Raw genomic sequence first — 114551 nt, 5'->3', positions numbered from 1 at the left:
CCCCAGATAATCCTTAAATCTTGAAACATAAAGCATGAAGCATGAAGCTTTAAACTTGATGCTTCTCATAAAATTCCATAAACAAAAAATAAGAGCGATGAAAATTAAAATCAGAGACGGAATCGGCTCTTTCAACAAAAAGACGACCGGGAAATAATACCACCAACCGGCGGCCGAAATTCCTCCCAGAAAATAAGCGGTATTGCCGCCAACGGAACGTTGGCTGACCATTAACACGCCCAAAAGATAGTGCGCCAGCGGCCGGAGAAATTTATCGCCGGCCATTTTAATGTCAATATCGGCAAACAGGCGAGTTTTAAAAGAAGTTAAAATAGATTGGGTATCGGCGACCTGTTTGGAAATCGGATAATTCAAGGTAAAAAGAAAATAAACCAAGTAAACCAAAACGTAACCGATAACAAAAATAGCCGCCAAAAAAAGAAGCTTCCGCCAAAATCTTCTGCCTGCCTGCGCGGGCAATTTGCGGATAGTCCAAACTAAAACCAGCGCAATAAAATAAGGAATTAAAAGCACTGTTGAAAATTTCATTAATTCAGCCACGCCGAAAGCCAGGCCGGCGAAAATCAAATACTTGCCGGTGGGTTTCAGGAGGAATTTGATGAAAAAATAAGTCGCCAGAACTACGCCGAAAGCCGCTCCGATATCGGTGGTGACGTAATGGCCGTGCGCCAAAACGGTAGGCGAAAAAGCGAAAAGAAAAGCCGGCAAAAGCCCCCACCAGCCACCCAATAATTCCCTGGCCCAAATATAAATCAATACAACCAGCAAAAGCGTCAAAAGAATCGGCCCAAGCCGCGCCCAGAAAATAATCCTATCAGCATCGTTGCCGGATTTATAAATGAATTGATTGCCCGCCACCCATTGGTCGTTGATATTATCAGTCCAACTCGGTTGAGTAACCGGAAAAGACAATCCCATAGACATCAAAGGAATCGCCGAGATCGCTTTTATCAAAGGCGGATGTTCGGGGTTTAAACGAAAATCCAGATAGCGCAGATAACTATAACCGGCCGGGATATGAGCTAGTTCGTCCATTATCGCCGATTCCTGCTTTGATACGGAAATCATCGCAAAAAAAGAAACGACAAGAATTAAAATTAAAACGAAAAAAGGAATTTTTTTGGACATTTGTTATTTATAGTATATTCTGTTTTCCACGCGAAAATCAATATATTCCAATTTTCTAAAATTCGGTCGATTGATTAAATCATTTAAAACTTTATCAAAATTTTGAGGCAAAAAACGCAAACTGAAATATAATTTCGGCCCGGTGGTTTCAACGGTTAATTCCTCCAAGTTCGGGTTCTCAATTGAAAATCTGGAAACCGCTAATGAAGAATTTTTTATCTGTTTAATAATTTCTAAAGTATTTTCGGCAAATTGAGAATTATCATAAAATAGCTGGCCGAGCGAAAGCTGTCGGCGGTCGCCTTGCTCGGACACCTTGGAGACAAGAAACCCTTCGGCTTCGGGAGCGGAAGAAAAAACGATTCCCTGCTCGTCAAGCCAATAACAATTGCCGCTGTCCGTCAGACACCACAAGAGCCAGGGCTCGCGTTCTTTCGCGTTAAGAGTAATTATTTTCTCTTGCCAATTTTTTTCTAAACTTAAACCTGAAAGCCAATATAAAGATGCCGGAATGTTTGAAATCTTTGACGGCCAAAAAAGCAGATTTTCCGGACCGAGCCAGGAGCGAATCTTTGAAGTTTTTAATAAATTATCAATTAATACTTCTTTAATTTCTTCAGCTCTTAACGAACCGACAATATCCACTGCAGCTACTTTCAAAAAATGGGAATGAAAAACAAAATAAATAGCGCCAGTGGCTAACAAAATAAAAACAGAAAAAAATATTATAAATTTCAGCATCTCTGTTTAATAATATCCCTTAAACCCTTTTACGCCAAGATAAAAAGCGAAGCGCATCAACGTTTGAAATAAAAAATGTTATAATACCACTATATATGAATAAATCTCAAAAAGGTTTCACTCTTATTGAGCTTTTAATCTATACTGCCATCTTCTCCATCTCCGTCGGGGTCTTCTCCGGAGTTCTCATCACCTTCACCCGGGTCCAGACCCAGACCTCGGCTGATTCCGAGCTCACCCAGCAATTGTCGTTTGTCCAGTCAACTATTCAAAGATTGGTCAGAGACAGCGCCAATATAGAGAACCCGGCCGGAGTGGCTTCTTCCAGTCTGGTCTTGAGAATGGCTTCGTCTTCTTTGGACCCCACCATTATTTCCTCCGATGCCAATGGTATTTATCTGAAGCAGGGCACGGGAGAAACCTACTCCCTGACCAACAGCCAGGTGAAGGTTGCCCAGTTTGAAGCCATCAAATACGAAAACCCCCAGGCCCACGCCATTGTCCAGATCAACCTTTCTTTGACCTACAACAGCCAGAATCCCTATCAGCAGATAACGAGAGCCCTCTAGATCGCCATCGGCAGAGTGAGCGCCGCCACCTTTGACGATAGTTTGATTCCCAATACCAACAATTCTTTTTCCCTGGGTGATGCCACTTACAAATGGAAAGACATCAACATTTCCAATCTCCTCAATGTGGGCCAGCTGATTAACGACCCCGTGGCCGGAGCCCAGAACGGGTCTATCTACTACAATACCGCGAGCAACGCTTTCCGGGGTTACGCGAGCGGCGCTTGGTCTGTTCTTGGAGGCGTGGGTTGGGCCGCTTCTTCCACTAATATCTACAATACCAACGCCGGGAACGTGGGCATCGGGACGGCGAATCCATTGTCAAAGTTGCAGGTGCAAGGGGATACTTACAAACAAGTACAAATTGGAAGTACTGCGGGTGCGTTTGTTAGCTCAAGTTATTTTCCAGATATGACTACCTTGGGTGCTGTAATAAATTTAACAGATGGCACTGATGATAGTTTCAGGCAATCAATATTTTCTTATAACGCTTCAGGTAGAAGAAATTTGGGTATTATGTCTCGCTATGATATTGTTTTTGGAACATTCGCCAGCGCCGATACTGATGCAAGAAAAATGGTAATTTTAAATGACGGCAGCGTCGGCATCGGGACGACAGCGCCGGCTGGACCCTTACATGTAAAAGTAACACCAACATCTTCTGCTACTGGTGGAACAATAACATATATCGGGGGTTACACTATTCATACCTTTACATATCCTGGTGGAACCTTCACTCCAAATGTTTCTAGAAATGTAGAAGTTCTTGTTGTAGCAGGTGGGGGTGGTGGAGGTTCATCAGGTAATGGTGGTGCGGGTGGAGGAGGAGCAGGAGGTTATCAATATAATGCTTCTTTAGCAGTTACTGCGCAAGCTTACACAGTTACTGTTGGTAATGGTGGTGCAGGTGGAGTTGGAGCGTATGTAAAAGGTTCTTCTGGTAATAATTCCGTATTTTCAACTATTACTGCTAATGGCGGTGGTGGTGGAGGGGCTGGGTGGATTGCAGGACAGGATAATAATCTACCTAACGGAGTTAATGGAGGAAGCGGAGGTGGCGCCGGTTATTTCAATTATGGTCCAGCAACTGTAGGAACAGGTAGCCAAGGGTATAATGGTGGTCAGAATGGTTATGCTGGAGGCGGTGCAGGTGGCGGTGGAGGAGGAGGGTCAGCAAGTGTTGGTTCGGCTCCAACAAATAATCCTTTGCATAATGGAGGCGTAGGAGGAAATGGGACAGCGAACTCTATTTCAGGTGCTTCAATAACCTATGCAGCAGGTGGTCATGGTGGTGGAGGTTCTGCGGCAGGTGCAGCAAATAGTGGAAATGGTGGTGATGGTCGGTATGCAACATCACCAGGCTATGCTGGTGGTTCAGGCATCGTCATCGTCAGATATCTTACGCCTACTGCAGTTGACGCCCTTGTTGTAAATTCCTCCGGCAACGTCGGCATCGGGACAATTAACCCGGGTTATATATTAGACGTGGCCGGATTGATAAACGCTCCCCAAGGATTGCAGACAACGGACAGCTACAACAAGTTATTACTCCATATGGAGGGTTCGGGAACTTCCTTCAGTGATTCGGCAACAGGCAAAGCCGTTACCGCTGTTGGCTCTGCCACCCAAACCACCGCTCAGTATAAGTTTGGTTCAAAAAGCGCCGTGTTCAACGGAAGCACGGATTATCTTACTGTTCCAGATAGTGCTGATTGGGATTTTGGTACTGGAGATTTTACTATTGATAGTTGGGTAAAATTTAATAGTGTATCTGGTTGGGCTGGCTTTGTAGGTCAAGGCGTTTCTGACCCATATTTCTATTTTGGAGGATATGGTGGTGAGCAAATATCTTTTTATTCAATAAACTCAGGTGTAGTTGCTAGTGTAGGAGGTGCGGTAACCTATACAACTAATGTTTGGTATCATTTTGCAGTTGTAAGGAATGGCGACAATTTAAGAATATTCAAAGATGGAATACAGGTAGGATCAACAACTACAGGATTAGGAACACTCCCTAATTCTGCATCCGTTTTAGTTATGGGTTCGACTGGTGGAGCAATGTATCTTAATGGCTGGATAGACGAAGTCCGTATCTCCAAGGGCATCGCCCGCTGGACTTCTAATTTCACTCCTCCAACCGCGCCTTACGGCGTGATAACTGCCAGTGATTTGAGTGTTAGCGGCAACGTCGGCATCGGGACGGCGAGTCCGGGGGCGAAGTTAGATGTAAACGGTGCTGCGATTGCAACTAGTTTTAATAGCAAAACATTGAGTGGCACGGGGTTGACGTGTACTGCAGTCACTACTGACTCGGCAATAGGTACCTATACTTCTGCTACATGTCCAGCTGGATATAGCCTAACAGGATGTGCTCCAGGAGGAGAAGGCCAAACTGCCATGCCCGTCGCAGATGGTTGTAATTGCTATACTTATAGCGGTGGCGGGTACGGTAATAAGTGTATAGCTATTTGTTGTAAAGTTAATTAAAAATTCTGGCAACGTCGGCATCGGGACGACGGTGCCGGGATACATTTTAGATACTGTCGGAAGAATAAGGACTCGTGGTACGGGCGGGAATGGCGGTGGTATATGGTTTACAGAATCAGGAACTCCAACAACTGATACAGTTTTTATAGGCCGTGGAGGTGACGCAGAAGATTGGACAGGATTTTATTCAGGTGGATGGAGAATGGCAGTATTAGATAACGGCAACGTCGGCATCGGGACGGCGGGGCCGAGTTATCTTTTAGAAGTAAATGGAACACTGCGAGCAAATGATTATTACTCGGGAGACGGAACGCAAGGTTTAACCAATAGCGCTTCATATTGGCTTTGCGCAGATGCCACTTGTACTACCAAATGCCAAGCAACTATTAAAGATGGTCTTATCACGGGGTGCCCATAAAATTTTTCTATTGAGATTGAATCTCAATAGTTGACTTAAGTATAAAAATTTTTACATTATCGAGGTCGAACCTCGATAATGTTTAGAAGCGATTCAAAATTGTCCCGATTTCATCGAGGTCCGATGACTCGCGACTCCTGTCGGAGACTCTCGACAAAGTCGGAGCAAATCCATCGTAATCTACGAAGCTGATATACTTAAGTATATCAGTGTAGGAGTAGAGATTCTTACGAGGTTAAACCTCGTAAGAATGGATTATTCCTCCTTATTCCAAAGTTAAGTTTTTATATCCTCTAAATCCATCTCTTTCAGCCAACTTAGATCATCTTTTTTAGATTGTTCCGGCCCCTCAAAAAATTCTAGAAGAAAATCTCTTTAATGCTGATATACTTAAGTATATCAGCATATGACTCTCTTTTTGATTGGAGTATTTGATTAAGGCGTTGGATTAACTTATCGGTGTTGGAACAAATCCGATATTTTTATTTATTTTTATTTTATATTTTTTTCAACAGTGTTATACTTAAGTATATCGCTTAACACATCATTTGATTGGGTTTTATTCTTAAATTAAGCCACGGTGATATACTTAAGTATATCGTTTCAATATGTCCACGACCTGTAAAAAATATTTTGATAAAAAATTCAAGGAAGATATTTGGACGCGGTTTTTGCGAGAGATTAAAAATATAAAAAATTATGAAGAATTTGACGCTTTTTCGGATAAATATTTTACTCCCCAAGAAAAGATTGTCTTTGAAAAAAGATTGGGTATTTTTTATTTTTTGGAGAAAGGATTAAGTTATAGAGAAATCAGTAGAGAGTTGGCCATAACTTTGAAAACCATAAGTTTTGTCAAAAGTGGGTTTAAGAAGCCAAGAAAAAGAATCATAAAAAAGAATTTTAAATCAAGAGAATTATTGGATATTGAGGCAAGGAAGGGGAAAAAATACAAACCATTGCTTCCAAGCTATAAAGGCGCCCAAAGCATTATTTAGTTTTCATGATATACTTAAGTATATCGCTCTAGAAATATAGACCAAACCCATTGCTGTGGCTCTACCTAGGAGAATTAAACTATCAAAAATTCCTACTTTAGCTTCTCAAAATAAAAACTCAAAACCTTGGGAATGTTTATAGCGCCTTCTTTGGTTTGATAATTTTCAATAATGGAGAGGATGGGCCGCTGGGAAAAAACCGTGCCGTTTACCATATGAACAAAATTCGTCTTTCCGGCTTTGTTTTTATAACGGGTATTTAATCTTCGCGCCTGATAATCGGTGCAGTTGGAAGTGGAATGGGTTTCGCGGTAAATATTCTCGCTCGGGAACCACGCTTCAATGTCAAATTTTGAAGCGGCCGGCGCGCCCAAATCGCCGGTGCAAATATTCATTACCCGATAAGGAATTTCCAGTTCCTGCATCAAGGCCTCCTCAATCGCCAAAAATAATTTATGTTCTTCTTTGGAAGTTTCCGGAGTAGTGAAACTGAACATTTCCAGTTTATTAAACTGATGAACTCGCAAAATGCCTTTAGTATCTTTACCGTAAGAACCGGCTTCACGGCGAAAACAGGTAGAAAATCCGACATAACGTTTAGGCAACTCGTTTTCTTTAAAAGTTTCGTCCTGGTGCATCGTTCCAAGCGACTGTTCCGAAGTGCCCACTAGATAAAGATCGTCTTTTTCCAAATGATAAATTTCATCGGCGGCCTGGTCCAGATAGCCCATCCCCCACATTGATTTCCGGTTGATTAAAACCGGCGGTATAACCGGAATAAAGGCCTTTTTGGAAATATTAAGATTATTTTTCTTGATTATTTCGGAAATAAAATCTTCGTCAAGAAGGCGTTTTATCGCGAAATTGATTAAAGCGAACTCCAAAAGAGCGGCCGTGCCCAGAAGATAGCCAAAACGGCTACCTGAAACCTTGGCGGCTCGCTTCACGTCAATAATGCCGAGTTTCTCGGCCAAAGAAAGATAATCCTTGGGAACAAAATCTCCACCTGCGGCGGATCCGCCTTTGGCGGAAAATTCAGGTTTTTTACCGACTTCCTTTATAACTTGATTTTCGGTTTCGTTTTTTCCCAACAGCGCATCGGCATCAGGTAAATTGGGTATTAAATTAAGCTTGGCTTGACGGCGTTCCTCTAAATCTTTTTTGTCATCCTCCAGTTTGATTAATTGTTTTTTTAAAATTTCCGCTTTGCTGAGCAAATCATCGGTCTGATGTTTGGCCAATTCCGTGTTATTCAAATTATGCTCCGAGCGCAATTCGTCAATGGCCGCGACTTTAGTCCGCCAGTCCTCGTCCAGCCGCAAAAAAGAATCCACCAATTTAGGGTCAGCTCTTTTTTTGGCGATTCCTTCTTTAACCAACTCCGGATTGTCTCTGATAAATTTTACGTCTAGCATATAATTAAATAAATTATTATTTGCCTTTAAGCATCGGGAAACTGATTATTTCTCTGATGCCGTGACTTTCCGTTAAAATAGCCACTAATCTGTCAATTCCTATGCCCAAGCCGGCGGCCGGCGGCATTCCGTATTCCAAGGCCTCAAGAAAATCCTGATCAACCCGTGACAATTCCTGGTCGCCGGCCAGATATCTTTTTTCCTGTTCTTCCAAGCGGCGACGCTGTTCTTCGGGGTTATTCAACTCAGAATAGCCGTTAACCAATTCCCAACCATTAACCACCAACTGGAATCTTTCAACCAAATGAGAATCTTTTAAAGAAGATTTGGCCAAGGGGGAAATAGCCGCGGGATAATCAATAATAAAAGTGGGATTGATTAGTTTGGGGCAAATTTCTTTTTTGAAAATTTCGGCGGCCTCTTCGGGATTTAGATTTGAAAGATTACTCCGTTGCGAAGATTTGATGAACCCAGCACCACTTTTATGTATAAAGTGGTGCGGGGTGAATTTTTTCAGAACTTCATCAAAAGTGAAGGTCTGCCACGGATGATTAAAAACCGTTGATTTTAATTTCAAACTCTTGACCAGTTTCAACAAAATTTTCTTGGTGAATTTCATTAAAGAGCTGTAATCCTGATAAGCCCAATAAAGTTCCAACATGGTAAATTCGGGATAATGTTCGCGGTCTATTCCTTCATTGCGGAAATTCTTGCCGATTTCAAAAATTTTTTCAAAACCTCCGACCAATAATCTTTTGAGATACAATTCCGGGGCGATTCTTAAGTAAACGTCTTCGCGCAAGGCCTCCCAACGCGTTTTAAAGGGCTTGGCTTTGGCGCCGCCAGGCATTGGCTGAAGCATCGGCGTTTCCACCTCCAAAAATCCATCAGCCCAAAGCAATTTCCGGAGTTCGCCGGTTATCTCCGAGCGTTTTTGCAGACGGGTTTTAACTTCGGGATTCAAAAGTAAATCAAGATAGCGGCGGCGAAAACGCTCTTCGGCGTCTTTAAGACCGAACCATTCGGTCGGCAAAGGCCTTAAACTTTTACTGATAATCCGGCCGGAATTCACGGCCAAACTTTTCTCCCCTCTTTTGGTTTTGAAAAGTTTGCCTGAAACTTCAACAAAATCACCAATGTCCAAAGTTTCTTTAAAAGAAACAAATTGTTTGGTTTGCTTTTCGTTAAATACCAATTGGAATCGGCCGGTTTCATCTTCCAAGTTGGCAAAAATTATTCCGCCCTGATCGCGCCAAGCCCGCAACCGCCCGACCAAAAATAAAATCTTTTTGCTTTTCTCCCAACGATTAAAATTTTCCAAAACTTCAGCTGTTAAAGCCGTCCGCTTTGCCGAAGAAGGATAAGGATTAACTCCTTGTTTGAGAATTTTTTCTAATTTTCTGCGTCTTTCTTTGATAATATCTTCTAACATGAATTCAATATTTGAATTTTTATCCTATTTTTATGATTTTATATTCAGCCAGTCCAACCGGGGTCTGCGCTTTTACTATATCATCTGATTTTTTCCCTAAAAATGCTTTGCCTAAAGGCGATTCGTTGGAAATCAGGCCTTTGCCTGGCTTGCTGTCTTCGGGGCCAACGATGGTGTAAGTAAAAAACTGGTTACCCTTTTGGACTTTAATAGTGGAACCGATCTTGACTGTATCGCTTTGGCTGGGTTTGTGAATTAAAGCCGCTTCGCGAATCATTTCTTCCAGCTGGCCGATCCGATGCTCTAATAGCACCTGGTCTTCGCGGGCGCTGGTAAATTCCGAATTCTCCGAAAGATCTCCCATTTCTTTGGCTTGTTTAAGCCGCTCGGATATTTCTTTCCGGGCGTTGGTTTTCAAATCAACCAATTCATTTTTCAGCTCCACTAGCCGTTCTCTAGTTAAATAAACTCTTGTCATAATAAAAATTATTTAATAATTCGGTTTTCATAATACCACCTAAAAACATCCTTGGCTATAGGAACAACGTTCAAACTGCCTTCCCTGGCATTTTCCACTAAAACCATAATAGCTACCTGCGGGTCTGGCACTGGACCATAACCGACAAACAAAGCGTTGACTTTGGTATTGAAATTAATCTGGGCGGTTCCGGTTTTAGCGGCCGTCACAAAAGGCAAATCATTTAAAAGATAAGCCGTGCCGTAGGGCTTTTGAGTGGCATCAATCATTCCTTTTTCCACCTCGGAAAAATCCGCTTTTAAATAACTAAGGTCTTCAATTGTTTTTGATTCGGTTTGAGCTATCCGAGGCTGGTATATTTTACCGCCATTGGCAATAGCTGTAATGTGATTAACTAACTGCAAAGGAGTGACTAAAAGGTCGCCTTGGCCGATGCTTACGTTGTAGGTGTCGCCCAACCGCCAATCAGAAGAAGGCACTGGCAGAACTCCCGCTTTTTCGCCGACTAAATCAATATTGGTTTTAGCGCCCAAACCGAAACGCTGCCAATAATCGCGGAGTTTGGTAATTCCCAAACCGTTAATGTCTTCCAAGCCGCCGCCCAAAGCGTAAAAATAAATATTGCAAGAACGCGCTATGGCTGAATAAAGATTAACCCAGCCGTTCGCTTTCCAGTCCAAAAAAACACTCGGCTGGTCGGGATGATAAGGATTGGGAATTTCAATCCGGCCGGAGGAAAAAATTTCTTTTTTGGTGTCAATAATTTTTTCATTAAGAGCGGCGACGGCTACCAAAGGTTTAATTGTTGAGCCCGGAGCGTAAAGGCCGGCGATGGCCCGGTTGAAAAACGGCTGATTCGGCTGATTTAAAGAATCAACAATATCGTTAGCATCAAACCCCGGCACGCTGACCATAGCCAAAATCTCGCCGTTTCTCGGGTCAATAGCTATCCCCACTCCGATATCCCGGCCTAATTTTTTTAATTCTTGCTTTAAGCGATTATAAAAATAATTTTGAAGATCGGCGTCAATAAAAGTTTTCAACGGCTGACCGGGTTCCGATTGTTTGGTCAAATTTTCAGCCAAAATTTTCCCTTTGGCGTTTCTAAAACTGGTTATCATGCCGTTTTCGCCTCTTAATTGATTATCATAATAGGCCTCCAAACCGCTTTTACCCACCAAGTCATCGCTCACTAAATCAGGGTCAATAGTAAGGTCGTTTTTGGTGACCAAACCGACATAGCCCAATAAATGACTGAAAGCCTCAGAACCCTGGTAATCCCTTTGCCAATCGTTTTCAATTTGTAATCCGGCTAAATTAGCGCCTTGTAAGGCAACAGCCTTGCTTTGGGGCAAATCACTAGCCAATAAAATCCGATTGGCGAATTCCAGGTCGGATTCCTTAAAAATTTTATCCAAAGCTCCAGTCGCCAAATTTAAAATCTCGGCGATTTTGTTTAAAGCCGTTTTTTTCTCTGTCCCGTCTTTTGGCAATTGCGAAGGCACTAAAACCGCGTTAAAAATCGGTTTGTTCTTAACCAAGGGTTTGCCGTAGCGGTCAAAAATTATCCCCCGTTCGGATTTCTGAACGTCAATCTCGCTGATGTTGGCCAAAGCGCGCCGCTGATAAAAATCCGCTTTAAAAACATTTAAAGAAAAAAGGCGGCTGGCGGCTGTTAAAACCGCCAAAAGAATAACCAAGAAACAAATTCTAAAAACGACCGGCTTGACCGGTACCTCCAATAAATCATTCACCGCCGCCCTGTCGGTTAAAATATCTTCAAGATTTAATTCGGTTTTCTTTTTCATAAAAAAAGTTTGTAATTAAAAAAATCGCTGAAATTCCCAGGGTCATATTATAAAACAGCTCCGCGATAATGGCTATCGGATTAGAAATCAGATAATGGAAATTTATTATCAAATAAAATCCTAAAGTTCCCGAAAAAATCAGAATCAAGGAATCAAAAAACACATTTCCGGTCAGGAATTTTTTGAGCAGAAAAGCCGCTAAGCCCAAACCCGCCGCAATAAAAATTCCTTTCGGCCAGAAAGGCAAAAAAACAAACGACAGTAAAATAACTGTAAAAATAAAAAATAAAAATCCTAAAAATTTCCTTTCCAAAATTACGCCCAAGATAATAATCAGAAGAATCAAATTGGGATTAATCCCTCTGACGGCGAGAAAATGACTGGCTTGGAAGACGAAAGCCAAGATAATAAAAAAAGCCCAAGATAATATTTTAAGGACGCTAAGCGTGTTAGTTGATTCCTTCATAACCGGATATGATTAAAACCTTTCCCAGTTTATTCGGGTCGTAATCGGTTATTAATTTCGCCTGTTGTAAAGAAGCGGCGGGTCGAGGGGTTATTTCCGATACCTTGCCCACGAAAAGACCCAAAGGCAAATCAGGAGAAGCGCTGGTGACTGCATCGCCGAGATTTATTTTGGAATCGGCCGGAATGAGCTGCAGAATCGGCTGGCGGCCGCCGACTAAAACCGCTTCAACTCTCATCTCTCCAATCTTAACCTCGCTTTTCCAATCGGGCGAAAAAATTGTCCGAACCTCACTGACATCAGCTTTCACATTTATAATTTTCCCCAAAAAATAATTTTCCACCGTTAAAACCGGCCAACCGACCTTGACTCCATCTTTAGAGCCAACATCAACAATCAACGTCTGATTGTCGTCAAAAGGGTAGCGCAAATAAACCTGGGCCGTAAGATACGGCTGGGATTTTAGATTTAATTTATTTTTTAAATCATTAACTTCCTGCCGCAAGCCCTGATTTTCCAACCGCAAATCGGTCAAAATCTGACTTGAAAGATTTATTTTATCCAAGCCGAAAAAAATGTTTTTTTGATAGAAAAAAAACAAAAATAAAACTGCTAAAAGCAAAAAAAATATAATATATTTTTTGGTCATTATGAGAGCAACAAGTCCTGATACTTTTCAAAATTTTCCGCGATCAAGCCAGTGCCACGAACCAAACAATTCAGAGGATCGTCCACTATTTGGACATTAACCGCGATTTCCTTCCGGAAAAATTCATCAATTCCTCTTAATAGACTGCCGCCGCCGCAAAGATAAATGCCGTTTTTATAAATATCCCCCACCAATTCCGCCGGCGCCGATTCGATCACTTTTTTGACTGTTTCCGCTATTGTCCGCAAAGAACGATTAAGGGCGGCTCTGATCTGGGTGTCCTTCACCACGATTTCTTTAGGCAAGCCGCTTGAAATATCCCGACCTCGCGCCACCACTTCCAGTTTTTCCGACTGGGGCATAGCCGAACCTACGCCAAGTTTTATTTCTTCGGCGGTGGGTTCTCCGATAATCAACTTAAATTCATCACGAACGAATTTTATGATTTCCTCGTTAAACTGATCGCCGGCCACTTTCAGACGCTCGGAAACCACCAAGCCATTCATTGAAAGAATAGCCACGCCGGTCACGCCCGCGCCGATATCCACTATCAAACGGGCGGTGGGTTCGTTGATTTCCAAACGGGAACCCAACGCCGCCGCCACCGGCTGGGGCACTAAAAAGACGCTGCTGGCTCCGGCATTTTTGAAAATATCCTCCACGGATTTTTGCTCCACTTCCGTCAAATTAGTGGGGATACTGGCGATAATCCGGGTGGCTAAAGACCAAGGCATGTTTTTCAAAAACTGGCGGATCATTTCCTGGGTAATGTCAAAATCGGAAATGACGCTGTTAACCAACGGTTTGACGGCGCTGATATGGACGGGCGTCCGGCTGAACATTTTCCGAGCCGACTCGCCGACGGCAATCACCCGATTGGTCCGATTATTGAAAGCGACAATTGACGGCTCGTTTAAAACGATACCTTTATTGGCCAGGTAAACTCTGGTGTTTGCCGTGCCCAAATCAATGCCAATATTTTTTTGAAAAATTCTTAACATTATTTATCTTTATTTATTTTCTTAATAATTTGCTCTAAAGTCAAAATTTCAACTTCCTTTTTATCTCTCATTTTAATTTCCACTTTGTCATTGGCCAAAGTTTTTTCGCTGACTACCAAACGCCATGGAATGCCGATAAGGTCGGCATCGGTGAATTTTTCGCCGGCCGAAACTCCCTCGCGGTCATCATATAATACTTCAAACCCGGCTTTTTCCAAACCCTGATAAATTTTTTCCGCGAACGCCCGGAGAGGTTTTTTGGCCTCGCCGATTTCCAAAAGATGAACGTCAAACGGAGCGATTTCTTCGGGCCAGATAATGCCTTTCTCGTCATTATGGGCTTCAACAATAGTTCCCATCAAGCGCGACAAACCAATACCATAACAGCCCATAATTACTGTTTTATTCTCCCCTTTTTCGTCTTTAACGGACAAAATAAACGGAGCGCTGTATTTTGTTCCCAGTTTAAATATATTGCCGACTTCTATCGCTTTTTCCTGGCGAAAATCTTTTCCTCCGCAACCCTGGCATTTTTCATTTTCGGTTTTTATTTCTTTATTTACGGCTAAATCGCATTTATCGCAAATATAAATTTCGTCTTCGCCGGCCGGGCTGATTGTCTGAAATTCGTGGGAATATTTGGAAAAACTGCCGCCGGAAGCAACGGTTATAAAAGTTTTGTCGCCGATTCCAACCCGTTTAAAAATTTTTTTATAGGCCTCGGCCGCCTTTTGATAATAATCGTCAAGATCTTCCTGGGATAAATGAAAAGAATAAAGGTCTTTCATAAGAAATTCCCGGCCGCGAATCAAGCCGGATTTAGCGCGCAATTCCATTCTAAATTTATTTTGAAACTGATAAAGATAAATCGGCAGGTCTTTATAGGAATTAATGAATTTTTTAACGAGCGGCGAAATTATTTCTTCATGAGTGGGCCCCAGCGCGAATTCCCGTTCGCTTTTATCTTTAACCTTGTACAAATCATCCATTGTTTCCCAGCGTCCGGTCGTCATCCAGTTTTCTTTGGGTTGCAAAGACGGCATAAAAAGTTCCTGGCCGCCGATGGCGTTTATTTCCTCGCGAATGATGTTTTCAATTTTTTTCATTACCCGCCAGCCCAAAGGCAAAAAAGTGTAAACACCGGCCATTAATTTATCAACAAAATTCGCCCGGATTAAAAGCCGAGCGTTCAAGCTAGTTTCATCTTTGGGATATTCTTTTTGGGTTTTAAAAAATAATTTTGATTGATACATATAAATTTTATTATATAAGATTTCCTACTTTTTGTATTCTACCAAAAAATCGCCTGCTTGGCGATTTTAGAATACCTTAGAATGACAAAAAAATTAGAACAACCCCTTTATATCCTTGAACATTATAAAAACCATCAAAAGCAAAAGAAAGCCAAAACCAAAAGTATTAATTGAATTTCTTATCCGAGCCGGAATCGGCGAACCTTTGAATTTTTCAATCAAGACAAAAAGCAAATGGCCGCCGTCCAAGCCCGGAAAAGGAAGAATATTGAATACTGCAAAGCCCAAAGACAGAAAAGCCATAATCTGCAAAAGATAACCAAACCCGATTTTGCCCATTTGGGCCGCCAAAGCCACGGCACCCACCGGACCAATTAAAGCGTCAAGAAGTTCCGGTTTTGTGAAAATCTTGCTAACTAGCCAATATAAACTATAGAAACTCAACCCGATGACCTGGCCGGTGTATTTGGCCGCTTCCCATAAACTTTTAACAAAAGGCAGCGCCGGCGTACCGGCGTCAACAAGAGTCACGCCTATTGACCCTTCGCCGGCCGGCGGATTTTTACGGCTACCCACTAAAATATCCATATTTTTTCCTTCGCGATTTATTTTTAAGGTAAAAATTTCTCCCTTATAGGGACTGACAAAATCAATAAACTGCTGGCTGGAAAAAGGAGCGTTTAAGGTTTCATTTTGATAAATTATAGAGAGAACTTCATCGTTTTGTTGAATCCCGGCTGAAGCCGCTGGCGAATCGGAAGCGATGTCAGCAATCAACACTAAGGGTTTACTGCCAATCATGAAAACAAAAACAAAAAACACCCAGCCCAAAATAATATTGACCAAGATACCACCGATTAAAATCAGCACGCGGCGACCGGCGGGCTGGCTCTCAAAACTTTCTCCATTAATTTTATTAAAACCGCCAAAGGGCAGCCAATTTAAACTATATTCGGTTTCGCCGATTTTTTTAGCAAAAATTCTCGGCGGAAAACCAAACCCGAATTCCTCCACCGGCACTTTACAGATTTTAGCCAGTAAAAAATGCCCCAGCTCGTGGGAAAATAAAATTATTGAAAGAAAAAATATAGATAAGATGATAGTCATGGTTATTTATTAATTTATTGCCTAAATTTCAATTGGCTAATTACTCAATTACAGCAATTACTGTAATTACCGTAATTAAACCTCCTCCAGTTCTTTAATTTTTTTATCCAAAATATTTTCTATTTCCTGATTGACCGAGTCAACGTTTTTCTGAATTTCTTCTTTGAGTTTGAATTTCTGGTCTTCATTTAATTCTTTAGCGTCAAATGAACGCCCAATTTCTTTATTGACTTCATCGCGATTATTTCTCAACTGAATTTTGAAAGTTTCTCCGATTTTTTTAACGGCTTTTACCAATTCCTGGCGCCGTTCTTCATTCAAAGGCGGCAAATTGATTCTGATGAGCTTGTCTGTGTAATTAGCCGATAAACCCGAATTTTCAACGGCCTTAACAACGCCGGGAATGGCGTTTTTATCCCAGACATTAATGTCAATTTCCCGCGGCGGAATGATACTGATAGAGCCCAATTGCTTAATTAAAAGAGATTGGCCGAAATAATCAACTTTCAAATTTTCCACCAAGGCCGGGCTGGGCCGGTTGCCCCGGACAACGATTATTTCTTTTTTGAAATTTTCAATTAATAAAACTGTTCCTTTTTTAAATTTTTCCAGAATTCCTATCATTACATTTATTATAAACTATTTCCGTCTCCGGTGCCTACTATAATCCGGCCATTACTTCCCAGGTTAAGAGAAGAAATCTGACGGTTGGGCACGTCTAAAATCAGCTGCCAGTTCTTGCCGGAATTGACGCTCTTATAAAGCTTGTCAGCCGCGGCTAAATAAATATTACCTTGACTGTCCGGCAAAATGGTTTTGATGGGATTTTTGGCGACAACGGTCGTTAAATTAGCTCCAAGCAAAGAAGCGGTATAAGCCGACTGGCTTGGTTGTTGTTCGCGCAAAAGGGCGAAATCGTTTCCCGAAACACTGCCTTTCCAAATTTCTTTAGCTCTGGTGGCCGCATAAATTGTAGTGGAGCCATTTACAACCACATCGGTAATCGGCGACCCTAAAGCGGCCAATAATCTGAATCCTGAATCATTTAAGGAATAGCTGATTACTCTGCCATCGGAAAGCCCGAAATAAAGATTGTCGCCGGAAGAAGTTAATTTATAAGCCACCGCTTCTTTGGTGTCAAAAATTTTTTTCAGAGTGAAGAAACGGTCGTCGGTTTGATAAATTCCCCCTTGGCCGTTTTTGAAAAGAGAAATAAAAAACCGGTCTGGTTTGGCAACGGCTTGCTGTATCTGATAGACCGCGGCTTTGGTTAATTGACCCTCCAAATCAGAATAGGAATACCAATGATTGCCCTCGTCGCGACTCATAAAAAGCCCCTGGTCGGTGGCGGCATAAGCGAAAGAAAAATTTTGCCCGTCGGTTTCAAAATCATAAACCGTCGGAGTAAAATTTCCAGCCCAATAAGTTTGATTAAAATTTTTCCCGTTATCATTGGAAACAAAAACTATCGGCGAAAGCTTGGTTTGAATAAGAGAATCAAAACCGAAAAAAGCCGTGAATTGTGGCAATGTGTATAAGACAATTCCAAGAGTCGCTACGCAAATTATTACAGGGAATGCTTTATTCATGATTTATTATCTGTTGAATAGCTTTATATTGCAATTTTGGATTCAAATTATATCTCTTCACCAATTCTTCTCTTTCTAAAAGCCAGTTTAATTTTGATGAATTTTTCAAAATATTTTTGCGCAAGGACAAAATTAATTTTTCAAGATATTTTGAAAGGGATTCCGGTTCGGAATCAGTTTTTGAAGATGGTGTTTGAAGCGATTGAATTGCTCTCCCAATTCTGCCGAAAGATTGCCCGGCTGTCAAAGCCGCCCGGCTTGCATCAATCTTTAATTTTTCTTTCAAATATTTTTCAATTGATTTTTGTTTAAGCCGCGGAAAATAAACTTTGACGAACCTTGAGGCCAGGGTCGGAGGAAAAGCCGAGGTCTCGGCGGCGATAAAAATAATCAAAGAAGATTGAGGCGGCTCTTCAATAATTTTCAATAAAGCGTTCTGGGCTTCGGGAGTTAAAGATTCAGCCGAATCAAAAACCGCGCTCCGGTAGGCAGAAACAACCGGCCGCTGATAAAGAAATTTTTTTAATTCCCGGACAGCGTCAATGCCGATGGAACCGGATTCGTCAGGCGTAAAAAATTTAGCGTCAATCAGCGGGCGGGCGCCAGTCGGCGAAACAAATTCGCCATTTTCCAAAAAATTTACCAAAGCGCCGGCGAAAGTGAACTTGCCGATTTGCGGTTCGCCAAAAAATAAATAGGACTGCCGTAAATTATTCTCTTTGATTAATCTTTTAAATAATTCAATTTTGTCTTCCAGGCCGTACAGCATTAAAGTTTAGAAAGCAGTGTTCTTTTATAAATATCCAGATGCTCTAAAATTACTGACGTTCCCTTAGCCACGCAATAAAAAGGATCTTCGGCAATATACGTGGCTACTCCCAGGTTTCTTCGGAAAAATTCATCAATATTCCGGAGCTGAGCCGTTCCGCCGGAAACAATAATCCCTTTTTCCATAATATCAGCCACCAATTCCGGGGGTGTCTCATTGAAAACTGCCTGCACTGAATCAACAATATCATCAAGATGGGGGTTGATAGCTTCAACGATTTCGTTGGAATTAATAGTTAAATCTTTGGGCAAACCGGTAATCAGATCGCGGCCCCGGATTTGCATAGTCAATTTAACGGGGTTGGTCAGGGCGGATCCGATTTCAATTTTAATGGTTTCCGCGGTGGATTCTCCGATGGCTAAAGCATATTTCTTTTTAATGTAATCCATAATGGCCTGGTCAAAATGATTGCCCGCCACCCGGCGGCTGGCCCAAGTCACGATGCCGCCCAAAGAGATAACCGCCGTTTCGGTTGTGCCGCCGCCCAGATTGATAATCATATTTCCTGAAGAAGAATTTATCGGAATATTGGCCCCTAACGCGGCTAAAAGAGGTTCTTTAACCAAATAAACTTCCTTGGCGCCGGCTTCGCGCGCGGCGTTCATCACCGCCCGTTTTTCGGTTGAAGTAATGCCGGCGGCAACCGAGATGACCACTTCAGGTTTGAAAATATTAAAACGGCCGATGGCTTTGGAAATAAAATATTCCAGCATCGTTTTGGTGATGTAATATTCGGCAATCACGCCGTCTTTCAACGGCCGATAAGTGACGATATCGCCAGGCGTCCGGCCTACCATTTCTTTCGCTTCCAAGCCGACCGCCAGCACGGCGTTGGACGGCTTACTTAAAGCCACCACCGTGGGCTCGTTAATCACCAATCCCTTGCCCGGAACAAAAACCAAAGTATTGGTTGTTCCTAAATCAATGCCGAGTTTGCGAGTAATCATTTAAAGTCAGCATAAAATAAATAAACCAAGAGGTCAAATAGTGAGAGGCTAAGACTTTCGCAATTGCCTTGAAGAATATCCCGCAGGCGTCCAAAGATTGGTCTCCGCCAAAGCGGAGTTTGGACGCCGAGGGCAAAGAAAATTTTGCCGCTGGAGCAAAATTATTCTGGTTCTGAAAGGCAATTGCGAAAATCCTTCTTATTCTCTGAGGGGCGCATGAATGAGGGAAAGATTTGGCTGGAAAAAAATTAAGCAGTTTTTCTCACGATATCCGCTCCCAGTTTTTGGAGCCGCTCTTCAATTTTTTCATAACCCCTATCAATGTGGAACGCCTCGTTTAAAACTGATTCCCCTTCCGCCACCAAAGCGGCGATAATCATAGTCATTCCAGAGCGCACATCCAGGGCTTTTATTTCGTTACCGCGCAAAGGAGTCGGCCCGATTATCAGAGCCCGATGCGGATCTAAAAGAACCGCGTTCGCCCCCATTTTTATCAATTCATTAACATAACCCAAACGGCTTTCATACATCCATTCGTGAATCAAACTGACACCCGAGGCCTGGGTGGCTAAAACCGCCAATGGCGGAATCTGGTCGGTCATTAATTTCGGATAAAGACCGGATTGAATTTTTGAAGATTGATAAAGCCCGATTGGTTTTTTTATATGAAGCCAATCTTGGCCCAATTCAAAATTGACCGCCATCGCTTTCAGTTTCTGCAAACCGGAATCTAAAAATTCCGGTTCTATTTTTTTTATCAAAACATCACTGCGGGTGGCGGCGGCTAAAACCGCCAACCCCATCGCTTCGTCTGAATCCGGAATAATGGCGTGCTCGGCACCGTGAAGTTTTTTTACGCCCCGGATGCGAATCGTATTAGTGCCCGCGCCTTCAATTTTAGCGCCCATTTTATTCAAAAAATTCGCCAAATCCTGAACGTGAGGCTCGGTGGCGGCTAATTTGATAATGGTTTCTCCCTCGGCCAAAACGCCGGCTAAAAGGGCGTTTTCGGTAGCAGTGACGCTGATTTCGGAAAGCGTAATTTTTGCCCCGATTAATTTAGGCACTTCAATTTTCAAAAAATGCTCCTGGGTCTCGCTAATCTCAGCCCCCAAAGCCCTGAAGGCTTCCAAATGAACATCAAGCGGCCGGCTACCGATGATATCGCCGCCGGGATAAGGCATTACCACTTTTCCAAAGCGGCCCAATAAAGCGCCGGCCAGTAAAATTGAACCGCGGAATTTTCTGACAATTTCCGCGGACGGCATAAAAGAATTTAAGCCCGAGGAATCAATCAAAACTTTTTTGCCCTGGCGATTTATTTTTACTCCCAAGCCCTGAAGAATAATCAAAGCGTTTTCCCCGTCTTGGATTAAAGGGATATTTTCTATCCGGCAGGGTTCGGTTGTTAAAAGAGTGGCGGCTAAAATCGGCAAAAAAGCGTTTTTAGAACCGCTGACTTCTATTTCTCCGGCCAAAGAGCGGCCGCCTTTAATAATGAAGTGTTCCATTTTTATAGTATAATAATAAGAACTTATGACTAAAAAAACAAGGAAATTGATTCTTTATTGCCTGGTTCTGGGGTTTTTTCTGGCCGCCGGCGGGTTTCTTTTTTATTCTTTCGGCTGGTCGCTCAATCCGACTGCCAACGATTTTTTTACTTTTAAAAAAACCGGCGCCGTTTTTTTAAAAATCTGGCCGGCTGACGCCCAGATAAAAATCAACGGCAAATCCTACAGCCCGAAACGCGATATGTTCGGCAACGGCGGCAGTGAATTAATCAAAGGACTTTTACCGGGCAATTATCAGATTGAAATTTTGAAAGAAAATTTCGGCTCCTGGAAAAAAAGCTTAACGGTTGAAGCCGGACTTATTTCCGGCGCCAGCAAAATTTTTCTTTTTCCAAAAAAAATTCCCACTGAAACAGTCAGCCGGCCAGAAGCGGAAAAATTCTGGCTTACCGAAAATAAAAAAGAGGAAATTAAAAAAATATTCAATTCTTTGAAACAAAAACAGCTGAAAATGCCCGGCGAAGTTCCGGTAACTCAAATAATTTCCTATCCTTTTAATACTTCAAAATCCATCATTACTACTCAAAAAGCCGTCTATATTTTAGACCGCCAAAATTTTTCTTTGGAAATTTTAACTCTTAATCCCGTGAAAGCTCTGGTCATCAGTAATTCCGAAATCGCCTTTTTTGACTGGCAAGATAATCTCCAAATTTATAATCTGGATTCCCGTAAAATCACCGAAAAAATCCCCTTCAAACTCCTGAATGAAACGGAAAAAATCGCTTTCTCAAAATCAAACATCCGGATCGCCCTTCTGGACAATAAAGGAAATTTGTTTGTTTACAACCGAACACAAAAAGAATTAAAACAGATTATTGATGCTGATAAAGAAGAGGGAATTAAGGATTTTAAATTTTCGCCCGACAGCAAAAAAATAGCCGCGCTCACCAGGGATGGAGAAATAGAAATTATTTTTTTGGAAGATTATCATCAGGATTTCAAAATAACCGCAGGCGAAAAATTCAAACTCAATCTTTCAATAAACAGCAAGCCGCTTGATTTTGATTGGCTGCCTAAAATTCTTGGCCACTTGATTATAAATTATTCCGACAAAATAATAGCCGCCGAAGTAGATAGCCGACCGCCGGCCAACTGGTGGGTTTTAGGGGAAAATATTGAAAGCTTCGCTTTTGATAAAGAAAATAATCTTTATTTTCTTAAAGACAATCAATTTCTAAAAGTCATTCTTAACCAGAATTATTGAAGAATAATTTTTGTCTTATTAATTTTATTAGGCGCTGTTTTGACGTATCTGGGCCAGAAAGAAAACTCGGCTTTCTCAATTATATCGGGCAAATTGAGGAATAAGGTTTTAAGGGCGAGATCATTTTTGCCCAAAATCTGCTGGCGAAGATTATTAATGTCAATTTTTCTCTTAAATATTATCTGGCCTTTGACGGGAAAAGACATTTCTCCTTTATTAAAATCCGAACGCGGAACCCCGTATTCAATATTAAAGTCCGCCACTTCGTAATCCCCGGCGGCTAATTTGGATAAAGATTTTATAGTTAAAATATCTTTCAAATCTTTTTCCTTAAAAGTGATTACCTTCATCTGGGCCTGGAGAACAATGCTGAAATTATTGTTATTGTTTATATCCACCTTTCCAATGGTTTCCTTTAAAATTTCAAAATCCGAAGAACCGTCAATAATTTTGAAATCTTTGGGAATTTGAGAAAAAATATTTATTTTTAAACTATACTCCAGGGTCTGTCTGATTTTAGCTTTCGCATCGCTGATGTCTTTGTCTGTCGGAACCGCAATCTCGCCGACATAACCGCCGGTCATCGGCTGGACTGAACTGGCGTAAAAGCCCTCATATTTTGGAGAACCTTTAAACCCGGGGATGGTGAATTTAACCACCGGCTCAATATTATAGTCTTTCCCGGCTTGGTCCGCGACAACATTGGTTTCAATGGAAGAAGGAATAATTTTCCCCTCCTGAATTTTGGCGCCCGGAACGGTAACAGCTTTACTCAAATGAAAAATTTTATTATCCGGCGTTAGAAAACGGGTGTTGATCACTAAATTTTGGGGGTCAGAACTATAACTGTTATAAATAGTGATTTTGCCTTGAGCTTTGTTTGAGACTTGCTCTTTACCAGAGGCCGGAAAAAACATCGGCAAAGTGCTGCTGGCGGAAAATAATTCGGCCGGCAGTTTAATCGGAGTTGAACTTGCGTTAGTTTGACTGGAAGTAAAATTTTTGCTGGCATCAATGGCTTCGTTAAAAGCCGCCGGATATTTTCTGACAGAAACCTTGATTTCCAATCGCGGCAAAACTTTCCAACCAAGATAAAACAAGCCTGCTAAAATGGCGGTTGATAAAATCAAAGCAAATGGCCATCTGGGAAGCTTGCTTTTTGTCGGGAGGTTTCCCTGGTCCGGAATTTCCTGATACTGATAAGAATCCCTGGCTACCGTAATAATCTCCTGCTCAACTTCAATTTCATTATTTACTTCTCTCTCTTTCGGTCTCGCTTCATTTTTCGGCCTTGGAGTCGGAATAATATCGGAAACTGATTGCGTATGTTTTTTGGGCTGAAAAAAATTCTTAGGCATTACTTATATTATACATTAACAATTTTAAATTCTCAATTTAAAATTTAACTTATATGCTCCACTTTGAATTAGCAAAAATAAAAATAACCAAAATAATAAAAATTAAAAAGTGATTGGCAAAAAATCGCCGGTTGAGGCGTCCGGAAAAATAAATCAGGACAAAATCGCGCATTAAAAAAACAAAAAGCGTTAAAAGGATAGCTGAATTAATGAACCCGATAGGCAAAAGGTTGATAGCCCAAAACAATTCCAGTCCCAAAAAAGAGAAAACCAGGGAAATGAATCGCGGATTATGAACAATAAAAGGCAAGCGATGACTGGCTGACCGCAAAAACCCGAAACATTCTTTAAAGAGCAGAAAAATCGCCGAAAAGAGCAAGGCGTTAATAAGTAAAAAATGTTTTGATTTGTCGGCGCCGAAAAAAAGCGAAAAAACGGCCAGAAAAAGACAGGTATTAAAAAAAAGATAGACTGCCCGGCGATTCTCAAAAATAAAATCCGTAAGCCCCAAAAGCAAATAAAACAAAAAACTGAAAATCAGACAGCCGAAAAACGCCAAATAAAAACTATCGGCAAAAAAATAAAAGGCCAATAGCGCCGTCAAAGTCAAAACCAAAAAAGAGATTCTGAACTGGCCCCTTTCCGGCAGCTGTGAGAAATAAATTCCGGCCATCAAAAAAGAAAAAAATAAAAAAGCCGAGAAGGAAAAATTAAAAAAATAGATTCCAAACAAGCCGAACCCGATAAGGGAACTCTTAAGAAGTACTGACTTCCACAGCTTGCTGGCGAAAAGAGAGTTTAATTTTTTGACCATTTTTAACATCACCTTTAATAATTTTATCGGCCAGATTATCAAGAATAATTTTTTGAATCAAGCGCTTAATCGGCCGAGCGCCGTATTCCGGATCAAAGCCATTGTCAATCAGATATTTTTTAAGAGAAGGGTCAACGGTCAGTTTAATCCGGCGTTCGGCTAATTTTTCTTTGACTTGTTCCAGCTGAATATCAACAATTTTAGCAATATCTTTCTGGCGAAGCGAATTGAAAATAATAACCTCGTCCAGGCGGTTGAGAAATTCGGGTTTGAAAGTTTGCCGCAATGATTCTTTGACTTTATCCCGGAAATTTTCTTCCTGGGATTCTAAATTAGTTTCGTTTTCTCCGCCCGAACTGAATCCCAAATAGGACATCTGGCGGAAAAATTCACTGCCAACATTGGAAGTCAAAATGATAATACAATTCTTGAAGTTGACGATTTTTCCCTTGCCGTCAGTTAAGCGGCCGTTATCCAAAATCTGAAGCAAAATATTGAAGACCTCCGGATTGGCTTTCTCAATTTCGTCAAAAAGAATCAGGCTGTAAGGCCGGTGGCGGACGGTTTCAGTCAATTGGCCTCCTTCTTCATAGCCGACATAACCCGGCGGCGAACCAATCAGCCGGCTGACCGAATGCCGTTCCATATATTCGGACATATCAATCCGAACCAGGGCCTTCTCGTCGTTAAACATAAATTCAGACAAAGTTTTAGCCAGTTCGGTTTTCCCGACACCGGTCGGCCCAAGAAACATAAAAGAACCCAGGGGCTTGAATTCATCAGACAAGCCGGCTCGAGCGCGGCGCAAAGCCCGGCTCACGGCTTCTATGGCGACCGACTGGCCGACCACTCTTTCGGAAAGCACTTCTTCAATCCTGGAAAGTTTGGTCATTTCCGATTCCAGCATCCGGTTAATGGGGATGCCTGTCCAGCGCGAAACCACCGCCGCCACGTCTTCGGCATCAATGTATTCTTTAATGAATTTTTCCTGATGTTTTTTGGAAAAATATTTTTTCTCAAAAATTTGATATTCCTGCTTAGCGGCCGGCAACTCTCCGTAACGAATCTGAGCCACTCTTTCCAAGTTGCCTTCTCTCTCGGCTAACGCCGCCGAATTTTCCAATTCGTCAATTTTGCGCCGAAGATTATGAAAATTTTCCAGATTAATTTTTTCCGCGTGCCAGCGGCCGGAAAGATCGTCATTTTCCGCTTTGAGTTTTTTCAATTCTTTGACAATAATTTTTTGGCGCGCCGGTTTGGCGGATTTCTGCTCAATTTCCAAACGGGTGATGCCGTGGCGCAAAAGGTCAATTTCCGCCGGCAAGCTGTCTGTTTCCAAATGACGGGCCGCCGCCGCTTCGTCAATCAAATCAATAGCTTTATCCGGCAAAAATCTGTCAGTGATATAACGGGCCGAAAGATTAACGGCGGAAATAATAGCTTCATCGCTGATTTCAATTCCGTGATGAATTTCATATTTTTCTTTAATCCCGCGGAGAATGGCGATGCTGTCTTCCAAGCTCGGTTCTTCAACCATCACCGGCTGGAAACGGCGTTCCAAAGCCGCGTCCCGTTCAATATATTTTTGATATTCCTTGATAGTAGTCGCGCCAATGGCGTGAAGTTCGCCCCGGGCCAAAGAGGGTTTCAAAAGATTGGAAGCGTCAACCGCGCCTTCGGCTGCGCCGGCGCCGACAATCATATGAATCTCATCTATAAAAAGAATATAGCGGCCGCTGGCATTTTTGATTTCCTGAATAAACGCCTTGAGCCGATCTTCAAATTCGCCGCGAAACTTGGTGCCGGCGATTAGAGACCCTAAATCCAACATAATAATTTCCCTGTTTTTCAAACCTTCGGGGACTTCGCCTTTGATAATCCTCTGAGCTAAACCTTCAATGACGGCGGTTTTCCCCACGCCGGACTCGCCGATGAGCACCGGATTGTTTTTTTTGCGGCGGGATAGAACCTGGATTAACCGCCTCAATTCTTCTTCGCGGCCGATAACCGGATCCAGCTTCCCCTGCCGGGCTTGCTCGGTTAAATTGACGGCATATTTTTCCAAAACCTGAAATTTGGTTTCCGGCGTTTCGTCGGTAATTCTGACCGAACCGCGCAGTTGGGCTAAAACTCTCAAAAGCATTTCCCGGTGAACGCCAAATTCGCTCAATAGTGATTGAGCCGCCGAGGGAACATCTAAAACCGCTAAAAGCAAATGCTCGCAGGAAATAAATTCATCTTTTTGCTGGCGGGCGATTTCGCCGGCGCGGTCCAAAATCCGCATTGATTCCTGGGAAAGATAAAGCTGACCGACATTGGAGCCGCTAAAAATTTTTGGCAGACGGGCCAGTTTTTCTTCCAAGCTTTTTTCCAAAGCCGCCAAGTTGACATTAGCCCGGACCATCATCGGCCTCACTAAACTCTGTTCTTCGCTTATCAAACTGGACAAAAGATGAAGAGCTTTAAGTTCCCCATGATTAAAACGGCCGGCTAAATCCTGGGCGTTTTGTAAGGCCTCCTGGGCTTTTATGGTGAAACGATTGAAATTATTCATAATTTGACTGAATTAAAATTTTCAATTTTAAAATTAAATCTGATATTCCCATTTTACCATTTTTCCTGGAAATCTTTGGGGGATCCAAAGATGCCCCTGGTTTTTCAACATTTCGTAAAGTTCCTTGGTTATTTTAACGTCATTAAGACAATATTGCTTTAATTTTTCTATCTCTCCGTTCCGGTAAAATTCAATCGCTTCCAAACCAACGGCGGTCTTGCCTATTCCTAAATTGGCTTTGGCCAAGTCATCAAGCTTAACCCGATGGCCCAGCGATGCCTCTATTTTTTCCAAAATATCAAAACAGGAAATATTATAAAAATCAAAGTCGCCTTTCGGAAAAAAATATTTTTCCAAAACCGGCAAATCAAAACGTTTGACGGCAAAACCGATAAGCAAATCGCTCCGTTTGAAAACTTCTTTCACTTTTTCCAATTCGGTTTCGTCAAAACAGGAATAAGCGTCATCTTTATATGAGTAAAGGCCGACTACGGAAACGTCCAGTTTTTTAAGATTTTCCTGGCCGCCAACGTCAGCAAAAGAATTTTTTGTCTCAATATCAAAAACAATCTGGTCCATAAAACATGTTAAATATTTGCCTGTATTATAAGCGAAAAAAGACCTCTGTCAAAGTAAAAATCCGGCTTATTTTCAGAAATTTCCTTTTAAACTTTAGATTTTTCTAAGGCCTCAATATTCAATCTCAACAACGGTTCGGTTTGGGAAAAACGAAGATTAAACCACCAATCGGCGAATTCCATAGTCAAGCCGTCAAGACGGGAAATTTTAAGGGCTTGGTTTTTATAAGTTTGTTCTATTTTTTTTAACAATAACGCTGATTGACGCTGATTACGCTGATTGACGCTGATATCTATTTCGGAACGATAATATTGCGGCAAAAAATCAACGAAATCTGAAAGTTTGTAAGGTAATTCGGAAACGGCATTAATGACTTCAATCGCCGCCAAAATTCCGGAATCCAAACCGAAAAATTCCCTGAAGTAATAATGTCCGGAACGCTCGGCGCCGAAATCGGCGTTCTCGGCCCGCATTTTTTGCTTGATAAAATATTGGCCGACTTTGGAAGTTATAAGTTTTTGGTTATAGGTTGCTAGTTTTTTGACGAGCCAGCCGGTTGTCGTATCAATAATTATTTTCTTGGGTTTCAAATGCCAAATCAAAAGCCGGGCGCTAACTTCGGGGTCAACAAAACGGCTCTTGTTATCAACGCAAAGCATCCGATCGCCATCAGCGTCAAAAATTATTCCCAAGTCGGCTTTATGTTTTTTAACAGCGGCTTGTAATTGTTTTGTGGCTCCGGGTTTTGACGGATTCGGCCCGTGAGCTGGAAAATCGCCATCGGGCTCAGAATTTAAAATTATGAATTTTGAATTTAGAGGACTCTTTATTTTTTTTAAAACCAAACCCGCCACTCCGTTAGAGCAGTCAAAAACCACCTTGAGCGGTCGCGCTAAGCGCGACCATTGCCCCGCTAAGCGGGGCGGCTTTTGTAGCTTCAAAAATTTCTGAAGAAATTTTGAATAAGATTCTAAAAACTGGTTTTGGTTCATAAAATTTGTGCCCGGGGCGGGAGTCGAACCCGCATGACCTGAGGCCACAACATTTTAAGTGTTGCGCGTATACCATTCCGCCACCCGGGCAATTTTCAATTTTGAGGCCTGGGGGAGAATCGAACTCCCGTATAGAGGTTTTGCAGACCTCTGCTTTACCACTTAGCAACCAGGCCTTGATAATATTTTAATTTCAAACTAATTGCTATTATCCAACAAAAATTCAATCCTTGGCATCGGTTTGATATTGATTTTTCTAAGTAACATTCCTTGAAGTAGCGGCCGATAACTGCTCAAAATTTCCAAAACTTTCAGGGCTTCACTTGCTGGAATGACTCCCAGTTTTATTTTCGCCTGACTCAAATCCCTCAAAACCTCCACGTTGGTAATGGTAACCAGGGTTGAAACCGGAAATTCCATTTCTCTCAAAATTATTTTTCCCAACTCCTCCTGGATTAAATTAGCTACCCGCAAATCGCGATAAGTTCTCATAAAATATTATTGGACGAAAAATTTCAGCTTGTCGCCGACTTTTATTATATCACCGGCCTCCACCATAAGACCAACTTCCTTGCCCGTCCCCGCTTCAGCAACGTCTTTTCTCTGTTCCTGAAGATTCAAAATCCGGCCTTTGACGAAACTTTGTTCGTTTCGCCAAACTTCAAATTTCTGCTGATTTTTTATTAAACCCTTGATAATTTTTCCGCCAACTGTTTGTTTGCCTTGCTTGCCGGCAGACGAGTTTTTTTCCGATTTCCCAAAAACGGCCAACACCTCCAATTCGCCGACGGCATCCGGCTCTCTGAAAGAATCCAGATAATCTTCAAATTTTTTCACTAATTCGTAAATAATATCCGAACTGATGATTGTTATCGGAGAAAGTTTTTGCAAACTATCGGCGGTTGGATCTAATTTCGTCTTAAAACCGATAATCAAAGCTTGATTGCCGACAGCCAGTCTAAAATCTCCTTCATTAATCCTTCCCACGCTTTGGCCTAAAATTACAACGGGCTTGGCTGAAGGAATGGCTTTAATGATATCGCTTAACACTTCCAAACTGCCGGAGTTATCCGCTTTTAAAACAACTTTGATTTTATCCGAATTTTCTCCTTTGGCCGCCAACGCTTTTTTTGCCACCGGCAAAGGCATTTCCATCAAATTGAAATTTATTTCTCCAGTCAAAAATTCCTCCCCTATTTGCGGCAAAGAATCAAAGCCTAAAATCAAAGCCGGAGCGCTCGGCTCCAAAAATTTCACATCCGCGCCCAAAAAATTTTTCAAAGATTTTATTTTGCCGCTGGCGGTAGGCGTGGTGATATTTTCGCCCAACTTCAAAGTTCCATTTTCAACAATAACGCTGACTACTATGCCCCGACGATTATCACGTAAGGCCTCCACTATTATTCCTTTGGCCTGAACCTGGGGGTCGTATTTTAAATTTTCCATTTCCGCGGCCAGTAAAATTAAATCGAGTAATTCCTGAACGCCCTGGCCGGTTTTGGCGGAAATCGCCTGCCAGGAAACATCGCCGCCATAACCTTCAAGCAGAATACCGGCAGTCAGTAATTCGTTTTTGACTTTTTCCAAATTAATATCTGGCTTATCAATTTTATTAATGGCTACTATGAAAGGAAGCTTGGCGGCCTGAATCTGGCTCAAAGCCTCTTTGGTTTGGGGCTTCACTCCTTCATCACCAGCCACCACCAGAATTGCCAAATCCGCCGCCTGGGCGCCTCGGGTGCGCATTTTGGAAAAGGCCTCGTGACCGGGCGTGTCAATAAAAGTTATTTTTTTGGCGTTATGCTCAATTTCGTAAGCGCCGACTGATTGGGTGATGCCGCCGGCTTCTCTGGCCGTGACATTTGTCTTGCGGATATAATCCAGCAAACTGGTTTTGCCGTGGTCAACGTGCCCCATCACAACTACGATGGGCGGCCTAGGTTTTTCATTTTTTTGGTTGTTTTCCATCATTGTTATGTATTAAAAATTAGCATATAAAACCTATAAAAACAACCGCTTACTACTTGATTCTTGCTTCATAATTCTTTATTCTTAAAAATCTGGAGGCGTGGCTGAGCGGCTGAAAGCAACACACTGCTAATGTGTTAAGGGCCTTAAAACCCTTCACAGGTTCGAATCCTGTCGCCTCCGCATAAAAATATTTAGTATCAAAGAGTTCGTATAGTTAAAACTATATTTGGGGGCATAGTTTTGCTTGTTTTAGTAATAATTTTTGCCTTAATCTGTTAAAATAATAGTATGACGAACAAAAAAGGTTTATACATTATTATCGCTATTTTAGTTTTAATCATTGTCGGCGGGGGTATATTCTTTTTAACCGGGAATAAGGGCGCGGACGAAAAAACGCAAACGCCCGCAACCGAAAATAAAATGGTTGATTGCGGCAAAGCGGCAGATCCGGGGTGTTTTATAAACAGAATGAACGGATGCCTGCCGGTAACCACTAAAATGATAAGCACTGACGGCACGACGGCTATTGAGATAACAATCCTGGGAATAGAAAACGAAAAGTGCCATTTCCAAAGAAAATTAAACGATGCCCTGAATCTTGACTGTTATTTCCCTAAAGGGACTTTGAACACGGACACTCTTGACCAAATATTCGGCAACGACAAAGGCCTGGAAGAGGTGGTTGATGAAGCCTGTAAGCCGGCGGGGTGGTAATTAAAGCGAGGCGTTTAAAAATAGATTCAAAATTGCTTATTATTAGATGAACACTAAAAATTATTTATCTGTCAATGATTACCTGGATACCATAAATGACGGGCTGGCGAATTTTAACGCTCGGATAATCGGAGAAGTCACGGAAGCGCAGATATATCCTGACAGAAGTTATTTATTTTTTAAAATAAAAGATAAGAATAAAGACCATCCCGCAATCCTTAATTGTTTTATGTGGAAGCGCGATTATGCCGTCAGCGGGGTGAAGCTTGATATCGGAATTGAAATAATCGTATCGGGAACGCCGGGTGTTTATAAACCGCTTGGCAGGCTTTCTTTAACTACTCAAACAATTGAATTGGTCGGGGAAGGACAGCTCAAGAAAGCGTATGACGAACTCAAGTTGCGGCTTGAGAAGGAAGGAATTTTTAAAGAAGACAGAAAGCGTTCTCTCCCGCTATTGCCGCAAAAAATCGGGCTTATTACGTCAAAAGACGGCGCGGCCATAGGCGATTTTCAGGTGAACCTTGGCCAGTTTGGTTTCAAGATTGTATTCGTAGATTCCCGCGTAGAAGGCCAGCTTGCGGTTCCGGAATTACTTAATGCCGTACAAACGCTCAAAAACAGCGATATTGAAGTGCTTGTATTAATCCGCGGTGGCGGCTCTTTGGAATCACTGCTTCCGTTTAATAACGAAACCCTGGTGCGGGAAATCGTTAATTTTCCGGTTCCCGTGCTTGTGGGCGTCGGGCACGAAAAAGACATAAGTCTTATCGGCCTGGCCGCGGATAAAATGGTTTCAACCCCCTCAATGGCGGCCCAGGCGTTAAATAAACCGTGGCAGGAAGCAATCGCCGGGTTGGAATTAAATAAGGAAAAAATTTTCAGTTGCTACCAAAACATTTTATCAGCCATGAATTTAAAAGTAGCCGGATCTTTTGATGTGGTAAAAACAAATTTCCAAATAATTTTTGATAATTTCAATAAAGCGGAAGAAATTTTAAAACAATTGTTTGTTTCCATAAAATTGAGAATTTCGGAAATAAATAAAAATGTCGCGGAATACGCAAGGGCGATTCCCAAGCGTATGATATTATTAATTAAGGATACCGGCCTGGCGATTACTTCATCCGAAAAACTTATAGCTTCTCATAATCCCATGCGACAGCTGAAATTAGGATATAGTATTGTCAGTATGAACGGGAATTTAGTCAGAAAAACAGACCAGATTAAAAAAGGACAGATGGTCAATGTCCGGATAGAAGACGGCAATTTTGATTCAGAAGTTAAAACAATTAATAATTTGAATAAATAAATTATGGCTGACGAAAAATTTAATTTAAAAAAATCGCTTAATAAGTTGAACGAAATCGTATCCTGGTTTGAGCATCAGGAAGAAGTTGACGTTGAAGCCGGACTGGAAAAGGTCAAGGAAGGAGCGAAACTTGTTAAGGACTGCAAAGCCCGTCTTTCTGAAATTGAAAATGAATTTCAGCAAATTCAAAAAGAGGTAAATAAAGAAATAACGACCAAAACTTCAAAAATATCATTACCTCCGGAAAATGACATTAAGCCGGAGGATCTGCCTTTTTAAATTCCAATAAAAAAACCGAGGAGAACTATAAAAGTTCGCCTCGGCTTACTGCTGGGGGGAAATTATTTTAAATTGGGATGGGGATAAAAATCGTAGTTCCTTTGCTGAGATGATAATCGCTTAGATTATTTTTCTCATACATAACCTTCACTAACGTACCCGGGTGTTTTCCGAGTTTATTGCTCAACGCGCCCGCTACTTGCGACAAGTACGTATCCTTAGATACCGTATATTCCACCCATTTAACTTTCGTGGGCGGGTCGTAATGGCCTAACGCATTGTTTAAAACAAATCCGAAAGCAAAAACCAAAGACAGAATAACAAATATAGCAATCAATTTCTCTTTCATTTTTTTCTCCTTTTTTATAATTGATGCGTTTACGGTTTCTGAATGGCTTTCGCATAATTGGAACAGATTTTACGATATCCCAAAAAAGCCCCTCCCCAAAGAAAAACTACGAACAGAACAGCCAGAACTACTAATGTTACTGCCGTCTTTTCCCTCATATTTCCTCCCTTATTAATTTTGTTTTTAATGTACTAACTCTTTATTAAAGTAATTATAGCAAACTTCTATAAATTTGTCAAATACCGCATTAGCTCATTTTGCGACGGCTGTGCTGTTGCAAAATGAGCGCAAGTTTTTAAGACAGATGTATATCTGTTTGAAAAACTTCATTTTGCGACAGATTGATAGTATAATTTAGGCAATGGTCGCTATTGAAAAGCTTTTGGAAGATTACCTGAATTATCTGGAAATCGAAAAAAACCGGTCGCCGAAAACCCGGGTGAATTACGAGCATTATCTCAAAATTTTTATCAAATCCGGCGGCATCAAAACCGAAGAAGACATCACGGCTGACCGGGTCCGGGATTTCCGTTTAGTTTTAGCCCGGACCAAAACTCCGCGGGACGAACCCATTAAAAAAAATACCCAGGCCTACTACATTATCGCTCTGCGGAACTTTCTTAAATATTTAATCAAAAGAGATTTTAATGTCTTGGCGCCGGAAAAAATTGAACTGCCGAAAATACCGCAAAGACAAATTGAAATCATTGATTATTCGGATTTGGAACGGCTTTTAAAATCAACGGACGGCATAGATCTGCGCGGCCTTCGGGACAAAGCGATTTTGGAAATGTTTTTTTCCACCGGCCTGCGTTTGTCCGAACTTTGCTCGCTCAATCGTCATCTGAATTTTGACCGGGGAGAAATCACTATCAGGGGCAAGGGCGATAAATTGAGGATTGTTTTTCTTTCTCCAGACGCCAAAAAAGCGATTAAAAATTATCTGGAAAAAAGAGATAAAAAAGCCGACACCGAAGAAGCGTTATTTATCAGCTTAAGCGGCCGTCAAAGAACCCTGCCTGCCGGCAGGCAGGCGAAAATCATCGGCCGGATTATCCCGCGGACGGTTCAAAGATTGATTGATTACTACGCCCGCAAAGCCGGAATCCAGGAAAGAGTAACGCCTCATATGATTCGCCATCTTTATGCCACCGACCTTCTGATTAACGGCGCGGATTTGCGTTCAGTTCAGGAACTGCTGGGGCACGCCAATGTTTCCACTACTCAGATTTATACTCATTTAACCAATAAAGAACTCAAAGAAATCCACCAGACGTTCCACGCTCGCCGGCGCCATTAAAACTTACAACTTAAAAAGTTTAAATTAGATTAAAAAATCAGACAAATAATAAAAAGGCGGGTCAAAAGATGATCCGCCTTTAAAATTTTTTCCTCCTTTTTATTTTTGACTAGGCTAAAACGAGCTCTTTAGACACGACCTTCAGATTAACCTTTCTACTAGGGACAAAGTTAAATTTAATGCCCCGCTTTGTAAAATCGGCCAGCAACTCCTCCAGAGACATATTGTACTTGGTGATCAAGCCGCAACCGGAACATGATTGAAGCATCTCGGGTTCTTTCTTGATGTTCAAAAAATGTACCGTCCCGATGGCCGGACCGTAATCATGCGCCTGGCTGATTGAGTGACCTTGCTCTGTGATTTTTCTGCACATATCCCCCCCTTTTTGTGCTTATTGTGATGATTGGTATAGCGCTTATTCCGTGGCAACCTCCTTTTTATCAAACCTGCCTCCTTTCTTGATTTACCAACCTTCCTTGTTTAGAAAACAAATTCCAGAGGAAAAATTATTAATTATTTTAAAGAACAAAAACAATAGATTAATAATGCCAAAATCATTAAATTTGTCAACCCCGTTAGAAGTCTGCCCTGAGCCGATGTGCTATAAAATAGGTAAATTGATAATGGTTTGAGATTAGCCCTGGCAGGCGCCAGGTAGAAAAAATTTAATAAATTTTTTCTATTCAAGACTTCTAACGGGGTCGACTCCCCCACCAATTCAGATGTATTAAATAAAAATCCCCATCAGCAAATTCGCTGACGGGGATTTTCGCTTTTAGAAATTTTTATTTGGGAAATCATCGGATAAATTCATATTCTTTATCTTTGCTGAATTCTAAAGCCCGAACTAAATCTCCAAAATATATTCCTAATACTGTACATTTCCCGCCTTTTTTCCAATCAACCAAACCTCTACCCAAGGGGCAATACCATACCTCAAAAATTACCGCCTGACTGATAGAATGAATCAATTTGGCTAAAAATACCGGCTGGCCGCAAGAAACGTCCGAGCTGTTTCCCCTAGTAAGCGTTTGCTGATGACACATTTCCCCCCTCCGATTCTTGTAAGAATTGTTAAAACAACGCTTTCCCCGATACAACGTATATCCCCCTTTCCTAATTTTAATCGTCTGCTAAAAGCGAAAAGCAGAACAATATGTTTTTAAAGAGCGTGAAAGACCCTATCTTAGCAAAAGAATTTCTAATGTCAACCTCTAAAAAATTTTTAATTTTGTGGGCGTGGCAGGGATCGGACCTGCGACTTCTACTTTATAAGAGTAGCGCTCTACCACTGAGCTACACGCCCCTTTGACCATATTTATCCGAAATTACTTTCAATCCCATAATAATTTTCTCGGAAAGTGAAGTGTTATTTGTCCTTAAATTACAAGTTCCGTGTCCAAAGCCCCCTTTATGATTTATATTTTTACTGGAAGTTTTTTTAATATACGGCTTTACGAATTGAGGAAGGGGAATTTTTAAAGTTTCTGACCAATACCGCATCTCTTTATCAATATTCATATCGCTATATAATTGCAGAGCTACTTTCATTTTATTTCTAGAAACATTTAAACTCTTATTAAGCCAGCAAATAAAAAATCTAATAATAGACGGGTCGGTATTTGAAACAGAAAGACAACCTGCTCTATGTTTAGTGCCTTCTCCCCAATAAAGACCTAGACCCATCATAAAAATCTCTTTACTTTTTAAGGGCAAAAGAATTTTTTCCTGTAATTCATAAACATCCTTAAGTCTCTTTTCTTTCTTCCTTTGTTTTGTTTCTCTGCACCTTTCAATTCTTTGTTCATTCCAATCTCTTAGCTCCCTTATCCTTTGTTTTGATAGAGGATAATCTCTTAGCCAAACACTCAAAGTGCCCTTGCTTACTTTCAGCAATTTCTTAATCTGGCTATAACTCATTCCCTGCCTTCTTAAATTTAGCGCTTTTTCGTGATCTTTAAATCGTGCCATAATTGAACCTTGTAATTATTATATAAATATAGTAGTTCATTGGTTCATTATAACATCAATATTTTAAAAGAACCAACTAAACTATATATCCTTTCTCTTTAAAGCTAATGTTATCAGATGCTCTAATAATCGGTCAAAGGAACAACCGGCGGCCGCCGCGGCTTTTGGAAAAAGTGATTCCTTGGTTAACCCGGGGAGGGTATTAACTTCTAAAATATAAATGCCATTTTCAGCTACAATCATATCAGTCCGGGAATAATCGCGGCAACCCAACGCCTGATGAGCCGAAATAGCGGCCTCCTGAATCGCCAAAGCGGTTTTTTCATCAAACCGGCCGGGGCAAATTTCTTGGCTCGTGCCGTCATATTTACATTGAGAATCAAAAAAAGTTTTGTCAGACGGCGGAACAATTTCCACTACCGGCAGGGCAAAATATTTTTCCCCGTTAAAATTTTCCAGAATGCCGCAGGTAATTTCTTTGCCTCTGATAAATTTCTCCGTCAAAACCAAATCATCGTATTGAAACGCCTTATCCAAAGCCGGCTGAAATTCTTTTTCGTCATTAATCAAAGAAATCCCCACCGAAGAACCGCGGCCGGCCGGTTTCACTACCCAAGGTAAATCAAATTCAGGCTTAACTATTGAATCTAAAAATAATTTTTCCATCTCTATTGCCGGCGGCGTTTTTAATCCGGCTTGGCGGAATAATTTTTGCGAAGCCCATTTATCCATCGCCAAAGCCGAAGCAATAATCCCGGAGCCGGTATAAGGCAAATCCATTTTTTCTAAAACTGTCTGTGCCTGACCGTCTTCGCCATATTCGCCGTGGAGAGCGTTAAAAATTACATCCACAGCCGGCATTTCCGGCCATTGGCCATTTTTGGAAATTAAAATATCAATGGCTTCGTATTTATCCGAAGGAATATTTTTTAAAACATTTTCACCGGTCAAAAGAGAAATTTCATACTCGGCCGAAGGGCCGCCTCTCAAAACACCAACTCTGATTTTAGACATTTTATACTTTTATGGGCTGGATTTTGAAACTCTTGATTATCCTGTCAAATTCCTCACGCTCAATGCTTTCTTTTTGGAGCAGAGTTTTAGCTATAGCATCCAGGGCTTTCCTTTGGGAAGAAAGAATTTTTTTGGCGGCTTTGATAGCCCGCTCAATTAAAGCTTCAACTTCATCGTCGATTTTTTTGGCCAATTCCTCCGAGTAATCTTTTTCGGTGGTGATTTCGCGGCCCAAAAATATCATTTCTTCTGTCTTGCCGAAAGTCCGCGGCCCTAATTTTTCACTCATCCCATAGCGGGTAACCAATTTTTTCGCCAAATCAGTGGCTTGTTTCAAATCGTTGGAAGCGCCGGTGCTGATGTCGCCGAAAACAATTGATTCGGAAAGATAACCGCCGAATAAAACCGCTAATTCCGCCAAAAACTGGGACTTGGTTTCTATTCTTCTTTCCTCTATTGGCAATTTTAAAGTATAACCGCCAGCCAAGCCGCGGCTGATGATTGAAACCTTTTGAACCGGATCGCTGTCTTTAAGACCGGACGCCACTAAAGCGTGGCCGGCTTCGTGATAAGCGATTAATTCTTTTTCTTTCACGGAAATCGCCCGGGTGCGGCGTTCCGGGCCGAGAATGACTTTTTCAATGGAATTAAACAAATCTTCCTGACTGATAAAATGTTTATTCTGGCGGGCGGCCAAAATAGCGGCTTCGTTGGTTAGATTGGCTAAATCCGCTCCGGAAAAACCCGGGGTGCGGATAGCCACCTGCCTCAAATCAATATCTTTGCCCAAGGATTTTCCCTTGCAGTGAATTTTTAAAATCGCTTCGCGGTCATTGATATCGGGCATATCCAAAATCACGCGGCGGTCAAAACGGCCGGGCCGCAACAGGGCCGGGTCTAAAATATCGGGCCGGTTGGTCGCCGCCAAAATAATAACGTTGGTTTCACGATCAAACCCGTCCATCTCCACCAATATCTGATTGAGGGTCTGTTCTCTTTCATCGTGACCGCCGCCCAAGCCGGCTCCCCTTTCCCGGCCGACAGCGTCAATTTCGTCTATAAAAACAATACAAGGAGCGCTTTTTTTGGCGATGGAAAAGAGATCGCGGACGCGACTGGCGCCGACACCGACAAACATTTCCACGAATTCCGAGGCCGACATATGAAAAAAAGGCACATTACTTTCGCCGGCTGTCGCCCGGGCGATTAAAGTTTTACCCGTTCCCGGCAAACCCAGCAGTAAAATTCCGCGGGGAATGCGGGCGCCGATTTCCAAATATTTTTTTGGATTCTTCAAAAAATCAATCACCTCCATCAATTCCTGCTTGGCTTCTTTCAATCCGGCGACATCTTCAAAGGTTATCCGGTCTTTGAAAGGCGCGAAAACTTTCACGTTGGCGCGGCCGAAACTGAAGACCTGGTTGGCGCCGCTTCTCGCCTGCTTAAACATCAGCCAAAAAATAAATCCGATAATCAACAGCGGCAAAACTATCGGCACCAAAAGATTAATCCAGAATTTGAAACCGGAGGCCTCTTTAACTTCCAGGGACACCTGGCGCAAAGCCGCCGGGTCAACCCCGAAATTTTTCAAAGTTTCAGAAAGCCCGGATTCGGTTTCTTTTTTGGAAATTAATTTATCTCCGTTTTTTAAATCAACGGCCAGATCATTTTCATTAACGGAAATTTTACTCACCTCGCCGGCGTTAATCTTTGAAGCCAAATCGTTTAAAGTGACAAACTGCGGCGCTTTAGCCGTTTGAGCAAATAAAGAAAAAAGCAACGATATTACTATTAAAGTAATAATCGCCCAAAAAATATTTTTAGAAAATGCCTTCATTATGATGAAACTGCTAAGCCCTTATTTAACTAATTTGAGAATCAATCTTTTTTCCTGCGGATTGATCAAACCGATGACAAATTTTTGAGTTTTACCGATTTCCAATTGCTTTTTCATCTCCTCAACGCTGCCGAATTCGGAAACATGAAGCAAGCCGTGAATTTCATTATCAAGATTTATAAACGCTCCGAAAGGCGTAAATTTAGAAACAACGCCCATAACTTCCTGGCCGGTTTTATATTTTTCTTCAACCGAATCCCAGGGATTGGGCTTCAATGCTTTGAGAGAAAGAAAAATTTTCCCGTTTTTAATGTCAATAATTTTGGCTTTGACCGCATCGTCAACCTTAACAATTTCTTTGGGGTTATCAATTAAACGGTGGTCTAATTCGGAAATATGAATCAATCCTTCTATCGCCGGATTATCGGCAAATTTAACAAAGGCGCCAAAATCAGCCACGCCGGAAATAATTCCGTCAATTATCTGTCCCGCCTCGTATTTTTCCAATGAGGCCTTAGACGGTCTGTCAACCACTTCCCGTTCGGAAATTATCAGTTTTCCGGTGCGCGGATTAAAATCAATAATTTTCACCATCAGTTCCTGCCCGACTATTTTTTTCAATTCTTCGGCGATTTTCTTTTTATCGCCGTCTTCAACTCTCGGGTAATGTTCGTTGCTTAATTGAGAAACCGGGAGGAAAGCCGCCAGTCCGTTCATTTCCGTCATTAAACCGCCGCTGTTAAAACCGGTCACTTTAATTTTTATGGGCTCATCTTGATCTTTTAAATCTCCCAATTCCTCCCAAACTTTATATTTGCCCGCTTCGGTCAAGGACAATTCAAGATAACCCGAATCATTATCCAAATCTAAAATTTTCGCTTTTACCGGATCACCGGGATTGAGTTTTTTGATGATATTTTTGGCGTTGATGAATTCCACTCCGTAAACGATCCCAGTGCCGTATTTCCCCAAATCCAAAAACAACCTTTTCGGTTCTTTTTTGAGAACTTGGCCTTCAATCAAATCGCCGATTTTCAGCAAGGAAATCAGATTCGGGTCGGCCTTCGTTAATTGGTCAATGACATTAATTTTTTGATTGTTGGGCATATTTTTTGACGTCTAATGACTAATTCTAACAATCTTTAGTTGAAAAGCAAGTAAGGATACAATATAATAAAAGTTCTAAATAAAATTATGGTCATTACTTGGTACGGAAAAAATTGTTTTAAACTCCAGAGCGGAGATTTGGTTATTGTCACCGACCCTTTTGAAAAGGAAGGCGATCTCGCTCCTTTTCGGGGCCGAGCCGATATTATTATCAAAACCATCGCTCCCTTGTCAAATGAACAGAACAAGCCGGCCGAGGCCTTTGAAATCAGTTATCCCGGGGAATACGAAATTAAAAATGTTTCTATAAATGGCTGGTCTTTACCGGGTAAAGATTTGAGGTCGGTTTATTCAATAGAAATTGACGACCTTAAAATTGTTTTATTGGGTCATCTGGCCGAAGAAAATGAAATCAAAAAAATCCAGGAATACCTGGAAGACGCTGATATTATTTTCGTGCCGGCCGGCGGCAAGCCGTTCATTGAGAAAGCGGCGGCGGCTAAATTAATCCGGCAGTTAAAACCGAGTTTGATTGTCCCGACTCTTTTTGAAAATTTCAAGGATATAAAATCTTTTCTTGAAGAACTGGGCCAAAACGGCGTGGAACCCCAGGAAAAACTGACCATCGGCAAAAAAGATCTTTCCAAGGAAAAACTAATAATCGGATGCTTAAAAATTTAAGAAAAATCCTTCAAAATATTCAAGCGGCCGATGAAACCAAAAAAAAACACTGGCTTTTTATTTTAAGCGCTATCGCTATGATTTTAATAATCAGCTTCTGGGCGATTTATTTTAATAAAACAATTATTAACTCGGACCAGGCCGCGGCAACCGAACCGGCTGATAATCAATCTTCGGCTCAAACGCCAAAAGAATCCTCCTGGCAAGTTTTTATAACCGGTTTTAAAACAATTGTCGGCCAAATAAAAGAATTGATCACCGCGGCTCGCAAAATCTCCGTTGAAACCGATAACCCTAATTTCACAACCAGTTCCCCGGGAATCTTAAATGCCACTTCAACTCAATAAATAAAATATGCCGGAAAAAATAGAAAAAAAAGAAATTACCAGCGAACTTCAGGAATGTTATTTGGATTACGCCCTTTCAGTTATTATTTCGCGGGCCTTGCCTGACGTCAGAGACGGATTAAAACCGGTTCATCGCCGGATTCTCTACGCCATGCTTGAAGACGGCCTGAGAAGCGATGCCAAATTCCGGAAATCAGCCACGATCATCGGTTCGGTTTTGGGCCGTTATCACCCTCACGGCGATATTGCGGTTTACGATGCCTTAGTACGGATGGCCCAAGATTTTTCCCAAAGATACCCGTTAATTAACGGACAGGGAAACTTCGGTTCTATTGACGGAGATTCCGCGGCGGCTTACCGGTACACCGAAGCTAAGCTTTCAAAAATTGCCGAAGAATTATTAGTTGATATTGAGAAAGAAACTGTTGATTGGCAGCCGAATTATGACAATACCCGGCTGGAGCCGAAAGTCCTGCCCGCCAAATTCCCGAATCTTTTGGTCAACGGAACCTACGGCATCGCTGTCGGGATGATGACTAATATCCCGCCCCACAATTTAGGAGAAATAATTGAGGCGACCAAATATTTAATTGATAATCCCCAGGCCGAAATAAAAGATTTGGTAAAAATCGTGCCTGGTCCTGATTTCCCGACCGGCGGCTATATTTATAACAAATCAATCGCCGAAACCTATGCTTTGGGCAAGGGCTCAGTCACTATGCAGGCAAGGGCTGATATTCAGGAACGCAAAGAAAAACAGTTTGACATTATAATCACCGAGATTCCTTATCAGGTGAATAAGTCAGAGCTCATCATTAAAATCGCCGACCTTGTCCAGGATAAAAAAATTGAAGGCATTAAAGATATTAGAGATGAAAGCGACAGAGAAGGGCTGAGAATCGTCATTGAATTGAAAAGCGACGTTAATCCCCAAAAAATTCTTAATTTTCTTTACAAACACACCGACCTTCAAAAAGAGTTTTATTTGAATATGCTGGCTTTGGTTGACGGTATTCAACCGCGAGTGTTGTCCCTGAAAGACATTCTTGGCGCCTGGATAAAATACCGCCAGGAGGTCATTAAAAAAAGAACCGAGTTTGATTTAAAAAAAGCCGAGGAACGGGCGCATATTCTGACCGGCTTAGTAAAAGCCCTGGATTCAATAGACGAAGTCATCGCTACTATTAAAAAATCAAAAGACCGCGAAACCGCCCGCGAAAATCTGGTTAAAAAATTCAAATTCAGCGACATTCAAGCCAACGCTATTTTAGAAATGCGGCTTCAAACCCTGGCCGCCCTGGAACGCCAAAAACTTGAAGACGAATTAAAAGAAAAAAAGAAACTGATTGCCGACCTCCAATTCATTTTGAAAAATCCCAAAGAAATTTTGAAAATCATCAAAACCGAATTAACCGAATTAAAAAATAATTTTGACAATCCGCGGCGGAGCAAAATCATCAGCACCGAAGTCAAAGAATATCGCGAGGAAGATCTCATCCCCCAGGAAGACAATATTATCACTTTAAGCCAAGCCAGTTACATTAAACGATTGGCGCCAGACAGTTTCCGGAGCCAGAAACGCGGCGGCAAAGGACTTATCGGCTTTGATCTGAAAGAAGAAGATTTTATCACTCAAATTCTGACGGCCAAAAGCCACGACAGCGTTTTGTTTTTCACCGACCGCGGCCGGGTTTTTCAAACCAAGGCCTATGAAATTCCCCAAGCAAGCCGAACATCCAAAGGCAAATCAATTTATAATTTCTTAGACCTCTCGACCGAAGAAAAAATCAGCGCCATAATCAGTTATCCTAAAAATCACGCCTCGGCGTTTCTGGTAATGGCCACCAAAAACGGGGTTATTAAAAAATCAACGCCGGATGATTTCGCCAACATCCGCCGCAACGGCTTAATCGCCATTAACCTCAAAAAAGACGATCTTTTGAAATGGGTTAAACTTTCCTCCGGCCATGATGAAATTATTTTAGCCACGGCTTTGGGGCAGGCTATCCGTTTTCCCGAAAAACAAGTCCGAGCTATGGGCCGAACCGCCAGCGGAGTAAAAGCCATCAGACTTAAAAAAGGCGATTTTGTCAGCGGAATTGATATAATTAAAAAAGAAGCGAAAGACCAGCGATTGTTAGTGGTGATGGCTAACGGGTTCGCCAAACAAACCAGCATAAAACAATACCGAATTCAGAGCCGTTCCGGTTCGGGAATTAAAACCGCCAAAATCACTTCCAAAACCGGGCCGATAATCGCCGGACAAATCATTGACGAAGCCGAAGAAATTTTGGCGATTTCCGCGAAAGGCCAAATCTTGAAAACCGAAATTAGCAGTATTCGCTTGGTAGGCCGGGCCACTCAAGGCGTAAAAATCATGAACCTTGATCCAGGCGACAAATTAGTGGGAATGATTACAATATAAATAATTACAGTAATTACCGCAATTACTGTAATTACGGTAATTAAGTAATTGAGTAATTAAGACCTCGCAATAATTTAATAAATAATTTAAAATCAATATAATGAAATTATCTCGCAATCAATTAATCATCGTCAGTGTCGTCGGAGTTGTAATTTTATTTTTTATTCTCGTCTTTTTGGGGGTTATTCCGGGAATGCGGCCGGCAACTAAAACAAAACTTCAAGCCACTTTAGAATTTTGGGGGGTATATGACCAAAAAAGCGCTTACCGAAACGTTATTGATCAATTCCAGAATCTTCATTCCGGAATCAGGATAAATTATCGCCAGTTTGACCCCGGTACTTACGAAAATGAATTAATTAACGCTTTGGCGGCCGGCAAAGGGCCGGATATTTTTATGATTCATAACACCTGGCTGCCGAAACATTATGATAAAATTTCACCTTTGCCCCAGGAAAAATTGAACCTGGCAACTTACACAGACCAGCTTTTCCCCGAAGTGGTCAAAGAAGATTTTACCGACAACAAACTTATCTACGCTTTTCCTCTTTCTATCGACACTATAACGCTTATTTACAACAAAGACATTTTTAATCAAAGCGGAATAGCTTTGGTCCCGACCAACTGGACGGAATTTCAAAACATTATTCCCGCGGTAAGAGTTCTGGATAAAATCGGAAAAATCAGCCGGGCCGGAGCCGCCATCGGCGGTTCTGATAAAAGCATCAACCGAGCAACCGACCTTTTAAATCTTTTAATGCTTCAAGCCGGCGCCCAGATGGTTGACAGTAATTTCACCCGAGCCACTTTCAGCCAAACTACGACCGGCGGCAGTTCACCGGGCTTAACCGCTTTGAATTTTTACACCCATTTCACTAATCCAATAAATTTTGATTATGCCTGGAACGATACTCTTCATTATTCCCTGGATGCTTTTGCCGAAGGTTCGGTTGCGATGATTTTCAATTATGCCTATCAGCTTTCATATATTAAAACCAAAAATCCTTTTTTGAATTTCGCCGTGGCGCCGGCGCCTCAAAACGACCAAACAAACCCGGTAAATTACGCCAATTACCGGGGCTATACAGTTTCCAATAAAAGTTCCAATTCGGATTTAGCCTGGGATTTCATTCTTCTTTTAACAACCAATCAAACCAACGCGGAAAACTATCTCCAGCAAACCAATAATCCGCCGGCCTTAAGATCTCTGATTCAAAAATATATCAATGACTCGGCGTTAGGCGTTTTTGCCAAACAGGCCCTGACCGCCAAATCCTGGCCCCAAATTGACAGCGACCAAATAGAAACAATTTTTTCGGATATGATAGAATCAGTGATAAGCGGCAAACAAACGGCGAAAAGCGCCATTAACCAAGCTGAAGCCCAAATTACCCAATTAATGCAACGATAAATGTTATTGAATGTTTTATTTTTCGCTAAACTTGCGCCCGAATGCTCCGGAACCAGTTGCACTTGGTGCGATTTTTTACAATTTGGACAAAAAATAATTAATTTTTTGACGCAAGACATCGCCTTTCCTTTGGCCGTTGCCTTTATAATTTTCGGCGGAATAATGATGATAATAAACAGCGGCAATCCGAGTAAACTCAAAGAAAGTCAGGGTATCATTTTTTCGGCGATTATCGGAATAGTCATTATGCTAAGCGCCTGGGTGATTCTTAACACTTTTCTCAATTTAATGACCGGTGGACTCAACTGGCCATGGTACACGATTAAGTGTTAATGTTAAAATAAGATTATGAATTATCTTTTAATAAAAATATACGCGGCTGTTTTTGGGATTAATAAAGTTTTGGCGCAGACTCGCTCTGGGGGCACAACGCCAAGCGGCAACCAAGGAGGCGGCTTTACCATTCCTAATCCTTTGGGAGTGGAAAGTATCAGCCAGATAATCAACAGTATCGCTTACTCTTTGAGCGTTTATATCGCTCCGCCGATTGTCACCATAATGATTCTTTTTGCCGCTTTTAAAATTTTAACGGCCGGTGATAATCCCGAAAATATAAAAAGCGCTCAGCAAATGATTCTCTGGACTTGCGTCGGTTATGGTATAATCTTGATATCCTGGGGAATCACCTCGATCATCCAGCAACTTTTAGGCGGTTAATAGTAAAAAGGTCGAAAGACAAAAATAAAATATGAAAATAAAACAATTAAAAAGCGCTATTTTGTTAATATCTTTAATCGGTTTGCCGACTTTAGTTTTAGCCCAAGGCATCCAGACGGCCCCGACTCCGATCACTCATATTGAAGACATCCTCCGCATTCTTAATACCGTCATCAATTGGATTTTCACCATTCTTTTGCTTCTTGCTGTAATCTTCATTATGATGGCGGCTTTCAGTTATCTGGGTAGCGCCGGAGATCCTGAAAAAACCAAATCAGCCGCGAATCAGTTGATTTACGCGGCCGTGGCAATCGGTGTCGGTTTAATCGCCAAAGGCGTTGAATTCATCGTCCGACAATTAATCGGTGCCTAAACTTTAATTAAATAATTTTTAGTAAAAAGAAGCCCCGTTAGATAATTTATCTAACGGGGCTTTAGTTACTGAATACTGATAGTGGCTTCGCCTGCTGTTCCTCGGAGTCGGAAAGAACAGTTAGGAACTTTCCCTAACCATTCCGTATTCTTATTTTTGATAAGAATACGTTCGCCAGTCCAAAAAAAATATTCAATTTCCCCTGGGGCATCAATTACGAATTTCCTGCCCGGAGGAAGATTAATCCATCCTGACAAACGATCGGGATAGATTTTTACTTTCACTGTTTCTCCAATGCGAGGCCAGATGTTTTGAGTGTCAGCCGCAATCCGGTAGGAAGTAGAACCGACGGTCCGTTTCGAATTCGAGACACCTATTATTGTCACTAATCCGATTACTGCTAGTAAAACCGGAATCCACCAAAGCCATTTAGAAACTCCCTTATCTTTCGCTGCAGATCCGTCAGCCAATTTATTTACCTCCTTTCGTAAACTTTTTCAGAAACCCAGCTAATATTTCTGGCGCGATTTTTTCAATCATCGCCCTGGTTTCCGGCGAAATATTCCATTTATTCTCGCTGATGCTCTTTGTCACCTTGCCGCGTTCGGTCTGGAGAATTTCTAAGGCCGTTTCATTGGAAACTCCCAACTGTTTTTTTAATCTATCAACGGTGTCAGCAACATGTTGGATTTCTAATGTTTCGGATTTTCTCTCCCGCTCCTCCTTTGCTTTTGACTCCAGGGATTCACCATATTTCCCGGTGGCCTTTATTTCTCCGATGTTTAACCTTTTCAGCTCTATTCCTAAATGCGAAATAGCCTGTTTCCCGTTGCCGTTCCTAATATCGTTGATTCCATCCCTTCTTTTTTCCACTTCAGTTTTGATAGTTGTAACCAACCCCGGTGGTAGTTTCCGTAATTCCTCTTCCAATTTTTCCCAATTTTTTCCAGCAATTTTTTTCTCTTCCGGCCTAACCGAAGGCCGAGGAACTTTAAAATAATGCAGGAGAATTTGGGTAGGAAATGGCCCGGGAATTGGGGACAAAGCGTTGCCAGCGATTGCCTTTATTAAAATAGCTACGGCATCATCTCCGGCTTTTAGTAATGCTTCCCCATCTTGTGGTCCTTCAATTGAAGAAATAGCCCACTCCCGGAGACGCTGAGCCACAATACCGGCCAAAATCTCCCAGACTCCTTTTTCTTTTTTTGACTTGATATATTCTATCAAAGCCTGTCCATCTTTCATTGGAGTCCAGGTGATTTCTAAGGGCACTAAAAATTCCGCAAAATCCGGAGCCCTTACCAATTGGCTAGATATTTCTTTTTCCGTGCTATTTTTTTTGGAAACATCTATCAGGATGTATCCAAAAATAAATGGGTACAGAAAAAAGAATCGCCATCCTGCCTCTTTGTATTCTGGAATAGGTTTCCCGAAAAAAGTAATCAAGGCAACGCATGGCGGGTCAGCTGGAATCTTCCTTAATCCTTGAAACCAAATACTCAGTCCTACTGCTATCCACAAAAACATTAAAAAAATACCCATTTCAACCACCATCCTTTCTTTTACAGTTTTTCTTTTATAAAATTATTAAAGAACTCGTTTCAAAATAAAAAACATTCTCATCTTGAAACAGTTATAAAAATAGCATAAAATTTATAAATTGTCAAATTAAAGCTCCCGTGGCGGAACTGGCAGGCACAATAATTAAAACACTCGAACATTGGCAAACGCTATGTGGTTTAGTATAATTGACATAATAATGAAACGATTAAACAAAGTACTAATAGAATGGTCTCCTAACTTTGCTTATGCAATAGGCCTTATCGCAACCGATGGGAATTTATCTAAAGACGGTCGGCATTTAAACATGACTTCAAAGGACAAAGATATGATTTTAACTTTTAAAAAATGCTTGGGGCTTAAAAATAGAATTGGGCGTAAAACCCGTGAAAAATCAAAAATTAAAAAATATTTTCAAGTCCAATTTGGTGACAAAAATTTTTATGAATTTTTATTATCATTAGGATTAACCCCCGCTAAATCAAAGACCATCGGCTCTCTAAATATACCCGACGAATATTTTGCTGATTTTCTTAGAGGGTGTATTGATGGTGACGGAAATATTAGTATCGCTTCGCATCCCGAAAGTAAACATATTCAACTACGAACCAGATTATTTTCGGCAAGTCCATTATTTTTAAATTGGATAAAGAATAAAATTTTCAATCAATTTAAAATTAAAGGAGGGTGGATTGAAATGAAAAGTGATATTTATGTATTAGCTTATGCGAAAGCCGACTCTATTAAATTATTAAATTTTATGTATTATCCTAAAGTAGAGAATTATTTGGAAAGAAAATATGTAATAGCTAAGCAATTTTTGGGCGAGTAGCCGAATTGGTATAGGCGCACGGCTTAGAACCGTGTTCCGAAAGGAGTGCGGGTTCGAATCCCGCCTCGCCCACTCACTTGTGCGGGGTTTCCCGTAAGGGTTAGAGGTTCAAATCCTCTCGGGAGCACTGATAAAAATTAAAAGGCGATGCCTGGCGCCAGGCATCGCCTTTTAATTTTGTGCCCCCAGTAGGAATCGAACCTACATTTCAAGCTCCGCAAGCTTGCATTCTATCCGTTGAACTATAGGGGCGGCTTCAATATAAATATATTAACAGAATTGACAAGAATAAAAAAATTGTTTAACCTACGTAAAAGTACGCTCTTTGAAAATATGTTCTTTTTTGGGGGAGCTTTCTTCCCTAAGGTTTGAAAACCGATGGAAAATTTATTTTTTGCCGCCATCGGCGCACTTCCTTTCCCTTAGGAAAGAAAAGACGTTCTGATTCACGCTCCCCCACCATTTTTAAAGTCCCGTTTTTATCGGGACTTTTTTATTGGTGCCGGGTCCCAGAATCGAACTGGGTACGCCTTCCTCTTCAGGGAAGCGCTCTGCCACTGAGCTAACCCGGCTTTTTTTATTCTATCAAATTCACCTGCTTGTCATAGGCCTTTTTGTCTCCCCGCGAGGAATCGAACCTCGATCGAAGGATTAGAAGTCCTCCGTTCTATCCGTTGAACTACGGGGAGATATTTTAGCAAACAGGAAAAAACACTTCTTGGCCCGCTAAGCTACGAGGGAAACACAAGAATTCATTTTACAGTTTAAAATTTTTAACCTAAAATTTCAATAGGTGGTTTGATTTCACTCATCAGAAACGGGGCGTAGTGTAGTGGCCGCACGAGTCTTTTGGGAAGATTTAGTCCGAGTTCGAATCTCGGCGCCCCGACCAATTGAAACAAACCAAATTTTCAGATTACTATTGTAATTCCGCGATCGTGGAATCACAATAGTAAATAAAAATAAGAATTAATAATCACATTTGAAATACCAATACTAAGTATGCTGCGTCTATTTAATACCCTAACCCATAAAATAGAAAAATTTAAACCCATCAAAGCCGGCTTGGTTAAACTTTATGTCTGCGGCCCCACGGTTTACAACTATGCCACCATCGGTAATCTCCGCGCTTATATTTTTGCCGACCTTTTAAGACGCTTTTTTGAATATCGCAATTTGAAAATCAAATACGTGATGAATATCACCGATGTTGACGATAAAACAATCCGCGAAAGCCAAAATCAGAAAAAAACTCTCAAAGCGTTCACTGATTTTTATTTGCGGGGTTTTATCGGCGATTTAAAATCCTTAAATATCAAACTGCCCGATGTTATGCCGAAAGCCACCGAGCATGTCCGAGAAATGATTAATCTTATAAAAATATTGCTCAAAAAAGGATTCGCTTATAAAGCTGAAGACGGGTCGGTTTATTTTAAAATATCAAAATTTCCGCAATACGGAGAACTGGCCCAAATTGAAAAACAAGATTTAAAGCCGAACATTGAAAATAGATTGAACGCCCAAGATGAATACAATAAAGAAAATATCAATGATTTTGTTTTATGGAAGGCATGGAAGCCGAGCGACGGCAAAGTTTTTTGGCAGACCGATTTGGGCAAAGGCCGGCCGGGCTGGCACATTGAATGTTCGGCAATGTCTATGAAATATCTGAGTCCGCATTTTGATATTCATGGCGGCGGCATTGATTTGATTTTCCCCCACCACACCAATGAAATCGCCCAATCCGAAGCGGCCACCGGCAAAAAATTCGTGAATTATTGGCTTCATAACGCCCATTTAATCGTGGAAGGGCAAAAAATGTCCAAGTCGCTCGGCAATTTTTACACGCTCCAGGATATTGAAGCGAAAAAAATAAATCCTTTATTATTAAGATTAATTTTGTTAAAAACCCATTATCGGCAAACTTTGGATTTTTCTTTCAAAAATTTTGACGAAGCCAAAGCCATTGCTTCAAAATTTTTGAATTTTCTCATTGAGTTGGATTTCGTAAAAAATAAAGAAAAAAACAATCTGAAAATAAAACCACTGATAACCGACTGCCGGACAAAATTTGAAGAAGCGTTTGATGACGATTTGAACATCAGCGCGGCGCTGGCGGAATTATTTAATTTTATGAATGGAATTAATAATTTAATGGGCAATCTTAATGCCGGCCAGACAAAAGAAATCAAAAAGTTTATTTTTGAGATTGACTCGGTTTTGGGCTTTATTGAGCCTTCTTATAAAGAATATCAAGCCAAGAAAACTGAATTGCTCAAAAACAAAAATATCCAATCTTTATTGGAGAAAAGGGATAAATTGAGAAAAGAAAAAAAATATTCGGAAGCCGATAAAATCAGAAACCAATTAATGGGGAAAGGGATTGTGGTTAATGACGCGCCTCAAGGAAATCAGATTCGTCTCAATCAACTTTTCTAGTTAACGGGAAAAAGATTCATCAAATTCCCGCATCTGGTCGCTGAATTGCCGGTTAAGATTGTTGATAGTATTGGTTTTAAGATTAAGGTCGGAAAGATTATTTGCGGCGGCTTGCCGATACTCGGATTTGGAGGTGGCAAAGGCCAAATTAAGATTGCCCAAAAACTGGTCAAGAATTGAGCTGTATTGCATAAGATTGGTTAACAAGGACATTTCCGTAGTGATGGCTTTCATCGCCAATTCCTGACTTTTAGAAGAAGGAACTTTATCCAAAAATTCCGCCATTTTCTGCACTTCATTGCCCAATTTGACGGCTTGATTCCGCACCTCCCGGTTTTTAGTTTGAGCATCCTCACTTAAGCTCAATGCTTTATCGTAATCGTTGCTTAAATCCAAAGAATTAATCTCTGCGATTTTTTCGGCGGTAGCTGAAGACAATTCGGCAATTTTTTGGCTGATTTCCGCTCCCCGTTCGCGGGCAGTCAAAAATTCAACCGGCGGCTTAGCCGGAGTTCTGCTCACCAAAAACCAAATTCCACAGCCAATGACGGCCAATAAAACCAAAATGATAATTGATATAACCCAGTTCGATGTTTTTCTTAAAAATTTTTTGTTCATTTTAGTATGGGGGTTGACTTCTAAACTATTATTTATAGTATTTATAGATTATATCCAATAATCGTGTCATAATAAAGAGGGAAAAAATCCCGCACTACAATAAAGATAATAAGATTATACTTGCGGGTATCGTATAGTGGCAATACCTCAGCTTTCCAAGCTGATGCCGGGGGTTCGATTCCCCCTACCCGCTCCGGTAACTTATCCCCAGCTCTATCGTTTTAACCTATGAAAGAAGAAGAATTAATCAAAAAGGCCCAAACCCGAGATCCGGAAGCTTTTGGTTTGCTTTATGACCAATACTTGCCGGCTATTTATCGGTTTATTCTATTAAAAATCGGGGATAAAGTCACGACCGAAGACCTGGCCCATCAAGTTTTCCTGAGCGCCTGGCAAAATATTGAAAAATATAAAATCCAGGGTTTCCCTTTCTCAAGCTGGCTTTACCGGATCGCCCATAACGCCGTAATTGATTATTACCGGACCGATAAAAAGAATCTTAATCTGGAGAGTATTGCAGAAACCGCGGCTGTTAATAATTTAGAAGAAAAAATAGATCAGGAATTTGAATTGAACATTATAAAGGCTGCCCTTAAGGAACTTCCGGAAGAACAGCAATCAATTATCATCATGAGATTTGTGGAAGATATGACTAACGAAGAAATCGCCGTAGCTCTTGGAAAAAATGAAGGAGCGATTAGGACTGCCCAACACCGATCTCTTGAAAACATTAGAAAAATCGTCAATGAAAAATATAATAGAAAAATTAAAGAAGTTTAAAAAAATTCTGCCAGACGCGGAATACAGCCAGCGCTCCAAACTGGTTATTTTGGCTACGTCCTTTTCCTCAGATGAACCCGGGGCGAGGTTCAAATTCTTAGAAAATATCATTGAGAGCCTAAAAAAATTCAGGCAAATACAACCGGACCCCGGATACAGCCGAATTTCAAAAGCGGCTATTTTGGCCGCTCCGGTTGTTTATCGAAAACTTCCATTGTTTAATAGACAGCTGGTTTTTACCGTGGCCGGACTGCTTTTGGTCCTGATTTCCGGCAATCTGATGCATAATTCAAATTTGAAACCCACGGCTCCCAATCTTAACGCTCAAGCCCTGGAAACCGAATTTAAAAATTTAAATATTGACATTCAACTGGCTAAAATTGATTATTCGCAGAAAACCAGTGAAACGGTTTCGCTGGCTCTTAAAGAGATAACATCAAAACAAACCAGCCACCTTAATCCGATTATTTTGGAGTCAGAACAAACTCAATTAAACAGCGATACCTCAAATAATAAAGATATAGATAATCTTTTAGACCAAATTTTATTATGAAGAAAATCCTGCAAACGCTAAGCGTTGCCAAAAGGACGCTAAGCGTCCTGACATATTTTATCCTGGTTTCCGCCGCTAGTTTAATAACGGTAAATTTCGCTTCCGCCAATCTCCAACAATCTTTTGACACCATCAAAGAAAGCGTTCAGGGAGTTAAGGACAGCACAACAAATTTAATAACCACCAAAGATTCAAATGCCTTAAGTCCCGAAGAAAAAGCGCAGCAGGAATTGAACCAGCGATTGGATATTTTCGCAAAAATTTTAGACCTTTCAATCAAGGAAGCCGAAGACACTATCAGCCAACTCAAGGCCTTGAATAATCTGGAAGAAAGAGCCATTTCTTTGAGAGAACAATTCCTCGGAGAATTTGAAGGATTCCTCAAGTTTTATAATGAACAAAAAGATATTTTGGGAAAACCCGAAGAAATCAATCTGGCAAAAATAAAAGAAATGGCTCAATCTTTCAAGGATTGGCGGGAGACGAATTATAATTCCGAATTAGCCGCCGCCACCGCTTTTCTTTTGATAAACCGGCAAAAAGCCACCTTAGAAATGGCAGGAAACAGATTCGCTAAAATATCTTCAGATGTGAAAAAACTTAAAAAAGCCAACCTTGAAGGCGTTGACGGATTAGAAAAACTATTAAACTTGGCCGCCGATTCCCTCAAAGAAGCCAAGGATTTTTATCAAAAAGCTAAAGACGGATTTTGGCTGATTGAAGAAAAACTTTCCGTCGCCAGCTCAACGCTCACCGGCGCTTCAACTCCGATTACCACTTCTTCCACCGAAAAAATAATTGTTCCGGAAATATCCGTTTCAATTGAGAATACCAGCTCGACTAACAGCACTTCCACCCCCTCAATTTCAATTGAGGACCAATTTTTGTCAATCAAAGGTCTGGTAGGAAATTCTTTAAGTAAAATTAAAGAAACTTATCAGATTTTTATTGAAATGAGTAATCTTGTCAAAAAGTTGCTCATTTGAGGACGCTCAGCGTCCTTTGATAATAAGTAGCTTTGTGAGGAAGCTACTCAAACAAAACTAAAAACCCTTCCGACATTATATCGGAGGGGTTTTTAGTTATTTCACGGATTTATTTAACCGCTTCTTTAAAAACTTTTCCAGCTTTGAATTTTGGTTTAATTGAGGCGGCAATTTGAATTTTTTCGCCAGTTTTAGGATTGACTCCCATTCGAGCCGCTCTTTTGACTACGCGAAAAGCGCCAAATCCCGTGATAGCCACCTCTTCCCCTTTGGCTAAAGTTTTAACAATAGTATCAAAAAGAGCATCAACCACCTCTTGGGATTGTTTTTTGGTCTCAAGGCCGGCCGCGCTCATTACTGCTTCTACTAATCCGTCTTTTTTCATAATAGAATTTATTCGCTTTTTAGTAATGCTTATCGACCTTTGGCCTTAAAAGCATAGCATAATACTAGAAAAACACAAGTTTGCAAAGTTTTAGTAAGGTCTCCTTGGATTCCAGCAAACCAAACTTGCCTTCGAAAACCAGAATATTCCGACTCCAGCGGTCGGAATTTCTTTTCCCTCGGCGCTGAAATTCGCCTGCGGCGAAACCAAGCTTTCAGCGCCTGCGGGATATTTTCTCAGACAAGTTTGGTTTGCTGTTATTTTTTCCACAAAATCTTTTCTTAGCCAGCCTGTTGAAGTGAAGCCATAAATTACTGAGCGAGGACGAAAGAAGTAGAAAAATATCGCTGTTTGAATCCCGAATCCGCCAGTTGGCGGATGAGGTTGAGTTCGATATTTTTCGTTGACTTCTAAGGACGAGCGAGGATAATTTATCTGAACGGAAATGGCTGGCGGAAAAGGTTTTGGGAAAAATCGCCCGAATCCTATCTGGCGTACTCCACCGCCCTGATTTCTCTGATAACATTAATCTTAATCTCGCCGGGATATTGCAATTCTGATTGAATCTTGGTGGCGATGTCTTTCGCCAAACGCAAAGCTCCGAAGTCGTCAATTTTTTCCGGAACCACGAAAACCCTGACTTCCCGGCCGCCGGAAACCGCGTAAGCCATTTTCACGCCTTCAAAACCTAAAACTAATTTTTCCAATTCTTCAAGACGCCGCAGATAATTTTCCAGAGTGTCGCGCCGGGCGCCCGGACGCGCGGTAGAAAGAACATCGGCCGCGGCCACGATGTAAGATTCAGATGTTGCGAAAGGATAATCCTCATGATGAGATTCCATCGCCTTGATTACATCCTCGCTGATGCCGTATTTTTTCAAAATTTTCCTGCCTAATTCCACGTGACTGCCTTCAACTTCGTGGTCAATGGCCTTGCCGATGTCATGAAGCAGGGCTCCTTTCTTCGCTACTTCTACGTTAACGCCCAGTTCCGAAGCCATCATTCCGGACAAATAAGTCATTTCAATGGAATGAAGCAAGACATTCTGGCCGTAACTGGTGCGATAATTAAGTTTTCCCAAAAGGAAAATAATTTCTTTGGGCAAATCAAGAATGCCAACCTCATAAGCCGCGGCTTCTCCGATTTCTTTGATGCGCTGGTCAAGCTCCTGTTTGGCTTCTTCAACTTTTTCTTCAATTTTCACCGGCTGAATGCGGCCGTCGCGAATCAATTTCTCTAAAGCCATTTTGGCGATTTCACGCCGCAATGGATCAAAAGAAGAGATGGTGATGCTTTCGGGAGTTTCGTCAATAATCACTTCAACTCCGGTTAAACGCTCCAAAGCCCTGATATTTCTGCCTTCCCGGCCGATAATTTTACCCTTAAGTTCTTCATTGGGGATAGTTACCGTGCTGGTTGTCAGGTCAGCCACATGAGAACGGCTATAACGCTGGAGCGCCGTCGTGATTACCTCCAGGGACTTCTTTTCAACTACATCCCTTTTTTCTTTTTCAAATTTCTGTAGCACAGAAACCAATTCATCGTGATGAAAATTTTCCAAATTTTTAAGAAGTTGCTCGCGGGCTTCCTGATGGCTGAGCCCGGAAATTTTTTCCAATTTTCCAACGGCGTCTTTTTCCAGTTCTTCAATCTTGGTTTTCGCGACCTTCAATTCCTCCAATCCTATTCCCAGATTTTTTTCCCGGCCGTCAACATCCAAGCCTCGTTGGTCTAAAAGGTCTTCTTTTTTTAGTAATCTTTCTTCAACTCGGTCAAGTTGAACCTTGTGATTTTTGTCTTCCTGCTGGGCTTCTTCTAAGAGATTTATCGCCCTATCTTTGGCGGCTGAAATTATTTCTTCAGCCTGAGATTTGGCGGTTTTGACCTGCTCCCGGAGTTTGACTTCGGTTGAATCCAGCTGGCGAAGCGCGAAGAATTGCCTGATAAGATAACCCAAAATCAACCCCACCACTACCAAACCTCCCGCTAACAAAGGGGTTAGAGTCATAAATATGATTGTTAATTAAAAAATTCATTAATAAAAAATAAAAAGTTTCGACTTTTAAAAATTATAAAGTAGAATAAAGAGAAATGCAAACAAAAGGCGAAAAAATCCATATAATCGGAGTCAAAGGAATCGGGATTTCGGCTTTAGCGCAGTTTTTTGCGAAAGCCGGAGCTAAAATAACCGGCTCAGACAGCAAGGAAAAATTTCCGGCTGACGCCGCTCTCAAACGGCTGAAAATACCGATAAATTCATTTTCTCCCAAAAATATCAATCCAAGCCTTGATTTGGTCGTTTATTCTTCGGCTTATAATCAAAATCATCCCGAAATCAAAAAAGCCGTTAAACTGGGAATTCCTTTAAAAAACTACGGCCAGACCTTGGCGGAAATTTTTAATCAAGGAGAAAATAAAATTTTAATCGCCGGCTCTCACGGCAAAACCACGACCACGGCTTTAGCAGGGTATCTTTTAAGCGCTTCCGGCTTCAAACCAACTATTTTTCTGGGCGGCGTAAGTAATAATTGGCAAAGCAATTTTAAAAAAGGAGAAAATAAATGGCTGGTTGCCGAGGGCGATGAATACCAGAAAAAATTTCTTTTCTTGAAACCCGATTATCTTTTAATTACCAATATTGACTTTGACCATCCGGATTCTTTCAAAAATAGAAAGGAATACCGGCTGGCTTTTGAACAATTAAAAAAACAAACCGCGAAAAAAGTTTTGGCCGGTCAAAAAATTTCTCCGGCCTTCAAAAAATTCTTGACGAAAATTGATTTTCCTTTATTGGGAGATAAAAACAAAGAAAACGCTTTCTTGGTTTATCGGCTGGCCAAAGAATTGAAAATCCCTGACCGTAAAATCAAAACCGCTTTTGAAACTTTCAAAGGAGTAAAACGCCGGCTGGAATTTTATATCAAAAAACAAAAAATAATAATTGTTGATGATTACGCCCATCATCCAGAAGAAATCAAGGCTACTTTAGCCGCGCTTAAAGAAAAATATCCTGATTACAAACTTTTAGCGATTTTCCAGCCTCACACTTTTTCGCGCACCAAAATTCTGCTTAAAGAATTCGGCCGATGTTTCCAAAAAGCCGATTTTGTTTATCTTTTGCCCACTTTTGCTTCGGCCCGCGAACAAAAACCGAAAAAAAATATAGATGGGCTTCTTTTGAAAGAAGTAAGAAAACACCATACCCAGGCCAAATCCACGCCTTTTGAAACCAAATTTTTTGCTAATGAGGTAAGGAAATTAAAGAAAATTAACTCAAAATTGATTATCCTAACCTTGGGCGCGGGTGATGTTTATAAAATAGCGGAAAAAATAGCAAACTGACCGGAAATTCTGGCAGGCCTCAAAAAAAAAGATTTTAACTACGAACAATAATTTAAAAAGCCCCGATTAAATCGGGGCTTTTATTTTTAGCCAAACAAATTTTTTTGAGCCAAAGGCGGTTTATTTTTTTCTCCCTCGGAAAAAATTTTGACAGTGCCGTATTCGCCGTCATAGCCGGGCAAAACAAATAATTCTTTTTTTCTGACTTTCATAATTCCTTCAACGATTTTCGGCAAAGTTATTTTTGACAGCTCGGCTTCGGCTAAATCCAAAAGGATTTTAAATTCATTGCCGCCTTTGAAAACCAAATTTTCATATTCTTCCACCACTAATTTTGTCGCTTTGCCACGACCCAAAGATTCGGCAATAATTTCCCGCAAAGGCACCAAACTTTTGAAAGGAATCGGGTTTTTGGGCTTAAAATTTTCTTCGCGATCCGCCAATTCCTCCACCCGCGACATTACGCCGATAGTTAATCGTTTGCCGCAAACAGGGCAGAGGCCGTGGCATTTTTTGGTTTCTTTAGGAGACAATCTCACCTGGCAAAGCCGATGGCCGTCGTAATGATATTTTCCTTCTTCGGGAAAAAATTCAATGGTGTATAAAAATTTTTCTTTGTCTTTCTCTTTGAGAATTCTTTTAATTTCGTCAAAAGAAAGTTTTTCCGGCTTGATTTCAAAAACGCAGGCCTCGCGGCCGAGATTAGGCAAGCTGTGAGCGTCTGAATTGGAAATCAAAGTGTATTTATCCAATTGAGACAAACGCCAGTTCATGGCCGGGTCGCTGGAAAGGCCAGTCTCTAAGGCGAAAATTTCACCGGACATTTCCTCAAAACATTCTTCAACCGAATTAAAACCGGACATTGAACCAAAAATGGAGAACCAGGGCGTCCAGGCATGGCAAGGTATTAAAAAACATTTCGGGTCAACCTCTAAAATAATTTTCAAAAGTTCTTTGGGGTCAAGGCCCAAAATCGGCCGGCCGTCAGATTTAATATTGCCTATAAAGCCGAGCTGAGTATTTATTTTTTTAACCGCTTCCAAATTCGGCGCAAAAATCAGATTATGAACGCGCCGTCCTTTATTATATTTGGTATAAATACTGGAAATCTCGGAAGTTAAAATAAATCGAGTGGCGTCCGCCGATTTGTTGGATTTTAAAGCAAAAAGTCCCGGCTCGCGTTCCTCAAGTTTTTTTTGAATTTCTTTAAACCAGGCGGGATGAGTAAAGTCGCCCGTGCCTAAAATAGTGATGCCTTTTTTCTGCGCCCAGATATCCAAATTTTCCAAAGTCATTTCCTTGGAAACCGCCCGCGAGTAAGGAGAATGAATGTGAAAATCGGCAATATAGCGCATAAGAATACTGTTATTATACTCAAATTTTCTTGTTTTGGCTATATTTTGGGTGTTTTAGCCACAAAATTTGACAAAACAATTAATTTGTTAGATACTAAAAAATAGGTATATAAGTATTTGATTGAACATTAAAAATTAAAAAGGAGATTGTTATGTCTATTATATGGCGGAATATAGGAAGTCATACTCATTTTTTGAATTGCAAAAACGGACAGATTGTTTCAATTAAAGCAGACGATATCAAAGCGAAAAGGATTGCAAATAAGCCGGATGATTATGAATTTGACAGCGACACCAAAAACTTTTTCAAAAATATAAGCGGCCAATATAATTCTAGGTTGTGCCGAAAAAATTTGATTAAGCTTGGTCTTGCGTTTGATTTCCCGACAACGGTAAACATTGAATTAAGCCGAAGATGCTCATTAAGATGTATCCATTGCTACGTTGGGAATAAAAATTTGTGTTCTTCTGAACTGGGCTTTCTTGAGCGGATGAACGAATCTGGTATCGGCGATTTTTTTGACGAACTTAAAGCTTTGGGAGTTTTTCTTATTGTTATAAGTGGCGGCGAGCCGTTTATTAGCAAAAGTCTTCGGAGTCTATTGCAAATAGCGACAGAAAAAGGGTTTTTGGTAGAAATATTTAGTAATTTGCAATACTTGCCTGGATGGTTTCTATCTAATGAATGCGGAAATTTTAGAATAGGCAGAATACAGACATCAGTTTATTCTTCTGTTCCAAAAATTCATGATGATATAACAAAAAGTTCGGGGTCGCTAAAGCGTACTCTCGGGAATCTTCATTCACTGGTAAAAATGGGATATTTTGTTGAAGTGGCAACACCTCTAATGAAAAGAAATTTTGACTCGTGGGAAAGTACTAAACTTTTCTTTGAGGAAAATAAAATTGCTCAAAATTTTTCTTGGCCGATAACCAATGAATATTATGGTCAGGCAAAAAAGAGCCAATTAAATATTTCCAGTGAGAACCTAAGAGATTTTGTAATGAAGAATCCGGGTTTTATTTCGGAGACACAAAATTCTAATCGCAATGAGCATGTTTGTGAAGCTGGAAAAGCCATATTTGCAATATCGGGAAATGGCGATGTTTTTCCGTGTGGTCAGTTGCCTTTGCCAGTTGGGAATATTTTTTTGAAAAATAAAATCAAAGAAATTGTTTACGGGAAAAGCATGCTAAAAATCGGGTCGTTAAAATGGAAAGATATTCCGGCAAAAAAAGTTTTTAATTTTTGTCCGGGTATCAATTATACCGATACGGGGAATATGTTAATACAACCAAAGTATATGCTGAATGCGATAATGCATTTTTGCAAAAAATGAAAGGAGGCAAAAAATGAAAAAGTCAGTGAAAAAATCGGTAAAAACGGTTTGGTCATCGACTAAGGCATCTTCCCATGGAGGATGTCGTTCGCGTAATATCTCAAAGTAGTAATTACGCTAACAGCAAATCGGGAAAGTGGCTCATTCACTTTCCCGATTTTTTATTTAGTAAGCAGAATGTTATTATTTAAAAATAATGATTTCTCTGATAATTGAAAAAATTAAAAAAGAATATAATCTCAAAAATCCTGTTTTTTTGAAAAAACTTGAGACACGAGGAAAACGGAGCGCTTTTTTAATCGGAAACGACAAAAATAAATATGTTATTAAAGCTGTTCCAAATAACAAAGAATTGATTGAGAGATTGGAATTTGTATCTAAAATTAAGAAACAAGGCGTTAATCTTCCTGCTATTATTAGCACGAAATCAAACAAAAAATATTTTTTGCAATCAGGTGATATCTTATTTTTGTCAAAATTTATTAATCAAAAAGAAAATCGTCCATCGCGATATTTTTTTTCGGAGCTTGGTCGCATTGTCGGCGAATTACACAAAATTAAAATTGGAAACAGTAAAATTCCTGAAGTAGATGTTAAAGGAAAAATTAAAAGACTGAGAGCAACCTTTTCGAAAAAGAAGATAGAAATCAAAATCAGAAAAGAAATAATCTCTTTTTGTGATTCATTTCCGCCCATATTTGGCGCAACAACCGGCTTAGTCCATGGCGATATTAGTTATTTCAATGTTTTAGGCAGAAAAAAACTTTTTTTAATTGACCTTGATGATATATCGTGGGGCCCGATTGTTTATGATCTTGGGATAATGATTGCTTTTATGTTCAATATTATTCCTTTTGATTTTCCTAAACTTGGAATGAAAATGGAAAAAATATCAAAACCTTTTTTTTTAAAAAGCGAATTTGAGCTTTTTTTGAAAAACTATTCTCAAAAAATTAAATTGTCAAAAAAAGACATAGAAATTTTACCCCAAATGGCTATGTTGGCCTGCGCGGAAAATATTTATTTCGACGATAGGATATTCAAGTGGAATTATAAAAGATTTAAAAAAATTGAGGAAGAAAAAGATTTGATAAAAGCTTTATCTCAAAAATATCTATAAAAAATCAATCTCGGGAATCTTAGAATTTAAATAATTTTTTTACTTCCAAGCCGCTGATCGGCAAAGCGTTTTTATCGACAATTTTCAAGCCGTTATAATTTTTCGGGTTATGGGAAGCGGTAATCATTATTCCGCCGCCGGCTTTTAATTTTTTCACCAAAAAATAAAACATCGGCGTGGTGGCCAAACCCACTTCAATAGTTTTGAGTTTTGTCTCCCTTCGGGAGATATCCCGTAGGGATAAATTTTTATTTTTGAATCCCGTTATAACCGCTTTGTATAAAACAGGGGAACTCAAACGGGCATCATGGGCGACTACGATTTTTCCTTCCGGAAAAAAATCAGCCAATTTACCAACGATTTCCGAAATTACTCTTTCATTAATCTCGGACGGATATTTTCCCCTGATATCATTGGCCTTGAAGATGTTAGGATTAATTTTAATCATTTGTTATTAGTCCCTATTCCCTAGTTACTGATTACTTGTTACTAGTCGCTATTATTATCTGTTGTCATCTTGTTAATTCTAAATTAGAATTAAATTAATGGCAAAAGAAAAAAGAGCAAAGATGAAAGAAATGAATTCTTCGCTTCATCCCGAAGCCAAAAAAAGCGTTTTCGCGATAATCTTCATCGGCCTGGCGGCAATTCTGCTTTTGGCCAGTTTCAGACAAGCCGGCCCGGCCGGCAATTTTCTTTACCGCGCCTTGGATTATCTTCTGGGCTGGGGATATTATCTTCTGCCCATGATTTTATTATTGACCGCTTTGGCCATTCTCACTGCAAGGCAAAAAAAAATAGTCGGTAACACTTTAGTGGGCGCTGTTTTGTTTGTGCTTTCCGGTTTGGGCATAATTGATTTATTGGCGAGCGACGGCGGAGGTTTTATAGGAAAATTTGTCGGCGCCTTGGAAATTCCTTTCGGAAAAACCGCCAGTTTGGTTATCACTGCAACTTTATTAATTGCTTCAATAATCATCACTTTTAACGTTCCTTTAAGAATTCCGCGGCGAGTTAAGGAAAAAGACATAGAAGAAGAACCCGAGGAACCGGATATGAAAGAACCGGCTGAGGAAACCCATGTCGCTATAGCAAAAACTTCGGAAATTCCTTTATCTAGACAAGAAAAGAAAGAAAGAAAAGAAGAGAAAGAAGAAGCTGAGGAAATTATCATCCCTAAAAAACCTTTGGTTTTTAAAAATTATGTGGCGCCGCCGTTGGATTTGTTAAAATCTTTCAGCGAAAAACCCAGCATCGGCGACCTGCGGGCCAACGCCAATATCATTAAAAGAACTTTAGAGGGATTCGGTATTCCGGTGGAAATGGGTGAAATCACCGTCGGGCCGGCGGTAACCCGTTATACCTTAAAACCGGCTGAAGGCGTCAAACTTTCAAGAATCACCGGCTTAAACCAGGACCTGTCTTTAGCCTTGGCCAGCCACCCCATAAGAATTGAAGCCCCGATACCGGGCAAATCATTGGTCGGCGTTGAAGTCCCGAACAAAGCCGCGGCCTTAGTGAGATTGGGCAGTTTAATAGCTTCGCCGGAATTCCAAAATTCCGGGCCTTTAGGTTTTGTTTTGGGAAGAGATATTGACGGCAAACCGATTTTCTCCAATATTGATAAAATGCCTCATTTGCTTATCGCCGGCGCGACCGGTAGCGGCAAATCGGTAATCATTCATTCGCTTCTAATTTCCCTGCTTTATAAAAATTCTCCTTCCACCCTTAAACTTATTTTAATTGACCCAAAAAGAGTGGAACTTTCAAATTATGACGGCATTCCCCACCTTATCGCTCCGGTCATCACCGAAAGCAAATTAGCCATCAATGTTTTCCGCTGGGCCATAGAGGAGATGGATCGGCGCTATAAAATTCTTTTGGAAGCCGGCAACCGCGACATTCAAGGATATAATGCCAAAGCCTCGCTCAGCGGGGCCAAAGCCGAAGAACCGCTGCCTTATATTTTAATCGTAATAGATGAACTGGCAGATTTGATGGCGACCTATGGCCGGGAAGTGGAAGGGTTAATCATCCGCCTGGCGCAAATGGCCCGCGCCACGGGTTTACACCTGGTTGTTTCCACTCAAAGGCCGTCGGTTGAAGTGGTCACCGGCCTCATCAAAGCCAACATCACCTGCCGTATCGCCTTACAGGTGGCAAGCCAGATAGATTCACGAACGATTCTTGATACCGCCGGCGCGGAAAAACTTCTGGGCCGAGGCGATTTGCTTTTTGTATCCTCGGAATTTTCCAAGCCGAAAAGAATCCAAAGCTGTTATGTCACTGAAGAAGAAATAAAAAAAGTCATCAACTTTATCAAAACCAATAATAAACCGGAGGCAAGCGATTCGGAAAAAGAATTGGAATTACCGGACAATGACCAGAATAATAACGAATCGCCTTTTTCTATTTTTAATAGGTCCGATGAAGACGACGATGATGAACTTTTTGACGAAGCCCTGGAAGTGGTCAAAGCGGCTCAAAAAGCGTCGGCTTCACTACTCCAGCGCCGCTTGAAAGTCGGTTATGCCCGGGCGGCCCGGCTCTTGGATATTATGGAGAATAGAGGGTTGATCGGTCCGGGCGAAGGCGCAAAACCGAGAGAGGTTTATTTTGATAAAGTGGACAGCGACGACAGCAACCCGTTATAATAAATGTAAAATTCAAAATCAACAATTACTGTAATTACGTAATTACAGTAATTACTGTAATTTTTACTATGTTAACCGAAATTCTTCAGGATAAAAATATTAATTTAGCCAAACTTTCGGAATCAACCGGCATCTCGGAAAGATTTTTAAAAGCGCTTATTGAAGAAAAATACGAAAAATTGCCGGCGGCGCCTTACATCCGAAGTTATCTTTTTAAAATCGCGGATGCCTTGAACGTTGACGGGCAAAAACTTTGGCAGGAATACCAAAAAAATACCCAACTTAGAAAATCCGGAACAAACGATCATCTGCCAATTAATCGCTTCAGCCCCAAGCCCTTAAACAAAAAAATTATTTTCGCGCTGATTTTCGTAATTTTAGCCGGCTATCTGGCTTTTCAATACAACTTTTTTTTGGGAAAACCGACCTTATCGCTTCTCGGCCAATTAGCCAGTTCAACCAGTCCGATTACCGACCCTAATCTCAAAATAGAAGGCCGCGTGAAATCCGGAGACCAATTAATGATAAATAAAGAAAACACTTATATTGATGAAAACGGATATTTTCAAAAAGATTTTCCTCTTCAGCCGGGGCAAAACAATATTCAATTTCAAATAAAAAGATTTCTCGGTCGGGAAATAACAATTACTAAACAAGTTTTATACTTACCAAAGTAATTACAGCAATTACAGCAATTACAGTAATTACAGTAATTCGCGAACACTATTATGGACAAAACCAATAAAGACAAAGATTTTTCCGATTTAATTGAAAGTTTAAAAACTAAATTCGGCGAAGGATCTATAATGCGGCTCGGAGATAAAAAAATCGGCAAAACCGAGGTCATCCCTTCCGGCTCTTTTTCTCTGGATTTGGCTTTGGGAGTAGGCGGTCTGCCCTGCGGCCGGATGGTGGAAATTTACGGCCCGGAAATGTCGGGCAAAAGCACTTTAACTCTTCATGCCATTGCCGAGCTTCAAAAAAAAGGCGGCAAAGCCGCTTATATTGACGCCGAACACGCTTTTGATATTGATTACGCAAGAAAACTTGGGGTAAAAACCGACGACCTCTTACTTTCTCAGCCGGACAGCGGCGAAGAGGCCCTGAATATCGTTGAAAGTCTGGTAAGGTCAGGAATAATTGACTTAATCGTAGTGGACTCGGTGGCGGCTCTTACTCCCCGCGCGGAAATTGAAGGCGAAATGGGCGATCAATTTATGGGCTTGCAAGCCCGGATGATGGGCCAGGCCCTGCGAAAATTAACTGCCATTACTTCCAAATCAAAAACCGTCATTATTTTTATCAACCAAATCCGGATGAAAATCGGAATTATGTTCGGCAATCCCGAAACGACTCCCGGCGGCCGCGCTTTGAAATTTTTCTCTTCAATTAGAATTGATATCCGGGCCAAAGCCAAACTGAAAAAAGGCGAAGAAATAATCGGCCAGCTGGTGCATGCTAAGGTAGTCAAAAATAAAGTGGCAGCGCCTTTTAAAATCGCCGAGTTTGAAATTATTTTCGGCGAAGGAATCGTCCCGGAAGCCGATGTTTTGAATACCGCTATTAAATACGGCAGTGTCATCAAATCCGGCAACACTTACAGTTTCAATAAAGAAAAATTAGGTGTCGGTCTTGAAGCCGCCAAATTAAAATTAAAAGAAGACAAAAAACTTTTGGAAGAAATAAAAAAACAGACCCTCACCGCGGCCCAAACACCGGCTAAAGTATAATAAAAATCTCAAAAAGAAACATCTATTAATGTTATCTATTATCAAGGTTTAACCTCAAGAGAAACCCATAATTTCCGTTTCGCGCCCTGCCGTTCGCTTTTGTTTGCCGCACGTTTGCCTAATTTTCGCGGATGTTCCCAATATGCTGTGTACGATATTGATTTCTTGCTTGCAAATTCGGGCTTTCTCATTTAATTATTGCTGCTTGGACTTCTTATAAATTAAATCATGGTGATCAAAATCAATAAAGCGCAACTCGCCCTGATGAAATTCGTAGATTAAAACAAAAGAGCCGACATGCACCCGTCGGCGGTTTCTTAAAGTGTAGCGGAGCGGCTTGCCGATATTCGGCTCGCGAAGAATTTTGATTATCTGTTTTTCGACTCTATCAAATATATCTTTATTTCTCTTTTTGAGTTTCTTGAGAGCGTCTTCAACCTCACGGGAATATATAATTCTTACAATATCTCTATAGACATTCTCGGCCATATCAGAGATTTCTTAACCATCCTTTCATCTCACTAAACGAAGAAAAAGAACGGCCGTGTCCCCGATCAAGCTCACGGCTAATACGCTCCCATCGGCGCAAGACAGACGGCTTAATATTTATCTCATCCAGCTCGAAAAGGGTCTTTCTCAAAAACCCCATTTCCTTTTCAAGAAGCGATTGTCTCTGAATGATGTTTTGATATTCTTTTTTAGGAATAGTGATAGTGACCATATGTCTTATTTTATCATACCCAAAAATCGAAAGTCAATTGAAGACAAAAAACTTTTGGAAGAAATAAAAAAACAGACCTTAGTAATAGCCCAAACACCGGCTAAAGTATAATAAAAATCTCAAAAAATTATTGAGGTTCAACCTTGATAAAATATTTCAACGGCTCAACGGGAATTCCCGTTGAGCCGTTGATTTTGAAATCTCGCATTAATTCGTACTGATATACTTAAGTATATCAGCTTCGTAGATTACGATGGATTTGCTCCGACTTTGTCGAGAGTCTCCGACAGGAGTCGCGAGTCATCGGACCTCGATGAAATCGGGACAATTTTGAATCGCTTCTAGAAACTATTGAGGTTCAACCTTGATATATTACAATCTATTTTTGTTTTTTGAACTCGCTAACTCCTAAATCGCGGCAAATTTTTCTGGCTAAAAAATCATCAATTTCATTATGCCGCGGCACGGTAGAAGAACGTTTGATCAAGGGATTAAAAAAGACGCTGTGTTTCGCGCCTTCTCTGATGAATATGCATCCGTTTTTAACAATATAACTGATTAAGGTTTTCCGCTTCATTATAAATAATCTATAAAGAAACTGAAATTGATTCACGAGTTATTCCGCCGGCGCGAGCTTCTTTTTTCGCGAGAGCGCGGTTGGTTTCAAGAATCAACAAAACCGCCTCTTTGAGGTTTTCTTTGGTTTCTTTGAGGGTTTTCCCTTGTGTATTCACTCCCGGGATTTCTTCAATCCAGCCAAGATACCATTTTCCGCTTTTTTTGTATATTGCCGTAAATTGTCTAGACATATAATTATTATTTTAGCGTGTTAAAACTTTTTGTCAATTTGAATTATCAAGGTTCGACCTCGATAATGTACTTCTTAGATAATTATAAAATAAAAAGATATTCTTCCTCACTGATATACTTAAGTATATCAGTGAGGAACTTATTACCCGGTGGCGGGGGTGAAAACACCAAGAGATTAAAAGAAAGCCGCGGAGAGATTGAAAGAAGGGGAAATAACCGTAGAAGACAAGAAATTCTATGAGGGATTTTTTGATGAGATCGGGGAGGAGATAAGGAAATTGAAGGGAACGGGAGAGGGGGATAAAAAGCAAGATTAAATTATAGGCGGCAGGCTGTCTCCGTTGAAAGGCTTCGAGGGGTAGGTTTGCGGATGGAGACTGCGATGAGTTTTAGGACTACCTATAAATTCTAAATTATTGAGGCTCAACCTTGATAGAAGAATTGTTTTTTCCCGTGACTCCTAATTCACACTTAACCCCGTATCAGCACTCGCGCCACAATTTCCTGAATTTATTGTTAATGCTCCGATTGGAAGCGTTCCCGCGGTTGTGCATCTGTAAATAATATTAGTGCCGCTATTTACACTTACAGTTCCAACGACTTTTAATTTATAACTTCCCGGATCCGCCGTCCCGATGCCGACGTTGCCGGTTATTGCTACATCCCCATTTTCTGCCGTATCAACTCCACGCACCTTTTGGTAAAGCTCTTGGATACCTTTAGTATTGATTGCAGTCAGGTTGCCATAAGAAAGACCCTTTAACCCTTGCCCACCTATAGAAACAAGTTCCGGAATTATCCCTTCAACCTCTTGAGCCACGAACCCAATTTGAGGCAATCCGTCAGCGTTCATTTCGTAAGAACGCGGTTGAAGTTTTAATAGATCGGCCAAACCATACTCAATTGGCCGAATGTTGGATTTTAAGGAGATGTCAGAAGCGTTTGTCCAAACGCCCGCTGAGGAAAGATAACCCTCATTAGTGCCATTATAGAAATACATATCACCGGAGTAATTCATATACATCTTTCTGTGGATAGTACCATCATATCTCAGTTCCATTCCTGCCGTTGTAGCGCCGGAAACATTCTGATAAACAGTAAAACGTGACCCCGGTCCCGTCGTCCCGATGCCGACGTTGCCGCCTTGTTGTATAACCATTCTCTCGTTTCCAATTGCTCCCGATATATTTGCTGTACCTACATTAAATCTGAGGTCACCGTAGGAAAATATATTGCTGAGATTACTAGCCGCATCATACATCATGCCGCCATCGCCAGAGGAAACGGAACTTAAATACATTTTTGAAGAATACGAATTAGACAAACCCTCAAATCTGGTCGTCAGATTCCCACTTGGATGCTTGACGTGTAAAAGGCTCCCCGGCCCCGTCGTCCCGATGCCGACGTTGCCAGTTGTTGAAGCAATCGCCAACCGAGTAGTGCCGTTTCCACTTACAATTTCAAAATTATCTGCTCGTCCAGCAACTCCACTGCCGACTTGTCCCAAAACCCATTTTTCAGTTCCGCCTTCTGTAAATCTAACCCAATGTCCATTTCCAGTTCTCGCATCTTCAAGCGTAAGAGCATAAGTTTGGTCAGCATTACTTATTTGCAATTTCGCCCCCGGCACCGTCGTCCCGATGCCGACGTTGCCGGAGGAATCAATCCTCATTCTTTCCGAACTGGCTGTCGTGAATATGATATCGGCAAGCGACCCGACAGAAGGCGAATACAAATTGTCTATATAGAAAGTATTGGCAGCGTCCGCATTAATGATAGTAACTATAATCTGGTCTATCGCATCTTTATTGGCATTGGTTACCGTCGATATATCCCAAGTAATAGTTTGATATGTGTCTGCTGAAGCAATATTAGGCGTTGTTTCAGTGGTCGTTCCGCCGCTATCATGGATGCCTATCTTGATATTGCTTCCAGGTCTTGAGGCACGAATATCAAACTTGATCTGAGTTTGGTTAGATAAATCTATCGTAGGCGATACGGTGCGGGTGAGGGTTTTGTTGAGTGAAGTCGTTATCGCTGCCACCGCCTTCAACGCATAACTTCCTTGAGTTTTGATTGTGGCTTCGGAGTAGGATTGGAGATTTCCTTGAGGATTTTGTAATTCAGTTCCAGCATTATTATTATAGAGTCCTAAGACTTCTGTTGCAGTTAAAACAAAATTATAGATACGAACATCATCTATTGAACCATTAAATCTATATGCAGCACTGCCATCCCAATTTCCTCCAATATACGCCGTAGAAAGAACAGTAGCAAATGTATAACTTGTAGTAGAATCTTGTAATGTGCCATCCACATATAATTTTAATAGATTCGTTCCATCATAAGTTACAGTAATAAGGTGCCATTCATTTAAAGGTAAAGTATAATTAGTAGACCAATCATTTGAATAGCCAGCAACTCGTAATGGAGTAGTGGAAGATGTTCCGCCTGCGTCTATAGCCCACCCCTTATTAGTATCTCCTGTTCCATATCCAAAACTGAATGTTCCACCAATAGCATTTCTTGATGTAAGATATACCCAATGACTAACAGACCTCGCTGTATTGACAGCAGGAAAACCCGTAGAACCAATCGCTACTGCTCTTACTGGTGAAACACTGCACAAAAGTGCACCATTTATTTTTCCTGTTGTATCTAATGTATCTGTATTAGCATCAGCAGTTCCTGCGTTAGCACTCATTGAATCTACCACAACTGTAGTAGCAGCATTATCATTCATCTTCCAATGAGATATTGGATTAGCTATAGTAGCATTACTCACATACGCCACCTGTGCATTGGCGTCGGAGGAGTATTCCATATAATCAAGAGTTTTGGCTGCTATAGCGCCTGACAGCCACATCTTGGTAGTTTTCCCGGTGTCTTGGATTCCGGTTGTCACAATAGAGCCGTTTACATCCAAGGTATCACCCGGGCTGGCGGTGCCGATCCCCACGTTCCCGGCATTGGTGTTGTAGATATTGGTGGAGGAAGCGGCCCAGCCCACGCCTCCAAGAACAGACCAAACGCTGTTGGCATAACCCCGGAAAGCGCTGGAGGAAGTATTGTAATAGATAGACCCGTTCTGGGCTCCGGCCACGGGGTCGGTGATCAACTGGCCCACGTTGAGGAGATTGGAAATGTTGATGTCTTTCCATTTGTAAGTGGCATCACCCAGGGAAAAAGAATTGTTGGTATTGGGAATCAAACTATCGTCAAAGGTGGCGGCGGACACTCTGCCGATGGCGATCTTAAGGGCTCTCGTTATCTGCTGGTAGGGATTCTGACTGTTGTAGGTTAAGGCAATATTGACTTGGACAATGGCGTGGGCATTAGGGTTTTCGTATTTGATGGCCTCAAACTGGGCAACCTTGACCTGGCTGTTGGTGATAGGAATGACTTCTCCTGTGCCCTGTTGGAGATAGATGCCGTTGGCGTCGGAGGAGATAACGGTGGGGTCTAAAGAGGAAGAAGCCATTCTTAAGACCAAACTGGAAGAAGCGACTCCGGCCGGATTTTGGATATTGGCGCTGTCCCGGACGAGCCGCTGGATAGTTGACTGGACGAACGACAACTGCTGGGTGAGCTCGGAATCAGCCGAAGTCTGGGTCTGAACTCTGGTGAAAGTAATGAGGACGCCGGAGAAGACGCCGACGGAGATGGCAAAGATAACGGTGTAGATTAATAGTTCGATGAGAGTATATCCTGTATTAGATTTATTCATATTACTTTTTCTACAATAAAACAATTTTAAATTTAAAATTTTTAATCAATGACTAAATTTTTAATTTTTAAACATTGAAAATTAAATCATTGAAAATTCATTAGAAATTGAAAATTAGAAATTGAAAATTTCTATTATCAGTTAGCTGCCTGAGAAGGGGAAACAAAAACCCCGCTCTGATGGGGCGGGTTGGCCAAACTGCTGTTCAAATCAAAAACCACCTTGACCAAAAAGGCCACGGTGAGAATCAGGAGGAGGTTGATTATCGCTAAGCGGCGGACCTGTTTACTGGCTCCGCTTTGGCTCTCTCTCTCTCTCTCTCTCTCTCTCTCTCTCTCTCTCTCTCTCTCGGGACCTGTGACAAAGATTGGAAGAAGTGAAATAGTTTCATAACAATATTATAACATAGCGAAAAGTTTTTTCACGACCGCAGCGGTTTTTTCGGGGTCGTGCCTGGCAAAACCCCGCGGCCGCAAGAGATCAGCTTTTATTAAAACCGGCTTTCGGTTTATTTTTTTGAAATCATTTTCCACCCAATAAGCTTTCTCCAAAGCGTAAGGCCGCAATCTGGCCGGAGCGGGTTTTTTATTATTGACCACTATATAATCCAAGACCCCTTCCCCTAAATAATTTTCCAAAACTTTCAAAAAATCCGAAGTCCGAAAGCCGTCGGTCTCCCCGTATTTGGTCATCAAATTAACAAAATAAATAATTTTAGCCTTGCTATTTTTTAAAGAATTTTTTAATCCTTTCACCAAAAGATTAGGGATTAAACTGGTATAAAGATCGCCGGGACCGATAATAATCAAGTCAGCGTTTTTGATTTCTTTTTCGGCTTCAGGATTTATTTTAACCGCCGGTTTCAACCAAACCTTTTTTATTTTCAAATGGCCGTCATGCTGGGGAATATCAATATTAGTTTCCCGGCTGACGATTTTTCCATTTTCCAGCTCGGCGTAAAGCCGGGTTTGCTGGAGAGTCACCGGAATCACCTTTCCTTTCAAGCCGAAAATCTTACTGGCTTCTCTGACGGCCTCGTCAAAGCTTCCTGTAATCCGCTCCAAGGCCGTGATCATCAAGTTGCCTAAGCTATGGCCGGCCAGCCCCTTGCCTTCTTTAAACCGATAATTAAAAAGCTCGGAAAAAATTTTATTGTCTGAATGCGACAAAGCGATAATCGCCCGGCGGGCATCGCCCGGGGGCAAAATCCCGAATTCCTCGCGCAAAATTCCGGTAGAGCCTCCGTCATCAGCCATAGTGACAACAGCTGAGATATCATCAAAATAATTTTTTAGACCATTGAGAATAGCAAAAATTCCCGTTCCGCCGCCGATAACCACAATCTTTTTATTCTCTTTTTTCTTCACTTGTTTAGTTCGTTAAAAAATCATCAACAATACTTGTGTCGCTACTGGTTCCCATTTCTTTCAGCGAATCACTTTCCTGATCCAAATCAGAAAAGCCGGACATATCTTCAAAATTTGATTTCTCGGAAGCTGAAGAAGTTGATACTTGATTGATAGAATTAGAATCCGGAGTAGTTGAACTTGCGGGAAGCGCATCAAGCGAAGCTGAAGAATTTTCTTCGGGTTCAGGCGCGGGTTGCGGTTGGGAAACATTCTGAATGGGAGAATAAAAAGCCACCAAGCCCAAAATGATAATCACAACAATAAAACCGAGAATTATTTTTTTATATATTTTCATTTTTTTGGGGTGACCAAGGAGAATTGAACTCCCTCGAAGGGCTCCACAAACCCTTGTGCTGCCATTACACCATGGTCACCATTAATTTTATTATATTTCAATAATTTTTAAAATCAAATAGAAGGAGAATATAAAAAGGCAGATTAAAATTTTAGTCTGCCTTTCTTGCGCGTTTCAGATATTTTCATAATGATTTATTATACAATCTTTTGTGTTGATTGTCAAAGCAAGCAAATCAATCCTCCAGCCGGCCTTTTCGTCTATTTTTTCCGGAAAGGCGCCGGCGTATAAAGAAGCGGCTCTTTTTGTTTTTTTTATTTTAGCCTGGGTCATTTGCATTTCCGGCTCAATGCCTGAATCCGGTCTCCCTACAACAGACCTCCCGTAGGAAGACAATTTTGCCCCTCTTCCAAAATCATTGCCGGATTGGTCGCCGAATTCATTGCCGAATTTCCTCATTGTCTTAACTTCCACGAAAACCAAGGTTTTGTCCGGGCTTTTGGCAATAATATCCAATTCTCCCCAGGGTTTGCGGAAATTGCGTTCAATAATCTTATAACCCTTATCCACAAGATACCCACAGGCCAAATCTTCGCCTGATTTTCCTAATTCTGCTTTTTGAGTCATTGTGTTATTATTTATTATAGTGTAGCACCGTGCTACAATAAATCAAATGAGCGAAGTGTTCGTCAACAAACAAACCATCCTGAACAAAAAAACTTTAACCAATGATTATATCAGGGGCTTAGTTACTGGCGAAGGCTGTTTTAGTTTCCATACTGGATGGCGCCAAAAGAACGGTAGAAAGTGTAAAATGCCTACTTTTTATATAGGAATGCATGAGCGAGACGAAAATTTGTTAAAAATGGTGAGAGATTCTTTAGATTTAAAAAATCCAATTTATAATCATAAAGCATGGACTGGCGATGGCTATAAAAGAGGAAGAATGGCGGCGTTGGTAGTAAGAGATTTTGAGCAGTTGAAAGATATTATAATCCCCTTTTTCTATAAAAAATTAAAGGGATATAAGGCCATACAATTTATTGATTGGTTAGAGAAAATCGGAAGCGACCCGGATGTTTCTGATAGGTATAAATCATTATACCGGCTTTATAAATGGGGAATTTTTGATAAAAATATTCATTTGTTTCCCTAAAATTAAAAATCTCTTCCAAGATTTTCAAAAAGCGATGTTTGCGCAGAAACATCGCTTTTTTGTATTTTTGAAGCTTTTTCCAAAAAATAATGTTTCTGCGCAAACACTCACTTTTTCATTTTTTGCCCAAAATCCCAAAAGCGTAGATTTCATCGCATTACTGACCTGTCTGCGAAAATTTGTAAAAAACCAATGTTTCACACTTTTATGTGAAACATTTTAAAAACGTAGGTTTTATCTACATTCCTCAGTAAGTGGATAAAACCTAAGCTTTCTATCAGATTTTAAAGTTGTTTTTAAAATAGGGTTTATTTAAGGAAAAATCGTAATTTCCCAGTAAACTAAATCCAAACAGAAAAAGACGCCAGATCTTAACCTAAATATTTCACCTATTAAAAGGAGTTGATTTTTATTTCGGAATTAGTGGGCGCTTGAGGGTTCGAACCTCAGGCCTTCGCAGTGTAAATGCGACGCTCTACCAGCTGAGCTAAGCGCCCTGTCTATATGTTATAGATGTTATAGGGATAATTTTAATTCACCCCGTTAGAAATCACAAATGGGCTAATCTTGAAAATTAAAATTTCCTGAAATTAAATCTCTGGAATTTCTAACGGGGTTCATTTTATTAAAAAATAAACCCCGTCATTTTATTGACGGGGCGAAATTCCATTTTAAAACACTGAAGCGCCTTTTAAGAACAGCTAATTTTGGTTTTCTCTTTTTTCGGAAAACTGATTAAATCAGAAATGTCCGCAATGACCCTCTTCGCCCTTTCTAAATTATTTAATCTGATTTCCTGAAAAAAAAGATTAATCGTTTTTTTCTCATTGCCTGCAAGTAAATGACGGTTGCAAATTTCTTCTATTTTTTCACCTCCCAGTATTTGATGAATTTCACTCTCATTTAAATTAAGGTTCGGCTTTTTCATCTTTTCTCCTTTCGTTTAAAACGGATAGTTTAAAATTTTTAAAGATCTATATAATTTTTATAGTATAGTAAAAATAAAATTTTTGTCAACCCCGTTAGAAGTCTTGGACAGAAAAAATTTAATAAATTTTTTCTATTCCTGAATAATGAATTAAATTTCCATTTCAGGCAAGACTCAGCTAATTATTACTGAACTCAGAATTTGATAGACTTCTAACGGGGTCAACCCCCGCGCCTTTTCAGAAAAATCCGGAATTGGTATAATCAACTACTATGTGGAAAAGAATTATTATTTATATTATTATTCTGATAGTTTTGCTGGGCCTGTATTTCTTTTTTACGCCGCAGTCGTTGAAAACCGCCGCAGAGAAATCTGTCCCGGCGCCGGAAAACCAAAATGAAACGTCTGGCTTTAAAGGTCCGGACGGAGCTCCTTCGGTAAAGGGACCAACGGAGCAATCGCCACGCTAAGCGTGGCAAACGGCGCGCTAAGCGTGCCGCCAAACAATTAGAAGAAAACGCGGGTATCGTATAACGGTATTACGTCTGGTTGCCAATCAGACAACACGGGTTCGACTCCCGTTACCCGCTCAAAAATTATCTCTAAGTTCTCTATATAAGTTTAGGAGTTTTTTGGTTTGTTCGCCGGGCCGGCCGTTACCGATAATTTGATTATCAATTTTAACTGCCGGCAAAACTTCTTTGTCGGTAGCGGTAAGAAAACATTCATCGGCTTTTAAAACTTCTTTCAAAGAAATATCTTTTTCAATAACTTTGATTTTGTTTTCTTTGGCCAGTTTGATGACTAATTTTCTGGTGACTCCTTCTAAAATTTCGTTTTTCGGCGTGAATAAAACTTTATTTTTCACCATAAAGAAATTGGAAGTGGAGGCCTCCAGAACTTTTCCTTTGGAAATATAAAGAATTTCAGAAGCCTTTTTCTTCAAAATATTTTTCCATTGCGAAACCGCCAAAAGATAATTAATGGTTTTTATTTCCGGAAATTCCCGGCCGTAATCCAGAGTCGCCAATTTTATTCCCTTTTCAAAAACTTCTTCGGGATACGAATGGGCTTCGTTAACAAGAATAAAAAAGGTGGGTTTTTTGGAGGTCTTGGTGTCTTCGGTTTGGCCGCCGGTCAAAACCATCCGGAAACTCAATTCTTCCAAAGATTTATTCCTGGCGAGCAATTCAAAAATAATCCGCTGTAATTCTTTTTTGGAAACCGGAATTTTCAGATTAAAGCGGGAAGCGGAACGGAAAAACCGATTAATATGGTCTTCTGAATGAAAAGGTCTCCGGTTGTAAGTTTTTAAATAATCAAAAACACCGTAAGCCCGTAGCAGGCCGAGGTCGTTGACTGGAATGACGGCCTTGTCTTTTTCAACAATTTTTCCGTTGAGATAATAGAACATAAAACATGGAACATGAAGCATAGAACATGAAAAAGCGCTTTATGCTTTACGCTCCATGCTTCATGATTTATGATTTTTTATTTTGTCTTGATAATTTGATCTATCAAACCGTATTCCCTCGCTTCCTGAGGATTAAGAAAAAAATCGCGGTCGGTGTCTTTTTCGATTTTGCCTATAGGCTGGCCGGTGTGTTTGGCTAAAATTTGGTTAAGACGATTTTTGACCAGAAGGATATGTTTGGCGGCAATCTGAACTTCGGTGGCCTGACCTTCGACTCCGCCCATCACCTGGTGAATTAAAATTTCGGAATTAGGCAAGGCCATTCTTTTGCCTTTTTGGCCGGCAGCCAAAATAATCGCGGCGGCTGAGGCGGCCATCCCGACACAAATTGTGGAAACGTCCGGCTTGACGTGCTGCATGGTGTCATAAATCGCCATAGCGGCGGTGGCTGAACCGCCCGGACTGTTTATATAGAGACTGATGTCTTTTTTGGGGTCTTCATGTTGTAAAAACAAAAGCTGGGCGATAACTATATTAGCCACGGCATCGTTGATGGGCCCGGCCAAAAAAATAATTCTTTCTTTCAGTAAACGGGAATAAATATCATAAGCCCGCTCGCCGCCGGGAACTTTTTCAATGACGGTCGGGATTAAATACTGATTAAAAACCTCTTCCTCTTGTTGATTGATTGTTTTTTTGTTCATATTAATTTCCGTAATTACTGTAATTACAGTAATTGCTGTAATTTCTGATTAATCTATTTTAGTTAATTTTTATTCTTAACGCAATTATTCGGTTTTCTCAAGTTTTTCGGTTTCTTCAACCGGTTCAGAAATTTTTGTTTCTTTTGGGGCTTCTCCGTCCGGAGCTTCTTCCATCGCTTCTTCAATTTCAGCCACGCCTTCCGCCTGGATTTCTTCGGGTCGGGACTGGGAACGAACGTCAAGTCTCCAGCCAGTTAATTTGGCGGCCAGACGCACGTTTTCGCCGCCTTTACCCAAAGCCAAACTCAATTGGTCTTCGGCCACGAAAACCCGGGCTTCGCGCCGCGGCAAAACTTCAACCGAAATCACTTTGGCCGGCGAAAAAGAATTGGCGATGAATTTTTCGGTTTCCGGCGCCCATTCAATAATGTCAATTTTTTCATTGCCCAGTTCATTAGTCACGGCCATCACCCGCATGCCCCGCTGGCCCACCAAGCTTCCCACCGGGTCAACTTTTTCTTCTTTGGAATAAACCGCGACTTTAGTGCGGTGGCCTGCTTCCCGCGCCATTTCTTTTATTTCAACTGTTCCTTCGGCGATTTCCGGAACTTCCAGCTCAAAAAGCTTAGCAACGAATTTGGGATGGCTTCTTGAAAGAATGATGCCCGGCAGTTTGGCGTCTTCCTGAACCGCCAAAACAAGAAATCTCAAGCGCTCATTGATGCGATAATGTTCGCCGGGGATACATTCATTGGGAAACATAATGCCGATAGCGCGGCCCAACTCAACGTAAACATTGCCGCGGTCAAAACGCTGGACAACGCCGCTCATAACCTCACCTTCTTTGCCCTGGAACTCAACGCGGACCGCTTCCCGTTCGGATTCTTTCAATTTTTGAAGAATCACCTGTTTGGCGGTTTGAGCGGCAATACGGCCGAAGTCCTCGTGTTCTTCCAAGGGGAATTCCAATTCCTCGCCAATAACCGCGTCTTTCTTAATTTTTTTAGCTTCATCTAATAGAATATGCCGGCTGGGATTGTATCTGGGCTTTTCTTCTTCCTGGCTCGGGTCAAAAAAACGGGGCGCAACTTCTCCCGGCACGGCTTCTTCTATTCTGACTGTGGTCTCGTCGACAACAATTTTTACCTGCCAGAAATTCAGGGCTCCGGTTTTCAAACTAAATTTTGATTTGATGATTTCCGAGCGCTCCCGATATTGCTTTTTATAAGCCGCGGCGATTGCTTCTTCAATGCCAGACAAGACCTCTTTTGGCTCAATTCCTCTTTCCTCGGCAATCTGATTGACAGCCGAACCTAAAGTTTTTAAATCCATTTTTATTTTTTTATAAAAATAGTCGCCCTTCGAGGCGACCTTTAATAATGCTTTTATGATAGCAACTGCGAAATTGTTGTCAAATCCGGCCTTAAAACCTCAGCCACTTGAAAATACTTTCAATTAAAGAATCCTCATATTCTTCTTCTGTTAATTTTTGGCTGAGAATATCGCGGACCTGAGAAGAAACTTTAATATCAATAAAAATCTTTAAATAAGGATTAAAATGAGTTTTCCTTTTAAGGATTAGCTCCTCAAAATTCTTGTCTTCCATATCGGGCCGGAGACAAAATTTTTCCAAATCGTTAAATTGATAAGTTTTATCAATGACGGTAACGCCTTTATCGTCAATTTTAAATTTAAGCAATTCCGGCTGGCGACGGGCTAAAATTAAAACCGAAATTTCCGCCAGAAAAATGAAAACGGCGAAAAGAAAATTTTTCTGAAGAATGGCAAAGGCCATTAATAAAATGGCAATAATAAAACTCATCCAATACCAGGAAACATCTTTGTGGTAATACTTGAAAGCCGGCGCTTGCCAGGTGATTTCATTGTCGGCCTTAGTTTCTCTTCTGATATTTTTATTGAGTTTTATATCGTCCATAAATTTTATAGTAGCCCCAACCGGAGTCGAACCGGTGTTTTTGGGATGAAAACCCAATATCCTAACCACTAGATGATGGGGCCATTACCACAATTTTCAAACACTTTAAAAAACTAAATTACATAAAAACAATACTGAATTTTAGCGGAAAATTTGACTTTGAGCAACTCTATTATATAATACCTATAATGTTAAAGAAACAAGTGAGAATTAATATTATCAGAAAACTTCAATTGAAAGAAACGGACACGGGTTCGGCGGAAGTTCAGGTCGGACTTTTGACCAAAAAAATTGAAGAGTTAATCGGTCATTTAAAAACCAGCCCCAAGGATCATCATTCCCGCCGGGGACTTTTGAGAATGGTCGGCCAAAGAAAAAGATTCATGGATTATCTGCGAAAAAATAAAAAAGAAACCTGCGGCCAAATTTTTAAAGAATTAAATCTTAAATAATAATGTCTATAGCTTATAAGGACCAACGAGTAGGTGTTTTTATTGATATCCAAAATCTTTATCATTCGGCTAAAAATCTTTACCGGGCGCGGGTTAATTTCAAAGAACTAATTAGAACCTTAGTCGGCAACCGCAAACTTATCCGGGCGGTGGCTTACGTGGTCAAAAGTGAGACCGCTTTGGGCGAAAAATCATTTTTTGAAGCGTTGAGCCAGATGGGCCTGGAATTAAGAACTAAAGACCTCCAGATTTATCCGGGAGGGCAAAAAAAAGCCGATTGGGACGTAGGTTTGGCGGTAGACGCCATCAGAATGGCTGATTCCATGGATGTGGTGATTTTGGTGACGGGAGACGGCGATTTTGTGCCTTTGATTGAATATCTGAAATGGGGTTTGGGAAAGCAAGTTGAGGTCGCCGCTTTCAGCAAAACCACTTCCGGCTCTCTTAAGGAACACGCTGATTCTTTCACCGCGGTGGAAGACATTCCTAAAATTTTACTCAAAAAACAAGTTTAATGACGATAAAAGAATTTAAAAAACAAGTTTTTCAAACTGAATTTGAAAACAAAAACTTAAGTTTGGAAGTATCCGACCTCGGATGCCAAGCCAACGCCGCCGTTTTGGGAAAATACGGCGACACCGCGGTTTTGGTTACCGTAGTGATGGGCAAAAATGACGAACTCAAAAATTATTTGCCGCTCGTGGTTGATTACGAAGAAAAATTTTATGCCGCCGGAAAAATTGGCGGCAGCCGTTTTATCCGCCGCGAAGGCAGGGCCTCGGATAGCGCCATTCTTTCCGGTCGCTTGATTGACCGGACCATCCGGCCGCTTTTTGATCAAAGAATCCGCCGGGCGATTCAGGTAGTAGCCACGGTTTTGTCTTATGACGGAGAAAATGACCCTGATTTTATCGCGCTTTTAACCGCTTCAACGGCTTTGGCGATTTCCAATATTCCCTGGAGCGGACCGGTAGCCGGCATAAAAATCGTTAAAGACCAGCCCAAGGTGGACGCTTTTTTCGCGGGCACCGAAGATAAAATCAATATGATTGAACTCGGCGCCGAAGAAATTTCCGCCGACACCGCTATTGAATTTTTTGAATCCAGCCAGAAAAAAATTAAAGAGTTAATCACTTTTCAAAAAGGAGTAATCAAAACTTTGGGGCAGGAAAAAGCCGAATTAAAATTAGCGGAAGCGCCGGAAGAACTCAAAAAGAAAATTCTTGATTTTCTTAGCGACCGTTTGGAAAAAGCCGTTTATCAAAATTCAAAAAGTCAAAGAAATAATCTTTCGGACGAACTTAAAGCCGAGCTTTTGGATTATTTAAAAGAAGAAATCGGCGCCAAAGACTGGGCTGATAAAATTCTTGAAGAAGAAGTGGACAAAATCGTCCATCAAAAAATTTTAGAAAATGATCAAAGACCGGATGGCCGAAAACTGGACGAAGTGCGGCCGCTTTACGCGGAAACCGGTCTTTTCAAAAGAACTCACGGTTCAGCGCTTTTTGTCCGAGGCGACACTCAATCCCTCGCTATCACAACTCTAGCGGCGCCCGGAGCGGAGCAATTAGTGGAATCAATGGAATTTTCCGGAAAAAAACGTTTTATGCTTCATTATAATTTCCCGGCGTACTCGGTCGGTGAAACCGGCTCTTCCCGCGGTCCCGGCCGCCGAGAAATCGGACACGGACTTTTGGCGGAAAAAGCTCTTCGTTATTTGATTCCGCCGGTTGAAGAATTCCCTTACACAATTAGGTTGGTTTCGGAAATTTTATCTTCCAACGGCTCTTCCTCCATGGCTTCGGTTTGCGCCGGTTCGCTTTCTTTGATGGACGCCGGCGTGCCAATAAAAAAACCTGCGGCTGGCATCGCCATGGGTTTAATAATCGGCGAAAACCAATATAAAATTTTGACCGATATTCAAGGACCGGAAGATCATTACGGCGATATGGATTTGAAAGTGGCCGGCACCCGGAACGGTTTAACCGCCATTCAAATGGACGTCAAAATTGACGGCATCAATCAAGAAATTTTTGGAAAAACTTTAGCGCAAGCCCAAAAAGCTCACGGCGAAATTCTTGGACTAATAGAACAAACTTTATCCCAGGCCCGGCCGGAACTCTCTCCTTTCGCTCCGGCAGTTTTAACTTTTGAAATTGAACCGAAAAAAATCGGAGCGGTGATCGGCCCCGGAGGCCGGGTTATTCAGGGCATCGTTCAGGCAACCGGCGGCGAAACCACTATTGACGTGGAACAAGACGGAAAAATTTTCATCTCCGCTCCCAATAAAGAACAGGCTCAAATGGCGTTAGACCAGATAAAAGCTATTGTCAAAGAATATAAAGTCGGCGAAATTGTTGAAGGCGAAGTGATAAGAGTTTTGGATTTCGGAGCGATTGTGGATTTGGGCGCTGGAAGAGACGGAATGATTCATGTTTCGGAATTGAAAGAAGGATATGTGAATAAAGTTGAAGACGTAGTCAAGCTCGGCGACCGGGTGAAGGCAAAAGTTATCCGCGTTGACCCTGAAGGCAAAATTGGTTTATCATTAAAGTAGTCGAAATTACTAAAAATTACTTTTAAATTTTATGGAAAATCAATTTGAAGAAAAAAAAGAAATTCCAGGCCCTCCTCCTTCTAAAGTAAGTGTGCGAACCATGCAGTCGGATATTAACTCCATCCAAGAAAGCGGCGGCCAAGCTCCACAGCCCTACACGACTGAACTGGGCCAAGGACAAAAGAAAGAAACCTCGGCGCCGGAAGAAATTTCTTTTCAGCCGGCTGAACTGGAGTCAAATATTTCAGGATATACCGGACCCGAAGAACCGATTTTTCAGCCCGGCGCTATTATCAGCCCTCTTCCGCCGAAACAAAAACCGGCTCAAGCAGAAATAGGAAATAAACCCAAGAAAAAAACATCAAAAGTTTTAATAACTTCAATAATTTTGATTTTGGCGGCGATTACCGCGGGAGCAATTTATTATTTTATCAACAAAAAACAAATCGCGGCTCCGGCCCTAACGCCTCCCGTTATTCCTCCGGTAGCAGTAGCTCCGGCCCTAACGCCCGCGCCCCAATATGTTTCTTTGTTAAAAACAACAAGCACTCTCCAGGAAGAAAAAATTGTTTCCATCCTAACCTTGGATAATATTAAAAATGCCTTAACCGACGCGGCCAGTACCACCCAGGCAAATAATCTCAAGGAAGTAATTTTACGGAACCCGGACCAATCATTGGTCGCTTTCTATAAATTCATTCCCGTTCTTTTGCCAGAAATAAAAAGCGAAGATATCGCCGCGATTTTCCAGGAAAATTTCACCGCCATGGTTTTTGTTGACCAAAACGGAGTCTGGCCCGGCTATGTCGCCCAATTAACTTCAAGTTCCACTTTATTCCAGTCCCAGACCTCAATGAAACAAAACCTAGAAGCATCAGCCAGCTTACAAAATATCTTTCTTGAAAACACCAGCCCAATTGTCGCGGTTTTTAAAGACGGCAAAGCCGGCAACCCGACAATTAATACCCGCTATTTGGTTTTTCCCAAAACCGGAGCGGCTATAAATTACGGCTGGGTTAACGATAAACTTGTTATCAGCACCTCTTACGCCGGTCTTGTAGAAATTCTAAAAAAACTTCAATAAAATGTTTTCATTAAATTCAATAAAAGCAAAATTGGAGAAAGAAAAGAAAGCGATTGAAACCGAGATTAAATCCCTGGCTATGCCTCCGGAATTCGGCGATGAGATAGACCGCGGCGCTGAAGAAACCGACGAAGCTGAAGAATTCGGAACGCATCTCGGCATCCAGCAGGTTTTAAGAAACAAACTGGAAGGCATCAACGAAACACTGCAGAAAATAGAAATGGGCAAATACGGAATCTGCGAAAGTTGCGGCAAAAAAATTTCCTGGATTATTTTAAGAATCTATCCGGCATCCCGGCTTTGCCAAAAATGCAAAAAATTAGTAAAAAAATAAATGAAAGGCCCGGCCAGAATATTTTCAGCCGAACTTGACGGTATTAACGCGGAATTAATTGAAGTGGAGACCGATATCAATGTCGGTCTCCACGCTTTTAATATTGTCGGTTTGGCGGATAAAGCGGTTTCCGAAGCTAAAGAGCGGGTTAATTCGGCTTTGAAAAACAGCGGCATTAACCCGCCAACTAAAGAAAACCGGCGCATCACCGTTAATCTGGCGCCGGCGGACATCAAAAAAACCGGCTCGCAATTTGATTTGGCCATCGCCTTGGCTTATCTTTTAGCCAGCGAGCAAGTCAAAGAGTTTGAGACCAAAGACAAAATTTTTGTGGGCGAACTTTCGTTAGACGGCGGCCTGCGGCCCATCAACGGCGGTTTGAATATTGCCCAATTGGCAAAAAAATTGGGTTTCAAATATGTTTTTGCGCCAGAAGCCAACGCCGCCGAAGCGGCGATTGTTAAAGAAATTTCCGTTATTCCCGTAAAAAATCTTTGCGACTTAATCAATCATCTGGAAAACCGGGCGATTATTCCGACTCAACCCGCCACTGATTTTATTCCCGACAACCAATTTTCTCTGACGGATTTTGGCGATATCAAGGGCCAGGAAAACGCCAAACGGGCCATGGCTATCGCCGCGGCAGGCGGCCACAATCTTTTAATGATCGGTCCGCCCGGCACCGGCAAAACCATGATGGCCCAGGCCTTAATTTCTCTTCTGCCGCCGCTTTCTTTAAGCGAAGCCATTGAAATCAATCAAATTTATTCCGCCGCGGGATTATCTTTAAAAAATTCTTTTATTAATTATCGGCCTTTCCGGTCGCCGCATCACAGTTCTTCTTTGGTTTCTCTTGTCGGCGGCGGAACCAATCCCAGACCCGGAGAAATCAGTTTGGCCCACCGCGGCCTGTTATTTTTAGATGAATTTCCGGAATTCCACCGCGACCTTTTGGAAAGCCTGCGCCAGCCGCTTGAAAACGGATTTATTAATATCAGCCGCGCCAAAAAATCTTTGACTTTTCCGGCAAATTTTTCTCTGATAGCGGCGATGAATCCCTGTCCCTGCGGTTATTTCGGCGACCCGCAAAAAGAATGCCGCTGCAGCGCTTATGATGTTTTCCGTTATCAAAAAAAAATCTCCGGACCGCTCCTGGACCGCATTGATATCCAGATTGAAGTGCCGCGGGTGGAAATCAGCGAATTAAGAAATAAAAATTCCTCAGCCGGCGAAGCCAATAAAACTTTAAAAGAGAAAATCGCGGCCGCCAGAGAAATCCAAGCCCGGCGTTTCCAAAATTTCCAGCCGAAAATTTACACCAACAGCGAAATGACTTCCAAGCAAGTGGAAGCCGCGGCTAATTTTGACGCTTCAGCGGAAAACTTTTTGAAAAATGTTTTGGAAAAAACTTTTCTTTCCGGCCGCAGTTATTACCGGATTTTAAAAATCAGCCGGACCATCGCCGATTTTGAAAATTCGGAAAAAATCACCGCCGACCATTTAGCCGAGGCCTATCAATACCGAGTCAGAGAAGAAACCAGATAATAACTTATAAGTCCGACTTTAAAAAATAAAAAACCGGAATTAATTCCGGCCTTTTTAATTATTGTCTCACTGCGGGAGATGTCCCAAAGGGACAAAATTTCGCGAATTTCTTACTTTAATATTTCCCGAAAGAATTTTTGGCGCCATAGACCTCAAAGTGCAAATGACAGCCAGTAGGACCATCAGTATTTCCGGTTTTGCCCATCAAACCAATTTCGGCGCCTTGTAAAACATATTTGCCGTTATCTACCAGAACTTTATCCAAGTGAGCATAGCGAGTATAAATTTTATCCATCACATGCTCAATTTTAATATAATTGCCATAGCCGCTGTTCCATCCATTATCGTTAGCGACCTCAACAACCACGCCGTCAGCCGCGGCGTAAACCGGCGTTCCGCAACTATTAGCAATATCAACGGCATTATAATTATGAAGCCGACCCCAATTCCAACCTTTGGTGGGGCTGATAAAATAATTATTGCCTAAATCTACCAAAAAATTGCCGGCCCAGCTGGTACCCTGAGTATTAGCATTATTTTTTGTTAAAGGCTGGCCCTGTGGAATAATCAATTTATCACCCGGCTCTTGAAGAAGTTTTTGAAAATTTGGATTATATTTTTTAATGTCTTCAGAACTGACTCCGTATAAACCGGCAATGGAATCTAAAGAGTCGCCTGTTTTAATTTCGTGCAATACTCCCTCAACCGGTAGAATGATTATTTCCTGGCCAGGTTTGATAAAGGAAGAAATAAGGCCGGGGTTGTTCCAAAAAATGGAATTTTTTGAAATATCAAATTTGGCCGCGATTTTGGAAACAGTATCGCCGGACTGGATCTGATAAATCATCAAATTATCGCGGGTAGGTAAAACACTGTTCAGTGGATTGCCCGGGTCTAAAATGACTGAACTATCTAATAATATAAATCCGGCAAAGCCATTAAAGCTCGATTCGCCATTGACGTTTAAACTCAGAGAATCAGCCAAAACTGGCTCCGATTGATTTTCAGGACCCCCAAGAATACCGTCGGCAGTCAAAACCGGTTTCTGGTCGGCTTTTGCCAGATGAATAACGAAATTAACCGCCAAAACGCTCACTAAAACCAAAATAACCGACCAGGAGGCGGTTTGCTTCAAAAATCTCCTCAAAAGAGTTAAAATTTTAAAATGAGTACCAATAACTTTTATTATAGCAAAACTAAACAGAAAGACAATATTCCCCGCCTATCGCCTGTCTGTCCGGTAAACAGAGCAGGTAGCCCTCAAAAAGTCCTTATTTTCGGCCTGGGTTTAAACGGCGGCGGGATAGGTATCGCCAAGTTTTTCAGCCGTCAGGGGGCTAAAGTGACAGTAACCGACTTAAAAACCAAAGAAGCCCTTTCTGCTTCACTAAATGAGCTTGCTCGTTTCCCCAATATTAAATATGTACTCGGCAAACACCGCTTGGTTAACTTCTTAACCAGCGATCTAATTGTCAAAAACCCGGCTATCCCCTGGGATGACCCCTTTTTGGAAAAAGCCCGGGCCAAGGGCATACCGATTACCACCGATACTATTATTTTTTTCAGCCATGCACCGGCTTTAATTGTCGGCATCACCGGAACCAAGGGAAAATCAACCACCGCCGCTCTTTTGGCGGAGATTTTAAAGAAAAAATACCCCAAAGTTTGGCTTTTAGGAAATATCCGGGAATCATTTTTGGGAAAACTTTCGAAAATCAAACCTGAAGATGCCGTGGTAGCCGAGCTTTCCAGTTTTCAACTGGAAGACTTGGCTTTGATAGAAAAGAGTCCGCCAATTGCCATCATTACCAATATTTTCCCCGATCATCTTAACCGTTATGCCTCGCTAAAAAATTATGCCAAAGCTAAAACCAACATATTTTTATACCAAAAACCGAAAGACCATTTGATTATCAACGGCAATGATAAATTTTTGGTTAAACTGATAAAAAATGCCAAAGTCCCGCTAAACGGGGCTAAAGCTAAAAAACACTTTATTAAAAATAAAAATTTATTGCCCTTGGAAATTAATATCGCTTTGGCGGCCGAGGCGGCAAAAATTTTGGGGGTGCCGAAAAAAGAAATTACCAAAGTGGTCAAAAATTTTCGCGGGTTGGCCGGACGCCAGGAAATAATCAGAACATTAAAAAATATAATTTTTATCAATGACACAACCGCCACTAACCCCACGGCGGTTTTGACAGGCCTTGAGTTTTTGGCTAAAAAATATCAGCGGCCGATTATTTTGATTGCCGGAGGCGAGAATAAAAATCTTGATTATAAAAATTTGGCGGAAAAAATCAATCGCCAAGTCAAAAAATTAATTCTTTTGCCAGGCAGCGCCACGGAAAAACTGAAAAAATATTTGAAGATAAACCCCGTTAGAAGTCTGGCGAACATTAAATCGAACAACAACTTACCGAGTTTTATCCAAAATAGGAATTCAATTCAACGTTCAGGAACAGAAAAAATTTTTAAGAAATTTTTTCTGTCTAAAACTTCTAACGGGGTAAATTTTTCCGAAGCCAAAAACATGGAGGAAGCGGTTAAAAAAGCCTACCAAACTTCCCAAACAGGGGATATAATTTTACTTTCTCCGGGAGCGGCTAGTTTCAATCTTTTTCAAAACGAATTTGACCGCGGCGAACAATTTAATAATTGCGTTTTAAAAATAATCTCTTAAAAAAATTTCTTGTGCTAAATATTAAACCTAAAATATAACAATTTTCGTGCGGTCGTCTGAAAATTGTTATATAATTGACATGTGCTAAAACAAAAAATGCCAACAGAAAAAAGATTAGGTTTGCCGACAAAAATAAGTTCAGCCGGTATGGCGCTGCTTTTAGGCCTGGCTGAACGCGGCGCTTCAACTTTAATTGACTTATTGGAGCTTAAACATCCAAGAATGGGAATGGCCGGAGCAATGGAAAAAGGATTAAAAGGAAAATCTTTTTGGGATTATTACAGAGAAATGAAAGAACTGAAAGAAAATAGCGCGCGAACTATTTTATGGCGCCTTCAGAAGAAAGGGCTAGTGGAAAATAAAAAAGGTAGTTATCTCCCAACATTAAAAGGCCTGAATTTTATTAAAAGATACCAAGAAGAAAACAAAAAAATCCCCTGGGACAATAAATGGCGGATAATAATGTTTGATATTCCCGAAAAAAGACGCAAAGACCGCAACTGGCTCCGGAGCCGGCTTGCCAATCTTGAGTATAAACTTTTACAAAAAAGTGTTTTTATAGGCAAGCAGCCCCTCGCAGAGGATCTTTTTGAAGAACTTATAAATCGCAATTTGTATCAAAACATCAAATTGATTACGGTAGGTGAAATAGACGACGAAAAAGAACTTCTATAACAAAAACAATGCGGTCGTCTAAAAATTGTTATAGCAAAAACGAGCAACTAATAAACAAAATATGAGCAAACAGAGATTAGGGCAACATTTTTTAATCAATAAAAAGAAACTAGAGGAAATTATTGAGGTTTTAAGCCCAAACTCCGGCGAGACGATTATTGAAATCGGACCGGGGCGCGGAGAATTGACTCTGCTTTTGTCAGATAACTTCTCTATCTGCAGGAGACCCCCTGAGGGGAGAGAAGTTATAATTTCTGTCCCTGCGGGACATCTCCCGAAGGGAGACAAATTTCAAATAATTGCGATTGAAAAAGACGGAGAACTTGTCCGATTTCTCCAAAAAAAATTCAAATTAGATAAAAACATTGAGATTATTGAAGGCGATGCCTTAAAAATCATCCCAAAACTTGCTGAAAATAATAAACTAAAAAATGAGAATTATAAGATTGCCGGCAATATTCCTTATTATATCACCGGCCATCTATTGCGAATCATCGGCGAGTTGGAAAATAAACCCTCGCTTGTCGTTTTGACTGTCCAAAAAGAAGTGGCGGAAAGGATTTGCGCTCTGCCACCGCAAATGAATCTCCTGGCGGCCAGCGTCCAGTTCTGGGCCGAACCGAAAATTATTGATTATATTCCCAAAACTGATTTTAAGCCCCGGCCGGAAGTGGATAGCGCGGTCATAAAATTAACACCCTTCGGCACTATCACGCGTGATAGTGCCGAAGACTACTATAAATTAATAAAAATTCTTTTCAAGCAACCGAGAAAAACGATTGTTAATAATTTAGAAGGAACGGGAAAATCAAAAAATGAAATTATAAAAATCTTGGAGAAATTAAGAATTAATCCCGGCGACCGGCCGCAGGATTTAACGATTGAGCAGATAAAAAGATTGGCAAACACAAGACAGTGGCTTGCGCTATAACAATAAGATTAAAAAAGTGAGGTCCCGATAATGGTTATCGTGCCCAAAGGAAAGGCGACGGGGAAGCCCAAAATAGTGCAAATCCCGCCCGGAACATAAGCGCCAAAAGCCCAAGGCCCCTTTCTTATTTGATACCAAGAAAAAATCAGACTGCCGGGCGTCAATAAAAACAATCCTGGTCGCGGAGGCCCAATAGTGATTAATTCTCCTTCATCGCAAAGCGTAATCTCCAATATCCTCCCCCCGAAACCCAAAATAGCTTCGGCTGGTTTAGCCCAAAAAACAAAAGATAAAAAAACAATCCCTAAAAATAAGCAGGTGAAAGATTGTTTAACCATATTCTATGGTACAATAATATCATAGAATTTGTTATAATTAAATTAATGAAAACCCTAAAATCAGGGCTTATAATTTTGGTAGTAATCGCATTTTTAACCGGGGCTTATTTCGTTACCACTCCAAAAAAACAATCTATTCCTAACGAAAATTCGCCAGAAATTAAATTAACTTCTCTTCCAACGCCAGAACCAAGAACTCCTTATAATTTTGACGAAAAAAATAACACCGTAAAAGCCTTAGGGGAAAATCTTTTTGAGGAAATCCAAAATAATAATCTCGTAAACCAGGAAAAAAGAACCCTGTCTCCTGATATAAACACGGCATCGGAAAATTTAGTAAATAAAGTTATTAATGACAGCTTATCAGATTTCAAATTAGTATCAACCGTAAATAATGCTGACTTAAAAATTTCATCGGAGATTTCAAAAGAAGCCAAAACCCGATACTTAAAAGCCATCGGAGAAATCAATAAAATAACTTTTGGCGACTTTAACGAAAATTATTTACAAGTAATAGTTGATACTTACCAAAAAATCGATCCTTCTTCAGCTAATCGTTTAGCCGGTATTTATAAAAACTTGGCTGACCAATACTTGAATCTGACGGTCCCGGCGGATTGGGTTGATATCCATAAAATGATGATTGTTTACGCCAAAAACTCGGCGGTTGTCTATCGGGCAATGGCTTATTATCCCACTGACCCACCTAAGGGAGGTTTGGCTTTAGAAGCCATGGATAGCTTGGTTAGTAGCGGTGAAAAAATTCAAACCATTTTAGGAGAAAAAATAAAAGAAATCGGATCTTAAATGAAATCTTTATTTTTTAAAAAAATTATTCTAACAATAACCATTTCTTCGCTTATTTTCGGCGGCTTGGGCAATGTTTTTACGCCTAAAGCGGCGGCTCAAGCGGGAGCAAGCACGCCAGGAGAAGCCGTTGGCCAAGCCATAGGCGCGGGGGTAAGCTGTTTTTTGGGAATTCAACTGGAAAACTTCGTCGCCGGACTGGCATCTAAAATTATTCATAAAGTGGAGGATGTCACAGAATTGGCAACAAGCGTCTTAATGCTCACCGTGCCCACAACGGTAGTGAATCTGCCGAGCGAAATTTCCAAACAACAAACCTCCGACGCTCTTATGAAATCCAAAAATTGCGTCCGCGATGTCGTTGCTAAAATGATCTTGGACTGGCTTGTTGACGAAACCGTGAACTGGATTCAGGGCGGCGGCCAGCCAAGATACGTCACCAATTGGGACACATTTTTAGGCGACGCTTTTAACACGGGGGTGGGCGAAGTTATCAATAACAGCAATTTGAATTTTCTCTGTAAGCCCTTCGGCTTGCAAGTCAGAATAAGTTTGTTGCCGGTGCAAAGATTTCAAAACCGGATTTCCTGCACCCTTGACGATATTGTCGCCAATATTCAAAATTTCTACGACGACTTCCGAAATGGCAGTTGGATAGCTTACGAACAATCCTGGTGGCCGGAAAATAATTATTACGGTTCTTTGTATATGACGATGGATGAAGCAATGATCCAGGGCGCCAAAGCCAAAGAAGCGGCTCAAAACGAAGCCATAGCCGGTAAGGGATTTTTATCGGTTAAAAGATGTTTAGCTTCAACCCAGTTACCCGATGGGACAATAAAGTGTATTAAAGAAGAAATTGTTACTCCAGGCGATACTGTCGGCGCGTTAGCCGCTCAAGCCGTTACATCTGATTATCAATGGGCTCAGAATATCCAATCTTGGGTAGCGGCCCTGGTCAACGCCACCATCAATCGTCTTTTTACAGAGGGTTTAAGTTTAATGAAACCGAGCACCACGCCCCAGAGTTCCGCCTCCGGCAATTATAATCCTTATGGAAATTATGACCCCGCTCTTTTGGCGAAAAGGCAAGAAAGAGACCGGATAAAAAGTGATTATCAGGCATTCCTTGCTTATTTCAATGCAATTTTAGCCAATAAAAAATCCTCTCTTTCTTCCGAACAGCAAATAGTTACGAACTTAAATGCGTTAAAAACGCGTAACTGCCAGCCGCCGGTTTCTGACAGCGACATAACCAGCGCTCAAAACGAAATTACTCGTTTGACAAATGAAGTTGCTAATTATCAAATCATTGTTAATGAAAATCAAGCCGGCATAACTGAAGCTGTTAATATTTCCGCTGATTTCCGAGACCGGGAAATGGCTCTTTTGACCCAGCACTATAATGATTTTCTGACAAAATATCAGTCCCTTATTTTAGAAATTGCCCCGGGCCCGGAAACAACCAAAAAAGCCAGCGAAGACGAATCCAAAAACAAGCAAGCCGAGCTTTCATCAATTCAATCCCGCTTATCTCTCTGTATAGTCACGACTCCATAAAATGAACAAAAAACAAAAAATATTGGCGATTGTCACTTTAGGCCTGATTATGTTTTTATTGATTGGAAATACGGGGAAAATTTACGCGGCCGATTCGCCAGCGGCAACTTCTAATTCTTCTTCTAACCCTGTTTTAACAGGATTAGATGTGGTCGGTGGCATTGCGGCAGTGCCATTGTCTTTAACAATTATAGGAATCAGTCTTATTGCCGGCAGTATAGCCAGTATTGCCGTTCAGATAGGCGGATTTTTGAGTAATTTTGCTCTCAGTTTGAATTTCGCGGTTATCCAAAACCCCATTATTGACGTCGGCTGGAAAATCACGAGGGACCTGGCGAATCTAGGTTTTGTTTTATTCATTATTATCATCGCCATCGCTACCATTCTCCGGATGCAGCAATACGAAGCCAAAAGCACTTTGGGGAAATTAATCGCGGTGGCGCTTTTGGTCAACTTCAGTTTAATGTTCGCCGGCGTTTTTATTGATTTTTCCAATATGCTGACCAAGTATTTTATTTCAAACATTACCGGCGCGGGAGTGGGGGGGTTAGGAACGTCTCTTGCCGCGGCTTTTAATGTCGGACAATTTCTGGGCGTGAAAGACGCCGCCGATTTTGCAGCAAATATCCTCACTTTCAGCGGAGCGGTAAAAATAATTGCCGGCCTTGTTTTCGCGGTTGTTTTCACTCTTTTGGTAGCATTGTGCCTGATAGCGGTGGCGGCGATGTTTATATTAAGATATCTTAATTTGAGCGTGCTTTTGGTTTTGGTCCCTTTAGCTTGCCTTTCCATGATTTTACCTTCAACCGAATCTATGTGGAAAGAGTGGTGGAAAAATTTCATAAAATGGATCATATTCGCTCCCGTTGCTTCATTTTTCTTTTATCTGGCGGTTTATCTCGCCAACAACTACAAAACATTCACCGGCGGAATATCTCTTGACGCTCAAGGCGTTGGAAAGCTAAACGACCTTATGGGATTTGGCGGCACTCCGATGAAAGATTTTGCCGGCAGTGTTATTAATTTAGTTATAGTGGGCGGATTTTTGATGTTCGGATTGATAATCTCCGACAAAATGGGAATCGGCGGGGCAAAAACCTTTTTGAATGTGGCGTCGGCGGCTGGCAAGGGGATCAAAGGATTCGCCGGCAGAAAAGCTTGGGAAGGTGTTGGGAAAGTAACCGGATCCGAGAAAGTCAAAGGCTGGACCAGGAATTTAGCCAATTCAAAATTCGCTCCGGCGAAATGGGTTGGCCAAGGCATTAATCGTTTGGGCGCTCAAGCGGAACGGGTGCCCGCCGAACAATATAGGAAACAAGTCGCGGGGCTGTCACCTCAGAGGTTAAACATTGAAGCTCAAGCTGCGACCGGCATAAAACGAGCTGTTATTCTTGAAGAATTAGCCAAGAAAAAAGATTTAAGCACGGAAACAATATCAAAATACTTCTCCAATGGAGCAACTATGGCTAATGTTGAAAAAGATTTCAAAACCACAGGGCTTAATTTTGGAAATATAACAAAAGCTATCGGGCGTAGCGTGGGAATGGTGTCCGCGAAAACAAACGACGAATTAGTGGCTGCTACGGACGAATTTCTTAAATCGCTTGATCCCAAAGATTACGCGAAAGGGCAATGGAATGAAATTTTTAAAACGACAACCGATTCTAAGCTTCAAAATATTCAAAAACAGTTAATTGGCGCTTTCGCCCGAAAGACCCCCGGAGCGTTTGGCAGGGTTATGCCGCACATTAAAGAAGGAACTGTTGATAATTATAAGTCGCTTATCGAAAAAGAAATATCATTTATGGAAAAAAACAAAGACGAGGCAATGAGGAAATTAGGCGCGCAAGCAAGAGCGGTTTATAAAAAAACATTAGGGAAGCGATTATTCGCCGAAGAAATAACACCTTCGGGGTCAGCGACTCCGCCACCTACAACTTAATAACTAATAATTTGTATTTATGCTTCAAATCTCACGACAACAAGTTTTAGAAAGATGGGATACTTTACCGGATAACCTGAGAGAGGCTTTGTTCTCTGAAATTAATGCCAATATTGTTTGGCAAATCGGCACCCTTAATCATCTGTCTGAGGAAAAAATTTCTACTATGGCGATGATAGTCGGCGATGTAATTTTCGGGTTTCTTCATCCCGATGACCTGGCTCGGGAAATCCAGGAAGCCCTCAATTTGAATCCTCAAATTGTTAATCCTATCAGCCATGAAATTAATAGAAAAATTTTTGCCCCGCTTAGAACAGATTTAGAAAAAGTTTATAGCCCGGCTAGCGCGATGACGGAAATAAAACCAACAATCAAATCCGAACCGGAAACGAAAGTTGAAAAAGAAATTGAGTTTAAACCGTCAGGCCTCAGACCAGAAGCTACAACCAAACCCATTGAGATAACCGACCTGCCGAAAGCCGCGCAATTGCCCAAAACCGAAATCCAGCCGCCGAAAATTGAACCGGTTATTTCTCCGAAGCCAATTTCCGCCGAACAGCCGTTTATCATCCATCAGGAAACCGAAACCAAAGCGTTTACCGAAAAAAAGAAAACAACGATGCCGACTATGGGTTGGTTTAAAAAAGAAAGCTCTAAAACGCCGGAATCGCCGATTAAAGTGGAATTGGAAACTTTCGGCCAAAAAATCGAAGAGAAAAAAGAACCAGTCGTTGCCAAAACCGAAGCCCCGAAACAGAGAATAATTCATTACCGAGAAGTGGATATCCCCACTCCCTTCGGTAAAACTCAAGGCGATCCTTTTGGAAAACAAAGAGAACAACCCCAAAAAGAAATCGCGCCTCAGAAAATTGAGACGCCTATTATAAAACCGGAACTGCCAAAACCAATAACGCCATCGGCGCCGCCGGTCATTAATCTTGATTCTTTTAGCGTGGCAAGAGAAAACAAAAATCCAAACGAAGTGAAACTGGAAGGAAACACTATTAATCTAAAGAATAATAAACAATTACAGTAATTACTGTAATTACTGTAATTTATGCAGTTTCAAGTTCCTCAATATTACGAAGTTAAAGAAAGAATTGTCGGACCTTTAACCCTCCAGCAATTTTTTTATATCGCCGCAGCATGCGGGTTGAGTTTTCTTATGTTTTTTATTTTTCAATTTTGGCTTTGGTTTATGGCCAGTATTATTTTACTCGGAGCGGCCAGCGCGCTGGCTTTGATAGAAATCAACGGCCAATCACTGACCAAAATCCTTTTTTCCGCTCTATTTTATTACTGGCGGCCGCGAGTTTATTTTTGGAAAAGAGAAATTGAAAAAGAAGAAATAATTTTGCCAGAAGAAGCGAAGCAAATTGAAGAAATTAAAAAAGAACTGAGCTTCCAGCAAAAAATCAAATCCCTCGGCCAAAAAATTTTAACCAGCCGTTTGCCTCTGCCCGGAGAAAAATCCGCCATGCGAAACGTTCAAGAACGCTATCAAATTTTCCGAAAATCCACCGGTGAAAAACAAGCGGCGAAAAGAGTGGACTATAGATAATTAAAAATTTATAATTAAATAAATGCCCAAAACATTATCAACCCAGGAATTCGTGGAACTTCAGGAAATCCGCGACGGCGTAATTTTTCTTAAAAACGGCGCTTTGCGCCAGTTGTTAATGGTAAGCGGAGTGAATTTTGATTTAAAATCAGAACAAGAACAGGACTTGATGACTTACGGTTATCAAAATCTCTTGAATGCCCTGGACTTTTCAATCCAGATTTTCATTCATTCCCGCCGCCTGAATATTGAATCCTATCTTTCAAAACTCCAGGAACGCCATTCGCAGGAATCCAATGAATTATTGAAAACCCAGATTGCCGAATACCTGGAATTTATAAAATCATTTGTGGCGAATAACGCCATTATGGATAAAACTTTTTTTGTGGTAGTCCCTTATGACCCGGTTTATTTGCCGAAAGCCGCCAAAGGCGTAATTAGTTTTATTAAAAAAGCCCTGCCTGCCGACAGGCAGGAAAAAACTTCGGCTTCCCAAAACCAGGCCGCTCAAACCGAAAATCTCCAGCAAAATCTCCAGCAACTTAGCCAGAGAACTGACCAAGTGGTTGCCGGCCTTCAGCAAATCGGTTTGCGGGCGATTCCGCTCGGCACCGAAGAATCCATTGAGCTTGTTTACAATCTTTATAACCCCCAATTAGTTGAAAGGGGAGAATTGAAAATAACCAAAGAAAATGCCTAAAAAAATAGAAATTCCAAAAGGTTATACGGCTTCAGGGAAAGACATCAAAGACATCATCGCCCCGGCGGGTTTGGAAGTTAACGCCGGCTATCTTAAGCTCGGAGAAAAATATGTCAAAACTTTTTTCCTTTTCACTTACCCCCGCTATTTAACCAGCGGCTGGTTCTCGCCGATAATTAATTTAGCGGAAGTTCTTGATATCGCCGTTCATATCCATCCCATTGATACGGCTTTGGCCTTGCGAAATCTCCGAAAAAAAACCGCTCAAATTCAAGCTCAAATAATGGTACGGGAAGAAAAAGGACTGGTCCGCGACCCGATGCTTGAAACCGCTTACCAAGACGTGGAAAATCTTCGGGACGCGCTCCAGCAAGCCCAGGAAAAACTTTTTGAAGTTGGAATTTATATTACTATCTACGGAAGCGACCCCAAAGAATTGGCGCGTTTGGAAAATCTCATTGTCTCACTTTTGGAAAGCAAACTGGTTTATATCAAGCCCGCGCTTTTCCAGCAGCCGGAGGCCTTCTCTTCGGTTTTGCCTTTAGGCGCGGACAAAATAGCGATTCGCACGCCGCTTAATTCCGGACCCGCTTCTTCTATTTTTCCGTTTATTTCGGCGGATCTGACTTCAGATGAAGGTATTCTTTACGGCGTCAATCTAAGTAATAACAGTCTGGTGATTTTTGACCGGTTTTCTTTGGAAAACGCGAATTTCACCGTTTTTGCCAAAGCCGGCGCCGGAAAAAGTTATTTTGCCAAACTGGAAGTCCTGCGTTCAATGATGATGGGAACGGACGTTATTATTATTGACCCGGAAAACGAATACCAAAACCTGGCGGATACCATCGGCGGCAGTTATTTCAAAATTTCCCTAACCTCAGCCAGTCATATCAACCCTTTTGATATCCCTGTTATTCCTCAGGACGAAGAACCGGCGGAAGTATTCAAGTCGCACGTTCTTAATCTCGTTGGTTTGGTTAAATTAATGCTTGGCGAAGTCAGCCCGGAAGAAGACGCGATATTGGACCGGACGATTTTGGAAACCTACGCTTCCCGCGACATCACTCCGGAAAAAGATTTTTCCCAAGCCCAGCCGCCTTTAATGGAAGATCTCCAGACGATTCTGGAAAATACCGAGGGCGGGTCCGGCTTGGCAAAACGTCTGGAAAAATTCACCCGCGGTTCTTACGCCGGCTTCACCAATCAGCCGACCAACGTCAATATCAAAAACCGCCTGGTAGTTTTTTCCATCCGCGATCTGGAAGACGAACTGCGGCCGATTGCAATGTACATCATTCTTAATTTTCTCTGGAATCTCATCCGAACCGAACTTAAAAAGAGAATCGTGGTCATTGACGAGGCCTGGTGGATGATGAAATACGCCGACAGCGCTTCTTTCCTTTTCGGCTTAGCCAAAAGAGCGAGAAAATATTATTTGGGCGTGACGACTATCACCCAAGATGTGGAAGATTTTCTGGGCTCTCCTTACGGCCGGCCGATTATCAACAACTCTTCGCTTCAATTTTTGATGAAACAAGCGCCAGCCACTATTGATTTGGTCGCTAAAACTTTCGGTCTGACAGACGTGGAAAAAACTTTTCTTCTGGAAGCGGCGGTAGGCGAAGGTTTGTTTTTCGCCGGCCAAAAACACGCCGCCTTAAAAGTGGTCGCTTCTTACACCGAAGACCAAATGATTACCACCAACCCGGAGCAAATTTTAGAAAAGAAAGAAGCTGAGGGATAAAAGTAATTAGTAATTAAGAAAAATGGAGGAAAGCCCAAAAATTGGTTTAGTGGAAATAATTCTGATGAATATGATTGTGATCCCGGCGGATTTGTTTGAATTAGCGGCAACTCTTTTGGTAGCCATACCGGTGCTCGGACAAATTCTTTTAGTAGTAAAATGGATTGTGGCCGGGTTCACTTGGCTAATTATTCAGTTTTGGCTTATAATGAAAGGAATAAAGGGGTTGTGGTATTTAAGCGGCAGTTTGTTGGATGGGGCGGCTAATTTCTTAGGGCTTGACCTTCCTTTCGGGAAAACCGTCAGTTTGAATGTGACAATTTATTTAGCTAACCACCCCAAAATAACACAAGTAGCGGCAGTTGCTAGTGGTAAAATAGGGGCCGCTACCGAAAAAATTACTAAACAGTAATTAAGTAATTGGGTAATTAAGTAATTGAAACTCAAATTATGAATTTAAAAAATAAAATTTTATTTCTTTTTATACTTTCAAGTTTTTGCTTTTTACTTTCTGTCTTGTCCGCAACCGCTCAAACCGCTTCCCAAGTTTTAATCACCTGGCAGGCTCAAAGTTTTGTTCCGGCGGAATATCAAGGAAAAATTTTGCCCGCGTCCGGCACCAATATTAAACTCGGTTTGGAATTGGTAATAACAAATAAAATCCAAGATTTATCAAAAGCCGACATTTTCTGGTATCTTGACGGAAAATTATTGGGGCGAGGTCAGGGTTTAAAACAAATAAATTTTACCGCGACTAAAGGCGCGACTAATTCTCATTTTGTCCGGGCCGCGGTCAATTATAATCAGCAAGAATATGACGGCACGGCTGATATTCCGATCGCCAATCCCAAAATCGTTATTCAAACCCCTTCTCCGGCAAATAATTCCATTCCCTTGGGTAAAAAAAATGATTTCCAAGCCATTCCTTATTTCTTTAATATAAATAATTTAGGAGAACTACTATTTACTTGGCTGGTAAACGGCCAGACATTCGCAAACAAAGGAGATAATCTCTTAGGACTGACGCTAACTCCGCCTATTCCTTCAAACCAAAACATCAATATCAAGATTACCGCTCAAAATTTGAAAAATGATTTGGAATTAGGGTCTAAAGAAATTAATTTAAATGTCCAGCAATAAATACAAATCTATAATTTTCGCTTCTATTTTTCTATTTTCTACTTTCTATTTTCTACTTTCTACGCCTGTTTTTGCGGCTGAATTAAAATATCAATTTCCTTGTTCGCCGATAGCCGGCGGAACCTGCCCGACCGCCGAGCAGACAGCCCAAAGTCCGGCGGCCTACATCGCCCGTTTTTACCAATTCGCTTTGATGATCTCCGGGGCGCTGGCCTTTGGAATGATAATTTTCGGCGCTATTCAATACATTGTTTCAGCCGGCAACGCTACTACCCAGAAAGATGCCGCTGACCGCATTTTCCAAGCGCTTTGGGGCATTGCCCTGCTTTTTGGCGCTTATCTGATTCTTTACACCATTGACCCCAAATTAGTCAGTTTAACCGACCCTAATATTGAAATTATAAAACTGCCGGAATATAAATTACCGGAATATTTAAAAGAGGTCAAACCAGGGGTTCTTGAAACAGTGGGAGGAACCGAAAAGATACCCCTTAGAGATTCTTTGGGAAACAAAATAGGCGAAACAGAAGTAACAAGAGTAGGCGAAATTCAATATACTTGGGTTACTGAAAAAGAATTTAACGAATTGAAAAAAGAGGGATGGGAACTTATGTATGGTCCTAGTATCGAGACGGATGCTTGCCAAGGAAATTCTGCAAAAGGATCAGGAAAAATTTGTATTTCTAAAACACCTAAATAAATAATTATTATCTGAGCTTTTAATTCTTAATCTTTAAGATAATATGCGCAAAATTTTAGCAATCATCATAGGGGTAGTCGGAGTTCTAGCGCTTGGCTGGGTTATTTACTATTTTATAAGCCGAGCAGCTTCACCGATTATCACCGCTAAACCGGAAACAGAATCAACAAGCGCGCAACAAGCGGCAAGCCAACTAAAAATTGTTTCCCAGGAACCGGTTTTTGACTATTGGACGGCCTCCACGAGCCAAGAAATTTTTTATATTACTCCTGAAGGGAAAATCGCCAAAATCGGCGCTCCTCAAAATACTTATCTCTCGGAACAAACAATTACTAATCTCAATTTCGCCTTGCCGTCGCCTGACAGCCAAAAAGTCATTGCCGCTTTCGGCGATTCTCGCCAACCGCAATTCAGTATTTTTGATTTAGCGAGCAGTACCTGGTCGCCTCTGCCTTTGGAGATTAAATCTGTGGCCTGGTCGCCTGAAGGAAAAAGATTAGCCGCTATCATAAACCAAAATAACCAGACCGATTTAATTATTCTTGATTTGGCCAAGTATTTATCAAGCGATCCCAAGCAAAAAGCGAAGTCCTCAACAACAATTGTCAAAAACTTTTCTCTTCAAGATTTAAAAATGAATTGGCTGATACCGGATGAGATAATTTTTACCGGCAAACCGTCTAATTCAGTAATGGGTTCGGCTTGGCGTCTTAATTTTGCCAAGCCGACTAAGACAACTTTTACCGAAATTGTCCCGCCGGGAACCGGTTTGATGATTAAATGGCTGAAAGAAGATTCGGGCCTGAAATTCCAAAACCAAAAAAGCAGTTTAATAAATTGGACCGGGCAAACAATAAATAATTTTTCAATAATGGTTCTGCCGGATAAATGCGTTTTAAAATCAGATTCTCTTTATTGCTTTCTTTTCACCTCAGCTAATCCCAAAATAAACTGGCCGGATGATTATCTTCAAAAATCAATTTACACTATAGACGCGCTTTATAAATTTAACTTAAATAACTTAGTCGCCCCGGAACTGATTTTCGCCCCTACCGAAGGGAAAATAATCGATGCCTCTGATTTAAAAATTCTCGGCGATCAAATTCTTTTCATCAATCGCTACGATAATCAATTATATTCTTTGGAAGTTGAGTAATTACAGCAATTACCGTAATTACTGTAATTGCTGTAATTGCTGTAATTCTATCGGTTTAATTATTACGTGCCTCTCTTTTCCCTCACCGACACTCTCGGTTTTTAAATCGGGATGATTGACAATCTCTAAATGGACCAGCCGGCGCTCATAAGCGTTCATCGGCGGCAATTGAATTTCTTCCTTATTAATAATCGCTTTGTGGGCGGCGGCTTTGGCTAATTCAGCGATTAATCGTTCACGCTCCCGGCGGTAATTATTCACATCCAGCCACACTTTTTGCTGGTTTTCTTTCTGGGAGATCAGATTAATCATATATTCAAAATCCTCCAGAAAACCCTGCAAATTCTCAGCGATTAACTGGTCATTGGTGGTGATTGAAAATCTTTTAGACGGTTCATTAAAATTGATTTCAAAATCCTCCGCTCCCATCAACTCAAGCAGTTTTTTTATTTTCTCCGATAATTGTTCCATGTTTTTCTAAATTTTTATTAATAAAAATTTGCTGACCCAAAGAAAAAACAGAAGAAACCAACCAATAAAGACCGAGAGCAGACGGAAGATTGGTCAAGATAATAAGAGTCAGCGCCGGTCCGATATATAATAGCATTGCCTGGCTGGTTTTGTCAGCACCTGTGGCCTGACCGGTATTTTTCGGCAACATCATTCGTCCCTGCAGATATTGCGCCAAAACCGCCAAAACCGTTATCAATAAACTTTTTTGGTTTAAATTAATTAACCCCAAAAAATTATGACTATCAAAAATGGTATTGGAAAGTCCGGTTAGAAAAACCCGATAAAGAGCGATTAAAATCGGCAATTGAATAATCAAAAGCAAAATACTGGAGAAGGGATTGATACTGTGTTCTTTATAAAGCGCCATTAAGGCCTGAGTTTGTTTTTCTTTGTCGTGTTTGTGGTCTTCCTGGATTTTCTTAACCAAGGGCTGCAATCTTTGAATTTTTGTCTGTTCCTTCGCCCCGTGATAAAAAAACGGCAAAAGCAACAATCTTATGAAGATTGTCAATAAAATAATAGCCAAGCCCAAATCATGAAAAGCGATAAATTTATAAATAAATATCAAAAACTCAAGAATCGGCTGGTAGAGCAGCTTATTAAACATAATGAATTAAACCGTTAATTTTTTCCGATTTTTTTGTCGGCGCCTGGTTATCGTTCGTCGGCCTCCAACAGTTCGCTTTCTTTTCAGAAACCCGTGAGATCTGCTTCTTTTTTTCTTTTTTGGCTGATAGGTAACTGACATTTTGTTTAATTTTAACACTTATCCCCAACTTATCAACAAGTAAATCACAAAAGGTATTTTTTTGCAATCTTGCTTTGTGGATTTTATAGTTTAAAATGAAAACAATGACTGACATAAACCTTAACGATCTCTGGCAAGGCGTTTTAGGAGAAATCGAAATCCAACTTTCGCGGCCGGATTTTCTCACTTGGCTAAAGAACAGTCGTCTTATTGATAAAAAAGAAGGCGACGGCACGGTATTAGTCGGACTGCCGAATAATTTTGCGAAAGAGTGGGTAAAAAACCGTTATCATAAATTAATTTTAGGGTCATTAAGAAATTTAGACAGTTCTATCAGGGTTGTTGAATACACTGTTGAAAGCCAGCCTCAAAAAAATTTGATAAAAATCAAGAAGGGGATTGATTCGGAAGCTATTATTGAAACCGACAATCAAAGACCACTGATTGAATTAAAAATTGACCCGGAATCAAATCTCAACCCCCGCTATACCTTGAAATCTTTTATTGTCGGCTCTTCCAATGAATTGGCTTATGCCGCGATGATGGCGGTGATGAAAGATGTTGGCAAAAAATACAATCCTCTTTTTATTTACGGCGGCGTTGGCTTGGGCAAAACCCACCTTCTCCAGGCAGTCGGCAATGAAATTAAAAGTATTTATAAAAATAAAGTAAAAGTTTTTTATGTCACTTCGGAAAAATTCGTCAATGATGTTATTTGGGCGATTCGCAATAAAAAAATGGACGATATTAAAAGAAAATATCGGGATGTTGATGTTTTAATAATTGACGATATTCAATTTATCGGCGGCAAAGAAAGAACCGAAGAAGAATTTTTCCATACGTTTAATGCTTTATATGAGAACAACAAACAGATAATAATGTCCTCAGACCGCCCGCCGGCCGCCATCCCCACTATTGAAGAACGATTGCGCTCGCGTTTTGAGGGCGGAATGATAGCTGATATCAGCTATCCCGATTATGAGACCAGATTAGCCATTTTAAGGGCAAAATCCCAGGAAAATGGATGGCAAATAGACGACAAAACCCTGGAATTAATAGCCAGTAAGGTTAAAAAGAACATTCGGGAATTAGAAGGAGTTTTAAATAAGGTTGTTTTTTTAGAGGATGTCAGGAAAGAGAAAATTGACGGCCAGAAACTGGAAGAAATTATTAATGAAGTGGTGCGGGTTAATACAAAGAACATCAACCCCAATGACGTAGTTAAAACCGTAGCTGAATTTTTTGAAATCTCACTACCCGATTTAATCGCCAAATGTAAAAAGAAAGAGGTAGTTGAACCGCGCCAGATTGCCATGTACCTGCTTCGGGAAATGCTTAACGCCTCCTATCCTTTTATCGGAGAAAAACTCGGGAAAAGAGACCACACCACTGTTATTCACGCCTGCGAAAAAATTTCCAAAGAAATTAACCAAAATCCGGTTTTAAACCAAAAGATAATTTTAATAAAAGAATTAATAAATAAATCTGTTTAATATCTGGATAAGTTGTGAATTTATTGTTAATATTAACTTAATAAAAAGAGGATAAAAAAATATATCCGCCGGCGGGCGGAAAAAAATAATTTATTTTATCCCCGGTTTTCCAATAAATTTCCACAAGTTATTTTAAGTAAAAATCTATATTTAGAAACAAAAAAAATAATATTTCCACAAATTAAACCAACACTACTACTATTATGAGATTAATTATATTAAATAATAATTTAAAAGAAGCATTGCGTTCTATTGAGGGCGCAATTGGGGATAACTTAAATTTGCCGATTTTAAAAAATATTCTCATTAAGAGCGAGGATAATAAAATTAATTTTTCGGGCACTAATTTGGAATTAGCGGTTAATTATCGGGCGCCCGGGAAAATCATAGAAGGCGGCTTAATAACGGTCCCTTTAAATATTTTTTCCAATATCGTCAATAATTTAACAACTGAGAGAATTACCTTAGAAAATAAAGATTTTAATTTATTAATAAAAACCGATAATTACGAAGCGACTATTCAAGGGTTGAATCCCGAGGATTTTCCGATTATTCCAAAGATCAACCACACTGATAAATTTATAAAAATAAATTCAGGGATTTTTAAATCAGCCTTATTAAAAATTATTAATAGTATTCAGTATTCTGAAATTCGGCCGGAAATCAACGGGTGTTTATTTAGTTATCAGCTTGATTATCTAAAATTGACCGGCACGGATAGTTTTAGATTATCGGAGAAAATTATTTCCGCCGACCAATTTAAAAGTAATTTTGAAGAAGGGTTTGAAATTATAATTCCCCTAAAAACTCTTCAAGAGATTTTAAAAACAGTCCCTAATGACAGCGAATTGGATATTTCTATAAACCAAAACCAGATACTTTTCAAAACAGGGGAATTGGAAATTATTTCGCGGTTGATAGAAGGAAAATTTCCCGATTATCAAAGCATTATCCCTCAGGAGCTTAAAAGCGAATTAGTGATTAATAAAAGCGAATTAGTGAATGCTTTAAAATTGACCAGTATTTTTTCCGGCAGGGTCAACGAGATAAAATTAAAAATCGGAGAAAATAAAAAATTTTTGGAAATTTATTCCGCCGATAGCGCCGTGGGGGAAAACCATTATTTATTGCCGGCTAAAATTAACGGGCATAATCTGGATATTTCATTTAATGGCCGGTATTTGCTTGACGGGCTGAAATCATTGGAGGACAAAGAAATTATCCTGGGATTCAATAATGACAATCAACCGGCGGTGGTTAAGTCTCCGGCTGACAAAAATTGGTTTTATATTCTGATGCCGATCAGGGCTTAAAATTACCGTAATTACCGTAATTACCGTAATTACAGTAATTGAAAAACTATTACTTCTTTTTCGGCGGAATTTCCGTAAACATCACTGACTTTTATTTTAAGAGAATTTTGGAGATCAAATTTTTGATTGGCAATTTGGTATTGGTATTCATATACTCCAAGAGACCCCGGACTTTTGCGGTCAATTAATTGATTATTAAAATAGAGTTCAATTTTATCCAGATTAACATCTGATTTTATTGTGGCCTTAATATTTATCGCGTCTTTCACGAAATCCCCATTATTAGGCGAAAAGGCGGCAATTTCCAGTTTGGAATTTTGTCCGGTATTGGAATTCTGGGTTAACCCCGGCGGCGTTTGATTATAACGGCTGAAATCCGGAAGATTCTGTTTCAACCATTCCATTAATTCTTCTTCCCAGTTTTGAAATTGCGGATCGTCTTGGGGGTTTTGAGGGATTGGCCCTTGGGGGTTGTTTTTGTCTATATAATAAAGAATGTCATGAATTTGAGGATATTCCACGCCATTGACTTGATAGTTAATAACGGCTTCGCCGCGGAGAATGGGTTTTTCGGCTGAAATCGAATACGGCCGGGTGAAGGTTTCGGTAGTGGTCGCATTTTTTAAAATCTCTTCCATAAAAGCGTGCCAGATAGGAACGGCAGCCAGAATACTGCCGGCTTGCTGTTGCATCGGGGCATTATTATTATTTCCGGCCCAAACCCCGACCACAAAAGAGGGGGTGTAGCCCAAAGCCCAGGCATCGTGGAAGTTGTTGCTGGTTCCCGTTTTCAAGGCGACTTCCTGGTCTGGGAAAACCGTGAGATTCAAACTGGAAGAAAAAAGCGGCTGGCGCAAATCCTTGTCGGAAAGAATATTGTTTATTAATTGCGGATAAAGCGGATCAACGATTTTTGTACTTCGGTCTTGATATTCTTCCAGAATTTTTCCATTACTGTCTTTAACTTCCAAAATTATGGTCTGGGGATGTTTGATCCCTTCCTGGCTTAAAACGGAATAGGCCTCAACTAAATCTATAAGCTTGACTTCGCCGCCGCCTAAAACCAGCGATAAGCCGTAACGCCGGGGATCGGTCAAGGTGGTGATGCCGAAATTGTGAAGAGTTTTTACAACATTATCCAAACCGGACAGGTAAAGCATCTTGACCGCAGGTATGTTGATTGATTGAGCTAGGGCATTTTTTAAATCAACCGGACCACGGAATTGTTTATCGAAATTACGAGGATGAAAACAAACCGGATTCTCATTGTTGAAATCAACTATCGCGGGACAGAGTGGATTGTTGGCGGTAAATTCAGTAGGCACATCAAATAATATCGTGTCCGGAGTATACCCCCTTTCAAAAGCGGTCAGATAAACGAAGGGCTTGAGCGCGGAACCGGGCTGGCGCAGGCCCTGGGTAGCGACATTAAAGTTGCCCTCGTTCTCAATATCATAATAGTTGCGAGAGCCAACCAGCGCTAAAATTTGGCCTGTTTTAGCGTCTTGAGCCACCAAGGCGGCGTTCTTTCCCTTATAGAGAGTATCATTGCGTTGGGCGCCTTCAGTCACCGCTGTTTCCGCTGATTTCTGCAGTTCGTAATTAAGTGTCGTGATAACTTTTAAACCGCCTTTTTGGACCATTTCTTCTCCGTAGCGGTTGACCAGATATTCTTTCACTTCCATAACAAAATGCGGGGCTTTAATGCCGCTAAGAGACGGAGAGGCGAAAACCAGTTTGGTTTTTATGGCTTGTTCTTTTTGCCCGGCATCAATAAAACCCTGTTTTAACATTTCGTCCAAAACAAGTTCTTGGCGTTTTTTAAGTTCGTCCAAACGAGAACCCCAGGGAGAATAATAACTGGGCGCCTGGATCGCGGCGGCCAAAACGGCGGCTTCGGCTAAGTCAAGTTCTTTGGCTGGTTTGCCGAAATAGGCCTGGGCGGCGGCTTCAATGCCGTAAATATTTGAGCCGTAAGGGATTTGGTTAAGATAAAAAGTTAAAATTTCGTCTTTGGCGTAATAACGCTCCAACTCAATGGCCAAGGCGAGTTCTTTTATTTTTCTTTGAATTGTTTTTTCCGGCGAAAGGAAAGCATTTTTGGCTAATTGCTGGGTAATAGTGGATGCGCCCTTGGATTGGCCATGAATTAAATTATTAAAAAGGGCCCGGACAATGGCTTTAAGGTCAAAAGCAGGATGGTTGTAAAAACCGTGGTCTTCAATAGCGATAGTCGCTTTTTTGACATAATCAGGGATTTCTTCAAAAGGAATGACCGTCCTTTTCTCCTGACCGTGGATTTCGTAGAGCAGGACTTTGCCTGTCCGGTCGTAAATTTGAGTTGACTGGGCCAGTTGGTAGTCGCTGATTTGGTCTAAAACTGGTAAATTTTTTATCAGCGAAGACAGGTATATTAAACCGGTTGCCGCTAAAACTAAAACAACCAGCGTTGTCAAACCGAATATTTTTATAATTTTTTTCTTTTTTGGCTTCATTTGTTGTGTTATTATTGTTAATAATAACAATAATAAAATGAAAGATAAATTAGAGGACAAAGTTAAAAATTTACTGACCAAAGGAGTGGAAGAGGTGATTCTAAAAAAACACTTAGAAGAGAAATTAAAATCCGGAGCGAAATTGAGAGTAAAATTCGGCATTGACCCGACTTCACCAGATTTTCATTTGGGCCATAGTGTTTCTCTTTTGAAATTAAAACAATTTCAGGATTTAGGCCACCAGGTTATTCTTTTGGTGGGCGATTTCACGGCGATGATCGGCGATCCGTCTGGCAGAGCCAACGCCCGGAAACCATTAACGAAAGCCGAGGTTCAAAAAAATATGGCGGATTATATCCAACAGGCCGCTAAAATTTTAGATATAAAAAAAGTTGAAATCCGTTACAACAGCGAATGGTATGCCAAAAAAGGAATGGATTTCGTTGTTAAAATTACTTCCCGTTTTACTTACGCCCAATTAATTGAAAGAGAAGAATTCCAGCGCCGAATAGAAGCGAAAGCCGATATAAGCCTTTTAGAGTTGATTTATCCCCTTTTGCAGGGCTATGACTCTGTTGAACTCAAGGCAGACGTGGAAATTGGAGGAACAGACCAAAAATTTAATCTGCTGATGGGCCGCAAAGTCCAGCAGAAATTTAATCAGCCGGAGCAAGATATTATTACGGTGCCTTTACTGGAGGGAATTGATGGGATAAAAAAAATGAGTAAAAGTTCCGATAATTATATTGGCTTGACCGAAGATCCGTTTAAAATGTTTGGAAAAATTATGTCTATCCCGGATAAGATTATGAGCAGATATTTTGAATTACTTACCGATGTGTCGCAAGAAGAGATTGCCAGTCTTAACCCCCGAGACCAAAAATTGAGATTAGCCCGGGAAATCGTTAAATTTTATCACGGAGATAAAACAGCCGGCCAAGCCCAGGAAGAATTTATCAAAGTTTTTAGAGAGGGAGAACCCCCAAGTCAAATCAAAACCATAAAAATAACCCCTTGCTCAATCGGGGCCAAAGAGTTGTTAGTTAAATGCGATTTAGCTAAATCTCTTTCCGATGCCCAGCGATTAATTGAGCAGGGGGCGGTTTCTTTAGACGGCCAAACCGTTAAAGATTGGCGTCAAAAAATTTCTATCAACAAACCCAGTATCTTAAAAGCAGGGAAGCATCATTTTATAAAACTTACCCCGTAGTCCTGCTTGGAAGGTACCTACGGGGCTTGGTCCCTGATTCTTTTTTATTATTCTGCCTCCTGGGTTTCTACTGGCTCTTCTTTCTCTGTTTCTTTTTCAAAGCCGCAAACAGGGCAGGAGTTGTTTGCTAATGTGTTGCCGCATTCCGGGCAAATATCTTCGGCCATATGTTTTAAAATTTTAACGACCTTTATTCTTTGCGGTCATTATATTAATAAACTAGCGCCTGTCAACCCCCGTTAGAAAGTTTTTCAGTTTATAGCTCTGTTTTCGGAAAGGACGGATAGACTTAAATTCTTACTCTTTCTAACGGGGTTTATTAAATTTTTATACTTGGCATTTATTAGGATTAATCTTAAATTATATCTAAATATTTATTTTATGCTACATCAGATTAAGTTAGACTTCTAACGGGGTCAACCCCCGCAGGGAATTGCGGTAAATATTGACGGCGGCGATCGCTAAAGCGAGCGCGTCGGTAATATCATCAATTTGTTTGGCGGTATTAATTTTTAAACAATGGCCAACCATTTTAGCGACGGCTTCTTTTGAGGCCCGGCCGTCGCCGGCGACTATCAGCTTGGCTTCGGAAGGAGAGATTTCAATCAGCGGCAGTTTATTTTTTAAAATTATCAAAATCAAAACTCCCCGCGACTGGCTGACTTCCAGGGCGGTCTTTAGATTTTTGGCAAAATAAAGTTTTTCCAAGGCGACTAAGTCAGGTTTTTCTTTTTTAAGCAGTTGAGTAAATGAATTTTCCAAGTCCAGTAATCGCTGGTTTTTGTTTGTAGATGAAATTTTTAAAAGGCCGGCTTTAAGAAATTTTAAATCACTTCCCTTTTTATCAATTAAGCCGTAACCGATGCGAGTACTGCCGGGGTCAATACCTAAAATTTTCATAGAAAATTTTAGTAATTAAGTAATTACCGTAATTACAGTAATTACCCAATTACTCAATTACTATTCGTTATTATTTTTTGAACATCATCTTGCTCTTCCAGCGTCTCAATAAGTTCGTTTATTTTGTTTTTACTTTCCTCGGAAACCGGTTGTTTGAATTTGGCTTGCCATTGACCGTCTTTGTTTTCAAAAGCCCAAAGAACGCTTTCCGGCTCGGTAAACTTAGCATCATGGTCGCTGAGGATTTTTTTTATTTCAGGGATGGTGCGGTTTTTATTATCAGTGATGGCCTCAACTAAAACCGCGACTCCTTCCGGGCCATAGGCGCCGATAATCAATTCTTCCAGAGTTTTATCTTCCGAAGCGCGTTTGACCGCCCGTTCAATATTTTCCTGGGGAACATTGTTTTGGCGGGCTTTTTCAATAGTGGTCCGCAACCGGGGATTGAATTGGGGATTGGGTTCTTCTCGGGCGGCAATTGCCACCGCATTAAGCAATTTTGAGAACAACCGGCCGCGGTTTTGGTCGGTGGCATTTTTTTCGTGTTTTATGGTTTTAGAGTGAGAATGTCCTGACATGCCATAATTATATAAATTTTAAGCGAAAGCGCAAAAATATCTATTCAAAATAAAAACCCCGACTCGTTAAATTGAGTCGGGGTAAATTGATTTTGTCGGAGATGTCATCTCCTGTGGCGCGGATAGTGGCGGGGACGATAGTTTCCATAGTTTCTGTAAATTAATGTTTTTTGCACGACATAAGTATTTGGGTAATATCCATACCAGTAAGGGTAAGGATTAGGATTTCCCCAAAACGTTATCTCGGGTTGTTTGAAATCTATTATTAAAGGACTTTGAGGCCGCCCCATTGTTATCGCGCAGCCGCTTAGCGTTAATACGAAAAACACGAAACTAAGGATTAAACCTGTTTTTTTCATTTTCCACCTCCGTTTTTATTGGTTTATGTAAATGAACTTAATATAGAGCCTATCTATAATAATACATATTTTTAGAAGTTTGTCAATATTAAGGGCGAAATAAGATATATTGGCGAGAAAACAAGGTTAATTCTGCCCTTTTTATTTAATTAAGAGTCGGAGTATAATAATTAAAATGATCGGGGAACAAAAAAATTCTAATTTAGGGGAAATATTGGCCAAAGAGCGCCACGAAGCCCAGGAGCGGGAAGCCCAGCGCCGGGCGACTAAATTAAATTATTCTTATATCAGTTTGGCGACCGTGCCGGTTCAGACCAAAGCCCTGCGTTTGATAAACAACAAAGAAGCGGAGGAAGCCAAATTGGCCGCGTTTCTTTTAAAGAAAAAACAATTAAGTTTGGCGGTTTTTGACCCGAATACTTCCGAAGCCAAAAAAATAATTGCCAAATTAAAAATTGACGGCTATGAACCGGAAATATTTATTGTTTCCCAGGAAAGTTTGAATTACGCCTGGACTTTTTATCAATTTGTCACTCCGGATGCTAAAGAAATCACCGGCAAGGTGGAAATTGCCTCCGACAGAATAAAGGAATTAACAAAAAAAATAAGCGACCTTGAAAAATTTAAAATTCAGCTTCAGGAATTCAAAGAGCCGCAGATTTCCCAGATTTTGGAAATTATTTTAGCCGGCGCTTTCGTCAGCCGGGCTTCGGATATTCATTTTGAACCGGCCCGGGCCAACGCCAAACTGCGGCTGCGGATAGACGGTTTGCTTTATGATTTATATGATTTATCTTCCTCTGTTTATTTGGCGCTGGTTTCCCGGATAAAACTTCTTTCAAAAATGAAATTAAATATTCATGACCAGCCGCAGGACGGCCGTTTCACCATCGGTTTGGAAAATGTGGATATTGAAATCAGGACTTCAATTATTCCCTCGGAGTTCGGCGAAACCATTGTTTTGAGGATTTTAGACCCCGCTATTATAAAAGTTGATTTTGCAAAACTGGGTTTGCGAAAAGACGATTTGGAAATTATCGGAAAAGAATTAAAGCGTCCCAATGGAATGATTCTCAATACCGGCCCGACCGGCTCGGGTAAAACTACCACTCTTTATGCTTTCCTCAAAAAAATTTATCAGCCGGAAATAAAAATTATTACCATTGAAGACCCGATAGAATATCATATTGAAGGAATTGAACAGACGCAGGTTAACCCTAAAGCCGGTTATGATTTTTCCAACGGTCTGCGTTCAATTTTGCGGCAGGACCCGGATGTTATTTTAGTCGGCGAAATTCGCGACTTGGAAACCGCCCAGATCGCCATGCACGCGGCTTTGACCGGTCATTTGGTTTTCTCCACGCTTCACACCAACGAAGCAGTGGGCGCTATTCCCCGCTTGATTGACTTGGGCGTTCAGCCCTCGGTGATTTCGCCTTCCATTAATCTGATTATCGCTCAGCGTTTGGTCAGAAAACTTTGTCCGGTTTGCAGAAAAGAGGCAAAAATTGATGATTTATTGGCCAAGAAAATTAAAAAATTTATCAGCCAATTGCCGGCAAGGGTGGATAAAAGCAGTTTTGATAATTTCTCCGCCCAAGGCGGATCCGCCTCTGGCGGAAAAATTTTTGAAGCCGAGGGCTGTCAGTGGTGCGGTGGTTTGGGTTATCAGGGGCGGCTTGGTATTTTTGAATTGTTCTTGATGACCCCGGAAGTGATGAGAGCGATTTCAGAAAAAGTCACGGATTTAGACCTTCAAAAATTGACCAAAGAACAAGATATGGTGAACATGCAGCAGGACGGCATTATTAAAGTTCTTTCCGGCTTGACCACTTTTGAAGAGGTGGAAAAATTGACCGGGCCGTTGGTTTTTTAAAAAGTAATTGAGTAATCAGGTAAATAAGTAATTAAACAATTGCCGTAATTACAATAATTACTTAATTACCAAAAATATCATGACTAAAGAAAAAAATAATCACGAGGATAAAAATATTGATTTGATTCTGCGGCCGACAAGCTGGTCTGATTATGTCGGTCAGGAAAATGTCAAAAAGAATTTGAAAATGATTATGGATGCGGCCAGAAAGCGGGGCGAGGTCTGCGACCACCTGCTTTTTTACGGCCAGGCGGGTTTGGGTAAAACCACTTTGGCTAATTTACTGGCTAAAGAAATGGGCACGAATATCAAAACCACCACCGGTCCGGCTTTGGAAAAAGCCGGCGACTTGGTGGCGATTTTAACCAATTTGGAGCCAAACGATATTCTTTTTATTGACGAAATTCACCGCGTTAATAAATTAATTGAAGAAATTTTTTATCCGGCGATGGAAAGCCGGAAGATTCATTTAATTATCGGCAAAGGCCCATCGGCCCGGAGTTTTTCCCTGGATTTGCCGCCCTTCACTTTAGTGGGAGCAACTGTCAGAGTCAGTTTGCTTTCCAATCCTTTTCGTTCCCGTTTCGGAGCGACTTTTAAGCTGGACTATTATAATTTAGAAAACGTTGAAAAAATCCTCCAGCGTTCGGCGCGGTTACTGGGAGTGGAATTAGATACGCCGGCTTTGAAAATTTTGGCGCGGGCTTCGCGTTTCACGCCCCGGGTGGCTAACCGGCTTTTGAAAAGAGCGCGGGATTTCACCGAGGTTTATTCTCACGGGAAAATTGACGAAGAGGTGGCCGTTAAGACCTTGGCGATGTTGGAAATTGATGAAATGGGGCTGGAGGCCTACGACCGGCGGCTTATAAATACTATTATTGAGAAATTTAACGGCGGCCCGGTGGGTTTGAAGAACCTGGCGGCCAGTTTAAGCGAAGACGAGGGATCAATTGAAGAAGTTTATGAGCCGTATTTAATGACTCTTGGTTTTTTGAGCCGGACTTCGGCCGGTCGGGTCGCCACCCAGGCGGCTTATGAGTATTTTAAAATCAAAAATAAGGGATTGGGCGTTTAAATGAAAATTTCAAGTTGTTCCTCAAGCGAGACCAAAAAATTTGCCGGACTTTTGGCTAAAAAAGTTCTGAAAAAGCCGTCTAAAAACTCGGCTTTGGTTATTGGTTTATCCGGCGATTTGGGCGCGGGGAAAACCACTTTCGTCCAAGGATTTTTAAAAGCAATCGGTGTAAAAAAACGAATCACCAGTCCCACGTTTGTTCTGATAAAAAATTACCAAATTACCAAATTACCAAACCGCCATATTTATCACATAGATTGTTATCGGTTTCAAAAACCCAAAGAACTGTTGAAATTGGAGTTTAAAGAAATAATCAATAATCCTCAAAATATTATTTTGATTGAATGGGCGGAAAAAATAAAAAAGATTCTGCCGAAGAAAAATGTAATTTGGCTGAAGTTTGATTATGGGAAAAAAGAGAATGAAAGAAATATCAAGACAATGGTAATTTAGGTAATTACTGTAATTACGGTAATTACTTAATTACAAAAAATTATGAAAACCCTATTACTTATTGACGCCAATTCTTTAATCCATCGGTCTTTCCACGCTTTGCCGCCGTTCACTTCTCCGGAAGGCGAGCCCACCGGCGCTCTTTATGGGTTATCATCCATTCTTATAAAAATTTTTAAGGAACAGAAACCGGATTATTGGACCGCGGCTTTTGACCGGCCGGAACCGACTTTTCGGAAAAAACTTTTCAAGGAATATAAAGCCCATCGGCCGAAAGCGCCCGATGAGCTGATTTCTCAGCTTATCAAAGCCCATGAGGTTTTTGAAAAATTCGGGATAAAAACTTTTGAGCAGGCGGGCTTTGAAGCCGATGATTTGATTGCCGCTTTGGCAAAACATTTTAAAACGGAGAAAGAATTGAAGATTATAATTTTAACCGGCGATCTTGATACGCTTCAGCTGGTTGACGACGGCAAAGTGGAGGTAGAGACCCCGAAAAAAGGCGTAAGTGAAATTATGGTTTATGACAAAAAAGCCGTGCAGGAGCGCTATGGCTTGAACCCCGAGCAATTGCCGGATTATAAGGGTTTGGTCGGTGATAAATCCGATAATATCTTA

Annotated in this window: 113 protein-coding genes and 14 tRNA genes (1 of these 127 running past the window's edge); 60 read left to right on the top strand and 67 right to left on the bottom strand. The window is 40.9% G+C overall.

Going from position 1 to position 114551, the window contains the following annotated elements; genetic code table 11:
* Both Q8N22_02620 and Q8N22_02615 read right to left on the bottom strand, forming a co-directional pair.
* Positions 1 to 1149: the 5' portion of a glycosyltransferase family 39 protein gene (locus Q8N22_02620; GenBank protein MDP3052822.1), read on the bottom strand. The gene continues 642 nt to the left of window position 1, outside the view; only the first 1149 of its 1791 coding nucleotides appear in the window; the start codon lies at positions 1147 to 1149; its stop codon lies beyond the left edge, outside the window.
* A gap of 3 nt (positions 1150 to 1152) precedes the next feature.
* Entirely contained in the window at positions 1153 to 1890 is a 738-nt protein-coding gene (locus Q8N22_02615) for a hypothetical protein (protein ID MDP3052821.1), read from the bottom strand.
* Between the two features lie 95 nt (positions 1891 to 1985).
* Here Q8N22_02615 and Q8N22_02610 point away from each other — a divergent pair, with 95 nt between their 5' ends.
* From Q8N22_02610 to Q8N22_02595, 4 genes are all read left to right on the top strand, one after another.
* Positions 1986 to 2459 carry a type II secretion system protein gene (locus tag Q8N22_02610; GenBank protein MDP3052820.1) on the top strand — a complete coding sequence of 158 codons (474 nt, stop codon included), beginning with the start codon at positions 1986 to 1988 and terminating at the stop codon, positions 2457 to 2459.
* Positions 2460 to 2474: 15 nt separating this feature from the next.
* A complete protein-coding gene (locus Q8N22_02605) occupies positions 2475 to 4946 on the top strand; it encodes a LamG-like jellyroll fold domain-containing protein (GenBank protein MDP3052819.1) in 2472 nt (823 codons plus the stop codon).
* Between the two features lie 31 nt (positions 4947 to 4977).
* Positions 4978 to 5364: a hypothetical protein gene (locus tag Q8N22_02600; protein MDP3052818.1), complete on the top strand. Its 387-nt coding sequence runs from the start codon at positions 4978 to 4980 to the stop codon at positions 5362 to 5364.
* Between the two features lie 608 nt (positions 5365 to 5972).
* Positions 5973 to 6362, top strand: coding sequence for a Trp family transcriptional regulator (locus Q8N22_02595; protein MDP3052817.1), 390 nt, complete (start codon positions 5973 to 5975; stop codon positions 6360 to 6362).
* Between the two features lie 92 nt (positions 6363 to 6454).
* Here Q8N22_02595 and serS read toward each other — a convergent pair whose 3' ends face one another.
* From serS to murA, 14 genes are all read right to left on the bottom strand, one after another.
* Entirely contained in the window at positions 6455 to 7777 is a 1323-nt protein-coding gene (serS, locus tag Q8N22_02590) for a serine--tRNA ligase (GenBank protein MDP3052816.1), read from the bottom strand.
* A 16-nt stretch (positions 7778 to 7793) separates the two neighbouring features.
* Positions 7794 to 9209 (bottom strand): lysine--tRNA ligase, encoded by a 1416-nt coding sequence (gene lysS / locus Q8N22_02585; protein ID MDP3052815.1) that lies wholly within the window; start codon positions 9207 to 9209, stop codon positions 7794 to 7796.
* A gap of 19 nt (positions 9210 to 9228) precedes the next feature.
* Complete coding sequence (gene greA, locus Q8N22_02580) at positions 9229 to 9687, bottom strand: transcription elongation factor GreA (protein ID MDP3052814.1); 459 nt, start codon at positions 9685 to 9687, stop codon at positions 9229 to 9231.
* An 8-nt stretch (positions 9688 to 9695) separates the two neighbouring features.
* On the bottom strand, positions 9696 to 11495 hold the full coding sequence (locus Q8N22_02575) for a penicillin-binding transpeptidase domain-containing protein (GenBank protein ID MDP3052813.1): 1800 nt from the start codon (positions 11493 to 11495) through the stop codon (positions 9696 to 9698).
* On the bottom strand, positions 11467 to 11961 hold the full coding sequence (locus Q8N22_02570; GenBank protein ID MDP3052812.1) for a hypothetical protein: 495 nt from the start codon (positions 11959 to 11961) through the stop codon (positions 11467 to 11469). Before Q8N22_02570 ends, Q8N22_02575 begins: the two co-directional genes overlap by 29 nt.
* Positions 11945 to 12610, bottom strand: coding sequence for a rod shape-determining protein MreC (gene mreC / locus Q8N22_02565; GenBank protein MDP3052811.1), 666 nt, complete (start codon positions 12608 to 12610; stop codon positions 11945 to 11947). The genes Q8N22_02570 and mreC overlap by 17 nt, the downstream gene beginning before the upstream one ends.
* On the bottom strand, positions 12610 to 13611 hold the full coding sequence (locus tag Q8N22_02560) for a rod shape-determining protein (GenBank protein MDP3052810.1): 1002 nt from the start codon (positions 13609 to 13611) through the stop codon (positions 12610 to 12612). Before Q8N22_02560 ends, mreC begins: the two co-directional genes overlap by 1 nt.
* A complete protein-coding gene (locus Q8N22_02555) occupies positions 13611 to 14864 on the bottom strand; it encodes an aminoacyl--tRNA ligase-related protein (GenBank protein ID MDP3052809.1) in 1254 nt (417 codons plus the stop codon). Before Q8N22_02555 ends, Q8N22_02560 begins: the two co-directional genes overlap by 1 nt.
* Before the next feature lie 93 nt (positions 14865 to 14957).
* On the bottom strand, positions 14958 to 15971 hold the full coding sequence (locus Q8N22_02550) for a site-2 protease family protein (GenBank protein MDP3052808.1): 1014 nt from the start codon (positions 15969 to 15971) through the stop codon (positions 14958 to 14960).
* 75 nt (positions 15972 to 16046) lie between these two features.
* The gene (locus Q8N22_02545; GenBank protein MDP3052807.1) at positions 16047 to 16595 is read right to left on the bottom strand and encodes a ribosome-recycling factor; all 549 of its coding nucleotides are present in this window, start codon (positions 16593 to 16595) and stop codon (positions 16047 to 16049) included.
* Positions 16596 to 16603: 8 nt separating this feature from the next.
* Positions 16604 to 17560: a hypothetical protein gene (locus tag Q8N22_02540; protein ID MDP3052806.1), complete on the bottom strand. Its 957-nt coding sequence runs from the start codon at positions 17558 to 17560 to the stop codon at positions 16604 to 16606.
* A complete protein-coding gene (locus tag Q8N22_02535) occupies positions 17553 to 18329 on the bottom strand; it encodes a hypothetical protein (protein MDP3052805.1) in 777 nt (258 codons plus the stop codon). Before Q8N22_02535 ends, Q8N22_02540 begins: the two co-directional genes overlap by 8 nt.
* Entirely contained in the window at positions 18329 to 19336 is a 1008-nt protein-coding gene (locus Q8N22_02530) for a rod shape-determining protein (protein MDP3052804.1), read from the bottom strand. The genes Q8N22_02535 and Q8N22_02530 overlap by 1 nt, the downstream gene beginning before the upstream one ends.
* Before the next feature lie 248 nt (positions 19337 to 19584).
* Entirely contained in the window at positions 19585 to 20847 is a 1263-nt protein-coding gene (murA, locus tag Q8N22_02525; GenBank protein ID MDP3052803.1) for a UDP-N-acetylglucosamine 1-carboxyvinyltransferase, read from the bottom strand.
* Between the two features lie 25 nt (positions 20848 to 20872).
* On the opposite strand from murA, the gene Q8N22_02520 reads away from it, so the two are divergent.
* Positions 20873 to 22111, top strand: coding sequence for a hypothetical protein (locus tag Q8N22_02520; protein ID MDP3052802.1), 1239 nt, complete (start codon positions 20873 to 20875; stop codon positions 22109 to 22111).
* Here Q8N22_02520 and Q8N22_02515 read toward each other — a convergent pair.
* The 9 genes from Q8N22_02515 to infB all read right to left on the bottom strand — a co-directional run bounded on the left by Q8N22_02515 (position 22105) and on the right by infB (position 30379).
* The gene (locus tag Q8N22_02515) at positions 22105 to 23469 is read right to left on the bottom strand and encodes a hypothetical protein (GenBank protein MDP3052801.1); all 1365 of its coding nucleotides are present in this window, start codon (positions 23467 to 23469) and stop codon (positions 22105 to 22107) included. The two genes, Q8N22_02520 and Q8N22_02515, sit on opposite strands and share 7 nt — an antisense overlap.
* 49 nt (positions 23470 to 23518) lie before the next feature.
* Positions 23519 to 24283: a hypothetical protein gene (locus Q8N22_02510; GenBank protein ID MDP3052800.1), complete on the bottom strand. Its 765-nt coding sequence runs from the start codon at positions 24281 to 24283 to the stop codon at positions 23519 to 23521.
* Positions 24225 to 26837, bottom strand: a complete 2613-nt coding sequence (locus tag Q8N22_02505; GenBank protein ID MDP3052799.1) for an AAA family ATPase — start codon at positions 26835 to 26837, stop codon at positions 24225 to 24227. Before Q8N22_02505 ends, Q8N22_02510 begins: the two co-directional genes overlap by 59 nt.
* A gap of 33 nt (positions 26838 to 26870) precedes the next feature.
* Positions 26871 to 27416 (bottom strand): ribonuclease H-like domain-containing protein, encoded by a 546-nt coding sequence (locus Q8N22_02500; GenBank protein MDP3052798.1) that lies wholly within the window; start codon positions 27414 to 27416, stop codon positions 26871 to 26873.
* A gap of 86 nt (positions 27417 to 27502) precedes the next feature.
* Positions 27503 to 28408, bottom strand: coding sequence for a hypothetical protein (locus Q8N22_02495; GenBank protein MDP3052797.1), 906 nt, complete (start codon positions 28406 to 28408; stop codon positions 27503 to 27505).
* An 8-nt stretch (positions 28409 to 28416) separates the two neighbouring features.
* Positions 28417 to 28498, bottom strand: a tRNA-Leu gene (locus tag Q8N22_02490).
* Positions 28499 to 28512: 14 nt separating this feature from the next.
* Positions 28513 to 28584 (bottom strand) — tRNA-Cys (locus tag Q8N22_02485).
* Between the two features lie 22 nt (positions 28585 to 28606).
* A complete protein-coding gene (gene rbfA, locus Q8N22_02480; protein MDP3052796.1) occupies positions 28607 to 28900 on the bottom strand; it encodes a 30S ribosome-binding factor RbfA in 294 nt (97 codons plus the stop codon).
* 6 nt (positions 28901 to 28906) lie between these two features.
* A complete protein-coding gene (gene infB / locus Q8N22_02475) occupies positions 28907 to 30379 on the bottom strand; it encodes a translation initiation factor IF-2 (GenBank protein ID MDP3052795.1) in 1473 nt (490 codons plus the stop codon).
* 91 nt (positions 30380 to 30470) lie between these two features.
* Between infB and Q8N22_02470 the strand changes: the two genes are divergently transcribed.
* From Q8N22_02470 to Q8N22_02455, 4 genes are all read left to right on the top strand, one after another.
* A tRNA-Ser gene (locus tag Q8N22_02470) sits at positions 30471 to 30559 on the top strand.
* A gap of 108 nt (positions 30560 to 30667) precedes the next feature.
* Positions 30668 to 31093 carry a hypothetical protein gene (locus tag Q8N22_02465; GenBank protein MDP3052794.1) on the top strand — a complete coding sequence of 142 codons (426 nt, stop codon included), beginning with the start codon at positions 30668 to 30670 and terminating at the stop codon, positions 31091 to 31093.
* A 46-nt stretch (positions 31094 to 31139) separates the two neighbouring features.
* Positions 31140 to 32405: an exodeoxyribonuclease VII large subunit gene (xseA, locus tag Q8N22_02460; GenBank protein MDP3052793.1), complete on the top strand. Its 1266-nt coding sequence runs from the start codon at positions 31140 to 31142 to the stop codon at positions 32403 to 32405.
* Between the two features lie 3 nt (positions 32406 to 32408).
* Positions 32409 to 32684, top strand: coding sequence for an exodeoxyribonuclease VII small subunit (locus tag Q8N22_02455; GenBank protein ID MDP3052792.1), 276 nt, complete (start codon positions 32409 to 32411; stop codon positions 32682 to 32684).
* 67 nt (positions 32685 to 32751) lie between these two features.
* Here Q8N22_02455 and Q8N22_02450 read toward each other — a convergent pair whose 3' ends face one another.
* Positions 32752 to 33033, bottom strand: coding sequence for a hypothetical protein (locus Q8N22_02450; protein ID MDP3052791.1), 282 nt, complete (start codon positions 33031 to 33033; stop codon positions 32752 to 32754).
* Positions 33034 to 33394: 361 nt separating this feature from the next.
* On the opposite strand from Q8N22_02450, the gene Q8N22_02445 reads away from it, so the two are divergent.
* On the top strand, positions 33395 to 34333 hold the full coding sequence (locus Q8N22_02445) for a tyrosine-type recombinase/integrase (protein ID MDP3052790.1): 939 nt from the start codon (positions 33395 to 33397) through the stop codon (positions 34331 to 34333).
* 109 nt (positions 34334 to 34442) lie between these two features.
* Here the strand turns inward: Q8N22_02445 and Q8N22_02440 are convergent, their stop codons facing one another.
* From Q8N22_02440 to Q8N22_02410, 7 genes are all read right to left on the bottom strand, one after another.
* Positions 34443 to 34706, bottom strand: coding sequence for a hypothetical protein (locus tag Q8N22_02440; protein ID MDP3052789.1), 264 nt, complete (start codon positions 34704 to 34706; stop codon positions 34443 to 34445).
* A gap of 424 nt (positions 34707 to 35130) precedes the next feature.
* A complete protein-coding gene (locus Q8N22_02435; protein ID MDP3052788.1) occupies positions 35131 to 35379 on the bottom strand; it encodes a hypothetical protein in 249 nt (82 codons plus the stop codon).
* A gap of 188 nt (positions 35380 to 35567) precedes the next feature.
* Positions 35568 to 35639 (bottom strand) — tRNA-Ile (locus tag Q8N22_02430).
* Positions 35630 to 36304, bottom strand: a complete 675-nt coding sequence (locus tag Q8N22_02425; protein MDP3052787.1) for a helix-turn-helix domain-containing protein — start codon at positions 36302 to 36304, stop codon at positions 35630 to 35632. The genes Q8N22_02430 and Q8N22_02425 overlap by 10 nt, the downstream gene beginning before the upstream one ends.
* An 81-nt stretch (positions 36305 to 36385) precedes the next feature.
* Positions 36386 to 37318, bottom strand: a complete 933-nt coding sequence (locus tag Q8N22_02420) for a D-alanine--D-alanine ligase (protein MDP3052786.1) — start codon at positions 37316 to 37318, stop codon at positions 36386 to 36388.
* 1 nt (position 37319) lies between these two features.
* Positions 37320 to 39155: an ATP-dependent zinc metalloprotease FtsH gene (gene ftsH, locus Q8N22_02415; protein MDP3052785.1), complete on the bottom strand. Its 1836-nt coding sequence runs from the start codon at positions 39153 to 39155 to the stop codon at positions 37320 to 37322.
* A gap of 21 nt (positions 39156 to 39176) precedes the next feature.
* Positions 39177 to 40262, bottom strand: coding sequence for a S1 RNA-binding domain-containing protein (locus tag Q8N22_02410; GenBank protein MDP3052784.1), 1086 nt, complete (start codon positions 40260 to 40262; stop codon positions 39177 to 39179).
* A gap of 87 nt (positions 40263 to 40349) precedes the next feature.
* On the opposite strand from Q8N22_02410, the gene Q8N22_02405 reads away from it, so the two are divergent.
* The 7 genes from Q8N22_02405 (at position 40350) to Q8N22_02375 (ending at position 46216) form a co-directional block, all read left to right on the top strand.
* On the top strand, positions 40350 to 40943 hold the full coding sequence (locus Q8N22_02405) for an MBL fold metallo-hydrolase (protein ID MDP3052783.1): 594 nt from the start codon (positions 40350 to 40352) through the stop codon (positions 40941 to 40943).
* Entirely contained in the window at positions 40928 to 41290 is a 363-nt protein-coding gene (locus Q8N22_02400) for a hypothetical protein (protein ID MDP3052782.1), read from the top strand. Before Q8N22_02405 ends, Q8N22_02400 begins: the two co-directional genes overlap by 16 nt.
* Before the next feature lie 7 nt (positions 41291 to 41297).
* Positions 41298 to 43715 (top strand): DNA gyrase subunit A, encoded by a 2418-nt coding sequence (gene gyrA / locus Q8N22_02395; GenBank protein ID MDP3052781.1) that lies wholly within the window; start codon positions 41298 to 41300, stop codon positions 43713 to 43715.
* A gap of 100 nt (positions 43716 to 43815) precedes the next feature.
* On the top strand, positions 43816 to 45126 hold the full coding sequence (locus Q8N22_02390) for an extracellular solute-binding protein (protein ID MDP3052780.1): 1311 nt from the start codon (positions 43816 to 43818) through the stop codon (positions 45124 to 45126).
* On the top strand, positions 45127 to 45459 hold the full coding sequence (locus tag Q8N22_02385) for a hypothetical protein (GenBank protein ID MDP3052779.1): 333 nt from the start codon (positions 45127 to 45129) through the stop codon (positions 45457 to 45459).
* A 15-nt stretch (positions 45460 to 45474) separates the two neighbouring features.
* Positions 45475 to 45843 (top strand): hypothetical protein, encoded by a 369-nt coding sequence (locus tag Q8N22_02380; GenBank protein ID MDP3052778.1) that lies wholly within the window; start codon positions 45475 to 45477, stop codon positions 45841 to 45843.
* 31 nt (positions 45844 to 45874) lie between these two features.
* Complete coding sequence (locus Q8N22_02375; GenBank protein ID MDP3052777.1) at positions 45875 to 46216, top strand: hypothetical protein; 342 nt, start codon at positions 45875 to 45877, stop codon at positions 46214 to 46216.
* A 65-nt stretch (positions 46217 to 46281) separates the two neighbouring features.
* On the opposite strand, the gene Q8N22_02370 is transcribed toward Q8N22_02375, so the two are convergent.
* Both Q8N22_02370 and Q8N22_02365 read right to left on the bottom strand, forming a co-directional pair.
* Positions 46282 to 46686 carry a hypothetical protein gene (locus Q8N22_02370; protein MDP3052776.1) on the bottom strand — a complete coding sequence of 135 codons (405 nt, stop codon included), beginning with the start codon at positions 46684 to 46686 and terminating at the stop codon, positions 46282 to 46284.
* Position 46687: 1 nt separating this feature from the next.
* Positions 46688 to 47758: a hypothetical protein gene (locus Q8N22_02365; protein ID MDP3052775.1), complete on the bottom strand. Its 1071-nt coding sequence runs from the start codon at positions 47756 to 47758 to the stop codon at positions 46688 to 46690.
* A gap of 217 nt (positions 47759 to 47975) precedes the next feature.
* On the opposite strand from Q8N22_02365, the gene Q8N22_02360 reads away from it, so the two are divergent.
* Both Q8N22_02360 and Q8N22_02355 read left to right on the top strand, forming a co-directional pair.
* Complete coding sequence (locus tag Q8N22_02360) at positions 47976 to 48608, top strand: hypothetical protein (protein ID MDP3052774.1); 633 nt, start codon at positions 47976 to 47978, stop codon at positions 48606 to 48608.
* A tRNA-Leu gene (locus Q8N22_02355) sits at positions 48599 to 48680 on the top strand. Before Q8N22_02360 ends, Q8N22_02355 begins: the two co-directional genes overlap by 10 nt.
* A 108-nt stretch (positions 48681 to 48788) precedes the next feature.
* Here the strand turns inward: Q8N22_02355 and Q8N22_02350 are convergent.
* From Q8N22_02350 to Q8N22_02340, 3 genes are all read right to left on the bottom strand, one after another.
* Positions 48789 to 48860: transfer RNA gene (locus Q8N22_02350), tRNA-Arg, on the bottom strand.
* A 245-nt stretch (positions 48861 to 49105) separates the two neighbouring features.
* Positions 49106 to 49180 (bottom strand) — tRNA-Phe (locus Q8N22_02345).
* A 45-nt stretch (positions 49181 to 49225) separates the two neighbouring features.
* Positions 49226 to 49297: transfer RNA gene (locus tag Q8N22_02340), tRNA-Arg, on the bottom strand.
* A 129-nt stretch (positions 49298 to 49426) separates the two neighbouring features.
* Here Q8N22_02340 and Q8N22_02335 point away from each other — a divergent pair.
* A tRNA-Pro gene (locus Q8N22_02335) sits at positions 49427 to 49500 on the top strand.
* A gap of 110 nt (positions 49501 to 49610) precedes the next feature.
* Complete coding sequence (cysS, locus tag Q8N22_02330; GenBank protein MDP3052773.1) at positions 49611 to 51047, top strand: cysteine--tRNA ligase; 1437 nt, start codon at positions 49611 to 49613, stop codon at positions 51045 to 51047.
* Here cysS and Q8N22_02325 read toward each other — a convergent pair whose 3' ends face one another.
* Positions 51048 to 51665, bottom strand: a complete 618-nt coding sequence (locus tag Q8N22_02325) for a hypothetical protein (protein MDP3052772.1) — start codon at positions 51663 to 51665, stop codon at positions 51048 to 51050. It lies immediately after the preceding gene.
* Positions 51666 to 51787: 122 nt separating this feature from the next.
* On the opposite strand from Q8N22_02325, the gene Q8N22_02320 reads away from it, so the two are divergent.
* From Q8N22_02320 to Q8N22_02305, 4 genes are all read left to right on the top strand, one after another.
* Positions 51788 to 51858 (top strand) — tRNA-Gly (locus tag Q8N22_02320).
* Between the two features lie 35 nt (positions 51859 to 51893).
* Complete coding sequence (locus Q8N22_02315) at positions 51894 to 52445, top strand: sigma-70 family RNA polymerase sigma factor (GenBank protein ID MDP3052771.1); 552 nt, start codon at positions 51894 to 51896, stop codon at positions 52443 to 52445.
* Positions 52411 to 52998: a hypothetical protein gene (locus Q8N22_02310; GenBank protein MDP3052770.1), complete on the top strand. Its 588-nt coding sequence runs from the start codon at positions 52411 to 52413 to the stop codon at positions 52996 to 52998. Before Q8N22_02315 ends, Q8N22_02310 begins: the two co-directional genes overlap by 35 nt.
* Entirely contained in the window at positions 52995 to 53984 is a 990-nt protein-coding gene (locus Q8N22_02305) for a hypothetical protein (GenBank protein ID MDP3052769.1), read from the top strand. Before Q8N22_02310 ends, Q8N22_02305 begins: the two co-directional genes overlap by 4 nt.
* Positions 53985 to 54093: 109 nt before the next feature.
* Here the strand turns inward: Q8N22_02305 and Q8N22_02300 are convergent, their stop codons facing one another.
* Positions 54094 to 54369 carry an HU family DNA-binding protein gene (locus Q8N22_02300; protein MDP3052768.1) on the bottom strand — a complete coding sequence of 92 codons (276 nt, stop codon included), beginning with the start codon at positions 54367 to 54369 and terminating at the stop codon, positions 54094 to 54096.
* 485 nt (positions 54370 to 54854) lie between these two features.
* Positions 54855 to 56378 carry a ribonuclease Y gene (gene rny / locus Q8N22_02295; protein MDP3052767.1) on the bottom strand — a complete coding sequence of 508 codons (1524 nt, stop codon included), beginning with the start codon at positions 56376 to 56378 and terminating at the stop codon, positions 54855 to 54857.
* Between the two features lie 83 nt (positions 56379 to 56461).
* Between rny and Q8N22_02290 the strand changes: the two genes are divergently transcribed.
* Positions 56462 to 57712, top strand: a complete 1251-nt coding sequence (locus Q8N22_02290; GenBank protein MDP3052766.1) for a cyanophycin synthetase — start codon at positions 56462 to 56464, stop codon at positions 57710 to 57712.
* 86 nt (positions 57713 to 57798) lie between these two features.
* Here Q8N22_02290 and Q8N22_02285 read toward each other — a convergent pair whose 3' ends face one another.
* A complete protein-coding gene (locus tag Q8N22_02285) occupies positions 57799 to 59067 on the bottom strand; it encodes an endonuclease Q family protein (protein MDP3052765.1) in 1269 nt (422 codons plus the stop codon).
* Between the two features lie 152 nt (positions 59068 to 59219).
* On the opposite strand from Q8N22_02285, the gene Q8N22_02280 reads away from it, so the two are divergent.
* The gene (locus Q8N22_02280) at positions 59220 to 60407 is read left to right on the top strand and encodes a hypothetical protein (protein ID MDP3052764.1); all 1188 of its coding nucleotides are present in this window, start codon (positions 59220 to 59222) and stop codon (positions 60405 to 60407) included.
* Between the two features lie 196 nt (positions 60408 to 60603).
* Positions 60604 to 61527: a phosphotransferase gene (locus tag Q8N22_02275; protein MDP3052763.1), complete on the top strand. Its 924-nt coding sequence runs from the start codon at positions 60604 to 60606 to the stop codon at positions 61525 to 61527.
* Between the two features lie 19 nt (positions 61528 to 61546).
* Here Q8N22_02275 and Q8N22_02270 read toward each other — a convergent pair whose 3' ends face one another.
* Positions 61547 to 61975 (bottom strand): hypothetical protein, encoded by a 429-nt coding sequence (locus Q8N22_02270; GenBank protein MDP3052762.1) that lies wholly within the window; start codon positions 61973 to 61975, stop codon positions 61547 to 61549.
* A 97-nt stretch (positions 61976 to 62072) separates the two neighbouring features.
* Here Q8N22_02270 and Q8N22_02265 point away from each other — a divergent pair, with 97 nt between their 5' ends.
* The 3 genes from Q8N22_02265 to recA all read left to right on the top strand — a co-directional run bounded on the left by Q8N22_02265 (position 62073) and on the right by recA (position 65911).
* Complete coding sequence (locus tag Q8N22_02265; protein ID MDP3052761.1) at positions 62073 to 64181, top strand: DNA translocase FtsK; 2109 nt, start codon at positions 62073 to 62075, stop codon at positions 64179 to 64181.
* A 68-nt stretch (positions 64182 to 64249) separates the two neighbouring features.
* Positions 64250 to 64858 carry a helix-turn-helix domain-containing protein gene (locus Q8N22_02260; protein MDP3052760.1) on the top strand — a complete coding sequence of 203 codons (609 nt, stop codon included), beginning with the start codon at positions 64250 to 64252 and terminating at the stop codon, positions 64856 to 64858.
* Positions 64859 to 64909: 51 nt separating this feature from the next.
* Positions 64910 to 65911: a recombinase RecA gene (gene recA / locus Q8N22_02255; GenBank protein MDP3052759.1), complete on the top strand. Its 1002-nt coding sequence runs from the start codon at positions 64910 to 64912 to the stop codon at positions 65909 to 65911.
* Between the two features lie 195 nt (positions 65912 to 66106).
* On the opposite strand, the gene Q8N22_02250 is transcribed toward recA, so the two are convergent.
* From Q8N22_02250 to Q8N22_02210, 9 genes are all read right to left on the bottom strand, one after another.
* Complete coding sequence (locus tag Q8N22_02250) at positions 66107 to 66400, bottom strand: type II toxin-antitoxin system RelE/ParE family toxin (GenBank protein MDP3052758.1); 294 nt, start codon at positions 66398 to 66400, stop codon at positions 66107 to 66109.
* A gap of 1 nt (position 66401) precedes the next feature.
* The gene (locus Q8N22_02245) at positions 66402 to 66632 is read right to left on the bottom strand and encodes a hypothetical protein (GenBank protein ID MDP3052757.1); all 231 of its coding nucleotides are present in this window, start codon (positions 66630 to 66632) and stop codon (positions 66402 to 66404) included.
* 379 nt (positions 66633 to 67011) lie between these two features.
* On the bottom strand, positions 67012 to 67209 hold the full coding sequence (locus Q8N22_02240) for a type II toxin-antitoxin system HicA family toxin (protein MDP3052756.1): 198 nt from the start codon (positions 67207 to 67209) through the stop codon (positions 67012 to 67014).
* A 10-nt stretch (positions 67210 to 67219) separates the two neighbouring features.
* The gene (locus tag Q8N22_02235; protein MDP3052755.1) at positions 67220 to 67441 is read right to left on the bottom strand and encodes a type II toxin-antitoxin system HicB family antitoxin; all 222 of its coding nucleotides are present in this window, start codon (positions 67439 to 67441) and stop codon (positions 67220 to 67222) included.
* 461 nt (positions 67442 to 67902) lie between these two features.
* On the bottom strand, positions 67903 to 71169 hold the full coding sequence (locus Q8N22_02230) for a LamG-like jellyroll fold domain-containing protein (GenBank protein MDP3052754.1): 3267 nt from the start codon (positions 71167 to 71169) through the stop codon (positions 67903 to 67905).
* Positions 71170 to 71567: 398 nt separating this feature from the next.
* The gene (locus tag Q8N22_02225) at positions 71568 to 72536 is read right to left on the bottom strand and encodes a YvcK family protein (protein ID MDP3052753.1); all 969 of its coding nucleotides are present in this window, start codon (positions 72534 to 72536) and stop codon (positions 71568 to 71570) included.
* A gap of 4 nt (positions 72537 to 72540) precedes the next feature.
* Positions 72541 to 72873, bottom strand: coding sequence for a hypothetical protein (locus Q8N22_02220; GenBank protein MDP3052752.1), 333 nt, complete (start codon positions 72871 to 72873; stop codon positions 72541 to 72543).
* Between the two features lie 5 nt (positions 72874 to 72878).
* Positions 72879 to 72952 (bottom strand) — tRNA-His (locus Q8N22_02215).
* 95 nt (positions 72953 to 73047) lie between these two features.
* A complete protein-coding gene (locus Q8N22_02210; GenBank protein ID MDP3052751.1) occupies positions 73048 to 73500 on the bottom strand; it encodes a YraN family protein in 453 nt (150 codons plus the stop codon).
* A gap of 46 nt (positions 73501 to 73546) precedes the next feature.
* Here Q8N22_02210 and Q8N22_02205 point away from each other — a divergent pair, with 46 nt between their 5' ends.
* Positions 73547 to 74029, top strand: coding sequence for an LAGLIDADG family homing endonuclease (locus Q8N22_02205; protein ID MDP3052750.1), 483 nt, complete (start codon positions 73547 to 73549; stop codon positions 74027 to 74029).
* Positions 74030 to 74453: 424 nt separating this feature from the next.
* On the opposite strand, the gene Q8N22_02200 is transcribed toward Q8N22_02205, so the two are convergent.
* Positions 74454 to 74526 (bottom strand) — tRNA-Val (locus Q8N22_02200).
* A gap of 194 nt (positions 74527 to 74720) precedes the next feature.
* Positions 74721 to 74957 (bottom strand): hypothetical protein, encoded by a 237-nt coding sequence (locus tag Q8N22_02195; protein ID MDP3052749.1) that lies wholly within the window; start codon positions 74955 to 74957, stop codon positions 74721 to 74723.
* A 519-nt stretch (positions 74958 to 75476) separates the two neighbouring features.
* Here Q8N22_02195 and Q8N22_02190 point away from each other — a divergent pair.
* A tRNA-Gly gene (locus Q8N22_02190) sits at positions 75477 to 75547 on the top strand.
* On the opposite strand, the gene Q8N22_02185 is transcribed toward Q8N22_02190, so the two are convergent.
* From Q8N22_02185 to Q8N22_02165, 5 genes are all read right to left on the bottom strand, one after another.
* A complete protein-coding gene (locus Q8N22_02185; protein MDP3052748.1) occupies positions 75547 to 76392 on the bottom strand; it encodes an aminotransferase class IV in 846 nt (281 codons plus the stop codon). The two genes, Q8N22_02190 and Q8N22_02185, sit on opposite strands and share 1 nt — an antisense overlap.
* Before the next feature lie 56 nt (positions 76393 to 76448).
* Positions 76449 to 77075 carry an ATP-dependent Clp protease proteolytic subunit gene (locus tag Q8N22_02180; protein MDP3052747.1) on the bottom strand — a complete coding sequence of 209 codons (627 nt, stop codon included), beginning with the start codon at positions 77073 to 77075 and terminating at the stop codon, positions 76449 to 76451.
* A gap of 84 nt (positions 77076 to 77159) precedes the next feature.
* The gene (gene nusA, locus Q8N22_02175; GenBank protein ID MDP3052746.1) at positions 77160 to 78407 is read right to left on the bottom strand and encodes a transcription termination factor NusA; all 1248 of its coding nucleotides are present in this window, start codon (positions 78405 to 78407) and stop codon (positions 77160 to 77162) included.
* A 91-nt stretch (positions 78408 to 78498) separates the two neighbouring features.
* Positions 78499 to 79011 carry a hypothetical protein gene (locus Q8N22_02170; GenBank protein ID MDP3052745.1) on the bottom strand — a complete coding sequence of 171 codons (513 nt, stop codon included), beginning with the start codon at positions 79009 to 79011 and terminating at the stop codon, positions 78499 to 78501.
* An 11-nt stretch (positions 79012 to 79022) separates the two neighbouring features.
* Positions 79023 to 79094: transfer RNA gene (locus tag Q8N22_02165), tRNA-Glu, on the bottom strand.
* 105 nt (positions 79095 to 79199) lie between these two features.
* Between Q8N22_02165 and rpsO the strand changes: the two genes are divergently transcribed.
* From rpsO to Q8N22_02135, 6 genes are read left to right on the top strand one after another with little or no spacing between them, the layout of a single operon-like run.
* Positions 79200 to 79463, top strand: a complete 264-nt coding sequence (rpsO, locus tag Q8N22_02160) for a 30S ribosomal protein S15 (protein MDP3052744.1) — start codon at positions 79200 to 79202, stop codon at positions 79461 to 79463.
* Between the two features lie 2 nt (positions 79464 to 79465).
* On the top strand, positions 79466 to 79978 hold the full coding sequence (locus tag Q8N22_02155; protein MDP3052743.1) for an NYN domain-containing protein: 513 nt from the start codon (positions 79466 to 79468) through the stop codon (positions 79976 to 79978).
* Entirely contained in the window at positions 79978 to 82020 is a 2043-nt protein-coding gene (locus Q8N22_02150; protein ID MDP3052742.1) for a polyribonucleotide nucleotidyltransferase, read from the top strand. The genes Q8N22_02155 and Q8N22_02150 overlap by 1 nt, the downstream gene beginning before the upstream one ends.
* A gap of 31 nt (positions 82021 to 82051) precedes the next feature.
* Positions 82052 to 83104: a hypothetical protein gene (locus Q8N22_02145; protein MDP3052741.1), complete on the top strand. Its 1053-nt coding sequence runs from the start codon at positions 82052 to 82054 to the stop codon at positions 83102 to 83104.
* 1 nt (position 83105) lies between these two features.
* The gene (locus Q8N22_02140) at positions 83106 to 83438 is read left to right on the top strand and encodes a hypothetical protein (GenBank protein MDP3052740.1); all 333 of its coding nucleotides are present in this window, start codon (positions 83106 to 83108) and stop codon (positions 83436 to 83438) included.
* Positions 83439 to 84983 carry a YifB family Mg chelatase-like AAA ATPase gene (locus tag Q8N22_02135; protein ID MDP3052739.1) on the top strand — a complete coding sequence of 515 codons (1545 nt, stop codon included), beginning with the start codon at positions 83439 to 83441 and terminating at the stop codon, positions 84981 to 84983.
* Between the two features lie 115 nt (positions 84984 to 85098).
* Here the strand turns inward: Q8N22_02135 and Q8N22_02130 are convergent, their stop codons facing one another.
* On the bottom strand, positions 85099 to 86130 hold the full coding sequence (locus tag Q8N22_02130) for a peptidoglycan DD-metalloendopeptidase family protein (GenBank protein ID MDP3052738.1): 1032 nt from the start codon (positions 86128 to 86130) through the stop codon (positions 85099 to 85101).
* An 18-nt stretch (positions 86131 to 86148) separates the two neighbouring features.
* Between Q8N22_02130 and murD the strand changes: the two genes are divergently transcribed.
* The 3 genes from murD to Q8N22_02115 all read left to right on the top strand — a co-directional run bounded on the left by murD (position 86149) and on the right by Q8N22_02115 (position 89272).
* Entirely contained in the window at positions 86149 to 87666 is a 1518-nt protein-coding gene (gene murD, locus Q8N22_02125) for a UDP-N-acetylmuramoyl-L-alanine--D-glutamate ligase (protein ID MDP3052737.1), read from the top strand.
* A gap of 96 nt (positions 87667 to 87762) precedes the next feature.
* Positions 87763 to 88341: a hypothetical protein gene (locus tag Q8N22_02120; protein ID MDP3052736.1), complete on the top strand. Its 579-nt coding sequence runs from the start codon at positions 87763 to 87765 to the stop codon at positions 88339 to 88341.
* A gap of 61 nt (positions 88342 to 88402) precedes the next feature.
* Positions 88403 to 89272, top strand: coding sequence for an rRNA adenine dimethyltransferase family protein (locus Q8N22_02115; protein MDP3052735.1), 870 nt, complete (start codon positions 88403 to 88405; stop codon positions 89270 to 89272).
* Positions 89273 to 89280: 8 nt separating this feature from the next.
* Here the strand turns inward: Q8N22_02115 and Q8N22_02110 are convergent, their stop codons facing one another.
* Positions 89281 to 89610 carry a hypothetical protein gene (locus tag Q8N22_02110; protein ID MDP3052734.1) on the bottom strand — a complete coding sequence of 110 codons (330 nt, stop codon included), beginning with the start codon at positions 89608 to 89610 and terminating at the stop codon, positions 89281 to 89283.
* 45 nt (positions 89611 to 89655) lie between these two features.
* Here Q8N22_02110 and Q8N22_02105 point away from each other — a divergent pair, with 45 nt between their 5' ends.
* The 11 genes from Q8N22_02105 to Q8N22_02055 are packed head-to-tail and all read left to right on the top strand — an operon-like array spanning position 89656 to position 100920.
* On the top strand, positions 89656 to 90417 hold the full coding sequence (locus Q8N22_02105; GenBank protein MDP3052733.1) for a hypothetical protein: 762 nt from the start codon (positions 89656 to 89658) through the stop codon (positions 90415 to 90417).
* The gene (locus Q8N22_02100; protein ID MDP3052732.1) at positions 90418 to 91977 is read left to right on the top strand and encodes a hypothetical protein; all 1560 of its coding nucleotides are present in this window, start codon (positions 90418 to 90420) and stop codon (positions 91975 to 91977) included.
* Between the two features lies 1 nt (position 91978).
* On the top strand, positions 91979 to 93919 hold the full coding sequence (locus Q8N22_02095; protein ID MDP3052731.1) for a hypothetical protein: 1941 nt from the start codon (positions 91979 to 91981) through the stop codon (positions 93917 to 93919).
* Positions 93920 to 93938: 19 nt separating this feature from the next.
* Positions 93939 to 94955, top strand: coding sequence for a hypothetical protein (locus tag Q8N22_02090; protein ID MDP3052730.1), 1017 nt, complete (start codon positions 93939 to 93941; stop codon positions 94953 to 94955).
* Positions 94956 to 94976: 21 nt separating this feature from the next.
* Positions 94977 to 95480 (top strand): PrgI family protein, encoded by a 504-nt coding sequence (locus Q8N22_02085; protein ID MDP3052729.1) that lies wholly within the window; start codon positions 94977 to 94979, stop codon positions 95478 to 95480.
* Between the two features lie 22 nt (positions 95481 to 95502).
* Positions 95503 to 96180 carry a hypothetical protein gene (locus Q8N22_02080; GenBank protein ID MDP3052728.1) on the top strand — a complete coding sequence of 226 codons (678 nt, stop codon included), beginning with the start codon at positions 95503 to 95505 and terminating at the stop codon, positions 96178 to 96180.
* Positions 96173 to 97924 (top strand): ATP-binding protein, encoded by a 1752-nt coding sequence (locus tag Q8N22_02075; GenBank protein ID MDP3052727.1) that lies wholly within the window; start codon positions 96173 to 96175, stop codon positions 97922 to 97924. The genes Q8N22_02080 and Q8N22_02075 overlap by 8 nt, the downstream gene beginning before the upstream one ends.
* Positions 97925 to 97946: 22 nt before the next feature.
* Complete coding sequence (locus tag Q8N22_02070) at positions 97947 to 98336, top strand: hypothetical protein (protein ID MDP3052726.1); 390 nt, start codon at positions 97947 to 97949, stop codon at positions 98334 to 98336.
* A 38-nt stretch (positions 98337 to 98374) separates the two neighbouring features.
* Entirely contained in the window at positions 98375 to 99064 is a 690-nt protein-coding gene (locus Q8N22_02065) for a hypothetical protein (protein ID MDP3052725.1), read from the top strand.
* Entirely contained in the window at positions 99051 to 99764 is a 714-nt protein-coding gene (locus tag Q8N22_02060) for a hypothetical protein (GenBank protein MDP3052724.1), read from the top strand. Before Q8N22_02065 ends, Q8N22_02060 begins: the two co-directional genes overlap by 14 nt.
* Positions 99765 to 99807: 43 nt before the next feature.
* Positions 99808 to 100920: a hypothetical protein gene (locus tag Q8N22_02055; GenBank protein MDP3052723.1), complete on the top strand. Its 1113-nt coding sequence runs from the start codon at positions 99808 to 99810 to the stop codon at positions 100918 to 100920.
* Positions 100921 to 100938: 18 nt separating this feature from the next.
* Here the strand turns inward: Q8N22_02055 and Q8N22_02050 are convergent, their stop codons facing one another.
* Genes Q8N22_02050 through rpmH form a run of 3 tightly spaced genes read right to left on the bottom strand, consistent with a single transcriptional unit; the run spans position 100939 to position 102181 of the window.
* Positions 100939 to 101391 (bottom strand): R3H domain-containing nucleic acid-binding protein, encoded by a 453-nt coding sequence (locus Q8N22_02050; protein ID MDP3052722.1) that lies wholly within the window; start codon positions 101389 to 101391, stop codon positions 100939 to 100941.
* Complete coding sequence (locus tag Q8N22_02045) at positions 101354 to 102040, bottom strand: YidC/Oxa1 family membrane protein insertase (protein ID MDP3052721.1); 687 nt, start codon at positions 102038 to 102040, stop codon at positions 101354 to 101356. Before Q8N22_02045 ends, Q8N22_02050 begins: the two co-directional genes overlap by 38 nt.
* 6 nt (positions 102041 to 102046) lie before the next feature.
* Entirely contained in the window at positions 102047 to 102181 is a 135-nt protein-coding gene (gene rpmH, locus Q8N22_02040) for a 50S ribosomal protein L34 (GenBank protein MDP3052720.1), read from the bottom strand.
* 104 nt (positions 102182 to 102285) lie between these two features.
* Here rpmH and dnaA point away from each other — a divergent pair, with 104 nt between their 5' ends.
* On the top strand, positions 102286 to 103674 hold the full coding sequence (gene dnaA, locus Q8N22_02035; protein MDP3052719.1) for a chromosomal replication initiator protein DnaA: 1389 nt from the start codon (positions 102286 to 102288) through the stop codon (positions 103672 to 103674).
* A gap of 203 nt (positions 103675 to 103877) precedes the next feature.
* Complete coding sequence (gene dnaN, locus Q8N22_02030) at positions 103878 to 104987, top strand: DNA polymerase III subunit beta (protein ID MDP3052718.1); 1110 nt, start codon at positions 103878 to 103880, stop codon at positions 104985 to 104987.
* A gap of 29 nt (positions 104988 to 105016) precedes the next feature.
* On the opposite strand, the gene Q8N22_02025 is transcribed toward dnaN, so the two are convergent.
* Complete coding sequence (locus Q8N22_02025; protein MDP3052717.1) at positions 105017 to 107482, bottom strand: PBP1A family penicillin-binding protein; 2466 nt, start codon at positions 107480 to 107482, stop codon at positions 105017 to 105019.
* Positions 107483 to 107519: 37 nt separating this feature from the next.
* Between Q8N22_02025 and tyrS the strand changes: the two genes are divergently transcribed.
* Positions 107520 to 108692 (top strand): tyrosine--tRNA ligase, encoded by a 1173-nt coding sequence (gene tyrS, locus Q8N22_02020; GenBank protein MDP3052716.1) that lies wholly within the window; start codon positions 107520 to 107522, stop codon positions 108690 to 108692.
* Positions 108693 to 109091: 399 nt separating this feature from the next.
* On the opposite strand, the gene ruvC is transcribed toward tyrS, so the two are convergent.
* Together ruvC and Q8N22_02010 are read right to left on the bottom strand one after the other, a co-directional pair.
* Positions 109092 to 109592: a crossover junction endodeoxyribonuclease RuvC gene (gene ruvC / locus Q8N22_02015; protein MDP3052715.1), complete on the bottom strand. Its 501-nt coding sequence runs from the start codon at positions 109590 to 109592 to the stop codon at positions 109092 to 109094.
* 53 nt (positions 109593 to 109645) lie between these two features.
* Positions 109646 to 110170 carry a YebC/PmpR family DNA-binding transcriptional regulator gene (locus Q8N22_02010; protein ID MDP3052714.1) on the bottom strand — a complete coding sequence of 175 codons (525 nt, stop codon included), beginning with the start codon at positions 110168 to 110170 and terminating at the stop codon, positions 109646 to 109648.
* A gap of 534 nt (positions 110171 to 110704) precedes the next feature.
* Between Q8N22_02010 and Q8N22_02005 the strand changes: the two genes are divergently transcribed.
* The 4 genes from Q8N22_02005 to Q8N22_01990 all read left to right on the top strand — a co-directional run.
* A complete protein-coding gene (locus tag Q8N22_02005; GenBank protein ID MDP3052713.1) occupies positions 110705 to 112405 on the top strand; it encodes a GspE/PulE family protein in 1701 nt (566 codons plus the stop codon).
* A 79-nt stretch (positions 112406 to 112484) separates the two neighbouring features.
* On the top strand, positions 112485 to 113480 hold the full coding sequence (ruvB, locus tag Q8N22_02000) for a Holliday junction branch migration DNA helicase RuvB (GenBank protein MDP3052712.1): 996 nt from the start codon (positions 112485 to 112487) through the stop codon (positions 113478 to 113480).
* The gene (tsaE, locus tag Q8N22_01995; protein ID MDP3052711.1) at positions 113481 to 113933 is read left to right on the top strand and encodes a tRNA (adenosine(37)-N6)-threonylcarbamoyltransferase complex ATPase subunit type 1 TsaE; all 453 of its coding nucleotides are present in this window, start codon (positions 113481 to 113483) and stop codon (positions 113931 to 113933) included. It abuts the gene before it with no gap.
* A gap of 42 nt (positions 113934 to 113975) precedes the next feature.
* Positions 113976 to 114551, top strand: a 576-nt coding sequence (locus tag Q8N22_01990) for a DNA polymerase I (protein ID MDP3052710.1), incomplete at its 3' end; no start/stop codon positions are given.

Source organism: bacterium, from assembly GCA_030693325.1.
GTDB lineage: Bacteria > Patescibacteriota > Minisyncoccia > UBA6257 > MFKM01 > MFKM01.
Note: the sequence above shows the minus strand (reverse complement) of the source record. Positions and strands in the feature narration are given on the sequence as shown.

Excerpts from the sequence above, each read along its gene's own strand:
- mreC (MDP3052811.1), bottom strand. The coding sequence starts at position 12,610 with ATGACCAAAAAATATATTATATTTTTTTTGCTTTTAGCAGTTTTATTT.
- Q8N22_02305 (MDP3052769.1), top strand. The coding sequence starts at position 52,995 with ATGAAGAAAATCCTGCAAACGCTAAGCGTTGCCAAAAGGACGCTAAGC.
- Q8N22_02405 (MDP3052783.1), top strand. The coding sequence starts at position 40,350 with ATGGTCATTACTTGGTACGGAAAAAATTGTTTTAAACTCCAGAGCGGA.
- Q8N22_02540 (MDP3052806.1), bottom strand. The coding sequence starts at position 17,560 with ATGAATAAAGCATTCCCTGTAATAATTTGCGTAGCGACTCTTGGAATT.
- Q8N22_02400 (MDP3052782.1), top strand. The coding sequence starts at position 40,928 with ATGCTTAAAAATTTAAGAAAAATCCTTCAAAATATTCAAGCGGCCGAT.
- Q8N22_02140 (MDP3052740.1), top strand. The coding sequence starts at position 83,106 with ATGTTTTCATTAAATTCAATAAAAGCAAAATTGGAGAAAGAAAAGAAA.
- ftsH (MDP3052785.1), bottom strand. The coding sequence starts at position 39,155 with ATGAAGGCATTTTCTAAAAATATTTTTTGGGCGATTATTACTTTAATA.
- murA (MDP3052803.1), bottom strand. The coding sequence starts at position 20,847 with ATGGAACACTTCATTATTAAAGGCGGCCGCTCTTTGGCCGGAGAAATA.
- Q8N22_02260 (MDP3052760.1), top strand. The coding sequence starts at position 64,250 with ATGTTAACCGAAATTCTTCAGGATAAAAATATTAATTTAGCCAAACTT.
- Q8N22_02245 (MDP3052757.1), bottom strand. The coding sequence starts at position 66,632 with ATGGTCACTATCACTATTCCTAAAAAAGAATATCAAAACATCATTCAG.
- Q8N22_02505 (MDP3052799.1), bottom strand. The coding sequence starts at position 26,837 with ATGAATAATTTCAATCGTTTCACCATAAAAGCCCAGGAGGCCTTACAA.
- Q8N22_02285 (MDP3052765.1), bottom strand. The coding sequence starts at position 59,067 with ATGCGCTATATTGCCGATTTTCACATTCATTCTCCTTACTCGCGGGCG.
- lysS (MDP3052815.1), bottom strand. The coding sequence starts at position 9,209 with ATGTTAGAAGATATTATCAAAGAAAGACGCAGAAAATTAGAAAAAATT.
- Q8N22_02025 (MDP3052717.1), bottom strand. The coding sequence starts at position 107,482 with ATGAAGCCAAAAAAGAAAAAAATTATAAAAATATTCGGTTTGACAACG.
- Q8N22_02530 (MDP3052804.1), bottom strand. The coding sequence starts at position 19,336 with ATGATTACTCGCAAACTCGGCATTGATTTAGGAACAACCAATACTTTG.
- Q8N22_02235 (MDP3052755.1), bottom strand. The coding sequence starts at position 67,441 with ATGTCTAGACAATTTACGGCAATATACAAAAAAAGCGGAAAATGGTAT.
- Q8N22_02575 (MDP3052813.1), bottom strand. The coding sequence starts at position 11,495 with ATGAAAAAGAAAACCGAATTAAATCTTGAAGATATTTTAACCGACAGG.
- Q8N22_02080 (MDP3052728.1), top strand. The coding sequence starts at position 95,503 with ATGCCCAAAACATTATCAACCCAGGAATTCGTGGAACTTCAGGAAATC.
- rpmH (MDP3052720.1), bottom strand. The coding sequence starts at position 102,181 with ATGTCAGTTACCTATCAGCCAAAAAAGAAAAAAAGAAGCAGATCTCAC.
- greA (MDP3052814.1), bottom strand. The coding sequence starts at position 9,687 with ATGACAAGAGTTTATTTAACTAGAGAACGGCTAGTGGAGCTGAAAAAT.
- Q8N22_02205 (MDP3052750.1), top strand. The coding sequence starts at position 73,547 with ATGAGCGAAGTGTTCGTCAACAAACAAACCATCCTGAACAAAAAAACT.
- Q8N22_02315 (MDP3052771.1), top strand. The coding sequence starts at position 51,894 with ATGAAAGAAGAAGAATTAATCAAAAAGGCCCAAACCCGAGATCCGGAA.
- Q8N22_02535 (MDP3052805.1), bottom strand. The coding sequence starts at position 18,329 with ATGCTGTACGGCCTGGAAGACAAAATTGAATTATTTAAAAGATTAATC.
- cysS (MDP3052773.1), top strand. The coding sequence starts at position 49,611 with ATGCTGCGTCTATTTAATACCCTAACCCATAAAATAGAAAAATTTAAA.
- recA (MDP3052759.1), top strand. The coding sequence starts at position 64,910 with ATGGACAAAACCAATAAAGACAAAGATTTTTCCGATTTAATTGAAAGT.
- nusA (MDP3052746.1), bottom strand. The coding sequence starts at position 78,407 with ATGGATTTAAAAACTTTAGGTTCGGCTGTCAATCAGATTGCCGAGGAA.
- Q8N22_02135 (MDP3052739.1), top strand. The coding sequence starts at position 83,439 with ATGAAAGGCCCGGCCAGAATATTTTCAGCCGAACTTGACGGTATTAAC.
- rbfA (MDP3052796.1), bottom strand. The coding sequence starts at position 28,900 with ATGAGAACTTATCGCGATTTGCGGGTAGCTAATTTAATCCAGGAGGAG.
- Q8N22_02425 (MDP3052787.1), bottom strand. The coding sequence starts at position 36,304 with ATGGCACGATTTAAAGATCACGAAAAAGCGCTAAATTTAAGAAGGCAG.
- Q8N22_02110 (MDP3052734.1), bottom strand. The coding sequence starts at position 89,610 with ATGGTTAAACAATCTTTCACCTGCTTATTTTTAGGGATTGTTTTTTTA.
- ruvB (MDP3052712.1), top strand. The coding sequence starts at position 112,485 with ATGACTAAAGAAAAAAATAATCACGAGGATAAAAATATTGATTTGATT.
- infB (MDP3052795.1), bottom strand. The coding sequence starts at position 30,379 with ATGATGGAAAACAACCAAAAAAATGAAAAACCTAGGCCGCCCATCGTA.
- Q8N22_02010 (MDP3052714.1), bottom strand. The coding sequence starts at position 110,170 with ATGTCAGGACATTCTCACTCTAAAACCATAAAACACGAAAAAAATGCC.
- Q8N22_02060 (MDP3052724.1), top strand. The coding sequence starts at position 99,051 with ATGTCCAGCAATAAATACAAATCTATAATTTTCGCTTCTATTTTTCTA.
- Q8N22_02075 (MDP3052727.1), top strand. The coding sequence starts at position 96,173 with ATGCCTAAAAAAATAGAAATTCCAAAAGGTTATACGGCTTCAGGGAAA.
- Q8N22_02250 (MDP3052758.1), bottom strand. The coding sequence starts at position 66,400 with ATGGCCGAGAATGTCTATAGAGATATTGTAAGAATTATATATTCCCGT.
- Q8N22_02100 (MDP3052732.1), top strand. The coding sequence starts at position 90,418 with ATGAAATCTTTATTTTTTAAAAAAATTATTCTAACAATAACCATTTCT.
- Q8N22_02090 (MDP3052730.1), top strand. The coding sequence starts at position 93,939 with ATGCTTCAAATCTCACGACAACAAGTTTTAGAAAGATGGGATACTTTA.
- Q8N22_02380 (MDP3052778.1), top strand. The coding sequence starts at position 45,475 with ATGAATTATCTTTTAATAAAAATATACGCGGCTGTTTTTGGGATTAAT.
- Q8N22_02195 (MDP3052749.1), bottom strand. The coding sequence starts at position 74,957 with ATGAAAAAGCCGAACCTTAATTTAAATGAGAGTGAAATTCATCAAATA.
- Q8N22_02545 (MDP3052807.1), bottom strand. The coding sequence starts at position 16,595 with ATGATAGGAATTCTGGAAAAATTTAAAAAAGGAACAGTTTTATTAATT.
- Q8N22_02005 (MDP3052713.1), top strand. The coding sequence starts at position 110,705 with ATGATCGGGGAACAAAAAAATTCTAATTTAGGGGAAATATTGGCCAAA.
- Q8N22_02570 (MDP3052812.1), bottom strand. The coding sequence starts at position 11,961 with ATGAAGGAATCAACTAACACGCTTAGCGTCCTTAAAATATTATCTTGG.
- Q8N22_02180 (MDP3052747.1), bottom strand. The coding sequence starts at position 77,075 with ATGAACAAAAAAACAATCAATCAACAAGAGGAAGAGGTTTTTAATCAG.
- Q8N22_02170 (MDP3052745.1), bottom strand. The coding sequence starts at position 79,011 with ATGGACGATATAAAACTCAATAAAAATATCAGAAGAGAAACTAAGGCC.
- Q8N22_02510 (MDP3052800.1), bottom strand. The coding sequence starts at position 24,283 with ATGGTCAAAAAATTAAACTCTCTTTTCGCCAGCAAGCTGTGGAAGTCA.
- Q8N22_02230 (MDP3052754.1), bottom strand. The coding sequence starts at position 71,169 with ATGAATAAATCTAATACAGGATATACTCTCATCGAACTATTAATCTAC.
- Q8N22_02185 (MDP3052748.1), bottom strand. The coding sequence starts at position 76,392 with ATGCTTCATGTTCCATGTTTTATGTTCTATTATCTCAACGGAAAAATT.
- Q8N22_02515 (MDP3052801.1), bottom strand. The coding sequence starts at position 23,469 with ATGCCTAAGAATTTTTTTCAGCCCAAAAAACATACGCAATCAGTTTCC.
- Q8N22_02450 (MDP3052791.1), bottom strand. The coding sequence starts at position 33,033 with ATGAAAGAGAAATTGATTGCTATATTTGTTATTCTGTCTTTGGTTTTT.
- Q8N22_02275 (MDP3052763.1), top strand. The coding sequence starts at position 60,604 with ATGATTTCTCTGATAATTGAAAAAATTAAAAAAGAATATAATCTCAAA.
- ruvC (MDP3052715.1), bottom strand. The coding sequence starts at position 109,592 with ATGAAAATTTTAGGTATTGACCCCGGCAGTACTCGCATCGGTTACGGC.
- Q8N22_02045 (MDP3052721.1), bottom strand. The coding sequence starts at position 102,040 with ATGTTTAATAAGCTGCTCTACCAGCCGATTCTTGAGTTTTTGATATTT.
- Q8N22_02210 (MDP3052751.1), bottom strand. The coding sequence starts at position 73,500 with ATGACTCAAAAAGCAGAATTAGGAAAATCAGGCGAAGATTTGGCCTGT.
- Q8N22_02310 (MDP3052770.1), top strand. The coding sequence starts at position 52,411 with ATGAAAAATATAATAGAAAAATTAAAGAAGTTTAAAAAAATTCTGCCA.
- Q8N22_02290 (MDP3052766.1), top strand. The coding sequence starts at position 56,462 with ATGCAAACAAAAGGCGAAAAAATCCATATAATCGGAGTCAAAGGAATC.
- Q8N22_02065 (MDP3052725.1), top strand. The coding sequence starts at position 98,375 with ATGAATTTAAAAAATAAAATTTTATTTCTTTTTATACTTTCAAGTTTT.
- dnaA (MDP3052719.1), top strand. The coding sequence starts at position 102,286 with ATGACTGACATAAACCTTAACGATCTCTGGCAAGGCGTTTTAGGAGAA.
- Q8N22_02120 (MDP3052736.1), top strand. The coding sequence starts at position 87,763 with ATGCCAACAGAAAAAAGATTAGGTTTGCCGACAAAAATAAGTTCAGCC.
- Q8N22_02155 (MDP3052743.1), top strand. The coding sequence starts at position 79,466 with ATGTCTATAGCTTATAAGGACCAACGAGTAGGTGTTTTTATTGATATC.
- Q8N22_02440 (MDP3052789.1), bottom strand. The coding sequence starts at position 34,706 with ATGTGCAGAAAAATCACAGAGCAAGGTCACTCAATCAGCCAGGCGCAT.
- serS (MDP3052816.1), bottom strand. The coding sequence starts at position 7,777 with ATGCTAGACGTAAAATTTATCAGAGACAATCCGGAGTTGGTTAAAGAA.
- Q8N22_02555 (MDP3052809.1), bottom strand. The coding sequence starts at position 14,864 with ATGTATCAATCAAAATTATTTTTTAAAACCCAAAAAGAATATCCCAAA.
- gyrA (MDP3052781.1), top strand. The coding sequence starts at position 41,298 with ATGCCGGAAAAAATAGAAAAAAAAGAAATTACCAGCGAACTTCAGGAA.
- Q8N22_02220 (MDP3052752.1), bottom strand. The coding sequence starts at position 72,873 with ATGAAAATATATAAAAAAATAATTCTCGGTTTTATTGTTGTGATTATC.
- Q8N22_02495 (MDP3052797.1), bottom strand. The coding sequence starts at position 28,408 with ATGAACCAAAACCAGTTTTTAGAATCTTATTCAAAATTTCTTCAGAAA.
- Q8N22_02240 (MDP3052756.1), bottom strand. The coding sequence starts at position 67,209 with ATGAAGCGGAAAACCTTAATCAGTTATATTGTTAAAAACGGATGCATA.
- Q8N22_02445 (MDP3052790.1), top strand. The coding sequence starts at position 33,395 with ATGGTCGCTATTGAAAAGCTTTTGGAAGATTACCTGAATTATCTGGAA.
- Q8N22_02280 (MDP3052764.1), top strand. The coding sequence starts at position 59,220 with ATGTCTATTATATGGCGGAATATAGGAAGTCATACTCATTTTTTGAAT.
- Q8N22_02105 (MDP3052733.1), top strand. The coding sequence starts at position 89,656 with ATGAAAACCCTAAAATCAGGGCTTATAATTTTGGTAGTAATCGCATTT.
- Q8N22_02270 (MDP3052762.1), bottom strand. The coding sequence starts at position 61,975 with ATGATTAAAATTAATCCTAACATCTTCAAGGCCAATGATATCAGGGGA.
- Q8N22_02520 (MDP3052802.1), top strand. The coding sequence starts at position 20,873 with ATGACTAAAAAAACAAGGAAATTGATTCTTTATTGCCTGGTTCTGGGG.
- Q8N22_02435 (MDP3052788.1), bottom strand. The coding sequence starts at position 35,379 with ATGTGTCATCAGCAAACGCTTACTAGGGGAAACAGCTCGGACGTTTCT.
- Q8N22_02615 (MDP3052821.1), bottom strand. The coding sequence starts at position 1,890 with ATGCTGAAATTTATAATATTTTTTTCTGTTTTTATTTTGTTAGCCACT.
- Q8N22_02410 (MDP3052784.1), bottom strand. The coding sequence starts at position 40,262 with ATGCCCAACAATCAAAAAATTAATGTCATTGACCAATTAACGAAGGCC.
- Q8N22_02455 (MDP3052792.1), top strand. The coding sequence starts at position 32,409 with ATGGCTGACGAAAAATTTAATTTAAAAAAATCGCTTAATAAGTTGAAC.
- Q8N22_02390 (MDP3052780.1), top strand. The coding sequence starts at position 43,816 with ATGAAATTATCTCGCAATCAATTAATCATCGTCAGTGTCGTCGGAGTT.
- Q8N22_02360 (MDP3052774.1), top strand. The coding sequence starts at position 47,976 with ATGAAACGATTAAACAAAGTACTAATAGAATGGTCTCCTAACTTTGCT.
- Q8N22_02610 (MDP3052820.1), top strand. The coding sequence starts at position 1,986 with ATGAATAAATCTCAAAAAGGTTTCACTCTTATTGAGCTTTTAATCTAT.
- dnaN (MDP3052718.1), top strand. The coding sequence starts at position 103,878 with ATGAGATTAATTATATTAAATAATAATTTAAAAGAAGCATTGCGTTCT.
- Q8N22_02375 (MDP3052777.1), top strand. The coding sequence starts at position 45,875 with ATGAAAATAAAACAATTAAAAAGCGCTATTTTGTTAATATCTTTAATC.
- xseA (MDP3052793.1), top strand. The coding sequence starts at position 31,140 with ATGAACACTAAAAATTATTTATCTGTCAATGATTACCTGGATACCATA.
- Q8N22_02325 (MDP3052772.1), bottom strand. The coding sequence starts at position 51,665 with ATGAACAAAAAATTTTTAAGAAAAACATCGAACTGGGTTATATCAATT.
- Q8N22_02595 (MDP3052817.1), top strand. The coding sequence starts at position 5,973 with ATGTCCACGACCTGTAAAAAATATTTTGATAAAAAATTCAAGGAAGAT.
- Q8N22_02265 (MDP3052761.1), top strand. The coding sequence starts at position 62,073 with ATGGCAAAAGAAAAAAGAGCAAAGATGAAAGAAATGAATTCTTCGCTT.
- Q8N22_02465 (MDP3052794.1), top strand. The coding sequence starts at position 30,668 with ATGACGAACAAAAAAGGTTTATACATTATTATCGCTATTTTAGTTTTA.
- Q8N22_02055 (MDP3052723.1), top strand. The coding sequence starts at position 99,808 with ATGCGCAAAATTTTAGCAATCATCATAGGGGTAGTCGGAGTTCTAGCG.
- Q8N22_02550 (MDP3052808.1), bottom strand. The coding sequence starts at position 15,971 with ATGACTATCATCTTATCTATATTTTTTCTTTCAATAATTTTATTTTCC.
- rny (MDP3052767.1), bottom strand. The coding sequence starts at position 56,378 with ATGACTCTAACCCCTTTGTTAGCGGGAGGTTTGGTAGTGGTGGGGTTG.
- tsaE (MDP3052711.1), top strand. The coding sequence starts at position 113,481 with ATGAAAATTTCAAGTTGTTCCTCAAGCGAGACCAAAAAATTTGCCGGA.
- Q8N22_02145 (MDP3052741.1), top strand. The coding sequence starts at position 82,052 with ATGGAAAATCAATTTGAAGAAAAAAAAGAAATTCCAGGCCCTCCTCCT.
- Q8N22_02050 (MDP3052722.1), bottom strand. The coding sequence starts at position 101,391 with ATGGAACAATTATCGGAGAAAATAAAAAAACTGCTTGAGTTGATGGGA.
- Q8N22_02095 (MDP3052731.1), top strand. The coding sequence starts at position 91,979 with ATGAACAAAAAACAAAAAATATTGGCGATTGTCACTTTAGGCCTGATT.
- Q8N22_02070 (MDP3052726.1), top strand. The coding sequence starts at position 97,947 with ATGGAGGAAAGCCCAAAAATTGGTTTAGTGGAAATAATTCTGATGAAT.
- Q8N22_02115 (MDP3052735.1), top strand. The coding sequence starts at position 88,403 with ATGAGCAAACAGAGATTAGGGCAACATTTTTTAATCAATAAAAAGAAA.
- Q8N22_02385 (MDP3052779.1), top strand. The coding sequence starts at position 45,127 with ATGTTATTGAATGTTTTATTTTTCGCTAAACTTGCGCCCGAATGCTCC.
- Q8N22_02365 (MDP3052775.1), bottom strand. The coding sequence starts at position 47,758 with ATGGGTATTTTTTTAATGTTTTTGTGGATAGCAGTAGGACTGAGTATT.
- Q8N22_02560 (MDP3052810.1), bottom strand. The coding sequence starts at position 13,611 with ATGTTAAGAATTTTTCAAAAAAATATTGGCATTGATTTGGGCACGGCA.
- rpsO (MDP3052744.1), top strand. The coding sequence starts at position 79,200 with ATGTTAAAGAAACAAGTGAGAATTAATATTATCAGAAAACTTCAATTG.
- Q8N22_02300 (MDP3052768.1), bottom strand. The coding sequence starts at position 54,369 with ATGAAAAAAGACGGATTAGTAGAAGCAGTAATGAGCGCGGCCGGCCTT.
- Q8N22_02150 (MDP3052742.1), top strand. The coding sequence starts at position 79,978 with ATGACGATAAAAGAATTTAAAAAACAAGTTTTTCAAACTGAATTTGAA.
- Q8N22_02500 (MDP3052798.1), bottom strand. The coding sequence starts at position 27,416 with ATGGACCAGATTGTTTTTGATATTGAGACAAAAAATTCTTTTGCTGAC.
- murD (MDP3052737.1), top strand. The coding sequence starts at position 86,149 with ATGAGTACCAATAACTTTTATTATAGCAAAACTAAACAGAAAGACAAT.
- Q8N22_02420 (MDP3052786.1), bottom strand. The coding sequence starts at position 37,318 with ATGTCTAAAATCAGAGTTGGTGTTTTGAGAGGCGGCCCTTCGGCCGAG.
- tyrS (MDP3052716.1), top strand. The coding sequence starts at position 107,520 with ATGAAAGATAAATTAGAGGACAAAGTTAAAAATTTACTGACCAAAGGA.
- Q8N22_02085 (MDP3052729.1), top strand. The coding sequence starts at position 94,977 with ATGCAGTTTCAAGTTCCTCAATATTACGAAGTTAAAGAAAGAATTGTC.